The 115,343-nt window shown below is 42.3% G+C and carries 79 protein-coding genes and 1 pseudogene (2 of these 80 running past the window's edge); 8 read left to right on the forward strand and 72 right to left on the reverse strand.

The window, feature by feature from the left end:
- Nucleotides 1-397 (forward strand): annotated as a pseudogene (locus OKW21_RS19825) (IS3 family transposase) (it extends 845 nt beyond the left edge of the window).
- A 762-nt stretch (nt 398-1,159) separates the two neighbouring features.
- On the opposite strand, the gene OKW21_RS19830 reads toward OKW21_RS19825, so the two are convergent.
- The 15 genes from OKW21_RS19830 to OKW21_RS19900 all read right to left on the reverse strand — a co-directional run bounded on the left by OKW21_RS19830 (nt 1,160) and on the right by OKW21_RS19900 (nt 23,365).
- The gene (locus OKW21_RS19830) at nt 1,160-2,515 is read right to left on the reverse strand and encodes a pectate lyase (RefSeq protein WP_277482495.1); all 1,356 of its coding nucleotides are present in this window, start codon (nt 2,513-2,515) and stop codon (nt 1,160-1,162) included.
- Between the two features lie 150 nt (nt 2,516-2,665).
- Nucleotides 2,666-3,316 carry a hypothetical protein gene (locus OKW21_RS19835; protein ID WP_277482497.1) on the reverse strand — a complete coding sequence of 217 codons (651 nt, stop codon included), beginning with the start codon at nt 3,314-3,316 and terminating at the stop codon, nt 2,666-2,668.
- Between the two features lie 48 nt (nt 3,317-3,364).
- Complete coding sequence (locus OKW21_RS19840; protein ID WP_277482499.1) at nt 3,365-4,468, reverse strand: hypothetical protein; 1,104 nt, start codon at nt 4,466-4,468, stop codon at nt 3,365-3,367.
- A gap of 101 nt (nt 4,469-4,569) precedes the next feature.
- A complete protein-coding gene (locus OKW21_RS19845; protein ID WP_277482502.1) occupies nt 4,570-6,543 on the reverse strand; it encodes a DUF5060 domain-containing protein in 1,974 nt (657 codons plus the stop codon).
- Nucleotides 6,544-6,720: 177 nt separating this feature from the next.
- Nucleotides 6,721-7,740, reverse strand: a complete 1,020-nt coding sequence (locus tag OKW21_RS19850; RefSeq protein WP_277482504.1) for a serine hydrolase domain-containing protein — start codon at nt 7,738-7,740, stop codon at nt 6,721-6,723.
- Between the two features lie 50 nt (nt 7,741-7,790).
- On the reverse strand, nt 7,791-8,669 hold the full coding sequence (locus OKW21_RS19855) for a hypothetical protein (protein ID WP_277482507.1): 879 nt from the start codon (nt 8,667-8,669) through the stop codon (nt 7,791-7,793).
- A gap of 80 nt (nt 8,670-8,749) precedes the next feature.
- Entirely contained in the window at nt 8,750-11,050 is a 2,301-nt protein-coding gene (locus OKW21_RS19860) for a DUF6797 domain-containing protein (protein ID WP_277482509.1), read from the reverse strand.
- 286 nt (nt 11,051-11,336) lie between these two features.
- On the reverse strand, nt 11,337-12,620 hold the full coding sequence (locus OKW21_RS19865; protein ID WP_277482512.1) for an FG-GAP repeat domain-containing protein: 1,284 nt from the start codon (nt 12,618-12,620) through the stop codon (nt 11,337-11,339).
- A gap of 90 nt (nt 12,621-12,710) precedes the next feature.
- Complete coding sequence (locus tag OKW21_RS19870) at nt 12,711-13,127, reverse strand: plastocyanin/azurin family copper-binding protein (protein ID WP_277482515.1); 417 nt, start codon at nt 13,125-13,127, stop codon at nt 12,711-12,713.
- Nucleotides 13,128-13,274: 147 nt separating this feature from the next.
- Nucleotides 13,275-14,825, reverse strand: a complete 1,551-nt coding sequence (locus tag OKW21_RS19875; RefSeq protein WP_277482518.1) for a sulfatase-like hydrolase/transferase — start codon at nt 14,823-14,825, stop codon at nt 13,275-13,277.
- A gap of 322 nt (nt 14,826-15,147) precedes the next feature.
- Complete coding sequence (locus OKW21_RS19880) at nt 15,148-15,861, reverse strand: hypothetical protein (protein WP_277482521.1); 714 nt, start codon at nt 15,859-15,861, stop codon at nt 15,148-15,150.
- Nucleotides 15,862-15,915: 54 nt separating this feature from the next.
- On the reverse strand, nt 15,916-17,637 hold the full coding sequence (locus tag OKW21_RS19885; protein WP_277482523.1) for a RagB/SusD family nutrient uptake outer membrane protein: 1,722 nt from the start codon (nt 17,635-17,637) through the stop codon (nt 15,916-15,918).
- Nucleotides 17,638-17,736: 99 nt separating this feature from the next.
- On the reverse strand, nt 17,737-21,306 hold the full coding sequence (locus OKW21_RS19890) for a SusC/RagA family TonB-linked outer membrane protein (RefSeq protein WP_277482526.1): 3,570 nt from the start codon (nt 21,304-21,306) through the stop codon (nt 17,737-17,739).
- A 77-nt stretch (nt 21,307-21,383) separates the two neighbouring features.
- Nucleotides 21,384-22,481 (reverse strand): FecR family protein, encoded by a 1,098-nt coding sequence (locus OKW21_RS19895; RefSeq protein WP_277482528.1) that lies wholly within the window; start codon nt 22,479-22,481, stop codon nt 21,384-21,386.
- Between the two features lie 263 nt (nt 22,482-22,744).
- Complete coding sequence (locus tag OKW21_RS19900; RefSeq protein WP_277482530.1) at nt 22,745-23,365, reverse strand: RNA polymerase sigma factor; 621 nt, start codon at nt 23,363-23,365, stop codon at nt 22,745-22,747.
- A gap of 581 nt (nt 23,366-23,946) precedes the next feature.
- On the opposite strand from OKW21_RS19900, the gene OKW21_RS19905 reads away from it, so the two are divergent.
- Nucleotides 23,947-24,372: a transposase gene (locus OKW21_RS19905; protein ID WP_277482532.1), complete on the forward strand. Its 426-nt coding sequence runs from the start codon at nt 23,947-23,949 to the stop codon at nt 24,370-24,372.
- Nucleotides 24,373-24,511: 139 nt separating this feature from the next.
- Here the strand turns inward: OKW21_RS19905 and OKW21_RS32600 are convergent, their stop codons facing one another.
- The 5 genes from OKW21_RS32600 to OKW21_RS19925 form a co-directional block, all read right to left on the reverse strand.
- Nucleotides 24,512-24,763, reverse strand: a complete 252-nt coding sequence (locus OKW21_RS32600; RefSeq protein WP_338130120.1) for an FAD-dependent oxidoreductase — start codon at nt 24,761-24,763, stop codon at nt 24,512-24,514.
- Entirely contained in the window at nt 24,733-25,143 is a 411-nt protein-coding gene (locus tag OKW21_RS32605) for an FAD-dependent oxidoreductase (protein WP_338130121.1), read from the reverse strand. Before OKW21_RS32605 ends, OKW21_RS32600 begins: the two co-directional genes overlap by 31 nt.
- Nucleotides 25,144-25,215: 72 nt before the next feature.
- Nucleotides 25,216-26,277, reverse strand: a complete 1,062-nt coding sequence (locus OKW21_RS19915; RefSeq protein ID WP_277482535.1) for a DUF1593 domain-containing protein — start codon at nt 26,275-26,277, stop codon at nt 25,216-25,218.
- A 21-nt stretch (nt 26,278-26,298) separates the two neighbouring features.
- Complete coding sequence (locus OKW21_RS19920; protein WP_277482537.1) at nt 26,299-27,657, reverse strand: DUF1593 domain-containing protein; 1,359 nt, start codon at nt 27,655-27,657, stop codon at nt 26,299-26,301.
- 65 nt (nt 27,658-27,722) lie between these two features.
- Nucleotides 27,723-29,075: a pectate lyase family protein gene (locus tag OKW21_RS19925; RefSeq protein ID WP_277482540.1), complete on the reverse strand. Its 1,353-nt coding sequence runs from the start codon at nt 29,073-29,075 to the stop codon at nt 27,723-27,725.
- A 284-nt stretch (nt 29,076-29,359) separates the two neighbouring features.
- Here OKW21_RS19925 and OKW21_RS19930 point away from each other — a divergent pair, with 284 nt between their 5' ends.
- The 4 genes from OKW21_RS19930 (at nt 29,360) to OKW21_RS19945 (ending at nt 31,015) form a co-directional block, all read left to right on the forward strand.
- On the forward strand, nt 29,360-30,115 hold the full coding sequence (locus tag OKW21_RS19930; protein ID WP_277482543.1) for a helix-turn-helix domain-containing protein: 756 nt from the start codon (nt 29,360-29,362) through the stop codon (nt 30,113-30,115).
- Between the two features lie 240 nt (nt 30,116-30,355).
- Nucleotides 30,356-30,463, forward strand: coding sequence for a recombinase family protein (locus OKW21_RS32855; protein WP_477099976.1), 108 nt, complete (start codon nt 30,356-30,358; stop codon nt 30,461-30,463).
- A 190-nt stretch (nt 30,464-30,653) separates the two neighbouring features.
- Nucleotides 30,654-30,845, forward strand: a complete 192-nt coding sequence (locus OKW21_RS32860) for a helix-turn-helix domain-containing protein (protein ID WP_277482547.1) — start codon at nt 30,654-30,656, stop codon at nt 30,843-30,845.
- On the forward strand, nt 30,842-31,015 hold the full coding sequence (locus OKW21_RS19945) for a WGR domain-containing protein (RefSeq protein WP_277482549.1): 174 nt from the start codon (nt 30,842-30,844) through the stop codon (nt 31,013-31,015). Before OKW21_RS32860 ends, OKW21_RS19945 begins: the two co-directional genes overlap by 4 nt.
- A gap of 136 nt (nt 31,016-31,151) precedes the next feature.
- On the opposite strand, the gene OKW21_RS19950 is transcribed toward OKW21_RS19945, so the two are convergent.
- The 52 genes from OKW21_RS19950 to OKW21_RS20205 all read right to left on the reverse strand — a co-directional run bounded on the left by OKW21_RS19950 (nt 31,152) and on the right by OKW21_RS20205 (nt 111,254).
- Nucleotides 31,152-32,093 (reverse strand): RraA family protein, encoded by a 942-nt coding sequence (locus tag OKW21_RS19950; RefSeq protein ID WP_277482551.1) that lies wholly within the window; start codon nt 32,091-32,093, stop codon nt 31,152-31,154.
- 124 nt (nt 32,094-32,217) lie between these two features.
- Nucleotides 32,218-32,664, reverse strand: a complete 447-nt coding sequence (locus tag OKW21_RS19955; protein WP_277482553.1) for a NanQ anomerase/TabA/YiaL family protein — start codon at nt 32,662-32,664, stop codon at nt 32,218-32,220.
- A 168-nt stretch (nt 32,665-32,832) separates the two neighbouring features.
- The gene (locus OKW21_RS19960; protein ID WP_277482555.1) at nt 32,833-34,461 is read right to left on the reverse strand and encodes a RagB/SusD family nutrient uptake outer membrane protein; all 1,629 of its coding nucleotides are present in this window, start codon (nt 34,459-34,461) and stop codon (nt 32,833-32,835) included.
- 17 nt (nt 34,462-34,478) lie between these two features.
- Nucleotides 34,479-37,883 carry a SusC/RagA family TonB-linked outer membrane protein gene (locus OKW21_RS19965; RefSeq protein WP_277482556.1) on the reverse strand — a complete coding sequence of 1,135 codons (3,405 nt, stop codon included), beginning with the start codon at nt 37,881-37,883 and terminating at the stop codon, nt 34,479-34,481.
- A 35-nt stretch (nt 37,884-37,918) separates the two neighbouring features.
- Nucleotides 37,919-38,908 carry a FecR family protein gene (locus OKW21_RS19970; RefSeq protein WP_277482557.1) on the reverse strand — a complete coding sequence of 330 codons (990 nt, stop codon included), beginning with the start codon at nt 38,906-38,908 and terminating at the stop codon, nt 37,919-37,921.
- 173 nt (nt 38,909-39,081) lie between these two features.
- The gene (locus tag OKW21_RS19975) at nt 39,082-39,711 is read right to left on the reverse strand and encodes an RNA polymerase sigma factor (RefSeq protein ID WP_277482558.1); all 630 of its coding nucleotides are present in this window, start codon (nt 39,709-39,711) and stop codon (nt 39,082-39,084) included.
- 868 nt (nt 39,712-40,579) lie between these two features.
- Nucleotides 40,580-41,935 carry an enolase C-terminal domain-like protein gene (locus OKW21_RS19980; RefSeq protein ID WP_277482560.1) on the reverse strand — a complete coding sequence of 452 codons (1,356 nt, stop codon included), beginning with the start codon at nt 41,933-41,935 and terminating at the stop codon, nt 40,580-40,582.
- 38 nt (nt 41,936-41,973) lie between these two features.
- Nucleotides 41,974-43,506 (reverse strand): SusD/RagB family nutrient-binding outer membrane lipoprotein, encoded by a 1,533-nt coding sequence (locus tag OKW21_RS19985; protein ID WP_277482561.1) that lies wholly within the window; start codon nt 43,504-43,506, stop codon nt 41,974-41,976.
- 50 nt (nt 43,507-43,556) lie between these two features.
- Nucleotides 43,557-44,696, reverse strand: a complete 1,140-nt coding sequence (locus tag OKW21_RS19990) for a TonB-dependent receptor domain-containing protein (RefSeq protein WP_277482563.1) — start codon at nt 44,694-44,696, stop codon at nt 43,557-43,559.
- Entirely contained in the window at nt 44,693-47,050 is a 2,358-nt protein-coding gene (locus tag OKW21_RS19995; protein ID WP_277482564.1) for a SusC/RagA family TonB-linked outer membrane protein, read from the reverse strand. The genes OKW21_RS19990 and OKW21_RS19995 overlap by 4 nt, the downstream gene beginning before the upstream one ends.
- A 72-nt stretch (nt 47,051-47,122) precedes the next feature.
- The gene (locus OKW21_RS20000; RefSeq protein ID WP_277482565.1) at nt 47,123-48,151 is read right to left on the reverse strand and encodes a FecR family protein; all 1,029 of its coding nucleotides are present in this window, start codon (nt 48,149-48,151) and stop codon (nt 47,123-47,125) included.
- Nucleotides 48,152-48,316: 165 nt separating this feature from the next.
- On the reverse strand, nt 48,317-48,889 hold the full coding sequence (locus tag OKW21_RS20005; protein WP_277482566.1) for an RNA polymerase sigma factor: 573 nt from the start codon (nt 48,887-48,889) through the stop codon (nt 48,317-48,319).
- A 384-nt stretch (nt 48,890-49,273) separates the two neighbouring features.
- Nucleotides 49,274-50,263: an NAD(P)-dependent alcohol dehydrogenase gene (locus OKW21_RS20010; RefSeq protein WP_277482567.1), complete on the reverse strand. Its 990-nt coding sequence runs from the start codon at nt 50,261-50,263 to the stop codon at nt 49,274-49,276.
- 917 nt (nt 50,264-51,180) lie between these two features.
- Complete coding sequence (locus OKW21_RS20015) at nt 51,181-54,408, reverse strand: PVC-type heme-binding CxxCH protein (RefSeq protein ID WP_420870116.1); 3,228 nt, start codon at nt 54,406-54,408, stop codon at nt 51,181-51,183.
- 136 nt (nt 54,409-54,544) lie between these two features.
- Entirely contained in the window at nt 54,545-56,050 is a 1,506-nt protein-coding gene (locus OKW21_RS20020) for a RagB/SusD family nutrient uptake outer membrane protein (RefSeq protein WP_277482568.1), read from the reverse strand.
- A 31-nt stretch (nt 56,051-56,081) separates the two neighbouring features.
- The gene (locus tag OKW21_RS20025; protein WP_277482569.1) at nt 56,082-59,516 is read right to left on the reverse strand and encodes a SusC/RagA family TonB-linked outer membrane protein; all 3,435 of its coding nucleotides are present in this window, start codon (nt 59,514-59,516) and stop codon (nt 56,082-56,084) included.
- A 46-nt stretch (nt 59,517-59,562) separates the two neighbouring features.
- Nucleotides 59,563-60,579, reverse strand: a complete 1,017-nt coding sequence (locus tag OKW21_RS20030; RefSeq protein ID WP_277482570.1) for a FecR family protein — start codon at nt 60,577-60,579, stop codon at nt 59,563-59,565.
- 342 nt (nt 60,580-60,921) lie between these two features.
- Nucleotides 60,922-61,518, reverse strand: coding sequence for an RNA polymerase sigma factor (locus OKW21_RS20035; protein WP_277482571.1), 597 nt, complete (start codon nt 61,516-61,518; stop codon nt 60,922-60,924).
- A 408-nt stretch (nt 61,519-61,926) separates the two neighbouring features.
- Nucleotides 61,927-62,463 carry an AAA family ATPase gene (locus OKW21_RS20040; RefSeq protein ID WP_277482573.1) on the reverse strand — a complete coding sequence of 179 codons (537 nt, stop codon included), beginning with the start codon at nt 62,461-62,463 and terminating at the stop codon, nt 61,927-61,929.
- 405 nt (nt 62,464-62,868) lie between these two features.
- Entirely contained in the window at nt 62,869-63,624 is a 756-nt protein-coding gene (locus OKW21_RS20045) for a 3-keto-disaccharide hydrolase (protein ID WP_277482576.1), read from the reverse strand.
- A 70-nt stretch (nt 63,625-63,694) separates the two neighbouring features.
- Nucleotides 63,695-65,017 carry a hypothetical protein gene (locus OKW21_RS20050; RefSeq protein WP_277487752.1) on the reverse strand — a complete coding sequence of 441 codons (1,323 nt, stop codon included), beginning with the start codon at nt 65,015-65,017 and terminating at the stop codon, nt 63,695-63,697.
- A gap of 62 nt (nt 65,018-65,079) precedes the next feature.
- Complete coding sequence (locus OKW21_RS20055) at nt 65,080-66,465, reverse strand: neutral/alkaline non-lysosomal ceramidase N-terminal domain-containing protein (RefSeq protein ID WP_277482579.1); 1,386 nt, start codon at nt 66,463-66,465, stop codon at nt 65,080-65,082.
- Entirely contained in the window at nt 66,462-67,781 is a 1,320-nt protein-coding gene (locus OKW21_RS20060; protein ID WP_420870117.1) for a DegT/DnrJ/EryC1/StrS family aminotransferase, read from the reverse strand. Before OKW21_RS20060 ends, OKW21_RS20055 begins: the two co-directional genes overlap by 4 nt.
- Before the next feature lie 124 nt (nt 67,782-67,905).
- Nucleotides 67,906-69,252 (reverse strand): BNR-4 repeat-containing protein, encoded by a 1,347-nt coding sequence (locus tag OKW21_RS20065; RefSeq protein ID WP_277482585.1) that lies wholly within the window; start codon nt 69,250-69,252, stop codon nt 67,906-67,908.
- A gap of 124 nt (nt 69,253-69,376) precedes the next feature.
- Nucleotides 69,377-71,155, reverse strand: a complete 1,779-nt coding sequence (locus OKW21_RS20070) for a RagB/SusD family nutrient uptake outer membrane protein (protein ID WP_277482588.1) — start codon at nt 71,153-71,155, stop codon at nt 69,377-69,379.
- A 31-nt stretch (nt 71,156-71,186) separates the two neighbouring features.
- Nucleotides 71,187-74,276, reverse strand: a complete 3,090-nt coding sequence (locus tag OKW21_RS20075) for a SusC/RagA family TonB-linked outer membrane protein (protein ID WP_277482591.1) — start codon at nt 74,274-74,276, stop codon at nt 71,187-71,189.
- A gap of 103 nt (nt 74,277-74,379) precedes the next feature.
- Nucleotides 74,380-76,761, reverse strand: coding sequence for a glucuronyl esterase domain-containing protein (locus OKW21_RS20080; RefSeq protein WP_277482593.1), 2,382 nt, complete (start codon nt 76,759-76,761; stop codon nt 74,380-74,382).
- 27 nt (nt 76,762-76,788) lie between these two features.
- On the reverse strand, nt 76,789-77,586 hold the full coding sequence (locus OKW21_RS20085) for an amidohydrolase family protein (RefSeq protein WP_277482596.1): 798 nt from the start codon (nt 77,584-77,586) through the stop codon (nt 76,789-76,791).
- The gene (locus OKW21_RS20090; RefSeq protein ID WP_277482599.1) at nt 77,576-78,523 is read right to left on the reverse strand and encodes an amidohydrolase family protein; all 948 of its coding nucleotides are present in this window, start codon (nt 78,521-78,523) and stop codon (nt 77,576-77,578) included. The genes OKW21_RS20085 and OKW21_RS20090 overlap by 11 nt, the downstream gene beginning before the upstream one ends.
- 85 nt (nt 78,524-78,608) lie before the next feature.
- Entirely contained in the window at nt 78,609-80,084 is a 1,476-nt protein-coding gene (locus tag OKW21_RS20095) for a RagB/SusD family nutrient uptake outer membrane protein (RefSeq protein WP_277482602.1), read from the reverse strand.
- A gap of 19 nt (nt 80,085-80,103) precedes the next feature.
- The gene (locus OKW21_RS20100) at nt 80,104-83,157 is read right to left on the reverse strand and encodes a SusC/RagA family TonB-linked outer membrane protein (protein WP_277482604.1); all 3,054 of its coding nucleotides are present in this window, start codon (nt 83,155-83,157) and stop codon (nt 80,104-80,106) included.
- A gap of 140 nt (nt 83,158-83,297) precedes the next feature.
- A complete protein-coding gene (locus OKW21_RS20105; RefSeq protein WP_277482606.1) occupies nt 83,298-84,707 on the reverse strand; it encodes a hypothetical protein in 1,410 nt (469 codons plus the stop codon).
- 66 nt (nt 84,708-84,773) lie between these two features.
- Nucleotides 84,774-85,130, reverse strand: coding sequence for a high-potential iron-sulfur protein (locus OKW21_RS20110; RefSeq protein WP_277482608.1), 357 nt, complete (start codon nt 85,128-85,130; stop codon nt 84,774-84,776).
- 2 nt (nt 85,131-85,132) lie between these two features.
- Complete coding sequence (locus OKW21_RS20115) at nt 85,133-87,241, reverse strand: PVC-type heme-binding CxxCH protein (RefSeq protein WP_277482611.1); 2,109 nt, start codon at nt 87,239-87,241, stop codon at nt 85,133-85,135.
- Nucleotides 87,242-87,305: 64 nt separating this feature from the next.
- The gene (locus OKW21_RS20120) at nt 87,306-87,770 is read right to left on the reverse strand and encodes a hypothetical protein (protein WP_277482614.1); all 465 of its coding nucleotides are present in this window, start codon (nt 87,768-87,770) and stop codon (nt 87,306-87,308) included.
- A gap of 160 nt (nt 87,771-87,930) precedes the next feature.
- Nucleotides 87,931-88,245 (reverse strand): glucuronyl esterase domain-containing protein, encoded by a 315-nt coding sequence (locus OKW21_RS20125; protein ID WP_277482615.1) that lies wholly within the window; start codon nt 88,243-88,245, stop codon nt 87,931-87,933.
- Complete coding sequence (locus OKW21_RS20130; RefSeq protein ID WP_277482619.1) at nt 88,202-90,250, reverse strand: alpha/beta hydrolase; 2,049 nt, start codon at nt 90,248-90,250, stop codon at nt 88,202-88,204. The genes OKW21_RS20125 and OKW21_RS20130 overlap by 44 nt, the downstream gene beginning before the upstream one ends.
- 95 nt (nt 90,251-90,345) lie before the next feature.
- Entirely contained in the window at nt 90,346-92,082 is a 1,737-nt protein-coding gene (locus OKW21_RS20135; protein WP_277482621.1) for a RagB/SusD family nutrient uptake outer membrane protein, read from the reverse strand.
- 58 nt (nt 92,083-92,140) lie between these two features.
- Nucleotides 92,141-95,272, reverse strand: coding sequence for a SusC/RagA family TonB-linked outer membrane protein (locus tag OKW21_RS20140; RefSeq protein WP_277482623.1), 3,132 nt, complete (start codon nt 95,270-95,272; stop codon nt 92,141-92,143).
- Between the two features lie 350 nt (nt 95,273-95,622).
- Nucleotides 95,623-96,690, reverse strand: a complete 1,068-nt coding sequence (locus tag OKW21_RS20145) for a Gfo/Idh/MocA family oxidoreductase (protein ID WP_277482625.1) — start codon at nt 96,688-96,690, stop codon at nt 95,623-95,625.
- Between the two features lie 359 nt (nt 96,691-97,049).
- Nucleotides 97,050-98,450 (reverse strand): putative oxidoreductase C-terminal domain-containing protein, encoded by a 1,401-nt coding sequence (locus OKW21_RS20150; protein WP_277482627.1) that lies wholly within the window; start codon nt 98,448-98,450, stop codon nt 97,050-97,052.
- 45 nt (nt 98,451-98,495) lie between these two features.
- Nucleotides 98,496-99,695 carry an N-acetylglucosamine-6-phosphate deacetylase gene (locus OKW21_RS20155; RefSeq protein ID WP_277482629.1) on the reverse strand — a complete coding sequence of 400 codons (1,200 nt, stop codon included), beginning with the start codon at nt 99,693-99,695 and terminating at the stop codon, nt 98,496-98,498.
- Nucleotides 99,670-100,404, reverse strand: coding sequence for a glucosamine-6-phosphate deaminase (locus OKW21_RS20160; RefSeq protein WP_277482631.1), 735 nt, complete (start codon nt 100,402-100,404; stop codon nt 99,670-99,672). Before OKW21_RS20160 ends, OKW21_RS20155 begins: the two co-directional genes overlap by 26 nt.
- Nucleotides 100,405-100,414: 10 nt before the next feature.
- Nucleotides 100,415-101,908 (reverse strand): sodium:solute symporter family protein, encoded by a 1,494-nt coding sequence (locus OKW21_RS20165; RefSeq protein ID WP_277482639.1) that lies wholly within the window; start codon nt 101,906-101,908, stop codon nt 100,415-100,417.
- 26 nt (nt 101,909-101,934) lie between these two features.
- On the reverse strand, nt 101,935-102,996 hold the full coding sequence (locus OKW21_RS20170) for a dihydrodipicolinate synthase family protein (RefSeq protein ID WP_277482641.1): 1,062 nt from the start codon (nt 102,994-102,996) through the stop codon (nt 101,935-101,937).
- Between the two features lie 27 nt (nt 102,997-103,023).
- Nucleotides 103,024-104,040: an NAD-dependent epimerase/dehydratase family protein gene (locus OKW21_RS20175; RefSeq protein ID WP_277482643.1), complete on the reverse strand. Its 1,017-nt coding sequence runs from the start codon at nt 104,038-104,040 to the stop codon at nt 103,024-103,026.
- A 7-nt stretch (nt 104,041-104,047) separates the two neighbouring features.
- Nucleotides 104,048-105,241: an Nramp family divalent metal transporter gene (locus OKW21_RS20180; RefSeq protein WP_277482646.1), complete on the reverse strand. Its 1,194-nt coding sequence runs from the start codon at nt 105,239-105,241 to the stop codon at nt 104,048-104,050.
- A gap of 61 nt (nt 105,242-105,302) precedes the next feature.
- Complete coding sequence (locus OKW21_RS20185; RefSeq protein WP_277482648.1) at nt 105,303-106,523, reverse strand: Gfo/Idh/MocA family protein; 1,221 nt, start codon at nt 106,521-106,523, stop codon at nt 105,303-105,305.
- A gap of 366 nt (nt 106,524-106,889) precedes the next feature.
- Nucleotides 106,890-107,930 (reverse strand): Gfo/Idh/MocA family protein, encoded by a 1,041-nt coding sequence (locus tag OKW21_RS20190; protein WP_277482653.1) that lies wholly within the window; start codon nt 107,928-107,930, stop codon nt 106,890-106,892.
- Nucleotides 107,931-108,035: 105 nt separating this feature from the next.
- Complete coding sequence (locus tag OKW21_RS20195) at nt 108,036-109,370, reverse strand: Gfo/Idh/MocA family protein (protein WP_277482656.1); 1,335 nt, start codon at nt 109,368-109,370, stop codon at nt 108,036-108,038.
- Nucleotides 109,371-109,667: 297 nt separating this feature from the next.
- Nucleotides 109,668-110,738: a LacI family DNA-binding transcriptional regulator gene (locus OKW21_RS20200; protein WP_277482658.1), complete on the reverse strand. Its 1,071-nt coding sequence runs from the start codon at nt 110,736-110,738 to the stop codon at nt 109,668-109,670.
- A gap of 291 nt (nt 110,739-111,029) precedes the next feature.
- Nucleotides 111,030-111,254, reverse strand: coding sequence for a hypothetical protein (locus tag OKW21_RS20205; protein WP_277482660.1), 225 nt, complete (start codon nt 111,252-111,254; stop codon nt 111,030-111,032).
- Nucleotides 111,255-111,567: 313 nt separating this feature from the next.
- On the opposite strand from OKW21_RS20205, the gene OKW21_RS20210 reads away from it, so the two are divergent.
- Nucleotides 111,568-113,049 (forward strand): glycoside hydrolase family protein, encoded by a 1,482-nt coding sequence (locus OKW21_RS20210; RefSeq protein ID WP_277482663.1) that lies wholly within the window; start codon nt 111,568-111,570, stop codon nt 113,047-113,049.
- 26 nt (nt 113,050-113,075) lie between these two features.
- Nucleotides 113,076-115,343, forward strand: the 5' portion of a protein-coding gene (locus tag OKW21_RS20215) for a sodium:solute symporter family transporter (RefSeq protein WP_277482665.1). The gene runs 228 nt beyond the window's last position; the window shows 2,268 of its 2,496 coding nt (coding positions 1-2,268); its start codon is at nt 113,076-113,078; the stop codon falls past the right edge of the window.

The following is a 115,343-nucleotide window of genomic DNA, read 5'->3' on the forward strand; positions in this document are numbered from 1 at the left end:
GTATCATCTCAGCAAGGACATGAGTAGTGAAAATGTAGTAAAAGCTCTTCAAAAGGCTGTCAGTAACAAAATGAGTGATCAGAATACTATCCACCATTCAGACAGGGGGCTACAGTATTGCTCAGAAGTATACCAGAAGGAACTACGAAAAAACAAAATGATACCCTCAATGACAGAAGGATATGATTGTTATCAGAACGCACTGGCTGAAAGAGTGAATGGAATTTTAAAAGATGAGTTCTTACTTCATAAGTGTAACACCTTCAATGAACTCTCCCAAGTCATAGACGAATCCATAAAAACGTATAATCATGAAAGACCACACTTAAGTTTAGGGTATCAAACACCTGAATTTGTACATCAAAATGCCATTGAAGAATATCTCCAGTGGTCTTAATTTTAACACTAAAAAGTGTCAACCTATTTTAGGACTAGTCAAGGATATCAAATAAAACCAAACAAACACAAATCATTCGGTGACCTTTTTTAGTTTTTTATTCCTATAAATTGTGGTTCATTGATTTGTATTGGCAGATGTCAAAATAAAGCAAATTAATGCAATTTGATCATCTGATCATGAGGCTATGTACTTTGGAATAAGCTTATTTCTTTCCATTACCGATAGAAGCTTCTTGAAAATCACAGTTTTTTATTCTCAATCTTTGACTCTCAGATACAGTATGCGCTGGGGTATCAACTGAAGAATCCTACGCTGATGAAAGCTGAGTGGATGAAGAGTTTATGCAGGTCAGAGTAGATAAAATGTTTGAAGAGCAGTCTTTTACTTTTATGGTTAGGTTTGAGGTGATACATTGATGAAAATTTAGCATTTTAATATAAACCGAAATTCTGAATCAATACGATAAGCCAGTAACTGTCTATTGATGTATAATACAATTTACACTTTTCCTTTACTGTCCGGAAGATTTTCACCGTGCAGATTGGTATAACCTTCGGTATTCAGTTGAAAAGCTACCCATTATTGAAATTGTCAGTAGCAATCTCTCGGATGTAATAATACTATTGATATGCAGTACCGTTTTCTTCATCACTCTTTGAAACACGATCTCATGCATCTTTTTAAGCTTTTCTCGGCCTACAACAATTTGAACCATTATGTAAACTCTGCATGATGTATAACAAACCTGCCCGTCCTAGTTCAATGAATACTGTTTAGGTATTTCTCCAACATGGTATAACCATCTTCTGCAACCTTATTCCTGTCATCGGGGTTATCCAAATCCAGTCCGTTCTTCCTTTCCCATTCGTCAGGCATGCCGTCATGATCGGTATCTTTTGGAGCGGGGGCGCTTTCAAGAACCGGCCAACTGCCTACATCACTTTGCGAGTCAATGATTCCGCTTGCATTTGAAGGATCGGCAACGCTATGTTCCTTTTTATAAATTTCACCTTCATAGGTAGCATAACCACCACGGACTTCTTCGATAATGCGAGTATCTATTGCATCTCTTTTAGGTAAAATTACCCCAGCATTATCAAGAACAGTTTCATATGCTTCTTCTGCTGTTTGAAGATTTATTGGCATGGATGGCCATGGTTTTGTAAGTCTTAAATATGAAGTATCTTCAACGCCGTCTTGAGGTTGTACACCGCCCCCCCAATTATTAGCTGTGACCTCAGGATTGCCCGACATATAATTGTCTGCTATATACCATTTTCCATAATCTGTTTTTACATCACGATACCAGGGATTTGCGATGCGATATGATACTTCGCCTGATTCTGTTGCCGGACCAGGCTTGTAATAGTTGGCAACAATATTGAATTCTGAGAAATTGAACTTATCATTTCCAACTTGCTGTTTTTCTCCACCATAAAGACTATTGTATCCCCAATTATAAATCACATTGTTTCTATAATCGGTAAATCCGGCCCCTGAAGCCATTCGGGGATTGCGACTGCTATGATGAGCCAGTAGATTATGGTGGTAGGTGCTATGATTTGAACCCCAGATACCGCCAAACCCGTGTGAACCTTTTACATGATTCGATCCATACAAGCTTTCTGAAATAATAGACCACTGCACGGTAATGCTGTCACCATGATAAACAGACATGGTTTCATCAATACTCCAGCTTGCTGATAGGTGATCCAATATGATGTGCTTTTTGTACCTGCTGGAAACCGCATCGTAATCATTGCCCGATACATCACCGGGACGGACTCTGATATACCGAACTATCACATGGTCTGCATCAATGCTAAGGGGATGGTTCTTAAGCGTAATTCCATCGCCAGGCGCTGTCTGGCCTGCAATGGTAATATAGGGGCTCCTAATTGCTATCGGACTATTAAGCTCTATATTCCCCGACACCCTAAAAACCACAGTTCGAGGAACGGAGGCTTCTACAGCGGCTCTCAGACTGCCTTCTCCACTATCATTTAAATTTGTTACCTCGTAAACAACTCCACCTCGTCCACCTTTAGAATATTTTCCATAACCTTCTGCTGCCGGAAAGGCCAATTGTTGAGACCATAAATTATAGATCGTCAATATTGAACACAGTCCTGTTAAGATTATTTTTCGCATTTTATCAGTTTTTTTGGCTTAAAATTGAAAATAACTACCTTTAAATCCCTTCTTTCTGTATCTCTATTTTAGCTAGATTCACCAAACATATTTATTGTACTTGTTATGTTTCATTTACCTAATCCTCACTTTTCTTTCTGTAGTATAAATTCTATGTTGCTTTTCCATCTGGCCCGGGCAAATCCATAGCCGTCTCCCTCCGGCACAAGGACCATTGGAATGGGGCAGGAATTCCACCTGTATCCTGCTTCCCTTCTCGATGGAAACATTTTCCACTACTTCTTCATGAGGGGAATATTCTTCTATGCCTTTCCCATGAATTCTAGGATTTTGGAATTCCATTACCTTATTGCCTCCCATTCTCATGATGTAGGTACATTCTCCATCCGATTCCAATAGCGAAGTAAAACGAATGGTGTAGCTACCAGTAGGGAGTTCAAACAAAGATGAGGCAGCACCCCATTGGTCGGTGGGTTGGTCTACAGTGTTAATGGCAATGGCTTCCCTAACCTTATCATAATATGCAGGAGAAAATCCTTCTACCTGCAAATTCCAATGATCCGGCTCAGGTAGCTTGGCCGATAAGCTAAAAGTACTTTCCGGAACAGACGGATGACCTTCTTTATGCCCTGTCACCTTGTCCTGAAATAAGGGCTGCAAATAAGATACGGCTTCCTGTACCCTATTACTATGGTGACTGATGGCCCATGAAGCTCCAATCATGAGCGAATAAGCAATAATTAATTTTAGGTTTATGGAATTCATTGATTAAGTTTTCAGAGATTTTTGCTATCGAGCTACCTTGAAAATGAATTAAAATTTACCACCTGTTATCTCTTTGACCAGACTAAAAAACCCTTTTTTCCTTTCGGAATTGATCCCCCAGTCAACCGGCACACTTTGGTAACCTTCTTCATAGGCTTCTCCATCCCTTCGGTAATCAAAATATCCCCAGGAGACATAATTTTCCACCGCGACACTGAAGTTGTTTTTAGCATTATCAAAATCATAATTGTCATCCTCATTCACTACCACCGGCATGGGCCGGTATCCATCCACCTTGCGGGTATTCCTGATCAGGTTTTCCATTTTTTCAGTAGTATCTACTCCGTTTCCATGAATTAAAATATAATCTGAAGCTTTGACTACATTAGACAGAGGAATTGTATTCCCTCCATAGCTGGTGCTGACCAACAGCCGGTGCCCATTGTGCTCAATACTCTTTACCAGTTCAATGAGTTCATCTACCCGATCTGGTTTCAATATATCATGCTCATATGCCTTGATGTTGCATTCATTATTGACTTCAATCAATACATTCTGGTAGCCTTCCTTCAACACCCAGTTTACCGTATTATTGACAGCATTGATCACTGCTTGTTCATCTTCTAAATTCTGATCCTGTCCGAAGTAGAAAATGCCCATCATGACCACCATTTCCAGGGCATCTGCTTTATCCAACACTAATTTCAGGCGATTCATATATTCCGGTCGGAGCTGTCCGTCAGCATAAAAGGGGGAATTGTACCATTCCTTATTTCCGTAGCCGGTCGGACTTCCGCCCTGCATATTGATAGTAAAGGAATTCAGTCCATGAGCTTTCCATTCATCCATGGCGTCCACAAACTCGGCAGTATTTCTATTGGGATCCCACTCACCGGTATCCGGATAGCCAAACAACTTTCGGGTTTCTGGGTTCAGATCATCAAAAATACCCTGAACCATTCGGGAGTTCATCAGCAAACCCTCTATTTTCTTACCTTTCCAGCTTCTGCCCTGGTAGGTAGGCTTCCCGTTGACATAAAAGGCTTCACCCTGGATGGTAACCACTGTCTTTTTTGGAGCAGGCAGGAAAGCGGATGACACGATCCATGAAAGGACAAATAGTAAAAGAATTAAATAATTGTTTTTTTTCATGACGATATAGGTTTGAAGGAAACAGATAAGCATCAGGGCTGTACAGACATAATCTTCAGCTTCTGTTTCCTTTTGTAGAATGAATTAATGGTATAAAAAGCCTATTTTTTCCTTACAAGTATTACCCAATCTTCCTTGACATCCCCAGGAGGCATACCCAGGTTAATCCAACCGGGCCCGGTCACCTCAGTTACGTTTCCTCCCTGAACCCTTGGTTTTTTGATGTTAGGTAGGGCAGAAAGCACAGAAGCTGGTTCTCTAGCGTAGGTCTGTTCAACCTGCATTTCTTTTCCCTTTTGAAGATTACCTCCAGTCCTGGGATTGTACCAATCCACTGTGTAGGTACCGGTATTATTTTGTAAATTCAGGGCAGCTCCACCTCCAGATGGCAGATAAATCACATAGAGCTCCCCATTGTTGGCGTAGACAAAATCCTTTTCACTACGGGTCATATTATTGGCATTTTCCATTTCCCAGAATGGAATATCGTTGTTTTTGTAAAAATCCATGGCATGGCGGGTATAGTCCCACAGGGCATCCCGGCTTCGCCAATCCTCCATATTGAGGTCATTTTGTTCTTCGGAATAACCAAAATACCATTCCACCCCATCGCCTCCGGCGGCAATGGTGGCCCAGTAAGTACCCCGGGCTTCGTCCTGGTTATAATTATCGTCATAGTCGTCCGTAGTAACGCCTAATCCTCCGGTTCCGGCTTCGTCTAAAGATACATTCCATTTTCTTTCCGACCGGTCTGAAGCATTCACCCAATAAGAAATGACGTCGAAATTGTGCCAGGGACGCATGCTGTTGGTCTGAATAGAAGGTCCTTCAAAATATTCATACCCAAGTAAGGGGGTATAACTCTGTTGGTATTGATTGGGAAAGGTGTGGGTAACCACAGGGTGATCATAAGGATCCAGATTATGGATATATTGTGCGTCTGCTTTAGCATTTAGTTGCTCCGCATCATCTAACTCATCCCAAAGGTCGTGCTCTTCTCCCAAATTCCAGTTGAGTGCAGGATGGTGGGCAAACCTGGCAATCAATTCTCTGTAGTATAGTTTTCGTTCCGGACCCAATTTTCCACCGTTTAAGAGCTGGTCATTTTCATTTTCATGGGTTTTGAAATGAAGGAACATGCCCAATTGATCTCCATGGGTAAATACCTTTTCCCATTGAGCGAGTTTGGAAACATCATAGCGGTCCACCTCATTATGACTAATCCATGGCCAGATATTTTTTCCATCTCCACCCGCTGACAAGGTCAAAAAAGAAAAAGCATTCATCCCCTTGGAAGATAGGTAGTTCAGCGCTCCAATCAAGCCTTTCCCCTTACCGTCTTTCCATTCCGGGTCTCCATCCTTCCAATCCTGCACATGTGCCTCGTACTTTTTTAGAGGAGTGGCACCACGTCCGTCTTTGTGTTGGGTACTTCCCCATAGCAAAACGTCACCGTAATTTTTTGAAGTCGAGGCATGCGTATAAGTACCGTCAAAATCAGCATATGCCAGTAAGGTCTCCGGAGCATCTGCCCCTCCTTTCATGAACCACTCGCCATTATCGAATCTGAGATAATGTTCTCCGACATACCGCAGTATTCCCTTTCCCCGCAGATCCGAACCGCTTTTGTCAGTTTCTGAAATATTGATTGTACCGGTCGCGCCATCAAAAGCGGCTGATTCACCGGCGGTGGAACTAAGGTTAACAGCAATATCTTCTCCCCTGCGAAAGGAAGCCGTATAGGTCCACTGGCCGGTCCTATCGGGTGTGAAATGTACGCGCCACTTGTTCCCAGAAGTGGCGCTGGTTTCAGCAGCATTTCCATCTGCTGCAAAATAACCAGGTACTTCGTAGGCTGACTGACCACTCTCATGTCGAAATTTGACATTTAGCCGATAACCCATAAAAGGATTATATGCATCGGTTTCACTTACTTCAGGTCCCTCAAAAGTAATGGTGACTGGGTGCCATTTTCTTAATTCTCCATCCACAGTGCCTTCGGATTGAGCAAGCAGAAAATCAGGATTAGTAGTTAGCGTAAATATCAGGGTTATTAAAAAAGTTAATTTCCTCATGATTTTTCGTTTTAATGGTTGTTTGAGTGTTTCTTTCAGGTTTATGTAGTTATTGCTTCACCTATCTTTTGAATAAATTGACTATTGATTAGGTCGGTTATTTCCTTGTCGCTTTGATCCAGGCCCAATCTGACCACCACCATGTTCCATTCAGGAATGATGAAAAGATGGTTATTGTTATGGCCCCATGCCGCATAGGTACCTACTGGAGCAGCAGCGCCATTTTCTCTCACCATTTGGCTGGATTCCGTTTACCCACCAGTTAAATCCATAAACCCCACTTCCCTGCAACCCACTTCCCGTATGCCCCAGGGGAAGCGTAGCAGGAACCTGAACCGAGCTGGCTTGTTGCACCCATTCTTTGGGAATTAATTGTTTGCCATCCCAGTTGCCCTGATTTAAAAATAAATGACCGATACGTGCTATTTCCCTTGCCGAAATAAAAATATGGTTGCTGTTATTGCCTGCACCACCATTGATTTTATATTCTCCGAATTCACCAAAATCACCCCAATGCCACTGATCAGGTTTCACACCTATCGGATCAAGTAATCGACGTTTGAGAAGATCCCCTAAGGGTTCCTCTGCAATTTTGGTTAAAATATAGGCAAACTGATTCATGGCTGAATCCCAGTAAGCATATTTTGAACCCGGAGGTCTAAACAAGGGGGTGCTGGGTAGAAAGGGAGTAGTACTCGGACCATGTGTATAGTTTCCCCGAGGCTCATCTCCTTGTGCCCGGTAGCCGGATGTCATGGTAGTGAAGTGCCTTAGCTTCAGATTGGGATAATTTTCAGTCATTTCAGGTACCACTTCTTTTGCAAGCGTGTTGAGGCTGGCCTTCCCGTCGGCAATCAGTAAACCCAAAACCGTACTGGTAAAAGATTTGGTTACCGACCAGACTCCATGAACTTTGTCCACGTTCTCACCTTCCCAAATGAGGTAGCCATTCCGAATAATCATCACCTCTTTAACCCCATCAAATCCTGAATTTTCCTCTAGAAATTGAATTGCCTCTTTTAACCTGGATGAATTAACTCCCTGCGATTCCGGCGAGGCCACTACCCAATCCTTTCCCGGGAAAATGATTTCTTCACCATTTCTTAAAGTATCTTCAGATATGACATGTTTATCCTGGCCAAAACTATTGCCAATACTGACCTTTTCGTACAAAGAACCCGTATCTAAAAAAAGCATGTTAAATATGAGCAGATATTTAATACAAAAAATATTCACAGTCCCCATGTCTATTCAACCGGCTTGAAAGGGTCATCAAGACGAGCTTTGATAAAATTGCTGATTTCTTCATGCCCCATCTTTTTATCTAAAAACCCAAAAACGGCTACAGCATTGGTATTGCTCAAAGCATGTTTATCATCATCTCTTCCAAAGCTAAAAATGGCCATATTATCAGGTTGTACCCATCCCTCATCTCCCCCTTCACTTACCCCGGTAGCTCCTATGTACACAATCTGTTCGGCATCGTCATCTACGAAATAAAAGAAGGGTGAGGGAAAGTTATTTCCAAATTTCGGGTTGAGATAGCCTAAACCTTTACCGTGCTCAAATTTACGTTCCATTCCATCCTCTAATACATAATGTTGTTTTTCAATATTCATCTTCCCTCCAACAGGTCCTTCCCACAGGAAGGCAAATAAATCCTCAGCTTCCAATACCTCAATGGCAGCATGGCTCGAGAAGAAATGATAGCGAATTTTATATTTTTCATTGCTTGACTCCAACCTCAGGTGTGATCCATAAAGTGTATCAGCAAAATCAATTTGTTTACCCTCTTCACCAATCCAGTGGGATGCCCCCCCTCCTCCACGGCAAGGATGTCCAAATCCGTCTGACGCAAAATTGGGCCATCCTCTCCACTCTCGGTTATCCACACAGTTATTGCTAATCCAATCTAGTCCTTGTTTGTCTATCGCTGAATTGAATCCAGTTGAAGTTTCTTCTGTTTCGGCATGTTCTTTCTCAAAATGCCAGGTGCCATTGGCTGCTTTAATTTTCCAGGTTAAATAATCAAACCGCTTCTCTTCAGTCACTACAACATTTTCTATCCTACTTGTTAGAGCTTTGTTTTGATTCTCTCTTTGTTCACATGCAGTAAATAAAAGCAAAAGAAACATGCTCGTTTTTAAAATTGGAATTTTCATGAAACCTGGATCATATAAATTAAAATTGTTGAAGTAGTGCACCTTTAATCTATAGCAAACCCCTCAGAAGGCACTCTGTGTATCGTTTTATGTATCATATGGCTTAACTCCACCCCTTCAGCGGTAGAAATCTGGTAACTTATGGACATGACCAGTCCTAAGGAAGCCTCTTTCATTTCTGGTAAATCTTCCAGCGTACCGATTGAGGTGTGTACGATTCCGGGTTCTAATGCCGGAATTGTCAGAAAAATGGTTTTACCATCATCAGACAACCTAATGGATTCTACCTTTACCGGATCTGGTTTGGTTTCTCCAGGATTGTCCACAGAATACAGTTTTCCACGTGTACCGTACTGACTCGTCCAGGGATACGTCCACTTTTGCAACTGATAGTTTTCAATATTTGTAGCCGTCTGGGGATCCACTTTTTGAGTAAACTCGAGCTCAAGTCCGCCAGCTTTGGTATTAATTTCCACAGGTAGATTCAAAGGGGCTCCAGTATACCGCACTCTGTGGAAAGAGCCCCAATCTTGGCCTATGGATTGCCAGCTGGTCATCCCGGCTAGATAAAGATGCCCATCTTCGTGAAAGCGGCCACGTTCAAGACCTGACTTGAACATGAGTGGAAGGTTCAGATGAGCGCCCTGCCATACGCCATCCACCTCTTCCTTTAAAATCAAGGAAAGGTTTGCACGACCATAGGAGGCTAATAAAATATCATCCTGCAATTCCTCTGGCCACTGATCGCTAGTGATAAACATGGGTTTGGCGGGAGAATTGTCCATATAATGAGGTGTCCAAATAATAGGGGACTCAAACGAAGTAGGCATAGATGGTTGGTGTGCAGATGGGATAAATCCATGAAATCCATCTTCTTTGATTCTATGTACTTTACTGGTAGGGACCCAGTTCCCTTCATTGTCCGCATAAATCATTTCTCCGTCGGGTCCGACTGACAATCCGTTGGGATTACGAAGACCTTTTGCGATAATATCCAGCTTTTTCCCGTCTGGTGATAACTTGAAGAGCACACCATGATGTGGTGTAATTTCTGCATTTTTTGGCGGTCCTTCTCCTCGAACATAGGGTGGCCAGGGGGTAGATTTGGCAAAGTAGAAATTCCCCTGTGAGTCCGTTTCTAAGTTCATGGTAAATGCATGAAAATTAATAGAGGCCATGATTTCGTTATTAAAATTCTCATAGAAATCTGCATAGCCATCATCATTAATATCATGTAAACGTGTAATCTGGTCACGCCCGGTAACATACACCTGATCATTGACAACCTTAACCCCATTTGGTTGAAAAAGCCCAGTGGCATACCGATGCCAACGAAGGGTCTCCAGATTTTCTTTGATACCTTCAACCAACCACACATCTCCACTTAGCGAGCTAACAACCGCACGACCATCTGAGAAAAAATCCACATCTGTTAACCGCATGAAGGAATTCCATGGATTAGGAACAGGCAAAGTAAGCTCATCTACCGTAAACGGTCCGTCTTCATCACCCATGACTGCTTCCGTTTCCACCATTTCCATCATATCGGGTCCTGGCTCCTTAAATTCTGAAAGATCTGGTACCTCTGAAGAATTTGTAAGATAAGATGCTAAATAGTCTGTTTCCCCGCCGGATAAAATGGGACCAATAGCAAGTTTAAGTCGAACCGTTTCCGTTGTCTCGGGGAAATCCAGAATAAGATGACGTTTTGTTATCCTCCACTCAGCTCCATCAGGAATCCCCTGGGCACCAACAACCCGTGTTTGATCTCCGATTTGTATGACCATATACTCGCTGGATTGAGAGACTGACTGTATTTCAATTTTAGCGCTGTCTGGTACTTGTAGCACGCGCAATGACAAGTTTTCTTGAGTAGGGCTTATGTTTAACGTACGAGTAAAAACAGGTCTGGATTCAATAAGGTCAAACCCAGGCAATTCAAGGATGTCACTACTGCCGAAAGTATAGGAAAACAGTACCTGTTCTCCATGCCTATAAAGCCCCTTATACTGTCCCTGCTCTTTGGGAATAGGACCGTAAGGCCATGTTCTCGGATCGTTAAAATCTCCATCTATGGACCAGCCCGGGGTATTACCCGTCTCAAAATGGGTGATACCTGCAGGGGTCGGCCAATCTTCAAGCCCATCTCGCTCCAGGTACCACTGAAGGAAGCCACCGGTCCAGGCACTCGCCACACGTAATAGATCAGTGTCAAAAGTCATTACTGCCTGTTGTTCATTTCCGACTTTGACAGCAATTCCTTTATACACAAATATACTGCTGGCAGTAAGTGGGTCATGGGTAATTGTAGAGGTAACAAATGAACCATGATCCATTGGATTCATATTATCAGAAGGTTGAAGCTGAGCTTTTGCCGGTATATATGAGCTTAAACTTGCTGTTAAGGCAAATACTGAACTAAGTAATAACTGCTTTAATAAATTTGTCATATGTGCTGTGGTAATCTTCCTTAAATCAAATACTTTACATTTTCAGTTATAGAGCACTTTTTAGACTTTTCTTTTCAGTCAATCAGAAAACCGAGCCCTTTAGTTAAGCGGACAAAAATGCAGGCCCATGGATTGAGTTAATTTAGTTAAAAAAAAGTGCATGGGGAAAGCTCTATGGTTGTTAATCAAGGACAGATTTATTCTCCAAAAATATTACATAAGCTTTACCACCCAGCGCGTTATTATCTGATGGGCTCCACGGCTTTCCTACTATATCAAGTTTACCATCGTCTGTAACATCTCCAAATACAATCTCGTGGCCACCCAGATTAACATCAGCAATTACATGCTCTTTCCACTCAACTGTTGGATTATTAGACCAGGATGGACCCACTCCGAGGTTTTCCCAAAGGAAATAGCGTGGGTTCTCCTCTCCATTTGCTCCCGGACGAGCTCGCTGCCAGTCCTGTTCAGCTGAGATAACATCCAGATTGCCATCGCCGGTAAAATCCGCGACCCCGAGGGAGTGCAATCCGCCCAATATGCGATCCCCTCCTGCTATTTCATGTCGGTGCCATTGAATAGTGTTGTCTTCATCGGGTCCAAGATTTTCCATCCACCAGATTCTTCCTCCTCTCATTTCTTCCACGGTCTGCACTACATCAGGTCGTCCGTCATTATTTAAATCAGCGACCCAGGATCTGGCAGCATTGGCCGCCCAGCTTGGCTCACCTTCCGGAAGCGGCATGAATGGGCCCAAATCATGTTGTTCCCACGCTGTCCCGTCACCATCTACATTTTCAAACCAGACATCAGTCCGTACAACATCGATATCTCCATCATCATCGATATCCCCGTATCCTTTAGGAGCCACACCTCCGTGAACGGCTTCGCCTATATCATGCCTTTTCCAAGGATTTTGTGGATTGCTTGGGATTTCATACCAGCGAAGATTATGTTTATCGGACATGGTAATCACATCCATTTTGCCATCTCCATTGATATCAGCCACTACCTGATCATGAATAGACCCGTCTGTGATATCGTCATCAAAGACAAATTGCTCGTAAGGCGAATCAAGGTCTCCGGAATTCCTGTACCATGCTCCCCCTACAAGGTAGTCGGGTAGCCCATCACCGTCTACATCCAGTACAGCACCACCAGCATCTGTAGGTGGATTTTCGCCAACGATATATTTGGACCAATGGCCAGGCTCATGAAATTTATAAACATAAATCTTATCCGTGCCCCTTGAACTCATGATATACTCCAGTTTACCATCACCGTCCATATCTGCCAGAGCAGTATTGGAGAAAGCGCCTCCTATGAGAGAGTCATCAATTACATGGGTCCTGAATTGAATTTTTTTCTTGCTTCCCTGTGCTATAGCATCAACAGCTGAACCCACTATGAGCAATAAAAAGAAAGCAATTATAGGATTTAGGTACCCATTTTTGGTGTGCATTATATATTTTTTTAAAGCCATGATTTGAATATTTATTGTTGATTATGATTATTCATTGTCAATTCTATGAAACTGCTGCTCATAAAGTATTTATTCCGTTGAGATCAACCTACCCTGCATTTGCGTCCAGTGAGCAGAGTAGGTACAAATGTAGGGATAGGTTCCCGGAGGCGGCACTTCCAGCGTAAGCTCTACTGTTTCCCCGGGATAGGCCAGCGCGCTGTGGGCGATGATACGTTCCTTTTCTTTTTCAGGAACCCAGTCACTACCCATAGCCTGAAGCGCCGCGATACCTACCGGACGTATATCCGCTTCTTCTCTGACCAATACGATGTTATGGTTCATATCGCTTTCATTCTTATATCGGATAAGCAGGATATCGCCAGCTTTGGCACGTATCTCTGTCACAGAATAGCTCAGTTCAATCCCCTCAGATTTCATCTCAACGACAGTCGTATCTGCGTATTCGGTAAGAGGGCTGCCCTCTTTTGATGACAGGTTTGCCATGGTTGATGCACACCAACTGTTTATTTCTGTCATACCTACACCTGGTAGAATTATAAATAAAGAAAAGATGAATAAACTGACACATGATAAAGTGGTAACTCGCATAAAGTCCTATTTATTATAGATTATGATTACTGGTTATAATTATTATCGTTGATCTACCTTGTTTAATATTTCATTCCCTGATTGCACCCTGTCCTTTTGAACATCTTCATACATTTGAATAAGTTCTTTTTTCATTTCAGCGTATAATTCAGGCTCAAAAGCTGATAACTCCACTTTTTCCAAAGGATCTTTATCCACATTGTACAACTGAAATATGGAGGGCTGCTTAAACTGTTCTTCCCTACCCTCTGTATATCCTCTGAGAATGTAAGAACCTCTAGCGGTAACCACCTTTGGTACCGGCAAATCAATGGGCCCGGGTCCAACATATCTTTGGTCATAACCTTTGCCTGCAATCTGCCACTCCTGGCCTGCAAGTTCATTTTGCCAATATAAAGGCTTTTCCCTGCTTATGCTTTTGTTGTTTACTAAAAGTGGCACTAAACTCTTTCCATCCAGCCTGATATTTTCAGGTAATTCTGCCCCAGTCAATGCAGCCAAAGTTGGCAATACATCTACATGGGAATTGGGTTCTTGGGTTATGCCCGGTTGAATTGTTCCCGGCCAACGAACCATACCGGGCACTCGGATTCCACCCTCATAAAGTTGTCGCTTCTGACCAAACAAGGGATAGGAAGTACCATAAGATCTATGAGCTCCCCAATATACATCTCGGACCTCTGGTCCATTATCACTAGAAAAAAAGATGACCGTATTTTCAACAATACCTTTTTCTATCTCATTGAGTTGATCCAAATAATCTATCAGCCTCCCTATATGGTGATCCAGAAAGGTTACACTGGCATAGTATTTATTTTTTTCAACATTTCCTGTATTATAAAGAGCAGTGAAGGCGGGAGGATTCTGTATTTTTTCGTGAACGGCATCATAGGTAAGTAACAAGAAAAACGGCTTGTCTGGATTCCTTTTTTGACTTATCCAGCTAATTGCCCTGTCAGTAAGTATCTGGGTTGAATAGCCCTTGGTTACACCCACAGCATGACCGGTCACGTCATCATCAGCTAAATAAAAATCACCGGGATTCTGCATCGCATTCGTTTGCAACAGAGGTGTTCTATGCGGATTTTCTTTTGAAACGAATGCATAGTCAAAACCCTGCTGGTTAGGAAAAGAACCAGTCCATCCTGTCCAGTGATCGGGTTCTGTCCAGTCAGCACCATTCAAATGCCATTTGCCCACGATAGCAGTCTGATACCCCTCTTGTTTTAAAACTTCGGCAATAGTTACCTCTTTACCTCTTAAGAAAAATTTATCGTCTTCCTGCAAGTCGTTTATCCAGCGGTTAATATTATGTCTTGTAGGCGTTTTTCCAGTCAACAAACCTGCACGGGAAGGCGAACAGGTAGGGGCTGCTGCATAATGCCGAGTAAAAACCATTGACTCTTTGGCAAATCTTGATAGATTAGGAGTTGTTATAAATGGATTGCTAAATTCGTCAATCCCATCTAATTCTAGGTTTATATCTCCATAACCTAAATCATCGACTAAAATATAAATAACATTCACTCCGTTACCCATTTCTGAGTTTGCCTGAGCAAAAGTATTTTCTATAGCAAGATTTGAAAAAATCAAAAGCAAGGTACATAAATTGCAAAAGTCTGAATGTTTTCTCATTAGATACTAAATGGTAGTTTAGGGTAAGCTTGGATTTTGTTTGTAAGTTGTGTTATGGTTTCTGTAATCTAACTTGATTCATCATAATTTAAAACATAGTAATTCTGGAACTCTCGCTTCATCAAATAAATGAACCTTCAGTATTCTAAGCTTTTTTGCATCTGAGGAACATGGTCTGCCACTGTTGCACACCAAATGTGGCAGCGAGAATAGAGTTCTTGTAGAGAATAAAACCTGTAACAGGTTTTATTCTCTATATCATTTTTTATCTGAAAATGAATTAGGGAGCTTCTATCACAATTGGAATGCTATGATTCCAATCAGTAGTCTGATCGGATCTTGCCGCAATGCGTACATGCAAATTACCCCCTCCTCTTTCCTGTGCCATGCTCAAGAGCTCAGCATCAAGCTCAACCGTTGCTGTTCCTGAGTTACTATCAAGCGTCAGCTCCCGGGTTTGCCACCTGGGGCCATTTCCTGTGTTGACTCCCACCTTTGCGACAGTACTCACTAACACAACTCTTTCTTCTGCTACATATCCCTGACTAGGATTTATCTCATAATTGACTTCAAGTTCACCCCCAGAAATGTTAGCTGTAGGCTGAGGAATCACCAAATAAGGTGTGACTGTAATATTCTGTTCTACGGGAGCACCTGTGAGATTCACAACCAGTTCACCCTGACCAGGACCATTAACCGGCCCCTCAACCCAAACGTTATAAGACTGTGGATACAAATGTAGATTGGCATAAGTACCATCCCCATTCACTCTTAATTCAAGAGGTACTCGGTCCTCTTCTCCCAAAACAAATACAGTAAAAGCTGGGTTTGAGGCATCGCCGGATACCGGATTTCCGTTTTGATCCAGAATCATTCCGCTGATCTGCCCATCAAAACCAAAATCTGTAACCGTCTCTTCGCAAGCTGTCAATGCAGTTATATATACCGTCATCAATGCCAGGATCGGAATTTTTTTTATTGTTATAGCATTCATTCTCATCGTAATTAAATGTTTATTTTTTTTTAAGAGGTTAGAACAACCATTTCTCTAATATCCAGGATTCTCTACCAAGTCTCCATTAGTTTCAATTCTCTCCTGGGTAATAGGATTGTAATAATGCTCTGGACGAAACTCACGTTGAGTAGCTTCACCATTAATTTCAAGAAAATAGTATTGCCCTGAATCATCATGATAAATCACCCGAAGACCGTGTACAATTTGTCCATCTAACACATCTAAAGCAGTTCTCCATCTACGCAGATCATCCCAGCGATGACCTTCATAGATCAACTCACTCGTCCTTTCAATTCTCACACGATCACGAGTGATGGTTCCTGAATTCAAGGGCATTAACCCAACCCGTTCACGTGTGTAGTTAAGGTACATAGCCGCATCTGCCAGATTGCCAAGCTCGAATTCACTCTCGGCTGCAATTAGATACATCTCTGCCAATCTCAACTCTTTCCAATTATACCGTTCTGTATCATCAGGTATCAGTGGAGTTTCGGCTACTAATTTCTTTAGCAGAAATCCCGTGGAAGGGAAAAATTGATTTGCCTGTCTTCGGCTGGCACTTCCTACAGAAGGCTTCCCGTTATGAGAAACACCAACTTCTGAAATGACCGCATCCGGATTAGTTCCACCCACAGTTGGATCTATACCTTCATATAATTCCACCACATTACCTGCATACAAGGAACCTTCAAAGAATACTGTCGCATGCAGTCTGGGGTCTTTGTTATCCCAGGGTGCAGAACCGGTAGGATACAAATTATCAGGTCCTAATGCAGGCGTACTAAACGTACCGTCCAGATTCTCAAAGTGATTTACCAATTCCAGGGTAGGGTTCAGTTGTGAACCTTGCCCTTCTGAGTAGGGTGTTGGTTGGTTTTGGTGAGCAAAGGCATGATTGATTTCAACACCATTGTAAATCTTTTCAAAGATGGTTTCAGCATTTGAATCCTCAACGCCAATATTAAAAAATGTTTGGACTGGATCTGAACCTTGAAGCAGTGAATAATTACCTGAATTAATTACTTGTCTGGCTGCCGCACTTGCTTTCTCATAAAACTCATCTGCTCTGGATGATGGGATTCCCGTTAGCCGGTTATCTGCCAAAGTTCCAAAATTTGCAATAGAAGCAGACCAAAGATTTGCCCTAGCTTTATAGGCATAGGCAGTCCAGCGATTCACCCGGCCGGTTTGTTCTGAATCTTCGGACAACATACCAGCCGCTGTTTCCAATTCAGTATCTATAAAGTCAGCAATAGCTTCTTCGGTGCTTCTTACTGTATATTCCTCCGGGACCTCTTCAAAGGGATCGAGTACAACATCAACCAGGGGCACGCCTCCGTAGCGCTTTTGCATTTTGTAATATAAAGCCGCCCTCAAAACTTTGACTTCACCTTCCATCTGTGTCTTAAAGTTTTCAGAAAGAGGAGATTCCCGGATATTTTCAATAAAAAAATTCAGCTCTCTTATATATTCATAATCCCATAAACCTTCACAATCTGTGTTGATATTCATCCCACCATGTGTTCTGCAGCCGGTAAAGCTTCCACCTCGCTGAGTGCCTAAATCATGATGCCCAAGCGATCCGGCAAAATTATGGCCACCATTGGGGGTTGAAAAACTCGTAAAGGGAAATTTTGCGTATAAGTCTGCAGCTAATGCTTCTGCAAAAGCCTCATCCTGAAATACCTGCTCACCACTTACCCGATCTCGGGGAACCTCGTTGAGGTTTAAAACGTCTTCACAGGAAGCTAACAACACCAAAAGTAAAGTTATAAACGGTGTTAAGATTTTATATATTTGTTTTATGTTTTTCATACCTAAAAAAATTATTTTCATAATTGATATAGTTTCGATTTAGAAATCAATTTCAATCCCAAAATTGATCACACGCGTCTGGGGATGGTAGTTGCCAAAAAACTGTGCTGGATCTTCATCAATTTCAGGATCTAAAAAATCAAGATCTGAGAACGTCAATAAATTAGTACCTCCTGCGTACACTTTCACCCTTCTTAACCCAATCATATCAATTAAATTTGTAGGAAGGGTATAACCTAACTGTAGCTGTTTGAGGCGTAAGTAGGACCCATCTATCAAAAACATATCATAATCATTATCGAACCTTCCTGATGCTCGCGGCCACCTTGCAGCTGCTGCACTTACCGTTGGTAGACCAAATTCATTTTCAGGTATATATGCATCATTTATGTCTTTTTGCAGGGCAACTCCATTAGATGGGAATGGTGCCTCAAACTCACTCCATGTCAAATTCCAACCGAACCTAGACGCACCCTGCCAGAATGAGACAAGCTCAAGGCCCTTCCATGATACACGTGTTTGAAATCCGAAAGTCATTCTTGGCTGGGTACCAGAGGTAGCAATATACTTATCAGCGTCGGTGATCCTGCCATCCCCATTCCTGTCTATGACTCTTGCATCCCCTATCTGTATAGACCGGTTTCCACTACCGTCTATATCTGCCCAATTATCAATTTCTTCCTGAGAAGTGAAAAGGCCGTCGGTTTCTAAATAGAATATATCTACATTATTTCGCCCACCAGTAATTACCCGTCGGCCAATCTGTTTTTCGCGCCGCTCGACTTCTTTATTGATAAAATCAGGCTCATCGGTATGTTCTACTATTTCCTCGTAGATCCCAAAATTACCACCGATAGAATAATTCCAATTACTATTTATTGTGTTGCTATGCTGTAAACTTAATTCCAGCCCTTGGTTTTCAAACTCCTGGAAATTTTGTTGAGGTAATACTGCTCCTACGACAGGCGGAACTTCTAATATGCGTTGACCCAACACATCAAAACGATGCCTTCTGAATACATCAAATGTAGCTTCTAACTTACCCTCCCAGAAGGATGCGTCTAAACCAAAATTGATAATATCCATTTTTTCCCAGGTAATATTAGGATTAGGAAGCCCGTCAGTACTGATAGTTCTCCTAAGGGTTTTGTCCTGAAAGATGTAAAAGTCGTCAAAAGAGAATGTTGACAAAAATTGAAAGTCACCAGCAGCATCAAATCCAAGTCGCCCCCAAGAACCTCGAAGTTTCAAAAATGTCAGGAAATTCAACGCCCCAATGTCCTGCATAAATGATTCTTCTGTAACATTCCATGCTCCGGAAACGGATGGAAAAAAGCCCCATCGGGAATCTTCCGGAAACCTCATGGATCCATCATATCTTGCACTTACCTCCAGAGAATATTTATCGGCATAATTGTAACTAATTCTGCCAATATGGCCCATCCTTTTGTTTCTGCTGATTACATCATTGTTAAATTGTTGGCTGGGAGGCCCAGCGCTCAATTGTGCAATCGGGAATTCGTATAGGATACGACTTGCATCAATTCTTTCAAAATCTTGCTGGATGAATTCAAACACATACATACTGGTTAATGTATGATCCTCTCCGAATGAAAAATCTCCGTTTAAAAAATATTGAAAGTTTATATTTTCGGTTTGACTATTTCTTCGTTCTACCCTGGTATCGGCATTCAGAGCACGGACAAACTCATGCTGTTCTGTATCTGCATTGTAGCGATATTCAGGACCTCTTTTTTGAAACATCTTTTCCTGCAAGTTGGTACCTTGATAATTTATTGTAGCACTTGTGCTTAATCCCGGAAGAAGTTGATACTTGCCTCCCAGTTTAAAATCAATAAAGCCTCTCTGAAACTCCTGAGAACCACCGATATCTGCGCTTGCTAAATTCAAAGGGTTTACTGTTTGCCCTTCGGGCGCACCTCTGGGGAATTCAAGATGCCCACCGGGTAACTCTTCAATCGAGTGAAACGGGCGCCAACGTCCGCTACGAGCAAAAATCCCCTGGCCTTGCGACCAATTTGTACCTTCAAAAGCATTTCTGGGCCCGTAAAAATTCTGCAGGTTATAACTCATATCAAGGTTAAAATCGAACTTCTCAGAAACATTTACATCTACATTTCCGCGAATATTATACCTTTTAAATTTTGTATCTGTATCTCCAAAAACATTGCGTTCCAGGCCGGTTTGATCAAACATATTTCCGGATATAAAATAGCGGACACGTTCACTTCCTCCCCTGAGCGATAGATCGTGCGTTATCATTGGCGCTGTTTTACGAGGGATCAATTCAAACATATCTACACTTGGAAAATTTTCGGGATCTGATCCATCATTATGCGCTCTGAAGTCCGCAACGGTCGCGGGTGACCAACGAAGACCAATACCTTGATCGAGGTTTCTCATGTTAAACAATGCCATGTATTCCCAGGAGTCAATGGCGTCTGGTACCATTGTCAATCCCTGAAGTCCCACATCTCCTCTGTAAGAAAATTGAATATCACCAGCAGTCCCTCGTTTTGTTGTAACGAGGACAACACCATTTCCGGCTCTTGCTCCATAAACTGCTGCCGATGCTGCGTCTTTCAGCACATTGAGTTCTGCAATATCATTTGGGTTCAAATTTGAAAAAACCGCCTCATCAACAGGCAAGCCATCAACAATGTAAAGAGGTTCGCCAAATCCGCGTATATTGATTGCAGTCTTATTCTGCCCGGGTTGACCATTCTGGTTTTTAATAAAAACTCCCGGAACTCGCCCCTGCAATGCCTGACCTACAGTCGGAGTTGACACCCTTGCCATATCTTCCGGATCCGCTCTTGCGATACTTCCCGTTACCCTAGATTCTATTTGAGTACCATAACCAATCACAACTACTTCTGAAAGTGATTTAATATCCGTGGTTAAAACAACATTAATAGTACTTCTTCCATTAATTGCTACTTCTTGGGAAAGATACCCGATTGAGGAGAATACTACTGTTTCGATATCATCATCGACGGTTAATCTGTATTTGCCATCAATACCAGTAACTGTTCCTGTGGTAGTCCCTTTGGCCAAAACATTGACACCAGGCAGTGGCTCCCCACTTTCTTCATCAGTGACCGTACCGCTTATGGTTTGTTCTAAATTTTGTTTAACTCTCCCTGGCGGAATGGATTGATAAAGGAAGTTATTACCATTTAGCCTGTGCTCTAGACTTGCCTCTTGGAGAGATTCTTTGGAAACTTTTTTTATTTTATCACCCTTATTGTTCCCTCTAATAATAACATAGTGCACATCATCAATTTTCTTATAATCAAGTTGGAAAGGCTTCAGCAAGGAATTGAGTGCGTCTTCAAGGGTGGCATCAGGAAGTTTTCCTTTTTCAACAAACCTGTTTTCAACAACTTCTTTGTCAAAACTGAAACGCACCTGATGCTTTTTCCCAATTTCAAGCAAGGCATTACTTAGTGCCTCTTTGTCATCCTGATTTGTAGCTCTATCAGATTTGGATTGAAGTGCAAGGCTTTGGCCGTAAGCATTTCCTAATGCTGCTGATAGAAACAGAAAAAATAAAATTTTGAACAGATACTTTAAATAATTGTTCATAGTCCGTAGTTTTAGGTTTACTTTATTGTTTCCTGTCAGTCAAGTTAGCCGCCAAGCAAGGTGACTGGCAGGATTTTCTATATTTTTCTAACAATTAATTCATTGCCCTGCTTTTTTATATCCAGCATAAAAGATTGAGCTATAATCTCAATAATGAGATCAATGTCTTTGGAGGAGATTTCTGCCTCAAATATTTTATTTTCTATGCCACTATCTTTCACTGTCACATTGTACCCATACATATCCTGAATCATATTAAATACTTCTTTTAGCGGAACAGAATCAAATACAAGAACATCTTTTGTCCAGAGAGCGTATTTTTCGGGGTTTACAACTCTTTTAGTTACTTTCTGATCTTTTTCAGAAATTTCTACCAGTTCTCCTGGTTCCATATTTAATATTGTCTCAGCAGAATGTTTATCAAGCTCAGTATTTAGGTTTAACTTTACTTTTCCGGATTGAAGTACCACCTGGGTTTTGCCTCTCCTGTTATTTACATTGAATTCTGTACCCAAAACTTCTATAGCTACACCATTAGAATGTACGATAAACTTCTGGTCATTTTCAGTATGTACTACTGAAAAAAATGCTTCTCCCTTCAAATCTATCTCCCGATCATGCTCCCCTTGCCATTTCTGTTCATAACTGATGCTAGAGTTAGCGCTTAATACTACTTCTGAGCCATCAGGAAGGTTAAAGGTTTTAGTCTCTCCAAAATTTGTTGAATAAAAAACTTGCTGAGTATTAGAAATTACCAGCCATATTCCCATCATGACTATTAAGCTTACAGAAGCTGCAATAGCTGCTTTATGCCACCTCTTGATAATTGAATGTTGAGTAGGTAGAGAATAAATAAGCTTTTCACCTATTTCATCATCTTCATGAAATTCCTTACTTTCTTTTAGGATATTTAATTCCTCTGTAAGTGTTTCCGTATTGATAACAGCTTTAATGTTTTGTAGAATCTTTTCCTTGTTGAATTCATCAATATTACTTTCTTCAAAATCTACATCCAGAATAATGGCTCTAGCTTTCTGGATTACAGGTACTTTATCAGGGTTATCTCTTACCCAATTTTCCCAAAATTTTTGCGATTCTAGTGTTGGATTCAATACCCACTCCTGAAAAGCTTCATCCATCATAAAATCTATCAGGTCAAAATTTTGGTAATTCATAGACTAAAGCATTTTATTATAAGGGGAGCAAGTTTTTAAATCGTCATCAAAAAAAATCAATTATTTTTTATTTTTTTAATTGCTACATTTCATTATAATTATTTTTAATAAAATGTTAAAAAACACATTATATTGATAGAAATATCGTATTAGACAAGAAGGCAAATAATGACTTGTATTTAGTTAAATTTTGCTTTCATTTGGATCTATTTACCAAAAAGAGTATAAAGGAATAAAAGATGACTAAAAGCTATTGGTGGGGATCAGGAAATTATCAATGCACAAAGTAGCAATGCAAATTTTATCATTTCTTTCTTAATTGTGAGCATAGCTCGGTAAATAAGGTTTCGTACTGATCTGATATCCATAGAAAGCAAGCCTGCAACCTCCTGATTAGTCAAGCCATCATAAAATCTTAATGTAATAGCTTCCTTCTGTCTTCTTGTAAGGGAGTTAAGGGCATTGAGTAGCTTCCTTTGTTGATATTCAGAAAATTGTTGTGAGATCAGTTCTGACTCTTTTGAAAAAACAATGGTAAAATTATACTTTTCCAGCACATTGAATTCCAAAGAAGCTTTTCTTTGGTCAACCAGCTTTTTGATGATTTTTCTTTTGAGACGCTTATATAAATAATACTTAACTGTGTGTAGAGTTGGAAGGTCTCTTCTGCTCTTCCAGATTTCTACAAAAAGGTCTTGAAGACTGTCCTCAACTAATTCTTTATCGTCAGTAATTCTTTTTCCATAGCGACACAAATCATCAAAGTACAGATTATAAATATGAGTAAATGCGTGATCGTTTCCCTCCTTCATTTTAACCCATAGTAAGGCGCCTTCTGTATGTTCTGATTTTCTGGAAGATCTATTTTGTAATGAGTTATCCAAAACAAATATTCTTTAAAGAATTGTTAATAAAATAGGTTAATTTTAAATAATATTAGCAAATTTAAATTTATCAGTCAACTAGCTTATTTTTAATGAAATATTTGAAAAATGATGAATGTCAGCACTTTGCTCTTGGATTTAAATAGGATTATGAACTAACAGATTTGATTCTTTTCCTGTTCTTTTTTCAGATAAGCCCAACGTACACAATCGGTCAGAACAACATTTTTTTAGCTTTTCCCTCCTACCCACCTCTTCTTCATTAAGCCCATACAATTTGTACAATTCTAACAATACTTGCTTAACAAGATTTTTTTTTCATTTCATCAAAACTCGGTCGCTTTTAGCCGGGATTTATCGCTAATACCGCTATGAAAAAAATGAAAGCCCCCTAATGCACTCATTTCAAACCTTTGCATCAAAAAAGGTTCTATTCCAATTCCTCTTTTCATTGTGAGGTCAAAAAAACTTTCTAATTTCAATAAAAAATATTCTCTTAAATCATCAATTCTCTTAAAAACAGTCAAATTTAAAATGATAAATATTTAATTTTTCAAATATCTCTAAATTGAAGAACCTAAATGAGATGGGATCAAATTTTTGGGTTTTTACCGCCTGTTTCGGGTAATCATCATGATCTGTATGAATTAGAAACACGATTAGAAGATCAGATTGCCGACTTGAAAAAAAGCGATATTGACGTAGATGGACTATTTCTCAACGCTGATGCTGGGTTTGACAGCAATAGCTTTCGCCATACCTGTTTCAGGCACGGTATTCAACTAAATGCACTGCTTAACACACGTAACATCAACAATTTAGCTGATTGCGATTACTATTTTGATGAACTCATTTACAAGGAACGCTACGTTATTGAAAGAACTAATGGCTGGATGGATGCATGGCGCAGTTTCCTAAATCGTTTTGACAAAACTTTAGTGAGTGGGAGGGCTTGGCATCATATCTATGCCTTGTGCAGTTGGTGTCTCTATCTTCAAAAAGTTTAAACCGTTTCGTTGCTTAATTTTTAAGTTGTCCAAAACATTTAGAATAAAGAAGGATCTTATTGACCTTCTTTACTCTCTCTTTTCAATTCCTGGTTAATAGGCTGAGACTGCAGGTCCATGGAAGGATTTTCCAGTATGCCTATGAATTCATCCAGATGTTGCTGATATACTCCCTGGGGATTGGTATTGTTTTTCTGGCTACATATGCTGCATAGCCTACCGCTTCTCCCATCATACTACAGGTACGCATCTCCCGGGTACTTCCGAAAGCTACATGGGTTGTGCTGATGACACGTCCGGCCATGAAAAGGTTTTCAATATTGCGTGAATAAAGGCAGCGGTAAGGAATGGTATATGGCTTTACTCTGATGTGTTTGGTAGCCGCAAAAATTCCTCTCCGGGAAGGTACCGTGAATTTTCTTCATCCGGGAAATGCAGGTCAATGGTCCAGGTAGCGGTAACTGTAGCATCAGGATACACCTCACCCTCCTGAATGTCCATTTGCGTGAGGATATGGTCACCCAATAACCTTCTGGATTCTCTCTTTCCGCCGATATAGGCTACCCAGGCTAGTTCGTAATTGGCATATTTATCTTTCTTCTCATTTTTTAAATAAGACCAGTTTCCATAAATGGCTCTCAGGCTATGGTCCCTGATCTCTTCGGCTTCTGTGATCGTATTGAAATTACCGATAGTTTTATATGAAGGGAACGAGAAAGATGAAGACTCAAAACCAATTATTGTACTTGAAATGTTTATATTTTTAGTAATTTAATTTATATGATTGCTTCTTCAACATTAAGCAGATAATAACCAGGATAGCTACTATTACTAATCATAACATCAAGGAAGCATCCAATCCGCACGTTTAGCGAAATCTTCTTGGATATCTTCTAGCCATTTAGTAATACTTTTTGCTCCCGGTCCGTCATACCAATGATTCTTGGTGGTGTCTGGCTGCACGTATTGTCCTCCCCAGCTTTCCTCCTTGGGATTATCAGGATCATTCACTCCTCGTATAGCACTTATTAAATGAAGGAATGTAGGCGTATCTCCTTCCTGCATCCCCGGACTATCAGGATTGAAACCTGATGGCGGATATATAGCCCCTAATGGCCCATGGTTTTTACGAATGTTCGTATTAAGCCACTCAAGATTTCCTAGAGGGGAATCCTGGGCAAACATGCCGGAATAAGTTTTCTGAGAGACAATCATGAACAAATCTGGAAAATTATCAAGTAGCCACTGACCTGAACCGTCCTGCCCTGGCTTATCGCCCAAACCTATCATAAAAATCCTCAGCTTACTTAAAAATGCATCCAATTCTTCTTTGCTTCTTGTCTTCTTTACCTTCCAAATCGCCTGTGCTACCTCTTGTGGTCCTCCCCAAATTGCTACCCAAATCGGGCGAGGGTCAGCCTGGTCTACCACGCTAATAAATGTTTCCGAAGCTTCACTGTCCTTTCCTTCACCTATGATCTCATCAACTGGTTTACCCCAATTGCCTGATCTGCCTTCCCAAGTCACTGATTTAAGGTAGTCGGCTGTAGGATAATTGGAGTCGTGTTGGCGCAGGTTTTCATCTACCTTATCATACAAATCCAGTATGTCCAATATATTTTGCTTGTCCGCAATGTTGGCAAATGTACCGGAGGATGCTATCAGACCTTCTACCTCTAAATCATTCGTGTACAAAAGAAGCCGAACCATAGATTGTATATCATCAGGGTCGCTACGCTTCTCTGCAGGGCCATAGCCAGCTCCTCCAGGGATTACGTCTAAGGGTGGGAAATCACTTGAAATAATAATGCGATAGGCTTTACCTGAATCAGATTCTTGTTTTACACCTTGGCCAAGAGCTACCGTAGTAAATAGCGCAAGAACATTTATCAAATAGAGTCTCATAGTATGATTTTTATATTTAGACTACTGCACATTTACAATCATGCGACGATAGGCATATAGATTGGGAGCACCATTATCATAAACTTCCAATACCATATGGATATTCTTACTACTTGCGTCCTTTGGAACTTCCAATGTAGCAGTAGAAGAAGAGCTATTCTGAATCGTCACAGCCCCGTCATAGGAACTGGACTCATCGTAGAAAGTCCAGGAGTAGGTTAGTGCATTACCATCAGGGTCGCTGGAACCTGCTGCACTGAGATCCAAACTGGAACCGGCAGTGGCAGTCATTTCTAAAACCTGCCTGGTATGGTCACCATTCAGTACGGCAATAGGATGGTGGTTTGCATCAGTATACTTGCTGGTAATACTCCAGTCCATACGAGCCGCAAAGTCATTGTTATACCCTTCGCTCCAGCGATTTATTGCTTTGGAGCCCTCTAAAGTATTTCCGTACATATAGTAAGGGTCATACTGTGGTTCGGCCTCTTTATTGATTTTGGCCACTTCAGACATGCTTCTTATTCCTTCTTTCTTGTTGAAGCTAAAGCGACCACCCCAGCCGCCCTGGTCAATTTGGTCAGGATCATTAAGTCCGGTAGGATACACATGCATGAACGCAGGAGAATCACCTTCAGTAGCCCATTTCCGATCCGGGTAAACCGCTCCCAGCGGGCCATGGCTTTGTATATGTTCATCTATATATTCATCAGAAGGTGCCCATCCATACACTTCAGTAGCACGGATATAGAAAACCTCTGGGAAGTTTTTGGCAATCCAGGCACCAGCATCATCCTGTCCCAGGATATCAAATAGACGTAACTTGCTCAAGAATGCTTTTAACTCGGCCGGTGATCGGGTTTCACGCACTTTCCAGATAGCCTGGGCGACGTTGTTCATGCCTCCCCAACCCATCACCCACACCGGGCGTGGGTCATCCTTATCTACTGAAGCAATAATCAATTCAGAACCGTGACTATCTTTACCCGTACCCACATCACTCATGCCGTAGCCATCTTGCCCCATGACTGAGATAGATTTTAAGTAATCAGGAGTGGGATACCCATCAGCATGCACTTTGAGATTGGAATAAACTTTTCCGTATGCGTCTACAATTTTGTCGAGCATATTGGTGTTACTTTGCGACTTCTTCCAACAACCGGTGGCGACAATTAAGCCTTCAATATCAAACTCGTTGGCGCTAACCAGCTGGCGCACCATGGATTGTTCATCGTCCGGGTCGGCCCCCAGATCCGTGGTATTAATGACCCGAGGTTTGTAAGTTATTTCGCTACTTTCCTTTTGCTGCGCCTGTAACGACATAGAAGGCATCAACAAGAAAAAGAGGGCTAGATTGATCAACAAAATATTGGTTTTCATACTACTGCTTGTTTTTATGGACTAATTATTCTTTTGTAACGGTTCACAAACTAGCGGAGTCCATTTCAATGAATACTGTTCAGGTATTGCTCCAACATGGTATAACCCTCAGCTGTAATCTGGTTTCTGTCATTGGCATCATTGGGATTTAGGTCATTTTTCTTTTCCCAATCATCGGGCATACCATCACGATCAGAATCCTGTGGGGTTGGCTTACTTTTTAGCTCAGGCCATCCCTCAACATCCTCCTGGCTCTTAATGATTCTGCCAGTGCGATTCCTAACGTCATTTACAATACGAAGGTCTACCTGATCTCGTCCTGGCAGACTGGCTCCACCATTTACGAGCACTTGCTCGTAGGCAGATTTTGCATCTTCCTCTTTTACCGGGCCGGTTTCAAAAGGTTCGTTCTGCTTATAAGCTCGGATTTCTTCAGCTGTCCAATCATCGCGAAACCTGACCAACGCCCACTGGTTCTTTGGGAGTGTATCACTGTAATAATTATCCTCAAAGTAAGAGCGGTTATGAGGCGATGAACCGGTGTAGTAGGCAATACCCGTTGGCTTGGAACCTTGTCCTGGGATTAGATAGTTGCTCACGTAGTTAAGGCGTGTAACACTTTTAGAGTCGTTGTTATAACCTGCATGTCCGCCCCCCCAGTTGTAGATTACATTATTCCTGAAATCTAAAAGTAAACCTTCTGGATCTTCTTCATAAGGATTGGAGTCGTAGTTTCCGGGGCGAGGATTACGCCCATGATTATGAGCGTACAGGTTGTGTAAGTAACTGTATCTTGCCCCTCCGGTTCCACGAATCAGAGATCCGAAACCGTGCCCGTCAACATTTAATCCTTCAGTAATAAAACACCACTGTACAGTTACATTGGTTAGCGTAGGTTCATCGGTGGAAGAAGATAATACTTCATCCAGACTCCAGCTGGCAGAACAATGATCAACAATTATATGCTCCCCCATAGATATATCAATAGCATCCTTACCCTGTTTGGAACCCTCACCATGTTTGCCATCACCTAAACGTACTCTTATGTAACGAATAATGACGTGATTCGCCCTTACACGTAGTGTCTCACCTTTTAAGCAGATTCCATCCCCCGGTGCGGTTTGTCCAGCAATTGTTAGATAAGGGTTAACGATATCCAGTCTTTCCTTAAGCTCAATTGTACCAGATACGCTAAATACAATTGTACGAGGACCTTTCTGCTCTACTGCCCAGCGTAAGCTCCCCTGGCCGCCATCATTGAGGTTTGTTACATAAAATACCTTTCCTCCTCGCCCACCTTTAGCATACGCTCCAAACCCTTCGGCTCCTGGAAAGGCTAGTTGGCTATGTGCAAAATTGGTTACAGACGTGAGAACATAAAGTATGAGAAGTATAGTCTTAGAATTGTTGTTTTTCATATTTTTTTAGAATTTACCCTTCTACTTAGATCCTCTTATTGTAAAGCTACGCTCTTAAGCCTAACTCTTTTTAAACCTTATCATGTCCTCAGCTCCAAAGATTTTTTCATATCTATAGTATATATAATTGATCTGAAATCGTAAATTTAACATCGTATATATATCTAAACTACCTGTTATTAAAGCTAAACATATTGAATTCCGATATTTTAAATACTTTTAATGAAAGTCGGCAAGAGTTTGAGCCCTATGGCTTAACATGTGAACTGTGGGCACCTAACCTAATGAGAAAGCCAGACCGACATAATGAGATCGAAATCAACTATTTTACTGAAGGGTCCATCACTTATCTCTTTAAAGACCAAAGAATCACTATTCCAGCAAAAAGGCTTACACTATTTTGGGGGCTTATCCCTCATCAAATTGTTCACCATGAAGGTAGTTCTCCATATTTTGTTAGCACCATTCCTCTTTCTCAATTTCTAGCGTGGAAGCTTCCTGCCTCTTTTGTTGATAAGGTTTTAAAGGGAGAACTTTTACTGGAGGCTTCTGATCAACATTCTGGGTATGATGAGTTTTTGTTTAAAAATTGGATAAAGGATCTTCAAAGTAATCGTTCTGCTGAAGTGGCTTTACTAGAAATGCAGGCCCGATTAAGTAGAATGGCAGATAGTTACCTGGCAAGTAAGCAGCATAAGCATTCTCCTATTCATATAAATGAAGTAAGTCCGGTTGAAAAAATTGCCAGTTACATAGCTCAAAATTATCACAAACCAATTAAAGTTTCTGATATAGGAGAGGCCGTTGGGTTTCATCCAGATTATGCCAACGCTATTTTCAAAAAAGCTTTTGGCAGCACATTGAGTGAATACATTACCGAAGAAAGAATTTCTCATGCACAAAGAAAACTAATAGTAACAGCTACAAGCATTACTGAAGTTGCTTTTGAATGCGGATTTAATTCAATCAGTCGTTTTAATGCTGCTTTTCAAAAGTTAAACCGCTGTACTCCACGAGACTTTAGAAAAAAATATCAGTGACATGACCCGTGTGAAAAAGGGATGTTTTTCACACCCCCTACTCTGCCCTATTTCTGCTTTTTCTAAAAGTGCTTATACGCTCTTCAAAGCCAATTTTTGCTTTTATCCCCTTGTGAATAACTCGGTTTATAAATCAAAGTATTATAAGCTAGTTATAAAGCAGGCTTTTCGTACTTTTCAGATCTATTCTATGTATCTTGCCAGGGTAAACAAATAAAAACCTTAAGACCTCAATTTTATATGCTTATTGGATATACTCGTGTCTCCACCGTGGATCAGAACCTGAACCTGCAAAAAGATGCTTTACAAAAAGCAGGGTGCGAACGCATCTTTGAAGATACCATCTAAGGAGCCCGAGCTGAAAGGCATCTCTTTTAAGAGTTTGCAGAAATCTAGTGATACTATGGGGTCGTCCAGACTACTTCCGGAGGGAAGCTCATCTTTCAGGGGACGCCTAGTCCATGTTCGGAGCCCTTACAGAATTTGAGCGTAGTCCTCCAGACCGGACCTGATCCGGGAAAGAACTCAAGCTGGCTTATTGTCTGCAAGAGCTCGGGGTAGAATGGGTGGCCGCCCTCCTGCCCTGGATAAAAACAAACAGAAGTTATTGATCAAGCTCTATCATGATAAGGATCACAGCATTGCTGAGATCCTGGAGACGTTCCATATCTCCAAGTCTACCCTTTACAAGATCGTTCGTGAAAACCCACCTGAAAAGAAAGTTTCATGATAATAGCCTACCTGGAACGAGACAATGACGAGAAGAACATGCATCGCTTATATCGTCTCTCCCTCTCTCCTACTCTTTTTGGTGAGTACGCATCAATAAGGGAATGGGGCAGATGCTCTTCTAAGCCTACCATTGGAAAAAGAGGGCAGGTAAGGAAGATTGATTTTTAGAAGCTGAATTACAACAGCTTCTTAGGTTCTTATTTCCGTGCACTTAGTCTGAAAAAACTGACGGTCACAGGATATGCTAAAATCAGCTAAAGGTGTGATGTTTCGAAAGATTCATCACACCAATAACATGAGCTTGCTAATGATCATGCTCTCTTTTAGATAAATATGCATCTACATCCTTACTTGTAATAGCTGTTTTTCCTGGATATTGATCAACCCAAGCCCTAAAGTCATCTTTAATTTTTTCTGACCAGTCTCCATGTATCTCTCCGGTTAAGTATTTATTCTCTTGCAATCTTACCCTCTCAAACTCATCGCGCAAAGCTGTCATTTCAGATGAGGTGACCAGATCTACTACCAGGTGTGCAGGAATAAATACTGTTCCGTATTTATTTGCCAGTACCACATCGCCGGGAAAAACTGTTACTGATCCTATTCTAATGGGTGCGTTTATCGAGGTGGGTGTCATATCTTTTATAGCGGAAGGGTGCTGCCCTTTTACCCAGCCGTTGAATCCTTTTGTATCGGTGAGTTCTTCCATATCCCTGACTGAGCCGTAGAATATTACCCCTTTGCCTGTTTTACCATATATAGCGTTACCCAGACTTGAACCTATCAAGGTGCCATCTTTCACTTTGCCATACCCATCAGCAACATACACGTCGCCTTCTGACAGCACATCGATGGGCCAGGTATTGATTCCCCCTTTCTGGGAACGTCCCTCATCCTTACCCTGAGCTCTTACCAGACTATCTAAATCTGGTCTTGTAGGCATAAATTGAGCGGTTACTACACGGCCAGTCATGACCTGATCAGGCTGTATGATTATCCAATCTCCCTCAACCTGATTTTTATACCCTTTTCTTTGGAGGTACCCCCATGCTTGTTCAAGAGTGACATTTTGTAAACGTTCCAGGATTTCGTCAGAAACATTTGGACGTCCATCCGCTAGCCTTTCTCCTTTCCAGTGCGATGTTAATGCTTTAACATACTCAGGAGAAGAACCAATTTGCTGTGCTTGTACACAATAGCTTGTAATTAAAATGATGAAGATTAAAGGCAGGACTGTGTTTTTCATGGTTTCAGGTTTTGTATTAGTTTAATAGTATGACTCATTCTTATCCCATTGAAACCAAAATGATTTCAATAAAATAAATGCTTAACTACTTGATCTAATTTTAATGATTATCTTCTTTACTACATCATATCCGTCCACTTTGATACCAGCTCGATGAACGTCTTCTCAGAAAATATAAAGAAGGTTTCAGGTTCTGGCAAGTAGCATTGGCCTTCTGTATCATAAATGATACATACTTTTTACTATCATAAGGCTCAATCATACTAGCTGATGAAACTGGAAAGATTCCCATTTTTACTTTTCCCCTTATGGTATATTGTAAATCATTAAAATTTTTATGCGCCTCCCATTTGATACTATCAATATCTAGAGCAAATGTTTCACTCACAGAGGCAAATATGTTACCCTCTTCTATGACATATCGTCCTGGAGCTAATAACACTAGATTATTACTTTTAAGGAAACTAAAGGCGTTGTCCCACCATTCTTTATTGGTTTGATACTGCTTTACAAATTCATCTTGGTTTATAGAGGAATGAGGAATAAATTGTAAACCATTCCCTACTAACATACCAAAGTTCAACTCCTTCTTTATTCCGATTATTCTGATTTATTTGAGCACAAACTCCTTTTTTAACCAGAAAAACAAGAGTAACAATTAAGCTGATATTCTGTTTATTGAATTGATTTGACATATCCTATACATTCTTAAGTATTAAAAAATTAGATACCTTACTACCTAGTATCCTGGATTCTGTTGAAACTCTTCTCTGTTTGTTAATCTATCAATCATATTACTAGGGATAGGCCGTAATAGGTGTTTTTCAGTTATATTAGCACGCCCAGTTGGATTATACATCTTAACTCTTTCTAAGAGCATACCTGTGCGTTTCAAATCTGCCCAACGTAATCTTTCCCCACCTAATTCTAATGCTCTTTCATTTAAAATGAAATCAAGGGTTAGATTACTTTCACTGATCTTCATATTTTCTTCCATTCCTGGCCATGCGGCACGCAGACGCACCTCATTTATTAACCCTACTCCCTCTGAAAGCTTACCCTGCTTCATTACAGCTTCAGCCGCAATAAGATACATTTCAGCTAAACGCAACTCAATCACATTCTTGGTTCCAACTCCGCTATTGATAGCGGGACGCAATGGATCTTTATACTTCCGCATCTGTGGAAAAAGCTCAAGAGATCCAATTGTATTTTCTCCGTCATACAAATCATTGATATCAAAAATGCCATATTCATTTTTCTTAGCTTCTTTTACTTCTTCCGGAACTTCATAAGGCACATAGATGAAGGCGGTATCACCAATTTGCATTTCAGGAAGTAGCGTATTTTCATTATTGGCATACCAAACTTCTTTCCAGGATTTATCATATCTTGAGTCTCTCCAACGATTGGACTGTAACAGGTCAAGGTAAAAACGAGAAGCTAAAAAACGAGGCCAGGGACGATCATTTTCTAAGGCTCGTTTCATACCTGGCTGCAGATCATATCGTGGAGTAAAGAACAAAAAGTAAGAATTTCCCAGTCCATTCAACCTCTCGTCTTGAGAGAACTGAATTGACCAAATTACTTCAGAATTTTCTCTGTTGGCAACATCCCAAAGATCAGCATAGTCATTGAGTAATGAGAAATTATAATCGTTAATTACTTTTTTCGCATAAGTAGCTGCCATCTCATTTTGTTCACGGGTAAGATAAACCCTTGCAAGTAAAGCCTGTGCAGCTGGTTTTGTGGCACGACCGAAATCTGACTGCTCAGTTGGAAGAAACTGTTCAGCAAAAAGTAGATCTTCAATTATTTGTTCATACACTTCATCTTCACTAGCCCGAGTTGCTGTTGTTTCTACTTCTGTAACTTCTTCTACTTTCAGGGGGACACCTCCAAAATGCATCACAAGAATATGATAATACCAAGCTCGTAAAAAATAGGCCTCAGCAACTTTACTGTTAACTTCATCCTCAGTCATACCATTTACTTCGCTTGAGCGGGAAATAGCTGTATTGCATACTGCTATTCCCTGATAAAAATTGGACCACAGTTCCCATAGTACCGGATTAGCTGGTTCTATTGCAGAATTATAGGCGTTGAACTCGATGAATGATGCATCCGATCCGTTTGTCCAAAGATCTGTTCCAAAAAACACTAATGGAGCATAGTTATTTCCCCCAGCAAACAAAGAACGAGAGAAAGTATAGGTTGTGTTTACTAATCCTTTGTATCCATCAGCAGTTTTATAATAAGTGCTTACTGGAGGTGAAACTATTTGTTCTTCTTCAAGTAAATCAGAGCAACTTTGAAGTAAAGAAGAACCTATTACTATAAGTAGAATTGAAAATATTATCGTTTTCATATTGTTAAGTGTAAAAATTAGAAGGAAAGATTAACGCCAACAATAAATGTTCTTATGGCTGGATAAGGTGTGATGTCTTCTGAAAAATCAGGCTTCATATTAAATTCCCGTAGTTCTGATTTAGTCCAATACAGGAGATTATCTCCCAATAAATAGATCCTTGCATTGGAAATAGGTAAGATATTCAATAAGCCTTCAGGAAGGGTATAACCAAGCGATAGTTGTCGGAGACTTATAATACTAGCATCCCGATATGTTAATGTGTTTCCATTCAATCCAGAGCCTTCATACAATTGATTTGGTCTTGGATAGTCATTGGTTGGATTAGTTGGCGTCCAATAATCGAACACCATCTTGTTATATCTTTTTTTAGCGAATGGTGCAAATGAACTTACCGAAGTCATCCCTCCCCACCTCATATAGGTATTGATAGAAACATCCCAGTTTTTATAGGAAAATCTATTAACCAGATTTGCGATAAAATCAGGTTCACGGCTTCCCAGGACTAATCGATCATTATCAGTAATTGAGCCATCTTCATCAAAATCTATCACTTTTATCTGACCTGGCTCACGACCATAAGACTTTGCTTCGGCTACTTCATTTAGTTGCCAAATACCTACTTTCTGGAAATCGTAATAGACATTTATTGGCTGACCTATAAACCATCTATTACCAATATCATCTTCTTTGCCATTATATAGCTCTTCTATTCTTGTGCGATTTCTGAAAAAAGTAAAATCACTGCTCCAAGTAAAACTTGGAATATTGAGATTTACAGTACTTAAGCTTAACTCAAAGCCTTTATTATTTGTGCTACCAACATTTTGCAAAACTTGATTGTAGCCAGAAGTAATTGGAAGGTTTCTAAACATCAATAAATCATAGGTATTAGTATTATATATATCCAGATTACCCTGAATTCTTCCTTCTAAAAATTCTACATCTACTCCCAAATTGTAAACTTCTGTTGACTCCCACCTTAAATCTTGATTTGATAGTTCTGTAGGCCTATATCCAAACCCTGGAGACTCATTCCAAGAATAGGCATCAATCGTCAATTTGCCTTGTGTTTGATATGGGTTTATAGCTTGATTACCAGTTATACCATAACTTAATCGTAGCTTAAGTCCTGACAGCCAATCTTTAGTACCTTGCATAAATTCTTCTTCAGTTACATTATAGGCTACGGCCACTGATGGAAAATATCCCCATTTGTGGTTAGATGAAAATTGTGAAGCCCCATCAGCTCGCATGGATATGGTTAACATGTATTTGTTATCATATCCATAGAATAAACGTCCTGCATATGATATAAGGGCTGTTTCTTCCAGATTTGAGCCTACTGCATTAATATTACTTGCACTTCCAAGATTATAAGCACGGGAAGGCTCGTAGGGCAAATCACTTACTCCAACTAAACTGTTATCAATCGAGGAAACTTGGATTCCATGTACACCAGTTACAGTTACATGATGCTTTTCACTATAATTTTTATCATAGGTAATAATACTTTCGTACATTTTTAAGTTGTCAATCATGTTATCTATTTGAGCTGTAGGCGTCCCTAGATTTCTTATCAGTGAATAATATCCAGCAGATTCTTTCGTGTTACCAAAGGTGAGATTAGTACCTAGGTTAAGTCGATAAGTCAAACCAGGAATAATTTCTACTTGAGCAAAGGTATTAACAAATGCACCCCACCTTTTATTATCCCATCTGTATGAGTCCCAGATATAGTCAGCTAATGGATTTAGTACCAACCCATCTGTTGTAGCTGTAAATCGTGGAGAGCCATCATCTTCATAAAGTTTACCCAGTGGGCTCGACTGAAAAGTCTGGTTTAGGGCTCCATTTGTCTTGCGCTGATTCAAAGTATAGTTAAGTAGAATAGAGGCTCCAGCGGTTATTTTAGAAGAAAGTGTAAAATCAAGATTAGATCTTAAGTTGAAGCGGCTAAAAGTTTCACCTGGTATGATTCCTTCCTCATTGAAATAACTACCAGAAAAATTATACTTAACTGCTTCAGAACCACCTATCACACTTAATTGGTGCTTTTGCTGATGGCCACTTTGGAAAAGCAGATCCTGATAATCCAATCCTGCTCCACCTTTTTTGATTGCTTCCATCTCAATTGCATCAAATATTCTTTCATCATCTTCAAGTGAGGTTTCTGATTCCGGATAGCCTCCCATAGCTCTATAAGCTTCCCTACCTATTTCTGCATATTGCTCTCCATTGGCAAAAGGTAACCTTCCATACCTTAGTTGTGGTCCAGCAAAACTCTCTATCCTGAATTTAGGAGAACCTGAAGTTCCACGCTTGGTAGTGATAATAATAACACCATTAGCTCCACGAGCTCCATAAATAGCCGTAGAAGAAGCATCTTTTAAAACATTGACGTTTTTTATGTCATAAGGGTTGATATCATTCAATGTACCATAATAAGGTGAGCCATCTAAAATTATTAAGGGATCATTAGAAGCTGTAAATGAACGTTGGCCGCGAAGCAAAATTTTATTTTCTGCGCCAGGACCTGCACCCGAAGAAACAATATCCAAACCAGGAATACGTCCTGCCAATCCAGTACTGATATTTGCCATAGGTATATCCGATATGTCTTCTGCTGAAATTGAAGCTACTGAACCTGTCACATCTGACCTTTTCTGCGTTCCATAACCTACAACTACTACTTCCTCCAAACTTTGCACATCCTCAGCCATTGCTAAGTCAATTACTCCCCTTCCATTCACTGCAACTTCTTGGGTAAGATATCCAATAGATGAAAAAATCAAAATATCGTTTTCATTAGCTACGGTAATGTTATACTGGCCTTCAACGTCAGTAACTGTCCCAACCAACGAATTTTTTACAAGAACATTAACCCCTGGTAATGCTTCTCCACTCTCTATATCCGTTACTTTTCCTGAAACAGTGATATCCATTGTTTTTACAATTGTAACACTCTTATGAGAAAAGGATTTTGCTAGGGAGAATGACTGAGATGAAGCTGCCTTTCCAGGCTCTTCCTTTTCGATCTTAAGAGGTAAATCCTCTTTTATTGCTTCGTTAACAATTAAATAAAAACTCTTATCAACTTTCTGGTACTTTAAATTCAAAGGGGTGAGTATGTTTTCTAAAATTAGTTCTAACTTAACTTCTTTTAGCCTTTCAACATTGACATACTTATCTTTAACAGTGTGGTCTGTATAACCAAAGTTTATAGAAAATGACTTTTCCAGTTTAAGCAAAGCTGATGAAAGGCTTATTTGTTCTTGAGACTGCTTATCTGAATATACATCTGCAGCTACTTGCGGACTTGATATTGGCGCATAATTTTGGGCGGATACGGCTGAGAATATGAAGAGGCTATAGCAAGATAGCATGAAAGCCTTCTTCAAGAAGGATGAAAGTTGTTTCATAGTAATAGGTGTTGCGTATTAAAAAATTTGTGGTCTTAATTACTCAATGTGAAAATGATAATGTCTTCTTCTTCTTCCACTTCAATCTGATAAGCAATACTCAAAGTCTCAAGAAGCAAATCTAGCTTGACGTTTGGTAAGGTTGCAGTAAAGGTAATTGTATCCATAGAATCAGGGATAACTACCTTTTTTTTGTACCTGTCCTCAATCCATTCGGCTATTACAGATAATGGGGTTTGATCAAATTTCAAGTTATTGTTTGTCCATGAAGTGTAAAGCTCTGGATCAACTTTTTTCTTTCTTATAAAGGATGCGTTTGCTTCAACCTCTGCAAATTCTCCAGGCTCAAGATACACCTGCTTATCATTTGTAGTAGTTATTTTGACTTTTCCATGCGTCAACACAACCATTGTCTTACTTGTATCTTCATAAAGATTAAAAGCCGTTCCAAGTACTTCAATTGATGCGTTGTCCGTATGAACTGTAAATGAAGATGGGTTAAAATGACCTTCTGGCATCCAGTTTTTTACCTCAAAGTACCCTTCTCCTTCCAACCATAGTTCTCTGTCTTTATTTTTATTTAGCCGATATTTTAATTCAGATCCCTTATTAAGTATGATAGTACTGCTATCGGGCAAAATATAAGTAGAAGTAACATGAGATGAGCTATATATTTGGTATACATCTTCTTTTTTATTCATCCAAACAGCCAGAACTCCTGCTATCAGAAGAAAGCCAAAACAGGCAGCAGCTGCAAAATGATAATTCTGTTTTCTTTGCTTACTAATTGTGCTACTATAAATATTTTGCCATACACTAATGAAAGCTGTATTTTTTTCAAAGTCAGCATCAAATTCTAACGCGTGGATCAATTCAATAGCCTGTTGCACTTCACCTTCCTTTCCAGGATGATCAAGTAGCCACTTTGACCAATATGCATGCGCATCCTGATCTTGCTCCAGCACCCACTTTTGAAAAAAGGCATCCTGTGCAAAATCAGCAGCTGTGTAATGCTGATATTTCATTATAATAATCTTCTATACCCTAAAGCAGAAAATGATGAAAACCTCATCATTTTTTTTGAATAAATTTAAATATTTACACACATAGCAATTTTTCCTGATAATCATTGAAAATATATTAAAGAACGGAGGACTAATTTGGTGCCAGGACTGTTATTATAGGCGAATATTAATTGCTAAAGAAATCGAAGTAAAAAAGCTAAAATTGAAACTTGAGATATGTGCTTTTTTAGTAGAGTTAGAGCTTTAGATACAAGATTATAAGCAGATTCTACTTTCATAGATAATTTCTGGGCAATTTCATCACTTTTCAAGTTTTGAAAATACTTAAGTCGGATTACTTCTTGTTGCCTTTTGCTTAGCTTTTTCATTGCTGCACTAATTCTCTTTTTTTGCTCATCAGTCACCTCTTCAGAAATGATAATTTCTTCGGAATTAAGTTCAGAAATATGCAAGAGTTGATAAGCCGCGCCCGTTTCAAATACTATATTCTTTTGGAGTTCTTTTATGATTCTTCTCTTCAAGGCAGCAAACAGATAGTATTTGACAGAATCTGTTTCAGAGATATTAGCTCTTTGTTTCCAAATTTCAATAAAAACCTCTTGAATACAATCTTTGACTATTTCCTTATCACTACAGATTTTAGAACCATAATTATAAAGAACAGTGAAGAATTTTTGATAAATCACCATAAAAGAAGATTCATCCCCTAACCTCATATTATTCCATAGTTCAGATTCTGTATTATGTGTTTTGGATACCTTCCAACTATCTGGATGAGGTTTTATAGGGGAATCCTGCTGCATAAGAAAAATAGGTTGTCAAGTCAATGTATAAAAAAATGTCAATATTATTAACGATTAAATCGTTGTTTGTACATTTTTTTTATAAAAATCACCTTATATATGTTTTTCCATAATATTCCTTTTCAATTTATTAGTCCCATAAGCCAAATTAAACCAAGAATTATTGCTACTCACCTAAATGCTAGTCAGCATTCTTAATTAAAATCTTCCAATCGCCTTCTACGGCAGTATGAAGTTAAAGCTAGATCTTTGCTCAATATTGCCAGGGTATTTAACAGGACAAGACATAACAGGATTACATGACACTTGATGAGCCTGGATGCTAATCATCATGAACTGGGATGGTCATTATTCAAGAGTAGAATGAAGTGTCTATCTAAAAAGTATGAAGTCCATCTTTTTCTAGTACGTTCTACCTCTTTGAGATTAAACTATTTCTTGCAAGTCACACATTTTGATTTTTTTGCTTAACACATTCATTTACACAGGCTTATAAGGGATAAAATTACGGTATATGGAGGCTAAAACTGATGTATAAACTTAATATATGCTAAGAAAAAAAGTAAACGCTAAAATAGACTTATATATTGGCTCAAGGTATTGCAATTCCTGGCAAGCTTTTCTTGCTGTAAATTGCTACTAAAGCTACAGAAATTGCAGTGTATAAGAGTATGAAATACTACACTTTCTCTCACTACTGCTCAAATAGCAAATCGTATTATAAGGGTTTATTTACCAAAATTTGAAATTCTCGAAACCTGAGGCTATTTTCTAAAAAAGCTCCATACAGCCTATAGCTATTGAAGCTTTTCCTGTGCATCATCTTGCTTACAATAAAATTTATATAAAGTATCCTAATACATATTTTCTAAGGTCTGATAGGAGTACCATCGAACTTGCGTACTCTCCCAAAACCTGGAAATGACTCTGCAATTGGCCACTTAGCGGCAGCGTCCTCGTTGATATCTACGCCAAGTCCAGGAGCCTCGTTGATATGTGCATATCCATCTCCACTGTAGGGAGCACCCGGAAAAACTTCCTGTATTTCGTCACTTACGGTCCTGTGCATTTCCAAAATGCCAAAGTTCCATACCGCCAGAGAAATATGAGTATTGGCGGCATGTCCTACGGGAGAGGTATCACCTGGGCCATGCCATGCTGTTTTCACATTAAACCATTCTCCGAGCCGGGCTACTTTCATGGCAGGGGTAATTCCTCCAATTTGTGAAATATGAATTCTTATGAAATCATACCACCTTTTGCTCATGGGCTCCACCCATTCATGCGGGCTATTGAATAATTCTCCCATCGCCAATGGCACACTGCTTTGCCCACGTAATTGTTCAAAATAGGCAATGTTTTCAGGGGAAAAAGGATCTTCAATAAAAAAAGGGCGGTATTGTTCTAATTCTTTACAAAGGTTAATAGCATCATTGGGCTGAATCCGTTCGTGAACATCATGACAGAGTTCAACCCGCTCCCCACAAGCTTTTCGTACTGCTTCAAACATTTTAGGAACACCCTTTAAATAAGCATATTGGTCCATAAAGTTATCTGTTTCATGACCAAAGCCTACTTTTTTAAAATCCGGTTCCAAATCACTCACACCACTGTACCCTCCCATCTGGATTCGGACATGTTTATATCCTAAATCCATGTATTCCTGTACTTTGTCAGCCACTTCTTCAGGACTATTACCACTCGCATGGGTATAGGTAGGAGGTGCGATACGAACTTTTCCTCCTAATAGTTCATAAACAGGCATGTTGGCGCGTTTACCTTTGATATCCCAAAGTGCCTGGTCTAACCCACTCAGAGCATTATTTAGAACAGGACCGTTTCTCCAGTAAGAACTGTGGTAAGTTGACTGCCACATGTCTTCAATATTATCAGCACTTTTACCAGTACAAAAATCGTTTAAATATTTGTCAACTGCTGTAATAACGGCATGTGCCCGCTGAGTGAAAGTAGCACACCCAAGCCCATACAATCCAGGTTCGCTGGTCTCAACTTTGACTACAACTAAATTAGAACCAGAACCGCTCGGTCGTGTGGAAATTGCTTTGACGTTGGTTATTTTTATTGGAGGTAAACCATTGGTTGCCTTCTGGTATTTTGCAGCTTCAAAACCTTGGGCCATAGCTTTTTCAGTCAGGCCCAAGGCTCCTATGGTACCACTAGCTAACCCTAACCCTAAATTTTTGATGACATTTCTTCTATCCATTTTTGGAGTATATTTAAGTAAAAACTGAAAGCTTAATCTTACTGATCCCACCAAACTCTGGTATCTAACTTATCGGGCCCTTGTCTATTTATGGCAGTGTTAATATTTTCCAAATTATTAGTGTATTCACTGGTATGATAGGTCAGGCGACGAATAAAGTCTCCAGAAATTGAGCTTTGAGGATATGGATTGGGTACTAATGCCGGATAACCTGAGCGACGGAAGTTTGCAAATGCCTCCTGGGAATTAAAAAGACTGGCTACCCAGTATTGGGTGTTAATTTGTTCTAGCTCACTGCCAGCCTCTAATGGATGCGCTCGTATATATGCATTGATAGCAGTTTCTTCAATAGCTAAGTTGGAATCATGAATTTCTAATTGCTCCATATGCCCTCGGATACCGTTTGCAAAATAGTCAGCAGCCTCACCATCAGCCCATCCCCTAACAGCAGCTTCTGCTAACAAAAACTGCGTCTGTGCATACGTAAGTATAAAAAAGGGAGCTGTCTGTTTTCCGATCGTATTTCTGTCAAACTGGGTATAGCTATAGAAACTGCCTATTCCGTCAGCTTCAGCCCTAACACCTATAGTATTGTTATCGTATCCCATAGGTAAGCCTATTTGATCGTTAGAATCACGGGTAGCTACGGCTTCGGTTTGCCCACTACCACTGGTAGCTCCCACATAGCGGACAGCCATAACACCCAGCCTTGGATCATCATTGGACTGAAAAAAATCTACTAAAGGTTTTGTCATGTAAAAGTTAGCCGCTTCTGATCCATTCAGTTCTCCGCCCAAGAAATTTGTAAAATTAGATGAATGACGAACCATAGCATTATCATCATTCGATTCCATAACGCCACCGCTCACTGCTTTTCCTACATACTCCTGCGCCAAGGCAGGATTTACTTTAGTAAGCCTCATGGCTGCACGTAACATTAATGAATAACCGAAGCGCTTCCATTGGATAATGTCTCCAGCATATAAAATATCACCACTCTCTATCCGGCTATCTGAACTTAATGATGCAGTAGCTTCTTCCAGCTCACTTAATATACTCATATAAATGGATTCCTGCGAATCGTATACAGGAGCATCATTTCTTTCAATAAACCCTAATCCAGCATTTATGTAGGGGACATCTCCGTAAGTGTCAGTCAACACCATACCCCCATATACCCGGATGATTCTTGCCATATTATAGATATTAGAGCGATTGGTATCATCTTTATATTTTGATATTATATCAACGCTATTCCTAATGATATTTTCATAATGGTTTTCCCAGGTATATTGTGCAATAGGAAAATTTTCCTGGTTGTAATTGCCCCCGGCTAATGAGGTACCAAAAGGGGTAACCATATGCTGCACTATAGCCATTTCATAGATCATGGTATGCCTGAAAAAATATGGAGATGATCTCCATACTGCGTGATTTAAGATAGGAACAGGGTCCAATTCATTGATTGCAATATCACTTGTATTTAGCTCTTCGAATCCTTCATCGCAGCTTGTGTGTACTATGCTCAAGCTAAAAATTATCATCAGTAGAGAAATATTTATTTTCTTCATCTTAATGAGTGTTTATTTTCAAAATTTTGTTGACGAAAATTTATCAAGCCTTAAAACTGAACTCTCAGATTAAGTCCATAGCTACGTACCATAGGAAGCGCAATATCCTGAGTACCGTTGATCTGATGTACCTGTTCAGGATCCATGTTTTCAGTCCATCTTTTAATAGTATACACGTTATTAGCAACTGCACTCAACGTAAGTCCTTGCACGGGTAAAAATTCGGTAAGCCCATTTAAATGTGTGAAATCATAGCCAATTGTGACCTGACGTAACTTCCAAAAACCTGCATTATAGACAAAATCCTCTCTGATGCGCGCATCAGCTTCATAATAGGTCTGTACGTCAACCTGGGTAGTATTAGAATTACCATCAGGCGTAACGCCTACTCCAATAACATACCCTTCTGCTCGTCCAACCAAAGTCTTTTTATGTTTCCCATGTCGTACATAATCAAATTCGGCAGAGGAGATTAAATCATGACCCAATTTGAAATCAACCAGGGCAGATACACTTAAACCTTTATAATTAAGCGTATTGGTAATGCCCCCTACCCATTTGGGAATAGCGCTGCCCAGGTGAATTTCTTCAGCTGTTGTTTCAGGCAATCCATTATTTGGATTGAATATTTTTCTACCCTGATCATCCCGTAGGTACCCTCTATTGTATATTTGCCCTAAAGGCAATCCTACTACTTGGCGAATTGTCCCTCCGATTGAAACATCACTACCATCTAAACCTAATTTCAGTACCTCAGAAGTGTTATAAGCGCCGTTAAATGTAACATCCCAGGAGAATGCATCCTTTTGGATGGGAGTTACATTAAGTAGTATTTCCACTCCTTTGTTAACACTTTCTCCTACATTAATTAATTGTGAAGTAAAGCCAGACGTATTGGAGATGGCAGCCTGTAAAATTTGATCTATACTCAGTTTATTGTAATAAGTGATATCAAAGTTAATGCGGTCAAATAGCTGTACGTTAAGACCAAACTCATACTCTTTTACTCTCATAGGACGAAGGTTTGGATTTGGAACAACACTTGTACCGATCGCTCCCAAAGGTTGTACAGAGGTAGGCCCCTGAAACAAATTACTATTAATAGTGTAGCCTAGCATATGAGAAAAAGGCGCAACATCGGTGTCACTGCCAACTTCAGCATATGCAGCCCTGATCTTTCCTAAATTCATCCAGTTAGGTAAACCTGCGAAGGCCTGTGAGAAAACAAAACTACCGGAAACTGAAGGGTAAAGCACACACTTCTCTCTTCGGGAGAAAGGGTGGAAAACCAATCGTTTCGTCCCGTAACACTCAGAAACAGGTAGTCATTATAGGAAAATTCTGCTGCTCCGTACAAAGAATTGACCCGGCGTTCAGAATATTCATAAAGTGGATCTCTAACCCTTGTATTGGCGATTGTATATAACCATGGCACGATAAAATCCTGTCCGCGTATACTGTTACGATCAGAGCGCTGATACATGATATTTCCTCCAAGCGTAAGGCTAAGTCCAAACTTCTCATTAAATTCCTGCTCAGCACCTATCAAAAAATCTGAATTGATTTCTCTGAACCTCCGCTGATCTTGAGTAACAGCTCCATTTATAAAACCCGGAGGTGCCGGAGATGTGCCTGCCATTAAAGATGGAAAATTGAGTTCCTGTTCACGGGAGTAGTAATCCTGTCCGACTCTGCCTTGTACATAGAGCCAGTCAGCAAAGTTATACCGCATAGTAATGTTACCATAGATTCGGTCCCTTTGAACATTATTGAAATGATCATTTACGGAGAGATAAGGATTGGTTCTGTTACGAAATCTAGAATAAATGATCTCATTGCCATTTTCATCCCTTTGGTATTTTTCTAAAAGATATAAAGGCATAGTGTTCGCCAGAGTATATATCGTCTTCGTGGATGTCATATCCTGAGCTACGATTTGCGGAGGGTTAGTATGAATCTCTCTGCTATAATTGAGATTTCCAGAAATACTAAATTTTGATGCGATATTTTGTGTGAACCCCAGACTGGCATTATACCTTTCAAAACCTGAATTGGGAGTGATGCCATCGTTATTAAGTTGAGATAACGAAAGGTTAAAACCTCCATTTTCTCCTCCGGAAGCAATAGAAAGGGTATTAGTAAAAGTAGACCCTCCATCGTAAAAATCAGTAATCTGATTTCGCTGTGGCACATAAGGCACTTCTTCTCCATCAAATAATACCTGCGTCATTCCCGGTTCTATTTTTTCACCAAAGCTCCATACTCCTGAATCGGGAAAAGGTGAAGTAGGCCTTACTCCTCTTTCTCCCTGCCCATATTCATACTGAAAGTCTGTATCATCAACAGCCCTGTCTATGGTAAAATTACTATTCCAGGTTATCCCTAGCCCTCTCTTTCCTCTACGGTTTTTAGTGGTGATCATGATTACTCCATCTTTGGCCCTGGAGCCATATAAAGCTGCTGCAGCTCCTCCTTTCAACACTGACATAGACTCAATAATATCTGGGTTGATGCTGATTAAACCATCTCCTGTGTCCGAGTTGTTTGCACCTTGAGTGCCACTGTATTGGCGCGTATTGTTGATTGGTATTCCGTCTACGACAATCAAAGGCTGGTTATCCCCAGCAAAAGCAGACTGTCCCCTAATCCTTATAGTACTTGAACCTCCTGCACCGGTAGCCATACCGGCGATATTTACACCAGCTACTTTCCCTTGTAAAGACTGTATGAAGTTGGTTGTACGGTTCACCGTTACTTGTTCTGACTCAACAGTTGATACGGCGTATCCTAATTTTTTTGTTTCTTTCTTGATTCCTAATGCCGTTACCACGACTTCGTCCAAACTTTGAACATTCACATCCATAGACACATCAATTTCTGACCTTCCATTCAATGTTACCTCCTGTGTAATGTATCCAATAGTAGAAAAGACCAATACGTCATCCTCATTGGGCACATTGATTGTATAACTCCCCTCCCCATCCGTGACTGTACCAATTGTAGTATTTTTTACAAGTACATTCACTCCAGGTAGTGGCCCTCCATCCTCTTTGTCTCTTACTACTCCCTGAATGACTCTTTCAATTCCCTCATTCTTCATTCTCAAAAACACTTTAGGAATAGAATATGACGTATTATGAAAAGCAGACGAATTATTCAGCTGAAGGTGTGCTGGATTATACTGAAGCTTGCTTTCTTCCTTTTTAGGATAAATCAGGTAGGTATCATCCCCAAATTTTTTGACCTGTAGCTGGAGAGGCGATAATATTTTGTTCAGATACCAGTCCACATCAGTCGGATTTTCTTTTATGACTTTAGAAGGAACCTTCTTATCTTTTATCATTGTGTTTGCATAATCAAAGGATATACCTAGTTTATCTTCCAGCGCAGTCAGGACATCCACCAGCGCTATTTGCTGTTCTTGTGGTTTCTGTGCCGGATTAGTTGAAGATAGAGCGAGAGACTGGGATATTCCAGGCACAACCATACCTACCATGAGTAGTAGCATACCAGAATAGAGAAGGGAGTAAAATAATTGAGCCATAACTTTTACATTAAAAATATATAACTATTTAAGATCTGTTCCGACTACTTCAAATGGTTAGAAAAGGCCTTTTTACTTTTTTTCAAACCAAACTGTTTTGCCTTGCCTTTTCACCCGCATATCATATAGCGTGGCTAGTTTATCGAACAAAAGCTCTACCTGCTCTACTGGTACTGACCCTGTATAGTGCTCTTGTAGCCAAACTTTATTGTTTGTTTCAATTTTCCATCCATAGGTATCTTCCAGCCGACGAAAAATATCGGCAACTGTTTGATTGTCAAAGCTAAGTTTCTGTTCCTTCCAGGAAGTATAAACTTTATCATTAACCGACCGTTTTGCCAGACGAGGCTGTTGTTCATTGAATTCAACCATTTCTCCAGGTTCAAGCATGAGCGAGTCTTTGAACGTATCATGTACTAATACGCTACCTTCACTCAGCACCACTTGCGCCTGTTTCTTTCTGCTTCGCACATTAAACGCCGTACCCAATACCTCTACCTGTATGTGACTTGTATGTACCGTGAACTTTACAGGCACCCCGCTGACCTGAACGTTTTTCTTTTTTTGCTTAGTTACATGAAAAAAAGCCTCTCCATCAAGCCATACTTCTCTTGTTTCTGCTGCAGTGTCCCAAACTGTTGCATAACGCAGTTGTGTATTACCGTTGAGTACAACTTCAGAGCCATCTGGTAAAATAACACTTTGTTGTTTTCCATAAGGGGTCACAATATATTGCCAGTCATGACTTTCTGCCTGCCACCAGAAATAATATCCAAAACTTAGCAATAATAAAACAGAAGCAGCGATAGCACGCCTTGGTATGCTCCTTCGGTAAAATGAAACCGGTTTTGCATCACCCATACTTGCCTGAATTTGTTGCCAATCTTGTTCTAAATAATTAGCAACAGAAGCCGTTTCCTTTGAAATAAGCGCTATAATTATTTGTCTTGCCTCTTCTACTTCGGTTCTCTTTTCAGGATGCAAATACAACCAAGATTGCCAGAAACTCTCATGATGCACAGTTGGAGCAGTTACCCATTCATAGAAGAAGGCATCTTGTACAAACTCGTCAATAGTGAAACTTTTATATTCCTCTTCCAAGAGATCTTTAGTTTTACTATTATTAGGAAGGGAATAGCAAGAATCTAACGGTTGTTTCTTGAGTTTTTTTACTTTTTTTCATCCTCTACAATAAAAAACTGATATACTTATAGTTGTCATATCGTAAACAGGATTACGTTGCCAGTATGGCAATAAGATAAGACGCTATAGAAAAAATAGCATCAATAGAAAAAATTGATCAGTTGGTTTTTTTAGTAGCCGACGTAAGTTTGTCATGGCTAGGTAAGCTAAATTATACACGGTGTTGATATGGATATCCATACGTTCTGCTATACTCTGATTATCCATATTTTCATAAAAGCGAAGATAAACCACTTCCTGCTGTTTGTGGCTTAAACTCTGAATCGCATCTTGGATCTTCAACATTTGAAGACTTGTTTTTTCTGAGGCGATCAAATCATCTTCATGTGAAGACTGAATAGTAACAGCCAACATATTCTGAGTGTGTACTTCCCGTTGTGCATTCAGTTGCTTGACAAGCAGTCGACGCATTCCTTGATAAAGGTAGGGCCGTACTTGATTCGTATCTCCAAGATGCTCCCGCCTTCGCCATAAATCAACAAATAATGTCTGGACGGTATCTCTAATTGTTTCAGTATCAGTAGTAAAACGATATCCATAATGGTATATGGCAGTGTAGTGTAATCGGTACAGTCGCTCAAATGCCTGCCGGTCACCCTTACGAAATGCATTCCACAGGTTTACTTCATTTTTCAATTGAGATATTGATATTATTAATGAAATTGTAATAACAGCTCTTATTTAAACAAAATATTGGCGATATGAAAATTTACATTAATAAAATTATCTACGCGTGAAGTTATGTCTCCAGAAACTGGTATTAAAGAAAGTCGTAGCTACCTAGATAGTTGTTATTTAAACAAGCTTTAGTTTTCTTCTTTTCTGATAGCCTATCTCTGATTTAGTAATTTTAAATTGTTTGGACTGATTTTGAGGAAACTTTGTCTTACAGTTTTGACTTCTGGTAGTTGCTAAGCTAGTAGCAACCAAGTCTAGCAAAGGTTTGAATTATGCGCTCAGTTAGATCATAAGAACAAAACTTTTGGTTTGCTACTCAGCACAGTTGACGCAAACCCCGGGCTAGTAAGATGTGCTTTTTCGTCTTGCATCTACCTCTGCTATGTCTTCCCATAGCATGGCCACTTTTCCCCGGGTGCGCATGGCTTCAATATAACCTATGGCTTCTGGGATGTCTTTGTAAGAATAAGTCTTCTCTACGTATACTTGGACTTTTCCATTTTGAATTAAAGATGCTAGTGTCTCTAAATCTTTGGTGTTGGCTTTCGCTGTAAATTGCTGTAGTGGGAATTTACTTGTAGCTCTCTTCAAGAGCAAAGATATCATATGACCCAAGCTAGTAAAACCTACCATAACCCCTCGCTGGCCCATGCGTTTGTAGTCTGAATGAAAAAGATTGCCATGTGTGTCAATGATGAGGTCGTATTTCCCATTGTGATGATGGATATTTTCTTTATCATATGCAATCACTTGATCAGCACCTAAAGCCTTGACAAAGGCAATGTTTTTACTGGAACAAACAGCTGTTACTTTAGCCCCATAGGCTCTTGCAATTTGTACCGTAAAATGACCGACACCTCCTGAAGCGCCATTGATGAAAACTGACTCTCCCTCTTTAAGTTGTCCATGATTGACAAGTGCCTGCAAAGCTGTTAGTCCTGCGATAGGAACACAGGCCATTTCAGCAAAACCTGTTCCCTCAGGCATTTTGCTACATTCATTGGCTACTACAGGTGTATATTCAGCAAAAGCCCCGCCTTCAAGGGATTCTCCAAATACCCGATCGCCAACCTTAAAATGCTTTACATGTCTGCCTACTTCCTCCACGATGCCTGCAAAATCAGCCCCCAGGATTTTATTTGTGGGTTTGAACAATCCGAAAGAGAAGCGTGCAAAAAAGGGTTTTCCCCGAAGAATATGCCAGTCAGCGGGATTAGCTGAATTTGCTACAACTTTAACCAGGAATTGGTCATCTTTCAAAGAGGGCTTTTCTACCTCTTCCAGTTGAAGCACTTCAGGTCCTCCATACTTTGTCTTTGTAAAGGCTTTCATCCTGAATTGTTTTATCTGCTTTACGAATGGCTAATATTTTATACTCCGTTTTTAAGAAGATGCATTTGATAGACTGATGAGTGAACTCATCGTGATTATCTACAATATAATGCTTCACTATGGGCTTCACAATAAATTGTCTCAAGCAATTCGGTGACCTATTCCGTGACCAGGCCTATTTTTATTTCACAAATTGCTGGTTTTCAGTTGTTTGAAATTATTATTCAGAGCGATACACTCTGCATCTTTAATTCATTGACTCACAAAACCCTTCAAATTTTAAGATTTGAAGGGTTTCTTGTTGTTACGCCCTACATTTTATTCACCAATTCTTATTTCTTAGGTTACCTATTCGGTGAGCTTTTTGAGCAAATCACTCTCATAGATTGTATTTAAATGATATGTTTTAGCGCATACAAAACAGAATAACTAGCCCTACTTTTATACGCTAAACAATGCGTTCTTCGTCTAAAAAAAAAATTGTTGCTCAGTGGTATTGCCAGGTAGAAGCTTCACTAATAACACAACTTTTACTATTCTTTTTTCTCTCTCTTATTCATTCGGCCATCGCATACTCTTCAGAAAAGATGAAAGAGTTCTAGCTGATGAGAACCGAAGGATAAAAGAACTCAATGAGAAGTTCATGCAAGTGAAAGTGAGTAAATCTTTAAAGAGGAAGCTTACATTTATATAATCAGTTTTTAGTCACTTGTAAATCATTCTTTAGCGTATTAACATAAATCAAAATTATAGGCTGAAGGAAAATGAGCTACAAGTGACAGAATTGGAAATAATGTTAAATCAACAAAATCAAGCTCATAATTTTGTGCAATTATTCATATCATTTTATCTCCCTCCGGGTCGGTAATGTCATTCCCGGACTTTTCAGTTTCCAAATCAAATAATCTTTTATCATCTTATTTGCTGGACAGCTTTTTTTCCAGCGGATGTTCACGGAGTAATTCGTCAGGAGAATAGAAGCCTGTCTGTCCAGATACTTCCTCCCTCACCACTCTAACTTTTTCAGGATCAATGGCGGAGGACTGGTTACCGAAGGAGTTACGCACAAAGGTAAGTACCGCAGCTACTTCCTCATCATTTAGCATGCCGCCAAATGGTGTCATCGGTACCTGCCCGGGGTATTCTTTGCCTTTTACTTCAATAGGGCCCATCAGGCCTTTAAGCACAATTTTGATCAGCCGCTCTTCGCTTCCATTGACCCAGGGAGTTTGCGACAGCGGAGGAAAACCAGAAGCTGTCAGCCCTTTTCCATCCAGCTGATGGCAGGTACTGCAATATCCCTCACGATTATATATTTCTTTCCCTTTCAGAAAGAGTTCTCTTTCTTTACCCTTCAGCGAGGTTTTTACTGCTATTTCTTCTTTCTCCTGCCGAGGGTGTCCATTCAGATGCGCCAGCGCTGTTTCATAAGCATCAATGATCCAGTCATCCAAAGGTTGTTTACCCGCAGCTTCTACGATAGGCAGCCCCACCTCTTTGTCTAGCCAGGAGGCAGCAGTGATGGCCTCCAGCCTTACCCTGCCATGCTTGTCATTGGCTGCCTGCATCAAAAGTTCGGGCTGATCTTCTATCTGATGGGCGTTATAACGCAATACGCGCACCGCAGCTGCCCGCACATGGAAATCTTCTGACCGTAACAACTGGCGTAGCAGGGATTCATCCACTTTGTTGAACCCCCAGCTTACCCACAGGGCTTCCAGAAGGTGGTGTTCGTAGCGTGGATCATCCTGATCCAGGCGGTCTATCCAGTTGTAGAGGCTGGCCTGTACTTCTGAGGCGGCATAGCGGCGAAGCTCACGGCGGCTACGCGAGCGGGTTCTGTACTCCGGAAGCTTCAGGTTGTCCAGCAGCACTTCTATGCTGGCACCATCTACTTTGGCAGGCTCTATCAATGGGCGAGAAGGATAAGTGACTCTGTAGATACGTCCGTGTACATGATCACGGTAAGGGTCACGAGCATTATGCTGCATATGCCCGATAAGCACATTGTGCCAGTCTGCTATATACAGTGAGCCATCAGGGGCAAACTCCATATCTACCGGACGAAAGTTTTTATCTTCGCTCCAAATCAAGTCATAACGGTGTTCACTATGATAGCCAGTGCCATCATCTATCAGCTTATGTTGCTTGGTGCCCAAAAAGCCAATGGTATTATTGATTAGCAGATCGCCTTGCACCTCATCAGGAAAGTGACGGCTGGAGACAAACTCTAAGCCGGAAGTAGGGCGTACCCTATGGGCCTCTTCTATCAGATTTCTGGACTTGGGAGTCACTACCCCATACATAGGCTTAACGGTACCGGGCATCATCCAATGCACATCAGGGCCGGAAGTATCGGCAAAGAAATCCTGTCCCCACTCATCAAAAGCAATACCCCAGGGGTTAGGGATATAAAGCTGGGCGGCTCTTTCCAGTTTTTTACGGTTAGGATCATAGCGATAAAATCCACCATTGGTGCCTCTTACCGGGCCATAGGGGGTTTCTACACTTGTACGTAAAAATGTCCCCTCTCCCATATAAATCGCTCCAGAAGGATCGGTAGTATATGCACTGTGTGCATGATGCGTGTCATGATCATCAAAACCACTCAACAGAATTTCGTGGGTATCTGCACGATCATCTCCATCCAGGTCCTGATACAGCATCAGGTTAGTTCCCTGAGAGATGTATACGCCCTCAGCGGCTATGGTAAAACCCAGCGGTAAGTGAAGACTATCAGCAAAAGTAGTTTGCTGGTCGGCACGGCCGTCACCGTCCGTATCTTCCAGAATAATAAGTTTGTCGTTGGGCTTAGCGTCGCCGGGCTTATAGTGAGGGTAGCTGGGCATGGTAGCTACCCAGAGGCGCCCTTTATTGTCAAAAGCTATCTGCACAGGGTTGGCCAGGTCATCAAAGTCCTGTTCGGAGGCAAATAGCTCTATTTTGTAACCGGGAGGCGTGTGCAGTTTGTCTAAAGCATCCTGACCATAGAGGTATTCGGGATTGCCGTTTTTCTTACTGGGTTTGTAATTGGTTTTGATATCAGGCAGCTTTTTCGTTTTGGCATCTGCAGCAGCCAGATCCATTTTTTTGCCCTGGGCAGCCTGCCAGATGGCTTCATCACGTAGGGCGGTCATCTCTCGGATTTTCTCAATCTCAGCAGGATAATTTTCTGGCCCGAAAGGGTTGTAACGGCGCCCGTAGGCATGTACTCCGTTTGGTATTTTATAATCGTTGTGCCACATCCAGTTCTTCTCCATCACTGCGGCATGCACCAGCTCACGATGCGCTGCAGCTTCGGCCTCTTTCTCTCCGAAAAGTTTGTTGACCAAAGATTCAGAAAACTTCGCATAAGCTGCATCAGTAAGTTGAAAGCCATCTATGGTAAGAGGTGCTTCGCTCTCCTGATACCAGGATTTAGTAGGGGAATACATATCTACAAAATGAACCCCCTCATATTTTGCCGCTACCTCTTCCATCGCTTGAGCATACAAGGATAGATTAGCGTTTTCCTGCTGGCCATCAGGAAGATCAAACTGATCAGAAAGGTCTTCAAATGCAATAGGCGATACCAGGGCCAGTTGAGGAGCATGCTCACCATTGTACTGCTGGTCGAGCGTATGCTGCACAAACGCATCCAGCTCAGCCTTATAACTTTCTATTCCACTTTCTCCCTGAAATGACTCGCTATAACCAAAGAAAGCGATGATGATGTCAGCTTCCAGTCGCGTAAGCCATTGGTCTTCTGTTTCAAAATGACCTTTGCTGTCGGAGTTGAGTCCTTTGTCGGTAGTGGAGAAATGTCCGCTGCTATCAGGGTAGTTGGCCAGGGCAGTCTGGTATTTTTCTGCTCCGGGAAATGCCCAGGGAGAGTTTCGGCTGGCATGCGGCCTGAAGCCGGGGGTATTGCCGCCATCGCTCATGTTACGGATAAAAAGGAGGCTGTCTGGGTAGCGTAGCTGAAGTTCGGTCTCAAAGTAACCGTAGTTCATCATCCTTGAACTCAGGTTGTTACCGATCAGCAGGATGTGGTCACTTTTTGAAAGCTTTAGTTTTGGGGTTTCTGATGAGCTGCACCCCCATATGCAGGCAGCTATAATGCCCATGCATATAGTGTGGAAGAGTGTTCTGAAGCTGGTTGTCATGTATTAGTTGTTATCGTAGAGGGTATGCTTATCTGTTCAGCCTTGTAGGCGTTTGTATACTCAAAGCAGAGAAGATAAGTGAAGCTTGTCACCTATCCTCTCTTCAGTATATGAGAATTATAGCGTATGTGTCTGATTAATATCCTTCGTTTTGTACCAGATGTTCGTTGTTTCTAAGTTCATCTGTAGGAATAGGATAAAGAAGCTCTCTTTCAGTTAGCGTAGGGCCGTTGATGAACTGATAGCCTACATAATCTTCAAACTCCAGGGTGTTGAGGTTAAAGCCTTTTCTGATTCTCACCATATCAAACCAGGTTTTGTTTTCGTAGCTCAGCTCATGCCAAAGCTCTTTCCACACCGCTTCTCTAAACTCATCTTTACTCAGTCCGGAGAGCTCAGGCAGCTCTGCCCTTCTACGAATTTTATTCACTGCTTCATAAGCTTCAGCAGTAGGCCCTGAGACTTCGTTGGAAGCTTCTGCGTAAATGAGTAAAACTTCAGCATAGCGTATAAGAGGCCAGTTAAGGTCACTGCTAGCCGTATTAAGATTGGCTTCTACATCAAAATGCTTATACAGATAGTAGCCCCCCAGGTTGATAGTATCTGACCTATCGGCTTTAAGTGAATAGTAGTGGTAATAAAACTGTTTTTCTTCGGCTCTCTTATCGCCGGGCTCGTAAGACTCCACAAATTTTTCTTCTGCAAAAATAGCCCCTGTCTGTGCAGAATAGGCAGAGATGTTCTGGTTATAAGGGATAATAAGAGGCTGCCAGTTCGCTGGATCTACAAACGCAGCAAACTGTACCATAAAAATGTGCTCTCCTGTATTTTTCAAAGCCGGGTCATGCAAGTCGTCATAGCCAGGGAAGAGGGCAAACTCGCCTGAGTCAATCACTTCTTTGGCTTTATTCGCCGCTCTTTGATAGTACTCACTCCCTTTTTGCAAAGGATAGCCCGCCATGGTAAGGTATACACTAGACAACAAAGATTTTACAGCACCCAGCGTAGCTCTCCCATCGGGGTCGGTGTATGGAAGTCCAGACTGCTCTGCTTCTATCAGATCAGCTACAATCAGCTCATACACTTCTTCTACTGAAGACTGAGGGGGGTAAAGTATGGGCGAATTCAAATCCACAGGCTCGGTAATCAGCGGTATTTCACCAAAAATTCTTACCAAGTTATAATAATAGTATGCACGTAAAAACCTGGCTTCGCCCAGCAGCCTTTGCTTGAGGCCTTCATCCATAGTGATACCAGGGATATTAGCCAGGGCAATGTTGGCATTGGCTATTCCACGATAGCTGCTGTTCCAGTGGGTTACACCATACCCATTGTCCGAAGTATTAACCAGGTCACGAATGATCTGACTATCTTGGGCTTGCCCCAATTCGGTATTGGCTAGGCCGGTCTGAAACTCCAGCATCAGCCAGGGGCTTCCTCCGTAGCCTCCCCCCCTGATATCTTTCAGGCTGGCATAGATGGAAGTTATTGCACTTTCGGCATGCCCTTGTGTTTGAAAATAATTTTCAACAGTAAAATTAGACGGATCAGATTCATCCAGAAAATCAGTACAGGCAGTACCCATCATAGAAAGTAGTGCTACAAGGCACAAAGAGCAGTATGTATTTATATTAAATTTCATAGTATTATCGTTTTTCTGTCAGTCAGGAATTTTAGAAAGAGGCATTCAAACCGATCATAAATACTCTGGGCTTAGGGTATTCATTGTAGGAAATATAGCCCTGCCCAAAGGTATGCCCTGAAGTCTGAGACTCGGGATCATAGCCGGGAAATTCCGTACTGAGAAAGAAGTTCTGTACTGAGCCGTATACTCTGAGTCTTTTCAGCCTAAGCCTGTCAGTAATCTCTGGAGAGAAATTGTAGCCCAGCAAGATATTTCTGCCTCTGATGAATGAGCCATCATAGATTTTAGAGGCATCATCGTTGGTATCATAACCTGCCGCGATAGGGCGGATCTGGGCAATGCGCGTATCCTGATTGTCTGGCGTCCAGGCGTCGAGCACTGAGGCAAAACTGTTAGCAATTCCCTGGCGGTCTTCCAGTGAGTGTTGCGCTCTCCATAGTACTTCGTTTCCGTACTGAAACTGCAGGTCAATCAGCAGGTCAAAGTTTTTGTACTTAAACGTATTGCTAAATGTGCCGAAGCCATCGGGAATACCTTTACCCAGAATAGCGCGATCTGCCTGGTTGATTTTGCCATCCTCGTTAATATCCAGATACTTTACATCTCCGGGAAGGCGGTTGTACTGGGCGGCGGTTGATTCTTCATCGGTATTCCAGGTACCTACATGCACCAGCCCAAAGAAAGTACTCACCGGCTCACCCACTCGAATAATGTTAGCACCGTTGAAGATATCACTACCACCGGAGAGCGCGGTCACTTCATTTTTATTGATTGAGATATTAAAGTTGGTAGACCAGCTAAAGTCATTATTCTCTACATTGATCGTATGGATGGCGAACTCCACTCCCTTGTTTACCATGCTTCCGATGTTTTTGGTGACGGTAGTATATCCGCTACTTGCAGGTACCGGAGATTGTAAAAGCATGTCGGTCGTTAGCTTACGATACACATCGGCTTCCAGTGACAAACGACCATTGAACAGCCCCAACTCAACACCGGCGTCTATTTGTTTGGTTTTCTCCCATTGTAAACTTGGATTAGCCAGACGGTTGATACCAGTACCGGTATTCAAACTTCCTCCAAATATGTAATTGTAGTTTTGCATACCTGCCAGCGCCTGATAAGCTGCGATCTCTGAGTTTCCAGTTACTCCATAGCTGGTGCGTAACTTTAGATTGTAAATGGCGGGAATATTTTTGATAAACTCCTCTTCAGACACTCGCCAGGCCAGCGCCGCAGAAGGGAAAAACGCATAACGGTTAGCTTCACCAAATTTTGAAGAACCATCCATACGTCCGGTCACAGTTACCAGATACTTATCCAGCAGGCCGTAGTTTATTCTACCAAAATAGGAGTTAAGTCCGTAGCCATAAGCATTTGAGTTTGGTGCTACTACCACTGAGCCCGCCCCCAGATTGTTGAAGCTATAATAATCATCAGTAAAGTTCTGGGTTCTCGCATTGAAGCTAAAGCGGTCAATGTGCTGCCAGGAGACTCCTAAAAGCCCTGTGAATGTATGGTCTTCAATTTCTTTGGTATAGGTGAGATAGTTTTCCAACTGCCATGAGACATGCTGGTCCGTAGTTAAAGAGGCATCACCTTTCTGGTTGCTGGAGATAAAACTAAGCTCGCGCCCACCATAGGTACTGATTCTTTGTTCAATATTATTAACACCTACTGTAGTTCTCAGGTCCAGCCCTTCAGCTAAGGTGATGTTGGTAAATACATTACCCAGCACGGTATTGGTTTTCAGGTAGTTTTCGTATTCCTCACCAACCCTTACCGGATTAGGACCACCTTCCATACCCGGATAGTCAGAGTTGCCTCCCCAGCTTCCGTCAGGATATTTTACCGGTACTATAGGCAGATTTTCCACCATATTTCTTCCAACCCAAACGCCCTGTACATGTCTTTCATTCTGATTGTTGTAACTGAGGCTACCTCCTACCTTAAACCACTCACGAATCTGGGTATCAAAAACAAAGCGGGCAGAGTACCTTTTTAACCAGGACTCTCTCATCAGGCCTTCTTCATTCACATAGCCTAAAAATGCGCCATAGCTGCCTTTCTCATTTCCTCCGGTAAAAGATAGCTGATGGCTCTGACTAAAGGCTTTCTGAGTGACTTCATCCTGCCAGTCCGTATCGTAGATCGGATCACCGTTCTCATCAAATAACCTGGGGTCGGTTCTTTTTAGTGCAGGGTCCTGATATTTGCCGGCGGCAAAACCTACCGGATCATATTTTTCAGCATTCTGATAGGCAATGTCTTCTACCATCAGAAACTCTTCTGAGTTTAGTAAGGGAATTTTTTTAGGAAGTGTACCTAAGCTAAAATAATTATTATAGCTAACCTCTCCACCATTTTTATTTCCTCTCTTAGTGGTCACCATAATGACCCCGTTAGCACCTCTGGCACCATAGATCGCGGTAGCCGAAGCATCTTTAAGTACTTCTATAGAAGCAATGTCATTGGGGTTAAGATAGTCAATGGGTGAACTACTGTTGGCCAGGCCTGAAGCTACCAGTATAACGCCATCCACTACGTAAAGCGGATCATTGGCTACACTTACAGAAGTGTTTCCCCTGATTCTGATATTAGTTTTCCCACCTGGACGCCCGGAGTTGGTAGAAACATTCACGCCTGTCATCCTACCTGATAGTGCCTGGTTGAGGGTCGCAGAAGGCCTTTCCTGTAGCGTTTCGCCTTTTACCGTAGAAACAGCACCTGTCAAGTCACTCTTTTTCTGCGTACCGTAGCCGATCACCACTACTTCGGAAAGAGATTGAATGTCAGGCATCATCTCCAGGTCAATAGTGGTACGGCCATTGATAGCAACTTCTTCAGTTACATAACCGATAGAAGAAAAAACCAGGCTAGTGACATCATCTGCAACACTGAGCCGATATGCGCCATCAATGTCAGTGACTGTACCGGAAGTTGTACCCTTAGCCAGTACATTGACACCAGGCAGTACTTCTCCACTCTCCCCATCTTTTACCGTACCACTAATCTGCTGCTCTACTGGTTTGGTTGCCGCAAGCTTTTGAGGAGAGCTGGCACTTTTTTCGTCTGCCTTAAACTGATTGACACTATTTCTCCAACTGGAGCTTTCATAAATGACATAATGCCCCTGCTTCAGCTTTTCGTACCTGAGGTCCAGTGGCAGGAGCAACTGATCCAATAATTCTTCCAGCGCTGTTTCTTCATTGCCAATAGCACGTACAGTGACACTATCAATCGTCTTTCCGCTAATCAGCTCGGTATTGTAGTTGAAACGTATTTTGTACGCTTTTTCCAGATCACGAATTACATTGATAAGGGCTTTGCCCGATGGTTGTTTAGGATTAGCGTAATTGTTTGGCTTTGTTAGCGTAGCTAACTCCTGCGCATTGATGTTGGGTATGACGAGTCCTAGCAGAGCTATCAACATCATACTTCTGATCAGATAAGCTTTTTTCATAATTGTTTTGTATTAGGGTTGTATTAGTAATATTGCCAACGTTCGTTTACGAGTTAATTTCCTGCGCTGGCAGGGTATCTTTTTTGTACTTGACCAGCAGTACATTATCTCGTTTGTGTATATCCAGTTTGAATGACTTGCTAAGGGTCTGGAGCAGAAGCTTTGGGTCATCAGCAGCATTTGAACCCGAAAATCTCAAATCAGCTATGCCACTATCTTCAAATTGTACCTCGTAGCCGTAATTGTCTCTGATCAGGCCGAACACCTCATCAAGAGGAGTGTTTTCAAACTGAAGCCGGTTGTGTCGCCAGGAAGTATACAGCTCTGTATTGACTGCCTGCTGGTGCATCCCTTCCTGACTGAACTCGAGCATCTCTCCCGGCATCAGCAAGCGCTCTTCTTCATCAACCTCTGCGGGAGCCTTTACCTTTACTTTGCCTTCATTGAGCACTACCTGTATCCGTGCCTGCCGGTCATTCACATTAAATTTGGTTCCCAGGACCTCTACACTCAGCCCCTGACGGGTATGCACTACAAATTGCTGGTCTTCTTCAGTATGCAGCACGGAGAAAAAGCCTTCACCAGTCAGCCAGACCTCTCGGACTTCCTCCTCATCCCAGTCATCATGCAGACGTAGACTAGAGTTGGCATTAAGCATCACTTCTGAACCATCAGGAAGTTCAATGGTACGTACTTCACCGTATGCTGTGCTGTACTCCTGAGTAAGCTTGGCAAAAAAGAGCTGATAGCATACCCCCAGCAGAAGCAATACTCCTCCGATGGCCGCAGCCATCTGTAGCCTGCCCATGGGCTTAACTTTTTTCTTGGGAAGTACGACTTCTTCCTGCTCTGTATCCAGAATGTACTCAAGTATGTTGTCGGCACGTTTATTATTCAGGTCCGGCATGTCCTCTAGCCTGGCCTGTACTTCTTCTATACCGGGCAGGTTTTTTGAGTCTTCGGTCTTGTTGATGTAAGTCATCAGCATTTCAAGCTCTTCCCTACTGCACTTGCCTGCGATAAACTTTTCAAAAAGCGCCTTTATGTATTGGTCTTCTTTCAAGAGTTTAATTGATTAGTCTTTATATATAGTACACCTCCCAAAGACAGATAGACGATCGTGCATCAAATATTTTTTTAAATATTTAAACAAGGGAAGAAAACATGAGCCCAGAAACCACTGCTTGTTTAATGTATTGCGGCTCAAACATTTCCATTCTGTAGCAGAAGGAAGCATTTCAGAAAGGCCATATGGTAGAATTACTTTGCGTGTGACTTATCAATCTGAACTATTATAGATATCAATTAAATATTGATGAAAGAAATTAGAGGAGGGGAGAGGCAATCACTTCCTGAAGCTAAGGGGGGGGATATGCGATGAGGGTAAGTCTTTACCTGGAAATGTTCACAGAAAAAGATGATTACAACAGACCAGCAGCATTGCTACATCTGCATGGGTGCGAAAGTATTCTTTGAGCGTTTTGGTAGCTTTTACAATTTGATCCTTCACCGTATTTGTAGAAATACCCAATTGCTGGGCGATCTCTTTATGGCTCAGGCCCTGCATCCGACTCATACGAAATATCCGCTGCCTTTGCGTAGGGAGCATGGCTATAATTTCGTTTTGCAGCTTCTCCAATTCATGATATGCAATCTGGTTTTCAGTCGCATGACAGATGTAGTCCTGCTGATAATACACCTGTGCCTTTAGCTTTTCGTCATTGGTTGCTTTCCTCAGCAGATTGTAAACATGATGCTTAGTGACGGTAAACAAATAAGGTTTAAAGGAGCGGCCAGAATCAAGCTGCTTTCGGTTTTGCCATATTTTCATGAACACCTCCTGCACTGTCTCTTCTGCTGTCATTTGTGAACGAGTGACCAAATAGCCATACTTATAAACTGTATTTTTGTACTGTTCAAATAATACCTTGAAAGCATTTTTATCTCCAGCTTTTAACTGTTTGATTAACTTTTCTTCATTTTTTTTTCTTAATACACTCAATCTTATAAGATTAAAAATTATTCATTCCAGGATTATATTTCCTACTTTATATTTAATGACATTTTTTACATTTTCAAAATTTAACAAAAATTTAATGAATAACTAAAAATTAACCAAAGACGCATAATTGTGATTATGAATTTTTTAGTTTAAAAAATGTATTTGTTTTTAGCCAGACAAGCTGACAGGCTTTGAAATCGTAAGCTGCGTCTAAGAGATGTTCTCTCATTTGCGCTAAGCATAGATATCTATGAGGTCTGCTGACACGAAATACAACTTCCCAAAAAGCTCACTTTCAAACAGCTTTCTTCCTTCTCACTCTATTCATGGTATTGCTTTCTCCTGTATAAGCTGCTTCATGGATAGGACAAAAGGATATGCTCTCCAGTGAGCAAAAGGATAGACTCTTTATTGTTTTTGAAGAAAAGAAATGATGAATTGTGCTCTGTGGCTGGCTGATGTTTTGGGTAGCTCATACAAGCTGTAGCCTAATTCAATGTAAATTTCTCTAAGTTTATCTCCAAAAGCTTTTGCCTGGAGGTATGTCATTTTACGTTCATCATCGGTAGTATAAATCTCTGGCCAGTCTGGCGTAACAAAGACTGTGGCATGGTAAGGGTAGCGCTCAGCTGCCTGCTGATATACCTGTAGATCTAACCCAAACAAATCAGCATAACCGATCATATCAGCAATGCCTCTATCAAAGAGGATAGGATGCGTAACCTGTGCATGCTCACGATAGTGATAAATAGCCCTGGAAAGCATCAGGTCAGTAAAGTGTTGAGGATCTATTTCCGGTACGCCTCTGCCACCAAAGCTTCTTTGTTCGGCAAGGATCTGACGAGCTGGCTCGTGGATTACAGGAATATGAAGTTTTTCTAATTCCGTGCATAGCGTTGATTTACCACTGCCCATAGCGCCTGTGAGAATAAAGTAGTGTTGCATACTTATTTCTATTGGTATGTGAGGTATAATTGTAATGATACCATCTAAAACCCGCTTGATGATATGAAGTTCGGCTTTGTTCTTCCTACGCTAGCGTAATACATCTTCAGGCTATTGACCTAAATGTATACATAACCAGTACAAACCTAATTTAAGTGGGCTGTGTACCCAGCGTGTTTTTTCGCTAACATGTTTGCGTCCCTCCCTCACAACCCTCTGAATGATGAAGATCATGTCTGTCATATCCCACCTTCCCTCCTACTTTACTTCAATATCTTTTGGCAGTGAGTGGGATCAAGCAATGAATCTGGTGACTGTTAGCCTTAAGCATAGATGTTAGAAAGCCTGTATAGGAAGGAACTGATGTTTCTCATACCTCTGAACTGTGTGCGTATAGCTATTTTGCTATAGACGCTTGATCTTAATATTGCGGAAATAGACCTTATCATGATGGTCGGTAAGCATTATATGTCCACTTGGCACCTCACCATAATTAGTGTAATTTTTAAATTTGGTATTCATTTTCTTTTGAAGAAAATCCTGACTTCCTCTTTCATAACTGACCACCTTTACTCCATTCAGCCAGTGTTCTACCTGATTATTTTTAGATACGATGCTTCCCTGGTTCCATTGTCCGGGAGGTAAAAGCTTTTTGTTTTCAGGACTGTATAAAAGATAAAGCGCGGCAGTAGTTACTGTTTCGTCTTTACGATCCTGTATATCAGGATTATTCACGTCGTCAATAATCTGATATTCTGGGCCATTTATCGCTGTTTCACCATTTTTTTCGTTGGTAATCTCAGCCACATAATACTTAATCCCACTGTTAGCCCCTTCGGTGAGGTTAAACTCAAAGCTAAGATTAAAGTCACCATATTTCTCTTTGGTGACAATGTTCCCTCCCTCATGCAATACCAAAGCTCCATTTTCTATTTCCCAGCCGTTTTCAGGGAATTGATCGGTACCCAGTTCTACCCAATGGTCAGTACCACTTCCATCAAATAACATGGTCCAGCCTTCGGACTCACTACTGCTGAACTGCTCCTTATCTTCTTTTGTAGCATTTTCTTCCTGACTATTCTCCGTATGATTTCCCCGGGGGCTGGAACAGCCTAAGACAGCAGACAAAAAAGTAAATATTACTATTGATTTGATCATCATGTTTCAAGTTATGGTTTAGTAAAAGTGATTTATGTTATAAATTCTATGAAAATATTTTTTGACAGAAATCCTATATTTTAGCAAGAGGATCAGCAAATTTTACCAGATCCTGAATCTGTTTTCCTTCATGCTCAAATCTGGCGAGCATATAAATATGACCATCTTTACCTACTGCAATGGAATTCACATAGGTAGGCCTTGAGCCATCCTGATAAAAAACACGACCATGATCCTGGTATTTTTGCCGTTGGATATTGTAGGTTACCAAATGCAAATTCTCCAGCCCCTTTGCCGCTCCTTTTGCTATGGATTTCTTACCCTCAATCCGCTTTCCATTTTTGTAGATAGGTCCACCGGTAAGATAATAGATGGTTTCACCATCGGGTGCTAACTGAAATCCCAGATAACCATAACTAAACTGGTCATACATACCACTTTTTCTGGAGGGTGCAGAGGTAATCCGCTCTACCAGTTCTACTGTCTTTTTGGTTGGGTCAAAGCGGAATAGATAGCCTGAGTTACCATGAACTCCATAGGCAACTTCTTCCGGAGGATACCAGAAAATTTTTCTCCAGTTGTAGCCCATACTGCCGGGTCTGTCGGTATCATATACGCCAAAATAGTCTCGCCTTAAATTCACTTCTTCCAATTTCTGTATTGCCCCCCTTTCTGGACAAAAGAAAAATATATCACCTTCGGCAGAAGAGAAATAAACTTTACCATCACGGGGGTCCACACACAAAGAGCGACAAAGTACCCGATAGTCTTCTCCCGGCACACCGGCTTCTCCCATAGCGGAGACCAGGCCATAGCTGGTCAGTTTGTCTTGGCAGATATCATACCTAATAAAATTTCCTTTGGGCCAGGTGATTCCATAAAGCTGCTTTCGCTGCTTATCCATCGTCATTGTCAGGATACCTTCTCCCTCCGGTACGGTCGCTAAATCTATGTATTTCCCAGTCCTGAGGTCATAAGCCAGAAAATGGCCACCACCGTAGCGTTGATATCCCGGGGGAGGGTTTTCTGGCATACGATCCATACCATTAATTAGTTCATAATACCCGATATGCGTAGCAAAGTAGAGCCTTCCATCATTTTCTTCAAAATTGACATGACTTTTACCCTGAGGTATTCGCTTCATGTCTTTCTCACCACATATTTCAGTTAAATCAGCTAGAAAGCTGATCTGATCAGTTTTGGGATCATATACACACATTTGTCCCCCTACTTCTATAGAGTCTGAAGAAAGTATGTAATAAATTTTGCCATCACTGGCTAAAGAAATGGCATTGTAAGTATCGTGTGCTTTGTCAAATCCAGAGAAATAGGGTTTTGCAATAAGGTGATCATTCTCTATATCACTTATTGCGTTAAGGTTGTTAGCTTCAATCATTTTTAATGTATTTCCTTTTACTAAGGAAGAATGATATAATCTATCCTCCATCAGCAAAGTTTTTATTCGTTTATTAATTTTGATTCTACTTTTTTCACACCGGCCTGCTTTGCCAGCTCTATCATTCCATTGATAATATTAGATTCTATATCCGGGGACCAGGTAGAAGGCAGACCATATACAATTTGCGAACTTGCTCCTTCATAGCCCCCCTCACGTAGAATAGTAGTTGAGGGAATATAAGCCATGACATCGTTGGAATACCCCAGGACAAATATTTCATGGCCAAAAATCTGCTTGAGGAGTATGGAATATTCTACCACCAACTCACCGCCCAAACTGAATATAGGCTGATCGCCTAACTTCAATATCTGCAGCGGATAAGGGTAGGAGCTTTCAAAAGCTTCGTCATGCTCCAGCTTGCTCAACATCTTCTGTGCCCACCTTTTCTGATAAGAGGATGATTCATCTATCATTTTTGTCAATGTTTCCTTGGTCGGCGGGCTGTCCAGCGACAAAGCTATCTCGGTATAAGCCGTGGTGAGATGCGGAGCCAGCTCTTTCATTTCTTCACTTAACACCCTCACAACTGCCGCAGCCAATGTCTGTCCGTACTGCTTTGCCAATGCCACCGTTCTTCTGGGCAGTGGATTCTGATCCGCACCAGCACCCTGAAAGAACAATGCGGTAGCATCGGGGTATCTTTTCTCTAATTCCATCTGGGCGAAACCCGGATAATCTCCTGACCATTGATAAAAACTGAGTACCGTAGGATGACAGGCATATCCAAATGCAATTGCCATCATCTCTCCCCCTTCTTTCTGAACTTTCATGACTGGCACCGCATAATCATTAGGCCCATTTAGATCGGTCTGCATATGTAAAGTAGCAGCATTGTTATTTCTTCTATTCACTTGAAAGCGGCTTGTGCCATTCCCTGTGAAGATCTTTACAGGTTCTAATGAGGCAAAAGCCTCGCTTACCAAATGCACAATCTGATCTTCCAAAACTGCCGAATAACCAGCTACTTCATTCAGTTGAGCCTCATTCAGCGGATAGATATCGGATAAAGATTCCTCCAGTACAGGTCCTGAATGGGTATGAGAGCTATTCAGGAGAATCTGCGCCCTTGTCAAGTTCAGTTTTTCGTTCAAACGATCTCTGATGCGATCCGATAATTTTTTAGGGACGCCTAGCAAGTCTGTAGAAATTAATACCGCCCGTTGACCAGACGCATCTTCTATGACCAGTGCTTTAGCCCATAAATCATGTAGCTTCCCTTCAGCGGGATGATCTCTAGCCCCATATCCAGCCATCCAAAGGTTTTGTTGGGGGGTAATGATCACTTTAGCTACACCTGCTTTCCAGCCCTCGGATGAAGATTGCGCATATACTATATTGGCGAAGAAAGCTGATGCCAAAACCGTTAGTATTAGTATTTCTTTCATCCTGCCGCGATATAAGATTTGATTTTACCCGCATTCTGCTGGATTTTCGCAATAGCTGAAGCTATATCATCCATATCAGATTTACTGCTCAGCAACATGCTTTGCGATATCCATACTGCTTCTTCATTACATATGATGTCATTTTCAGGGCACTGGTTTCTTTCATGGTAAGCATCAATATCCAGCATTTCCGGAGAATACATCCTCTGGTAATTCTTTGTCTTAAATGCATTCCCCAGGTAAGGCATCTTATTCAGAGGGGCGTAACCTTTGTAGCAGGGTACTCCTTCTGCCTGTAGTGCTTTCAGGAAAGTTTCTCTGGGAAGGCCCTCAAAACCTTCTTTTTTATACCGGAATGGAAAAAGATGGAAGGCTGCCCGGGTCACGTTTTCATATAACTTATAAGGTACAATACCAGGAATATCTTTGATTTGTGCCCTAAGATATTCGGCATTCCGGCTGCGGATCTCTGTTTGTTCTTCCAAACGCTTTAACTGTGCCAGACCGATAGCCGCCTGATATTCAGTGATGCGTAGTTTCGTTCCCAGCATGATAGTTCCGGCACCCACTTCCCCTACTACTGTTCCATAAGGGTTTCCGTAGTTATGGTAAGCGTAACACCTATCCATAAATTCATCATCATCACTCACTATTGCCCCACCCTCACCTATGGGTAAGTTTTTAGAATTTTGAAAACTAAAGCATCCGGCATGGCCGAAGGTGCCCATTTTTTTGTGGTTAATTTCGGCAAGCCATGCCTGGCAAGCGTCTTCTACAACTACCAGCTTATGTTTGTTTGCAATTTGCATGATCCTCTCCATATTACTGGGTAGACCTAAAATGTGTACCGGCATAATTGCTTTGGTACGAGGAGTGATTTTAGCTTCAATTTTATCAGGATCTATCTGAAATGTTTCAGGATCTATATCTGCAAAAACGGGAATCGCACCGGTTGCCAGGATGGCCTGTGCAGAAGCGATAAATGTATAGGGGGGCAAGATCACCTCATCACCACCCCCTACATCCTGCTGTACCAAAGCCGCTATCAAAGCATTGGTGCCATTTACTACCGCGAGAGCCCGTTTAGCGCCTATAGTCTCAGCCCATTTATTTTCAAACTCTTTGGCGATGTCAGATCTTGACCATACACCACTGCGAAGCACCTCAATTACCTTATCTTCATCTTGCTGAGGATGCCACTGGGGCCACTCGGGCCACTCTTCTTTTCTTACTGCTTCTCCACCCATTAGCGCGGGTTTATTCTTATCGCTTATGATAGGGTTAAAATATTCGGCGTTCACACTTATTGGTAACATAGCCCCCAATCCTGTTAAGGTATTTTGCTTTATAAACCGACGTCTTGAATACTCATTATTTTTCATACCGCGTTCTAATTTATTTTCACACTTGTAAATAATTATTATAACATTTAGCGCTTTCTTAAAAGTTATTAGAAATTAATCCATACACTTTCAGATCATAATTACGATAAGTAGTATAGCGCCCTTTCAACCACAACAAAACCTCCCTTTGGTCACTACAGACAAGCATAGGGCGAATATTATCTTCATCTGAATTTTCAGTAACAGCCGTCCACTGCCAGCTAGCGCCCTGGTCTTTGGTGATGCCATGAAATATCTCATAACGCTGAGGGCCATTTTCCTGCAATGGACTTCCTGTCTCAGGATGTACGTCAGTAGAGATATAGACCACATCAGGGTCATTGGGATGCAGGCTGATGAGACCCGTGTATTCGTTTTCACCAGCATACAGCCGCGTGCCGGCATAGGCTATCTCATATGCATGCCACTGCTCTCCATCCCAGCGGGCATAATGATAGCGATGGTCAAAGCCTCCTTCTTCGGTATGCGTGGTCTCTCCCTGCCTGATGGGATCTTTGGTTACCGAAAAACCTACATATGGATAACCATTTTTATCTAATTCTATGTCACTGGTCCATGCTACATTTTTTCGGGTGCTAGAGTCACCATCATAGATGCAGGTAAAATCATATGGTTTGAGACGGCTATTTTCCTGCTTGCTTAGCCCGCCTGCTTTCTGCCCGTCAGAGCCAAATACTTCATCACCTTCAATATATCCGTGATAGATACTGTTATTATAATGCCTGGGATGTTCTTCAGTGGTGATAAAATGTATACGGTCCTTTTGATTCGTTGCATATCTCAGGTAAGGGCGCCCCGGAAAAGAAAATAGCTGCCTCCCATAGCTCCAGTTTTCTCCATCATCTTCTGAAACCATATAGTTCGGGTTATTGCCAATTCCCCGGTGAAAGTTATAGGTTTTGCCACTTTCTGAAAGTCTGAACACATTTGAATAGGTGGTTCTTCCTCCTGTCTCGGCAGTTTTTTCTTCACCCCACTCACTGATATCGCCAGGGTTGGTGGAGATACGGTAACGCATTTTCGTCTCTACCCCATGACCGGCATATACCGTCAGATATCTTCCGTCGGGGCGCTTGAGTAATGCTCCCACATTATGGTCATCTGCTTCAAAGGTTTGATCATTGATGACCACAGTCTGCTTCTCGCCCGTCTTCATGTTATAGCTGGTAACTGTATTCGCTCCTTCAGAAGTCACACCGGTAAAAAGTACCTGCTCCCCATCAATGAGGGCTCTGTCATCCTGAAACCAGCACCAACTGGAGTTATCATTTAATAAAACAGCCTGCTCTTGAATATCAGGTTTTTTATCAGTTCGCAAGGTATCCGAGAAAAGCGCAAAAACACTGGTGAATAAGTACAAGATGAAGGTGGTAAGTATATTCATAAGTAGGTTGTGATCAGTAATGAATAAAACCAAATGAAAATAGTCATTATTTTTTTATAGAGTATTAAGCTGTTATGGAACCTTTCCATTGCTCCGCTGGCTCCCTAACAGCTTAATATTAAAGTTATTCCACACCTGTACTCTCGTCTATCGTTTCAAGTGGGGGTGCGTTATTTTCAGCGCCTACATATCCTTCATTTTGATTGATCACTCCTTTGGTGTTGGCAGTGATAACATCCGCATCTATGGGCCAAAGCACATGATATGGTGCAATCCGTGGACTGTTCCCAATAATTACGGGCTGAATTTCATACATGATATTATGAGCCATCACCCGGTCGTACCACCAGTTGTTTTCGCTGAAGGCCTCCAGGCTGTATCCATCCATTCCCAAGCTCGCCATGATATAAGATACCCTTACTAATTCTGAATGCCGGGGGGATTCAATGAAAAGTTCTCTGGCTCGTTCATCAAAGATATAGTCAATGCTTACATCTCCTGCGGTGATCAGGTCGGCATTTGCACGTTCTCTTACAACATTGATGTCACTGGCTGCACTGGCAAAATCACCTTTCCAGTAATATGCCTCAGCCCTTAAAAGATACGTTTCTGCCAGCCGGAATATGTACCAATCACCATTTCCTCCCATAGGAACTGCATTTGGATCTTGTTGAGGCGCATAAGTTTTGTAAAAAGGAAAAGGAAAAAGAAGCTGCACCGAATCCTGCGGATCAGCATAATTCATAGGGTCAATAGGCTCACCAAAATCAGCAGATGCAGGATTGTTATAGACCAGTTCATGTTTATCTACCCAGTTAATATCACTTCTCCTCAGGTCGGGAGTATTTTGCCAGTTATAGGCATCTGTTTCCCAGATGTCGTAGTAGCCATAGGGCGTACTCACCAGGTCAGGATTGCCTCTCCCCAGCGTATCATACATAGGACCCGAATCCATGGTGCCTGCCAGGCCTTCACTATCGCGGTTTCTACTGTGCCACCAGGAGGAATGATAGTGTCTCATGGTATAAAGGCCAGTGGACTGTGCACCATTAGGGGCCTCAAAACGATCTACTGTCGCCAAGATAGTCTCTGTATTTTCAGGGCTATTCTTATTTTCCGGACGATGAAGGTCCCAGATGAGATTTCTCACCGGATCATCTGCACTTACGCCAAATCTTTCGGTCATTAATGCATAAGGTCCATTAATGACCCTTGTGGCAGCTTCTATCGCCTTGTCAAATTCAAGATTGGCAAGGTATATTTTGGTAAGTAAATGGTTGCCCGCACCTTGGGTAATCGCTCCCGGAACTGCCGATTCTGGTAAATATTGAACCGCAAATTCCATATCAGCCTGGATTTTGTCCAGTATAGCCCAGCGGCTGTGGGTGAAGTAGTCCAGCTTGGCTCCTTGTACCTCCTGCCCTACAAAAGGCACGTCTCCATAGGCGTTTACTAACCAGTAGTACCAATAAGCACGGTGCCAGTAACCTTCGGCCAGAATGGTATTTCTTTCTTCCGGGCTATCCCACTCAATCTCATCAATACGTCCGATGAGTACATTGGTGTTTTTGATAAATTCGTATGCCTCAGAGAATAAAGGAAGAAAAGTGTAGTAGCGGTCAAAATAGGGCGTAGTCTGGTACCAATCCATCTGAAAAGTGGGGACGCCTGCTTCGGACGCAGCCCACTCTCCAACCATATAATACCTTCTGCCACCTGTAACCCCTTCGGTCAACGCTTTTCTCATTGTTACCAGCGCAGCTTCAAAGCCCGCCTCATCATTGAAAACATTAGAAGGAGAAAAAAAGGATAGCGGCTTGGGTTCCAGCAAGTCATCTGAGCAGGAAACCTGCAACAGAAATACCAGGAACAGTACCAAATATCTATTGAATATACGTTTCATAGTTTAATTTTTTTACAGTGATAGCTCTACATTAAAGGGATATATTTACGCCTACACTAAATGTCTTGGGCATCGGCCCATCTGCTGTACCACTCAGCCCCGTCTCAGGATCCCAACCTGGCCAGTCTGTGAAGGTGAAAAGGTTGCGGGCAGAAACAAAAATGCGCAGGCTATTCACATTAATTCGCTCAGCAAAGGTCATTGGTATATTATAAGCCAACGAGATATCCTGCACCCTCACAAATGATCGGGGCTTGAAGATTCTCAGTCCTCCACCATAAGCTCCGTGGACTTCAGATGTCCGTGCGTATTCATTGTTTCCATTGGTAGGCGTCCAGTAGGGTATGTTCCAGATATTGATCCTGTCATAGGTGGAAGATTCGTGCACCGCATAGTCAAACGCTCCGATGTGCCCCAGGTCAGCACGTATGAATACTGAAGCAGTAAAATCTTTCAAAAAGCTAAAATCGTTTCTCAATCCCAGGCGATATCTGGGTTGTTCATAGCCTATGAACTGCTTATCTACCAAAGCATCATACGTTTTACTATCATCAACATCTACAGCTTTGTAGTCGCCAGGCACCATATTGTACTCAGCTGCTTCCGAGGCCTCATCCAGCTGCCATACACCCACAACATCATATTCCCAAACTACATCAATTGCTTCGTCCGGAAACCATAGGTTGGTATAATCAGGAATTTCTCTGGTGATGGTTTCACCGTTTACCTCTACCTCTTCATAATCGCCAAATAGACTTTCAATCTTGTTTCTGTTCAAAGAAAACACAAAGCTGGATTTCCAGGAAAGGTTCTGATTGCTAATGTTTACGGTATTGAGGCTTAATTCCATACCCCGATTGCTTAACTCACCCAGGTTTGAAATGATGCTGGTAAAACCGGTAATCTCAGGAAGTTTACGGCTCATGAGTAAGTCGGTCGTCCGCATGTCATATACATTGGCAGAAAGGTCAATGCGGTCATCTAACAGTCCCATATCAACGCCAATGTTGAAGGATTCAGTTCTTTCCCAGCGCAGGCCGGGGTTGGCCAGCGTATTATTATACAGTCCCATCTGGACGTTGGTACCATCGTAATATAATTCGGAACCGATTTGAGCCAATGCTGAATAAATTCCTATATCACGGTTGCCATTTACCCCCCACGACAACCTCAGTTTCAGACGATTGACAAGCTCACTATTGTAAAAGCTTTCATCAGAAATTTTCCAGGCAAGTGCCGCGGCTGGAAAAGTAGCAGTGGGGTGTTCCTGTCCAAATGCAGAATACCCATCACGCCTTACAGATGCCGTCAACAAATACCTATCCAGTAAAGTATAATTCAGGCGTGCCATCAACGCCTCCCCTCCTGCTTCTGTATCATTGGTACTTACCAGAGGCTTAGAACCAAACTGCAAGCCGTTGTAGCCAAGCTGCTGATTGGGTAAGAAAGTCTGGTTTTCTCCGTAAGAATTGTAGGTCTTGGTCTGTTCTGCATTGTAGAGCAAGGTTACATCAAAAGCATGGACACCGAATTGTTGATTCCAACTCAGAATATTGTCAATCATCCAGGCATTGAGCGTACCATCCTCGCGCGTGCCATAACCATCCAGATAAGTACGTCCTCCGACAATGGTTTCAGAGTCCCAAAAGTTATAGTCTTTGGCAAACTCCATGCGTGGCTGGAAAGACACCCGATAATTAAAGCCAAAGGGAAGGGCAACATCAGCAAACATCGCAGCAAACAGGCTGTGGGTCCTGTCGTATTTTTCCTGCCCATAATAATTAATAAGCGGATTGGTCACTATGGAATACCCATGAGGATACCATTCCAGCTTATTGTCTTCATCATATATACGGCTGTAAGGACTAATACTGCTGAAATTCATACTGGCAGGTACTGTACTTTGATCCCGATGCGTATACTGGGCATTGACACCCACATTCAGCCAATCGGTGACGGCGAAATCCACATTTAATCTCGTTCGTATCGCGGTAAAATCATCACCTGCAATCACTCCTTCATTATCTACATATCCTATTGACCAGTAGTAATTAAAGTTTTCAGCTCCCCCCCCCACACTGAGGTCATAGTTTTGCCTTAGCCCGGGCCGGATAATTTCATCAAACCAATTCACTGTTTCTCCTGCCAGGTACTGATCAATTTCAGTGTTAAAAAAGTTGAGTCTTCCCAGGTATTCCTGTGTGTCATCAGGATTTGGATTGGGGTTGGCATTTCGCCACTGCTCCAGCGTCACTCCACTTCTCAGGTCGTTGGGATCGTCCCAGTACCAGTCTTCTCTGTTGGCGATGCCTACCGTTCTGAAGTAATCTCTTCTGAAATCTTCATACTCAGCTGCATTTCGCGGCCTGAAATCGTAATTCGTAAGCAGGCTTACCCCAGTTTTAGCGGTAAAATTAATCGTAGGTTTTCCTCTTTCTCCCTTTTTGGTAGTGATAATCACTACTCCGGAGGCAGCTTTTGACCCGTATACTGCCGCCGAGCTGGCATCTTTCAAGACATCAATATGTTCAATATCATTCGGGTTGATATCAGCGATATTTCCATTAAATATCACTCCATCAAGTACAATCAGGGGGTCTGTACCTCCGGTAAGTGAGGTAGGACCTCTCACTTCCATAGCTCCCCCTCCAGCTGGAGAGGGGCTCTGATTCGCATAAATGCCGGCTACCTGTCCGGAGAGCATTTCAGTCACTTGTGTATAGCTTTTATTTTGGATGCTCTCACCATCCACCCGTGACACTGCCCCGGTCAGATCACTTTTTTTCTGTGTACCATAACCAATGACAACCACTTCATCTAACTGAGCCTGATCTGCCGAAAGGTTTACATCTATAGTGTTGGAATTGCCGACCGTTACTTCCTGTGAAATGTAGCCAACAAAAGAAAACACCAAGATAGATTTCGAAGAGGGTACTTCTAAGGAATACTCCCCATTGATATTGGTGACAGCACCCGTGCCAGTACCCTGTACAATGACGTTCACCCCTGGTAAAGGCATATTATCCTCTACCGATGTGACCGTACCAGAGACATTGATTCCCTGCCCTACAGCCGCATGAGCCAGGAGAGCAAAGAACAAGCAATAGAAAAATTGTTTCATGTTTAGTTTGTTAAAGTTGCGGTTTAGAATAATGCGCTTGAATGTTTAAGGTTGCCGGTCAAAGAAATTCCATTTGAACATCAGCTATTGACCACTCATACTTTTATTTTAAATGTATACTTTCGGTTTTTTTATCACTGGCTATCGCATCCAGCCAGTTCACCAGCATTTCCCTTTGGAAAGCATTTTGTGAAGTAGTGAATCCGCTAAACTCGTGAGGTGATTTAAATTCCAGATGGTCTTTTGCATCGTACAGCCGATATACTGTCGATGCCTCTTTGATACTTTCACGCACGTTATCAAAATCAGCATGTCGGTCTAGTTCCGGAGCAATGACCAATAAGGGTTTTGGCGCAATAGCTGAGATGATCTCATTATAGTCAACAGGTAATCTGTTTTCATTCCCCAGGAAAAACCCCAGGCGAGGCAGCAAGCCATACAGGTGTGAGTATGCTTTTATTCCCTCCAGCCCCTCATTACCTTCTCTATCTCTGAGTGGTGTATAAGCACTGACCACAGCCGTAGCGGTAACTCTGTCATCTAGTGCCGCAGTAAATAAACTTACGGTTCCACCCAGTGAGTAGCCCGCCAGGTAAACCTTATCCTGATCTACAAAATCCAGCGTTTCCAACGCATCAATGGCTGCCCTTGTGTCGCTCACCATTTTACCCAGTTTAGACCAATGCGGATAGCGCTGATAGAAGTAAGTCCCCTCCTCTATTCTTGTACCAAAGCCAATCATGTCCATCGCCAGAACCGCCATGCCACGGGATAAAATATTTTCAAACAAATCAGTCAGTTCAGCGTCAAAGCCAGTATTTGAATATTTGTGCAGGTAAATGACTACTGGGATTTTTCCATCAGCCCTGGTCTTCATTTCTCCCTGTTCATTGGTAGGGTAATACAGTGAGCCGTATAAATAATCGCCCAGCGCATTATAAGGGGCAATATTCATTTTCTCTCCGTTTTCAGGACTGGGACGGTTGATCAGGCTGGTGATATAATCTTCTCTTCTGCTGAGTTGACGGATGGGGCTGGCCGAAACTCCTGCCGGTTCATCTCCCAACACCCAGTTGATTTGCTTCTTTATGTCTTCCTTTTTCTCCTGCCACGCCTCTGCTGTTTTAATCTTCTCTCCCTTTTGGTTGGTGAGCACATCATAGCTTTCGGCAACTACAGGAAAAACCGTAGGGTCAATGTTTTCTCCACTTATATCCTTCCACTTGTCAAAAGAGTAATGATAAAAAAGCTTGTTTTCCCAGCGCATGTCTTTTCTCCCAAACTGTATATCCAGCCAATCCACATACGCCTCAATATCCCTGGAAGAAACACCATGCCCCCCATCTCTAAGGCGAATGCCTAATTTTTCTGGCACGCCCAGGAACTCATAGACACCTCTGAGGGAAAGGTACATTTGTTCTACTGCCCAGGCATCCCCCCCTCCTCCCTCCCGAATGGAAGAGCTTAACAATAAAGCATCAGGGGCAATCAAAGCCATCAGGGAGTTCTGGTCAATAGGCATTTTATGTTCTCTGCCAGTATAAAAGCGTATCCTGGGATGAAACCAATGGGTACGGCGAACATTGAGAAATTCAATAGATTCATTGGAATGTCTTTCATCGGTATAACGATAGGGAAACTCCCCCCCCGTGCCTCCGCTACTGGAGATGACTGCATCGATACGCTCATCAAATGCTGCTGCCAGAAGAGACTGCTTGCCATTGCGCGAGTGGCCGGTAATAGCAATTTTGGAAGTGTCTACGCTGGGCAGGGTGTACAAATAATCTACTGCCCGCTGTGCTCCCCAAGCCCTACGCATTAGCGTACTCCAGTCATGTTCCGGATAACGCTCAAGATAAGCCTGGGTATCATCTTTGGCATCCGCTCCTGCATAAACCACTCCTATATAACCTCGCCTGAGAGCGATCTGTGCCCAGCCTCTGTGGTTCCACTGCGTCATAAATACCGGGAAAGGCCCCTCCCCTGGAGGTGTCATGATCTCAAGGGTAAGCTTTATCTGATCATTTTTTCCAAACTTCAGCACTATCATTTCAACTTTTACTCCATTCTCAAATTTTTCATCCAGCACTGTAAGTTCAGTATGTTCAGGAGCTTCGGGAAAAGTACCGGAAATGATATGCTTTACCTGTTCTTTGATCCAGGCTCTTTTTTCTTTCCATTGTTCCTGGGTTTTAACCGGAATATTCTCACCTCCTTCGTCTAAAATTAATGGGTCGGGTAAAAAAGGCAAGGACGGTATGTCTTCAAAGTTAGGAGGCAAAGCACCAGTACGCTCCACCCAGTCCAGCCAGCTAGCATCATGGAAATTCACATATTCATCATGCGAGGAGGGGCGCTCCTGTAGCTCAATCAGTTCTTCCAGATAAGCTTCTCTTTTGGCCTGATCCTGCTGCGCCTCAGCCGAAGAAGCATAGAAAAAGACAAGACTTAAAGTTAAAGATATGTACCTGTGAAATCTATGCATAGGTTTTAGTTATAATATTTTGCTCAATTATATCATCTCCCCTAAAATTCTCTTCGCATTTCCATATCTCAAAAGCGCTTTGGTTTCCTCATCCGCTTCTTCTGGCCTGAGAGACTCAATGCGCAGAAGTCCGGTGAGGTAATCCAGTATGGGGGAATGCGTACCAAAAGCGAGTTTATCTTTGCCCAAAGTATCCAGCAAGCTAACAATGCGGTTGATGCCCCGACCTGAGGTATCTATGACAACATTTGTGTTTCTTATTAGCGCTGTTTCTTCTTCATTGAGTGCTGTGCTTCCCGCCACATTGACGATCATATATTTAGCATCTGGCACTTCACGGAGGATAGGCAACACATCCTTTAAGGTCCATTCGGTTTTTCTCTCCAGATCCAGCCATGAGCTGGGCCGGCTATCCACCATGCGCAATGAAAATGCTACCGGTATATCCTGGTCACGAGCCATCTTTACTAGCTCCACACATGCCGGATTAGTCAGGTCATAGCCATGATACCTGGGAAACATACGAATGCCTCTCATATTCATTTGCTGCGTGCTCACTTTAAAGTCATCTTTCCAGCCACTATAAATGGGATTAATAATCGCAAAAGGAATGAAACGGTCCTGAAACGCCTGCTTACTCTTAAGTTCTTCGTAAAGCTCCTCATTAGCCGTTTGCGTATTTTTATAAAAAATCCCATTCATATTACTCACCACAGAGGCATCCACGCCAAACTGCTTCATTCTACCCAGCAGGGCTGTACAGGAGCTATACTCACGATGTCTGAATGGCCAGTGTCCTACATATGCGTTTGTATCAACCAACATGATTACCTGACTTTTTTAAGATGTTGTTATAATTTTCAAAAAAGATCTTCCTGCGCTGTGCCTCACTAAGGTTTGCGGAAAGCATGTGCCCTACTCCCTGGTAGAAGCTATTATCACAGCCAAATAGTATCCGGTCTTCGCCTAAATATTTTATGGCAAAGTCAATGATAAAGGCATCATTGTTACTACCTGACACATCCACATATACATTGGAAGCGTGTTTGAGAGCTTTGACCGCATCTTCCCAGTCTTCTCCCCCGGCCAGGTGCGCAAACTGAAACATGGCTTCCGGATATCTTCGGGAAACCTCTACAAAGTCTGCGGGGATAGATACATTTTCAGGTTCTCCGGGATCATAAGTAATACGTGATTTGCCAATACCCACATGCATCAGGATAATCATATTCAGATCAATAAACTTCTCTATAATCGGGTAAAAAAGAGGATCACTGATTTTTACATGATTATAGACTTTTAAACCCACCATCCCTTGGTCCGTACAGCGCCTGATCTCTTCCAGTGACTCTTTTTTGTATGTAGGATTTAGGGTCATCTGCCCGATAAACCTGTCAGGATACTTTTTTACACATTCCAGTATCAGATCATTACAGGCTCTAAACTCTTCGGGTGTACCCTCACTCCCTGGTTTCATAGGACGAGAAATTACCAGTTTGTCAATTCCCAGGCGGTCGGCAAAATCAATCTGGTACTCCGGGCTGTCCTCCGAAAAATACACATGCGCGTGGGAATCTATCTTAGGAAACTTCATCACCTCTTCCATAATGTTGTAATCAGAAGCAGATGAATCGGAAAGAGGGAGAGCGCTGGTCTCTCCCTTCGTGGAACATCCTATGAAGTTACTTCCCAGCATCAGGCCCGCTGCCGAGAGTGCGGTATCAGCAAAGAACTTCCTACGATTGATCGTTTTTACTTTCATTGTCTGTTTAGTTTCTTATTCAACTGCCCGTAAACTTCCAGTAGTAATTTACAGTACAAAGCAACTCTTTTCCATGACCTGAGGATTAATATCCTTCATTCTGAGTCAGTCCGTTAGCTTCAGTAAGATCTAACTGGTTTTGAGGAATTGGAAAATACCTCTGATAAGGCTTAGGATCCAGGTTTACTACCTGTGGAGTTGCAGTACCCACATTATAATACCACTCAACTTCTTCAAGCGCTTCCACAAACCTGTCAGTTCTTACCAGGTCAAACCAACGCTCATTTTCAAAAGCAAATTCAAGTCTTCTTTCCAGTAGAAGCTTATCCATAAAGCTTTCCATGTCTGAGATATCAGACATCTCATAGTTGTGTGAAGTATCTCCAAAAGCCCTGCTACGGACTCTGTTCAACTCAGCCAGAGCTTCTTCCGGCTGGTTTAAGTGATACAGCACTTCCGCTCGCAGTAACACTACATCGGCATACCTCAATACCGGCAGGTCGAGCCCTGAAGCCCAAGGGGTATGCGGTACTGCAAACTTGCTTACATAAGGGTACCATGCCGGAGGCTCTTCTTCCGGACTGCCGGGAGACTTCCAGTATTCAGTGATGGTTACTTCCTTACGGCTATCCTCATCTTCATAATGCTTATGCAAATCCCAGGAAGGGAATGCATTTTCAAGTCCACTGGCAGCAATACCAGTTACTCCGAAATAAGGCAAAAAGTCCGTGGACAATACGTGATCATTGGTCTCTTCCAGGTATTTTATAGAGAATATTGCCTCATCATTATCTTCGTTATCCAGCGTCCACAAAGAAGCAAAATCATCCAGGAGCTGATGATTGAAAGAAGACATCATATCCAGGTAAGTCTTGGCATTTTCCCAATCTTCGCGATAGACATACACTTTACCCAACAAAGCTACCGCAGCGCTTTTGTGCGCTCTCCCCATAGCGATATTTTCTTTCATCGGCAATAAGTCAATAGCACGCTTCAAATCCTCAATGACAAGACTGTAAATTTCATCTACTGAAGCCCGGGGAGTAGATTTAGCTTCTTCTACCGAAAGTAAATCCGTCACTTTCGGTACTCCACCAAACATACGTACCAGGTCAAAGTAAAACAGAGCCCTCATAAAATGAGCCTCACCCACCAACTGATCTTTTTGACTCTCAGTGTAATCTGTAGGGTTATCAATGTAGGCTAAAACAGCATTGGCTCTGAAAATACCATTATACGTACTTTCCCAAAAATCTGCAAATAGTGGATTTCCGGGGGTAAAAGCCAGGTTGTTGAGTTCATCAAGCCCACCAATACCGTAGTACCCGGTGCGGTGAAGGTTATCAGTAGGCATTTCTAGAATTGCCCAGTCCCTGGGTAGCCTTGACTGAAAACGACTGTAGATACCCAGTACTGCTCCCTCCATGTCATCCGCAGAGTGATAAAAATCAGCTTCTGTAAGGACGGATGGGGGGGTTAATTCTAATATTTCATCATGACAGGCACCCAATGTCAGGGCCAGTAACACCATGCTTATTTTTAAATAAATATTAGTTTTCATATCGTTAAAATTAATCATCTTAAAAATTTACATTGACACCAAAAGCATAAGCACGGTTGACTGGCGCTGCCCCATTGTTAAAGCCGGGCATACTGTTGATACCGCTTATCCCTCCTTGGGTGTACCCTTCCGGATTGTAGCCATGAAACTCATCTTTGGTAAGAAGAAGCATATTGCTCAGGGAGATATACAGCCTGCAGTTATTCAACCTTAATTTTTCCGCGATAGTGGAAGGGAGGGTGTAACCAAAATTGATATTTCTGATTGCCAGAAATGAAGCATCTTCCAGGTAATAATCACTGTTAGCCACATAAGACAGCTGGCTAAGTGCAGTAGCTGGAGACATACCATCACCAGGTTCTTCTGCTGACCACCACTGGTCTTCAATTAGTGAGCGCCTCATCGCACTTACGGTAGGTCCTTCGTAGTATAGGTTTTCTAAATTGTACCGTTTGGCCCCTAGTGAAGCCTGCATGATGATACTGAGATCAAAGTTTTTCCAGGCAAAGTTATTGATCAAGCCCATAAAGGCTGTAGGTTGAAAGTTACCCAGTATCACTCTGTCCTCAGGAGTAATGGTACCATCTCCATTGGTGTCCTGATATTTTGCGTTCCCAGGTTTTGAACCGGGAATCACTGGCGAATTGGCCACATCCTCTTCATCCTGCAATACACCAATGAGTTTGTATCCATAGAAAGAAAACATAGGTTCACCTACACGCAGTAGCCAGCCCATCCCCCTACTGTGCGTATTGATAATTTCATCCACTCCTCCCAGGCCGACAACCTCATTTCTGTTCCTGGAAAAGTTAAAAGAAGTTTCCCACTTAAAATTACCGGTAAAATTCTTGGTTGTAAGCTCTAACTCTATTCCTTTATTATTTACATCACCCACATTGATGATTGAGTTGGTGAACCCGGTAATTGCCGGTATAGAAACATTGTAGAGCAGGTCGTTGGTATTTTTGTTATAATAGTCAAAAACGAAGTTAACTCTATTGTTAAACAAGCCCAGTTCTACGCCTATATCAAAGCTTTCAGTCCTTTCCCACCTTAGTTCAGGATTACCGAATGTGGTCTGAGCCTGGCCTTTTACAAGGATATCATCGGGTGAGTAGTAGGTGTCACTAATGGTTCCTAAATACTGAAAATCACCAATGTTAAAGTTACCCACTACCCCGTAACTAGCGCGTAGCTTCAGCTCACTGACTGGCGCTAGCTGCTGCATAAACGCTTCTTCTGAAACTCTCCAGGCGGCGGATGCAGAAGGGAAGTTACCCCAGCGGTTCTCTGGTCCGAAACGGGAACTAGCATCTGTTCTGAAAGATGCGGATAACAGATACTTATTTTCATAATCATAGTTCACCCTGCTGAAATAAGACACGAGCCCCCACTCCGATTTTGAGGTATAGGATGAAGTAGGTGAAATGATCGCATTGTTTAAAGTTCTGACGATATCATTCCCAAAACTTCCTGCTTCAGCTCCCATCGTTGCGAACCTTGAGTTAGCTTTTTGGTACGAAGCCCCCAGTATCGCACTGATATGGTGGATTTTGTTTATACTTTTGTCATAGCTCAGTACATTTTCGTTGATCAGGTTGATATTTCTGGAGTCAGAAGCGGAGCCTGAGATCTGATTCCGACTGGTGGCCATTGCTTCACGGTAATACTCTCTGGTGGCAAATGTCACATTTCCCCCTACCGATGTTTTGAATCGTAAACCCTCCGCGATATTAAAGTTCAGGAACATTTCTCCCACATTATTCATGGAAGTAGAGTAATTGTGGTTACCATGCAATACTGCCAGGGGGTTCATCTGGCCAGATACCGAATAGCTCCAGTAATCCCGGGGACGGGGATAATTTCCCTGCTCATTAAGCTCTGTAGCAACGAATGGAGCGGTTTTTACAATAGACTGCATACCTACCGGGGCAGTTCTTCGCTTTGCGTAGTTAGGACTGATCATAAATCCGGTACTCACTACAGAATTGATATCTACATTGACATTCGCCCTGAGGTTGTAAGTTTTATAGTTAGTATTCAGGAGTGTGCCCTCCTCATTTTTGTACGTACCAGAAATGTAGTAAGAGACATTATCACTTGCTCCTGAATAAGAAAGATTATAATTCTGTATAGGAGCCGGGTTTAATAATTCATCTTCCCAGTCTACACTTCTTTCCATAATTACAGGATTGACCCGATAGGTAGTCGGCCGGCGTTCATCTCCCCACAGAGGCAGAGAGGGGTCTCCACCTTCCCAGACGAAATCCCGGTTTTTGTAGCGAGCCTGATAATCATAATACTCCTGTCCAAAAATCCAGTCATCATACTTAATTGCAGTAGAAATACCATAGTAGGCATTAAAGTTTAATTTAGGTTTGCCAGCCTTACCCTGTTTGGTAGTGATAATGATAACTCCTCCAGAACCTCTTGATCCATAGATTGCCGCGGCTGAAGCATCTTTGAGCACTTCAATAGACTCTACATCGTTCATATTCACATTGGATAAGCTACCCCCTGGAAAGCCATCTATCACTACCAAAGGATCATTGCTGGCAGAAATTGACCCTATTCCTCTTATATTTATTTCAGGTGCCGCTCCGGGCCTACTATTAGAGGTCGTAATATTAACACCGGCCATTCGGCCTACAAGCGCTGTTTCTGCTCTACCTGCGGGTATCTGATCCAGATTTACATTTTCAACTTTAGAGATTGCTGAGGTAACAGAGCTTTTTTTCTGGGTGCCATATCCTACTACCACCACTTCATCAAGCTGGCCAAGGTCCGGTTGAAGACTAACATTGATGACCGCCTCATTTCCTATACTTACCTCTTGTGACTCATAGCCTACAAAGGAAAAAACCAGTACGGAGGATGATGAAGGGAGTTCCAGTCTGTACTTTCCTTCAATGTCAGTAATGGTGCCTACTGTAGATTCTTTTACCAGTACATTTACTCCTGGCAGAGGGTCATTATCGTCAGATGAAGTAACAGTACCTGTTACAGTGATGCCCTGTCCCATCGCACAATGCACGAATAAGCCAAAGCATAGGCTGAAGATCAAATGTTTCATAATTGAAAGGTTTAGTTTAGTTACAGTTCATGAAAAGCATGTACCTATCCTGGTATAAGCCTGATACAAGGCTTACTGTAGCTTTTCTAGTGGTTTTATTTTACTTACTATCCTACTTCGCTATATATTTCATTCAGGTCTTATTCCTGTTTTAAGACCTCCTGTATTGTCTGCATTAGTATTTCTTCTGAGCCGGATCCCACCCTGGAGGCTCGCTCGCTGGTTTCATAGCCTCCTTCAGCATATGCTTTTTTGATACCAATATAGCCTGGTCCGTACTCCTCGTAAGCAGCGGTTACTACTTCATCTTGGGGTCTCATTTGCTGGGCAGCCAACTGATACTCAACAAATAGTTCACCGGGTAAATTTAACATCCACACCTTCCCCAGCTTCAGAGAGGACACATCTATGAGATGACCTTCCTGCGTGCGTTGTAACCAGGCCAGGTGCTTGGCTGCGGAAAATTTTTGGTCTTCGGAAGTAGTATCAGAGGCGAGTATCGCCTTCAGGTCATTTTCTACCAGATGCTTACCCAAGGGTAGCTTTACCGATACACCTTTCCATCCCACCTCTTCATTCCTGAGGGGAAATTTATCAATATTTTCCCAGGCTTGTCGCATGGCTTCTTCCATGCGTTTTGCCAATATGGGCCGCCTTTCTACCGAACCATCATTGTATTTTCCGGCCGCTACATTTCCACCTGCTCCATTAAAATGGATGTGAGGCAACCCACCTAAGGCTTTCTCCCGCTCGTTGCGCGCTATTCCTACAAACTCACAGGTAACGTCTCCCTCACCATAATAACTTTGGGGATGTACTGCATAGTAGGTCAAAACGGCCAGCGGTGTATCATCCTGCCAGAAACTGACACTTTTAAGCCAGGGGTCAATCAATCCTTCCGGGGCTGCAATCGCCAGTGAATCAGTAGACTTACTCCATCGCATAATTTTCACCTTACCGTCCTCACCAAGTATCCTCCGGTTGGATGCTACTTTTTTAACTTTGGCCTTGCCAAAACCCAGGTGAGTTACCGGCTCAGCCGATTCATAAGCATGCCTTACTGCTTTAGCTACACTCTCAATGGTGCTTAGCAGGAAAGCAGTATCGTAGCGAGTACCTCCCAGACCATATTCATCCAGTATAGACTCTACCGTGAAATCACATCGTAATCCATCATGCTGATGTAAAGCATGTACAGAAACCCTGTCAGTAGTGGTATGGGCCGCTTTTGCCAGGCTTTCTTTCCACCTGTCCATCCCTTCGTTGGCAATGCCTAACCAATCCACTGCACAAAGTACTATAGGAGCTTTGTCTGAAAGAATGACCACCCCTCTGGCACTCAGGGAGTCCACTATTTTTCTGGCTGGAGCATAAGCTACAGGGCTTCCGATAGGAGGCGAAGCATCTACATGAAATACACCTATCCGGATTTGCTCGTTCTTTTCACTACAGCCAGTAGTCAAAAATACAAGCACCCCCAGAATAGCCACTATATGTAGCATGCACCTGCTATGATAGCTTATCTGTAACTCATTGCACGAGGTCTCCATAGGTTTCTTGATTAGGTCATTAAATCAGTTTTTATTTCATCTGGCTGAATTATACTAGTTTTATCGTTACACTTTGGGTGCCCAGTAAGTGCAGTAACCTTCTGCATGCACAGGCCCCTTAAATAGCATACATCCTCCACAGGCCTTATCACCTGGTGGTAAATACAGATTACAGTTGTTACACTGATTGTCAGCAATAGGTGTATCTGCAACATAGCCCAGGTTTTCTCTTTTCTGAATTTCTTCAGCACTTACATTACTCAAATCACTGCAGGGATCACCGGAATAAGCCGTTGCCTGTTCCTCCTGCTCCTGCTTTCCTTTCGTACAACTACTGATGAACAGTCCTCCCCCCAGTAAGAGGGTGCCGGCACGTATGTACTGACGAAAGAAGTCTCTGCGTGATCTTTTGTGGTTTAGCATAGTCAGATAGATTTATGATAATAAGCGTTCAGCTTTTCAATGGCGGCCTTAGGTTCCATTTCAGCATTAGCTTCTATATTTTCAATAATTTTTTGTATGCCTTCCTCATCATTTTTTTTCAACCCTTTTACAAGCCCACTGATACCCGCTTCCTGAACCTCTTTCTGTTTCTCTGCCAGTAAGCTTAAATAAGCTGCGACTTCCTGTTCATCATTTTTAGACCCAATAGAATAAGAGATATCCTCTACAAAATCTAATTTCCAGGCTTCAGTTTGCTGGAAAAAAGACGCTTCTTCGCTAACCGTTCTCATGAGGTCAAATGATGCCCCCGCTGCAGAGCTGAGAACGGCAGTTTTGAACCAGGGGTCAGCCCCTTTTTCTCTCACTACGCCCGCTAGTGCAGGTACTATCTCATCATTTTCAAAATTGCCTAAACTTAGACTGGCCTGAAAAGCTACCCTGGAAGCACTATCTTTGAGGCATTGTACAATTTGTGGCAGCATCTGCGGAAAACGTTCTGCTAAAATGAGGCTGTGCTCCCTCACACCTGGATGACTATCATGCATTGCCTTCTCCACATGTTCGGGTTTCAGACTATTCAGCCCTTCCAAAACATATAATGCATGTAAACGTACTCTAGGGTCCTGATGCTGCTGAAACACAGTTTCTATTTTTGAAACTACGCCAAGGTCCTGTCTTTCCACTAAAAGCCTTTGTGCCTGAAGACGCCACCACTGATTCGGATGAGAAAGTAATTCCGCCAGCTTCTGCGTTTCCATCTCTTTCAGCTTAGGAATGATTTTACTTTTGGATTCCGCATTCACCGGCTTTATCCGGTAGATCCTTCCCATATCACTTCCATTGAGAAAGTCCATATCCTCTTTGAGATCTTCAGGTATAGAGAGGGGGGTTTCTATATGCTGACGATACATGTCAATCACATACAGATACCCATCCGGTCCTACCGTAAAATTTACCGGACGGAACCAGGGATCAACAGAGCTCAGAAACTCCTTGTCGGCTTCCGACGCATGCCGTTGCGCAACAAAAGTGGGACTATCATCCATAGGGGTCAAAACATCTCTGTGAATAAGATTTCCAGCGACATCTCCTGTAAAGATATTACCATAATATGCCTCAGGAAAGGCGTCACCGGTATATATGGTACCCCCTGATGCGCCGGTAAAATGGTCTTCTGCATATTCTACTCTGTCCAGTCCCTGTTCATCATACTGTTTTTGCCTTCTACGCGTACGCTCTGCTCGCCAGTAGGGAGCGGGTGTTTCCTGATACATGCGGAGATCATGATCAGAGATATTGAATGCTGCAGTGGAAGTAGACAGGTGAGCATGCCTGTCCAGATATCTTATAGGGATTACAGCATGACGTATATGAATCGTATTTTGTGTGATGAATCTATGTCCCCAATCATCAATCGTATGTCCAAATTGTCCCGGACCGCTGGCAAGCTCAAATTCTCCCCGGTCAAGACGAAAGCGAAAATCACCTCCCCGCATTGACAATTTAGGAGCATCAGGATTCCTGCTAAAGCTCACCTCTCCAGCCTGCCCGTGATTGGCAGCATATATCCAGTTGTCCACACTATACCTGAGGTTGGTTATTTGCGCTTCAGAGTTATTTTCAAAAAAGCCAGTAAACAAAACTTCTTTGGAATCGGCCTGATGATCGCCGTCAGTATCTTTCAGGTAAAGAATATCCGGTGCGGAGGTCACCAGAAGTCCATCTTTCCAGGGTAAAACGCTGGTAGCTTCAGACAGTTTATCAGCAAATACTACTGAATCATCAATCCTGCCATCATGATCGGTATCTATCAGCATCTTGATTCGTCCTGCCGCTTCACCTTCCTCAGGCTTATAGGGATAATCAGGCATTTCCACTACATAGGCATTTCCATTTTCATCAAACACCAGCTCTACCGGGTCTTTGACATAGGGTTCAGCAGCAAATAATTCAATTTCAAAGCCTTCATGCAGACGGAAACTCTCTAATGCCTCTTCAGTACTTAGCGCATCTGGATATAGCTTTTCCTGATTACAAGAAGTTGACAAAATGATACATACAGATAATAAAACTGTAGAATTATACTTCATTCGTTTCTTTTAATTAATTGATAGTTGGTTCCCATATATTATGCATGTTTTACAAAGCAGCTACTTAAGGCGGTGAATCTAATGACAACTTTTTAGTCCGGATGAAGCTAGTCATCGCGGATTTTACTGAAGTTATTTCTGAAGATATATTCGGACTTCCTACTCTCCCTGTTTTCTCTAGTAGCCCAAATTTTCCAGCCCCTGCGCATGCTTTCAATTCGTTATCTACCATCATCAGCTCCCGGTTTTGATCACCAATGTACTTGATGGTCAAAAAGTCACCTTGTCGGCAAGCTGACCGTTTATCATTGCTCAGATGTACACTTTTACCTGCATACTCTGACAAGCTGTTATCCTCCTCGGGAGTGGAAAACAAGCGCTTCCTTTTAGCTCCGCTTGTAATTTTATGTCGCAGCCCTGTAGGCAAAAAACTAGTATAATATGGCGGCTGCAAGAGATTGAGTATCACCCTTACCGTTAATCTCTGCTCCTCTATGAGCATATTAGTGTAGAACTTTGACTGTTTCATGTTGAGCTTTTGGTTTTCGGGCACGTACCCGAATTTAATGAATATTTCTCTTTATCTATAATTTTTAGTCTTTTAAGTACTGAGTTTTTTTTGAACACTAATTATTGGGTTGATTCCAAATTATCCCCCTCACCGTTTGTATCGTTATGCATAAGGTTTCTCAAGGTTTCAGACTCTCCTCTACAAAATTTTCTTTAGCCCATTTGAGCATGAGTGCTTTCGTATCAGGTGAGAGCCTGTTGTAATCTTCGGGTCCTTCTAACTGAAGCTTGTCTTCCGAATGATACAGCCCATACACTTTTTTTGCTTCCAATACCGTCTTCTTAACATCTTCATATGCATGGTACTGATCCCAGCTGGGAGCGATCACAAGCATGGGCCGAGGGGCTACCGAAGCGAGGATTTCATGATAATCATAGGGGATCCTGTCTTCATTTTCCGCAAAGAAACCTAATCGCGGCAACAGTCCGTGCAAATGGGAATAGCCATAAAATACCCTCCGCTGTTTTTCCTGTCCGGTTGAGTCTCAGAGGAGAGAACCCACTGACCGAAATCACTCCGGCTATGCGATCGTCTTTCGCGGCAGTGTATAAACCAACGGTAGCTCCCAGAGAATAGCCAGCCACCACCATTTTATCCTTGTCCAAAAACTCGAGCTGAGATAGCTCATCTATTGCCCAGCGGACGTCTGATACCATTCTCCCCAGCTTACTCCAATGGGGAAAACGTTCGTAAAATAACCTCCCCTCTTCAATACGACTTCCAAAACCGATCTGGTCAAAAGCGTATACGGCAAAACCGGCATCCAGAAACTGCTTAATGATATCTGTGGATTTAACAAAGCCCTTGGCGTAGCTGTACTCGTGCAGATAAATGACGAGCGGAAGGTCTTTCTGAGCTGATTTCCCATCTTCCGTAAGTGGAAAATACAGCCGCCCAAACGAAATCGCCTGGCTTCCAAAGCCCGTGGGTATATTAGGAAGCCCCACCACTTCCCGCATATAATCTGACTGTTTCCCCGGGCCTATAGAGGGCGGTTCGTCTCCCATTGCCCAATCCAGCCAATGCTCGACTTCTTTCTCTTTCTGCTCCCACTCGGGCACCGATCTGATTTTCTTTCCTTTCTGATTGACCAGTATATTGTCAATTCCTTTCGACTCGTAGGCAAGCGGGTCAATTAACTCTTCCGACAGGCCCAGCCAACGGGAAAAACTGTAGTTGTAATATTGTTGATTGTTCGGCACGATGCTGCCCCACCCAAAAATGTAGTCGAAGAAATCCAGGTAGCGCTCCATATCCCTGGCCGAAGGGGCATGCAGCCCATGCCTCAGGTCCAATGCTATTTTATCAGCAGCCCCCAGAAACTCATAGGCTTTTTGGGCTGACGTATACGCTTGCTCAATCCCCCAGGGTCCCCCCTGAGATTCGGTGATAGATGAGCTTAGCATGAGCCCCCGGGGCGCGATCAGTGCCATTAATGAATTCTGGTCTACCGGAAGCTTATGCTCCCTGCCAACAAAAAAGCGAATCCGGGGATGTAGCCAGTGAGGCTGCCAGCGGCTAAGAAGTTCAATGGTTTCATTGTCGTATTTATCTGAGGTATAGCGAAAGGGATTTTCCCCGCCTGTACCCCCGCTGATAGGTACTACCGCTTTAATCCGCTCATCATAAGCTGCTGCCCATAGCGACATTTTACCATTACGCGACAAACCAGTAAGCGCAATCTGCTCCTTATTCACTTTTGGTAAGCTATAGAGGTAGTCTATTGTTCGGGAGACTGCCCAGGCCCAGCGATTGATGGTACTAAAGTCATAGTCGGGCCACCAGATTTCCTCATACGCTTCGCTATCATCCGGATACCCGTACTTAGGGTCGGTCGCCCTGAACCTTACCGCCATATATCCACGCCGGACAGCCGCCTGTACCCAGTCGTAGCGGTTTTCCTTCCACGGACAGAGAAAAACAGGGAACGACTTTTCGCCGGGGGGAATCAGCAAGCTGATATGAAGCCGGGCCTGATGATCAGGACCAAACTCCAGTAGCACCTCTTTTTCAGTCAAAGCCCCTAGGGTTCTTTCATGCAGCAAGCTAGCTTTCAGCTTGTCCGGGGCCGGTGGCATCGTACCGGTAATCCAGTGTTGCGCCTGTTCCTTAATCCACTGACGCTTTTTGTACCACTGTTCCATCGTTTTGACGGGAATATTTTCTCCTCCTTCGTCCAGTATCAATGGGTCAGGCAGAAAAGGGAGTGAAGGCAACTGGGTAAAATCGGGCGGTAGTTCTCCGCTACGTTGCTGCCAGCTTGACCAGGTAGAATCAACCGGAGTAGGCGGTGGCGCATCGGATCGCCTCTGGCTGTCGGGGGGTAACACTGACTTGAGCTGCCTAAGATACTCTTCTCTTCGTTCCAATGTACTTTGAGAAGCCTCCTGCGCCACAGCCGGCAGAAATTCCCAACTACAAACAATGAAAATGAACAAAAGGCGGTATAGTTTTCATCGGTTTTATTTTTGACTAGGAGAAAATATTCCGGGGGTATTGTAGTCCGGCATATCTTTTTCCAGTTTGAAATTAACTACCAGTTTGGGTTTTGAACAAGCTCTGGATTTAGTTCAATCTCCTGTATTGGTATAGGGTAGAAATAATCTTTAGTTTCATCCCATGTTTTGCTAATGTGTGGGTTGATCAGTACTCTTCCCCCATTTGCACCGTTTTCCAATTCAATATCCGATCCTAATTTCAGATACTGAAGGTTCTGGTCGGCAGGTTGATCTCCTTCATAAAGCACAACATCAATAGTACCGTCATGGTCCAGATCATACTCCCCTAAACCAGGGAAATACATTCCATAAAATTGTCGGGTAAGCAGCTTACCTTCTTTCCATCTGAGCAAATCGTCCCAGCGGAAACCTTCCATAACCAGTTCAATACCTCTTTCCCGAATAATCTCCAGCAGTACTCCGGTGTTTTTTCCACTCAAATGGGTGTACATATCCATAAGATAAGGATCGGGATTATTATTAGCGTCTGCCAAATTCAGGAAAGGCATATCTACCCGGGCCCTTAGCAGATTCAGCGACAGGTCAAGATCATCCTGCGTAAGCGTACCCAACTCTGCTTTGGCCTCGGCATAGTTGAGCAACACCTCAGCATACCGGAAAACAGGAATATCATTGTGCGAGCGATCGTAAGGATCATTCTCCACGCCTGTCACGAACTTTGCCAGCTGGTATCCGGTAATAGACTGGCCAAACTGGGGCAACACAGGTTCATTTTCGCCGATTCGGGTATAGCCGGGCGTGCGTATCGTTTGTGCCAGGCGAGGGTCACGGTTCTGAGTTTCTTCGTAAAACTCCATTTGCGCAAAGTCGGGCAAATCCGTAAAGCGGGAACCATTCTTCATCAGATATGTATTCACAAAACTTTTTTCCAGCCCGGCTTTATCACCTTGCCTCGCATAAGAATTTACATTGTGATATACGGCCAGCTCTGCGCTATATTTTCTGGCTAAAATAACCTCATCTTCAATCGCGTCCATTGAGGCAAAAAGATCTAAATAGACTTCTTCGGGCTCACCCATGTAGATGCGATAAGGACTTTCGCTGATCAGTTGAGCAGACGCGTCAGCACTTTCCTGCAGAAACTTTTCTGCATCGGACAAGTCAAATTCGGGATGATACTTACGAAAAGTTCCCTCAAACAGACATATGCGCGACTTAAGGGCCAAGGCTGTCCATTTGGTTGCTTTATCAACACTAGGATTGGTAGTCATATGCTCTACGGCAAAATTGATATCTGCCAGGACTGAATCCATAACAAGTGTTCGTGAGTCTCTGGCCTTGGTGAGGAGTTCTTCATCGTTTACCGAAAGTGGTTCAGCATACCAGGGAACATCTCCAAACCTTTTTACTTTTTTAAAATAAAACCACGCTCTGAAAAACCGGGCTTCACCTACATACGGCCGGGTGATTTCCTCACTCAGGCCTTGCCGATCATAATTCGTAAGAAAGTAATTGATTTTGCGCAGGTTATTCCAGTTCCAGCCTCCCCCGCTAGTAGGCACGATCCGTCTTCCGGTTAATTCTTCCGAGACGGTACTCTTCACGATATTATCCACACTCTCGGTATAGATACTTGATCCGGTAGGGACGATACCATCGTACAATGAGTTAAGGTAGAGTCTCAGGTCTTTCTCACTCGTAAAAAAAGAATTAGGTGAAACTTCTCCTAAAGGCTCTCTGTCCAGGAAGTCTTCCTGACATGAGCTTGTCAGAATAATGAATACTAATAATAATATGCTTATCTGTTTCATTGGTCTTTAATGATTGAGGTTAGATCAAAATTTCGGCCTGGGTTAATCATTGACATTCCTAAAAGGATAGATCCACCCCGAATGAATACGTTTTACCGAATGGGTATACCCTAGCATGAGAGCTTGCCGCTGCCTGCTCAGGATCAATAAGGTCGGTTTCCAGTTTGGTTAGAGTAAACAGGTTCTCACCGCTAAAGTACAGCCTTACCTTACTGAGTTTTATTTTCTCAATCAAGGATGAAGGGAGTGAATAGCCGAGCGTTAGGTTTTTCATCCTCAGATACGCCAGATCCTGTAGATACTTATCATTATTTACCGATAAGGAACTGCCACTGGTGAGGGCAATATACCCCCGCAAATTAGGGAAATAGGCATTAGGATTTTCCGGGCTCCATACCTTGTCCATAAAGTCTTCCGAGATAAATGAATAGTAGGGGCGTGCGTAGGGTCCCCAGAATCTTCCGGCATTGTTACCGGGATACCAGTTTTGTTTGCCGATTCCCTGAACAAAAAATGAAAGATCAAATCCATTCCAGTTTGCCCCTCCTCTAAACCCAAAGGCATAGCGGGCCTGGGTGTTTCCGATTAACGTTAAGTCGCCGTGATCATTCAGTGTGTTCTGTCCGGGGCTGATGATCCCGTCCCCATTCAAATCTCTGAACTTGATATCCCCGGCTCTCAACTGCCCCCATTCCCCCGGTGCCCTAAGGATACGGCTGTTGACCAGCGTTTGATCTATGGGATGGTCTGCCGCTTCCTGATCAGACGCAAAATAACCTTCTATGTTGTAGCCCCAGATTTCTCCCAGTTCCTGTCCTACATAGTACTGATTCAATAATTTGGTAGGGTTGTCAAACTTGGTTATGATCGTTTTATTATCTGAAACCACCAACCCTAGATTATAGGATAGGGCTTTACCTGCCAAAGTTCCATGGTTACGCCAGTCCATCGCCACTTCCCATCCTCTGGTTCGTAAATCCGCCGCATTTTCCTGAGGTTCATTGGCGCCAAATACTTCAGGCAAGGTTTTACCCTTCGTTAACATGTCTTTTGTATTACGGTTATACCAGTCAAAAGAACCCGTTAAGCGGTTATCAAAAAAGCCCAGGTCTATCCCTACGTTAGTGGAAGTAATGGTTTCCCAGGTCAGACTAGGGGAGATTGGATTCGGGGCAGTAATATACTCGGTTTTGCTATCATCCATGATATAGCTCGAGGTGCCGCTATTCATGACAGGGATGTAGGCATACGTACTTACCTGCTGATTTCCCAAAGATCCATATGAAGCTCTGAGTTTCATATCGCTTACTAAACCATTGAGCGGAGCGAAAAAGCTTTCCTCACTCACCCTCCAGCCGGCAGAAACTGATGGAAAAAAGCCAAACCGGCTATCCTCGGGAAAGCGCGATGTACCATCATACCGCCCATTCACTTCAAGCAGATATTTTCCTGCAAAATCATATCCTAAGCGGTAGAAAGCCCCGATTAATGCCCATTCGCTGGCTGTGCCATTGATATTCTCTTCTCCCGTTCCCAGGTTCAGCTCATTCAGCTCTTCAGAAAGCAGGTTATTTCTGGAACCATACATCACCTTAAATTTTTTCAATTCCTGATTATAGCCAGCCATGGCTGATACGGTATGTTTGCCTAAGGTTTTGGAATAATTACCGTAAATATTCGCCACATGGTACTGATCCAGGTTCATTGCTTCGTATAACCTATCATTACCCAGATAGTTGATTTCTCCCGGATAGATGGACCAAGGCGCCTGAGTGCTTCGGCTAAAGCTGGAATAGGGGCTTAGGCTAAAAGTGTAATTACCGACTATATTCAGGTCATCTGTAATTTTAGCATTCGCTTCTACCGTATTGATGAAATCATAATTCTGGTTACCTCCTTTGGACTTTCCGTGAAGCAACTCAGCAAAGATGCCATCTCCAATACTAAAATTATTCAGGTTGGTCCGATAGAGCGCTGTACCGTCGGGGTTCACTGGTACATAAGACGGTAATGCATGCACTGTCGTTAGCAGGAAATTGGTGTTAGGCTCTCTTCCCGGATAGGTATAGCTGGATGCATTGAATCTAGTATTGGTTGACAGCTGTAACCAGGGTGAGAGTTCAGCATCAATCTTTGCCCGGAAGTTGATACCCTTATAAATGTCTTGATTAAACCGCATCATCCCTTTCTTCTGATAATACCGGCCTGAGATCATATACTTTACCTTCTCACTTCCTCCCGACATCCGTAAAGAGTGTTCCACAGAAGGCTGAACATCTCTAAAAAAGTAATGCCACCAGTCAGTGTTGCCGTAGTGCACATACATATCTCTACCATCTCGGTTTTGGACGACCACCTGGGGGAGGTTAGGATCGTTCCTTCTTTTTAAGAATTCCTCATAATCCTGATCAGTATATCCGGTATAGTATCTTCCATAAGCTCGGTAGTATGAGTCATCCCACAACTTAGCCGCTTCATAGGGGTCAGTCAGAAAGTCGGTGCTTACTGTAGGGGTAGACCAGCTAAAGTTATTACTGTAATTTACCTGAATCCCTCCTTTTTTTCCACTTTTGGTAGTAATCAAAATTACCCCAAAGGCCCCTCGGGCGCCATAAATTGCCGAGGAGGATGCATCTTTTAGTACCGAGACACTTTCTATGTCTCTCGGGTTTATCATGTCCAGATCACCAGGTACCCCATCAATCACTACCAGTGGAGAGCCCCCGCTAATGGAGTTTGTGCCCCGTATGTTTAATGTTGCATTGCTGCCGGGACGCCCATCTCCAAAAGATACATTCAGATTAGGAACCGCTCCCTGTAATGCCTGGGTGACATTCGCTACAGGACGGTCGTCTAAAGCTTTGGAATCAATTTGGCTCACCGCACCCGTCAGGTTTACTTTTTTCTTGGTTCCGTATCCAACTACAACCACTTCCTGTAACTGATCAATGTCTTCCTGCAGTTGTATATCAATTACGGTTTGGTTATTTACCGGAATTTCCTGAGTGATAAATCCCACTGAAGAAAAGATCAGGTGGTCTGTGGGGCTTACTAATATTGAATATTTTCCATTACTATCCGTAATGGTTCCTACCGCACCATCCTTTACCAAAACTGTTACCCCAGGTAGAGGGTCATTATTAGTTACATCGGTTACTATGCCCATAACCTCTAGTTCCTGAGCTTTCACCCAGTTACATACTGAGCAACAGCTCACTAAAATTATGATAATAAGATACTTTTTCATTTCACACAGAATAGTTAGGTGTTGAGATAATAGTATTTTGAAAGATATACTTGCGCTTCTCTGTATAATCCTTAACTGGGTATCAAACCCGATGGGCTGCTTTCCAAGGGACTTTCCAGATCACCGAAGCTGACTAGATTTCATACGCATTTCTAAACACATATGAATTTACCCTCCCTCTCTTACCGGCTACAATTATGAATTGGGAATCACGCATTCCGCTATTAATTAAAAGATCAGGTGCTGACAAGCTTATACAATCCTCCGTATGGCGACATGTAATGGAATTGTCACTAAGGAGGGGCTTCCAAAAATATTTTCCTGTTTTCCTTATTGCTCTTGATAGCAGCTTCAATAATAGCAATCACCTGCATGGCCTGACTTGCTTTCACCTCAGGTTCTTTTCCTTCACGGATCGCAGCATATATGCTGTCATAATACCCTAAGTAAGAACCTGGTAGCGTCTCAACTTCTCCTTGCATATGCAGACCATTTATATCGGTATTAATCTTTCCCCAATGCCCCTTTTTCTCTTGCCCCCACCCTTCTTCCAAGGGTGATCTCCCGGATTTTAGTAATGCCTCCTGAGGGTCAGCGCCATGCTTAACGAAACTTCCTTTACTACCATGCAGCACATAGCGGGGGCCGGGCTCTCTTACCAGATAACTGGATTTAAGGGTTACCTTTAACTGATCATAGGCAAGTATCAACTCAAAGTTATCCTCCACTTTTCCGCCCGGGCGTTGAATTCTGATATCTGCCTGTACAGATTGAGGCCAGCCAAATAACACCAGGACCTGATCTATCATATGGGAGCCCAGGTTATATAATACACCAGTACCAGGATGAGGCTCTTCTTTCCAGTTGTTTTCCTCTACATAGTTGCGATATCGATCATAATGGGCCTCATAATCCACTAGCTCACCTAAAAGCTTATGATCAACCACCTGCTTAATGGTCAAAAAGTCACCATGCCAACGACTGTTCTGGAAAACGCTGAGCATTTTAGCCTGTTTCTGGGCAAGATCAATCAACTGCCTGGCCTCTGATGTAGTAGGGGTAAAGGCCTTTTCCAATACCACATGCTTGCCTGCTTCCAGGGCCTGCGAGGCCATTTCATAATGCAGGTACTCTGGCGTGTTGACAATGATAAGTTCAACCGCTTCATTATCCAGCAAAGCCTGGTAGTCAGATACTACTTTAAGATCAGGGTATTTCTGCCTGGCATCATTTTTACTTCTCTGAAGAATTGAATGCAGTTTGAAACCAGCGTGCGCATCCAGCAAAGGAGCATGAAACACCCTGCCTGACATTCCATAGGCAGCCAATGCTGTATTAATTACTGGTTCATTTTTTTTCATTATTATTTGCTTGTATTTCGGGCACGTACCCGAAATGATTAAAAAAAATTTTGAGTCAGGTTATCGATGTCAGCATATATGTAATTTAATGTTTGTTAGTTGAAGCCACTGTGACAATTATTTTTTTACGGGCACGTACCCGAATATAAATAATTCTCCGGGAGATCAAAAGATTTTACACGCTTTTATACACATTTCTAATTCCATACAGGAAAAAATAATTATGCACGGGCACGTACCCGAAAGTATAAAATATTTTATTCATGCAAAAGCATATTAACAATATATTGTATAGGTGGCGCTTTTTTTTTCGGAAGATATATGCACGATAAAAATTTTATGCCTTATAAAATTTTAAATCACATATGACTTTTAGCATATGCCTGCGTTGTTATATAATACTTACTGAGGAGGATGTCGCGCTCCCATTCAGGCAGCTTACCATGATGTATGAACTCAAGATACTTTTGCATCACTATTGAAAAATGAGCTTCATGTCCGGTTTTATACGTTTCCGGTATGACAACTTCCCAGCCCTCTCTGCTTTTCTTATAAGTGACTCCCGGATAGGTTTGTCCAATCTTCTCAATAGCATTATTGATTACCTCTTCGCTCAATGGCTGCGCAGTATTCGCAGACTCAATGTATAAAACAGGCTGGTAATCCTGTGCTTTATTTTGTCTGATTACCAGTTTTGCCTTACTACCTCTCATCATAGACAAGTGTGTATCCCCTCCCCTTTCAGGTGCCTGATAATTCCAGCTTACTGATACCTTCGCGAAAGTACCTCCTACCTGAAAAACAAATTCGCCATTGGAAAAAACATTCAGTACTGAGTCATTTACTATATCTTTTTGTAAATATTCGGGATATTCGCTTAACGCTGTCACCTGCTCAAACTGAGTAGGTGTAATTGGAGTAGGCCAGCGATGAGCCTGTACAACCGCCACCTCTTCCCGGGCTACCATCTGGTCGGGAAAACAACTCCATAAAATCAAATCAACAAAATGGGTGGAAACATCTATTATACCTTCTCCCTGCTGAGCTACATCAAAATACCAGGCAGGACGTATCAGGGGTGTACCGGATACATTCTTATAAAAATGATGTACACTCTCTTTACTGATGGCAGGGTTGTCAGGAGTGCCTTTTTCCAACTCACCGAATAAATTTTCCATCAACAAAAGCTCTCTCTGTATAATGTTGATGATTGCATAGCGCTCTGTCATGATATCATACAAAATCAGACCTTTCTCCTCAGCCATCTCAAAGGCTTCTTCTAACTTTGGATACCCATCAGGGTGAATCACCATGGGCTTATCTGCCAATACATGCAGACCGGACTCTATGGAGGATTGGATATATTCTATTTTCCTGCCATTCTTACCTGCCAGGACTACCAGGTCACCGGCTTTATCATCCAGCATTTTTTCCAGATAATCCGGACCGGTGTATACCTTTTCTACCCATTCAGTAGCCTCCTCAGGCTGTCGGTTGTACTGATCAATTTTTTGTAGATGGAGCTGTACATCTTTTCCTTCAGGAGCATATACATGGACTTCATTATCCAAGGCTTCGTACATTCTCTTCTGGACAAGAGCGGCATGAAAGTGTCCCGGGTCAAGGGTAATTAATCTAAGTTGATGGCTTTCTCTCATGACGTCTGATGAGGAAATATTTTCAGAAGAAGAATGCTTACACGCAGGTAACACGAGCAAACTCAGGACCGCTATGATGAAAGTTTGTGCTTTGTAATTCATTGGGTTTAATAAAGGTATTGTATCGCCTTGAATGGTTATAGAAAGTTATCCTCCGAAAACTATCCGGCCTTTTTTAATCACCTGAATAACCTCAATCTTTTTTTTCTGATTGATCTTAAACACCACCAGATCAGCAGCTTGATTAGGCGCTATGCCAGGGGCCGGATAACCTAAAAAGCTTGCAGGGTAAACCGATCCCATTTTCCAGGCTTCGGCAAGCTCAACTAACTTCCGGTCCAGTAAATACTGCATATCTTCCAGTAAGCATTTGGTAGCTCCAGCCAGCAGACCCGGTGAATTTTTCATTGATAACCTGCCGTCTTTTTCCAGCATCACTTCTTCTCCGATATGGGATTTATACACTCCGGATGACATGCCTGAAAAACAAGTAGCATCGCTCACTAAAAAAACTTTTTCGCCTTTGGTTCTGATCGCAGTTGCGAGAAATGCGTCAGGCAGGTGGAAGCCATCGGCAATGATACTGGCATAGAGCTTATCCTGGGCCAGCTGCTCCCACAACAAATTGGGATGGCGAGGCAGCATCAGGGGCGCCCCATTACCCAGGTGGGTAGACAAGCTGGCACCAGCTTTAGCTGCGGATTGAATTTCTTTGGGGGTAGCATTGGAGTGTCCAATGGCGACCAGAATTGCATGCGATACACACTGATGAATGAAGGCAGAAGAGCCTTCCCATTCAGGAGAAAAGGTCACTATTTTAATTTTACCACCGGATATTTCCTGGCAATGTTTTACCCACTCCCAATCCGGTGCTTTGATATATTTCAGATCATGAGCGCCTCTGGCACCCTCTGCTTTGGATATAAAAGGGCCTTCCAGATGAATTCCACTTACACAGGCATCAACCAAGGGATACGCACGACACGCCCTGACAATGATGTTTATCAGTTGGTGAATATTTTCGTCCGAATTGGTAATGAGGGTTGGAATATAAGTAGTGACTCCTTTGCTCAACAAATACTGGGTGGCTTTTAATACATCTTCAGGCTTTAAAGTAATATCATTAAAGTCGATCCCATCAATTCCATTGACTTGAATATCAATCAAGCCTGGTCCGAAGAAAGTACTGTCATGATCCGGACTTTCACCAGAGCTGATTTTCTCCACCCTCCCTTTGCTGATTGTCAGTCTTTCCTGCTCCCCTGATATACAGTTTACTCCTTCAACAATTTTCACCTCAGCGTATTCTTGCTTATTATTCTTATATGCTTTTACCGTACGATTCAATGTCAAGGTACATTTTGCAGTGAGTATGCGTTTTTAAAATAGTCGCAGGGCAATCCGTAGATACTTCCTGATGCAGTGTTTTGTAGACCGCCATTTGCTTGGTTTTGCCGGGCACCAAACAATAGAGAAAACTTCCCTTCATGAGCGTAGGTATAGTGAGGGTAAGCGCTTTTTGAGGCACTTGTTCTAAAGAGGCAAAACAGCCATCGTTCACCTGCTGCTGGCGACACTCCTGATCAAGTTCTACTGTTTTAATAATTTCAGGATCATCAAAATCAGCCACTGGAGGGTCATTAAAAGCAATGTGACCGTTTTCTCCTATGCCCAGGCACACGATATCAATGGGCTTTTCAGCAACTAATGCAGCGTACCTTCTACACTCCGCATCAGTATTTTGATTTCCATCTATGAGATGTACTGCTTTACAAGCTACATGATCAAAAAGATGTGCTTTCAGAAAGTTTGCAAAGCGCTGAGGAGCATCAGGTGCTAAACCTATGTACTCATCCATATGGAAAGCTGTAATATGATGCCAGGGTATCTGTGATGACTGCCTCAAATAAGCCAGCACTTCATTTTGAGAAGGCGCGGCCGCAAAGATCATCCTGATCTCATTTTTCTTTTCCAGCAACTCCAGAATTTTACTTTCCACAGCTTTTCCGGCTGCTTCTCCTATCTCCTTACGAGATGCAAATACCTGAACTTCCATTTCGGAAGCTTTAAATTTTTTTATAGTGTCGTTCATCATCATTTTCCTGAATTGAAGCCAATAATTTTTTTACACGTTCGGGTACTTCTTTTCTATTGATGTATCCCATACCCACATAGACAATAGTAGAAACGAATACTGGTAAGCCTATTTCCAAAGCCATACTTCCCATCTCTACATTTTTGGTAATGATAAATGTAATAAGTCCGGCAGCGATGGAAGCGATTGCCGCCCTGGGTCCGCAACTTTTGAAAGCTGGTAATAGTCCAAAGAGCATAGGTACAGCTATAGGTCCCAGTAAGGCACCAAACCAGGAAATAATCAGCCCCACAACCCCTCCAAATCGTTCCTGCTGTAAGGCTACAGTGATGGTCAGAAGAGTAAAGACGAAGGTAGTGATCCGCGCTGTGGTCAGCGACCTTCTTTCATCTTTAAAGCGGGCTGAAACTACCGGCAGTATGTCACGGGTAATGACGGCGGAAATGGTATTCACATCTGATGAAGTCATTGACATGGTGTTTGCAAATAATGATGCGATGACCAAACCAATGAGTCCGGAAGGTAGCAGTTCCAGGGTAAGCGCACCATAAGCTTGTGAAGGATCTTCTAAACCTGGCAAGATAATCGGAGCTGCCCACATAGGGAAAAAAAGTATCAAGGGCCATATCAGATATAAAATTCCAGAAAGGTAGGCTGCTTTAGAGGCCTCTTTTTCATTAGGGGATGAGATATAGCGGGTGGCCAGGTTCCAACTTCCACCATTGTAGCTGAGAAAGTTGATAAACAGAAAAGCCAGCGCAAATGCCACAGTATAGGGCTCATTAAAGAGCTGACTATTTTCCTGTGGTAACTGTTCCCACACACTAAAAACAGAGTCAAATCCATCTAACCTTTTCACTACCACCACAAACATGACAATACCTGCCACGATCTGTACTATAAACTGGGTGAAATCCGTGATAATAACTGCCCAAAGCCCACCAAAAGTGATGTAGATCAGGGATATTCCCCCTGAAATCAGAATTCCTGTGCTGAGGGATAAACCTGTAAATATATTCAACAGGATAGCGATAGCAGCCCATTTGGCCCCTACATCAAATAGCTTAAGCAACACTCCACTCCAGGCCATAATTTGCTGGGTAAGCACATTGTAGCGGTTAGCCAGGTATTCCAGCGGAGACTGTATTCTGAATTTTTTACGTAAGCGTACCCAGAAGGCAGGGAAGATCCTGGCACTTATGATGATAGAAAATCCAATGGTGAATGCCCACCAGATGTATAAGGAAAATCCATGTGTGTAAGCTAGTGCGGCATAGGCTACAAAGACTGCTCCGCTGTAGCCTGACACATGATGAGAAATACCGGATAACCACCAGGGCAGGTTTCCACCAGCCACAAAGTAGTCTTCTACATTCTTGTTTTTGAAATAAGACCAAAAACCTATCAGAAGCATGGCCAGGAAGAATGATCCAATGACAATAAGGTCAATGTTACTTAATTCCATCGTGATTTTTTAAAGTAAATAATTTATTATCGCAGCCACTTTTCCAGCTTCTCTTTCACAAAAGCATCATCATTGAGTTCCGGATAGGCCTGGTATACTCTGGTGATCTCTTCACTTTGCCCAGCAGACATACATTCATCAGGATTGAGGCACCATGTACCTTCAAGTAAGCCTTGTCTTCGCAATACTTCGTGTATGCCAGCGATACAGCCTTTGAAGTGGTTGGCTGAATCAAAAAAAGCAGCATTGGAATCGGTAACCGCAATGCCTCGGGTGAGCATCTCGCCTGCTACAGCATTTCCATTGTCTCTGATTTTTTTGATCTCGTCCAGCAGTTCCACTGCTTTCCTTGTCCATACTGCCCAGTGTCCGAGCAGCCCTCCTACAATAGCTTTTTCCCTTTCCTCACCCTGGACCCTAAAGCGATAAGTGGTAAGTAAGTCGGCTACAATATTGTCATCATTACCCGTATACAGAGCAATATCCCTGTGGCGAGAAGAATGACATACGGCTCTTACGACATCCAGGGTCTGGTAACGGTTAAAGGGTGCCATCTTAATCGCTTGTACATTGGGTATTTCGGCAAAATCTTTCCAGAAATCAAAACTCAGCACCTTACCTCCCACCGCTGGCTGGAGGTAAAACCCAAATACAGGAATTACTTCAGCGATCTTCTCCGTTCTTTTAATCAGTTGTGCTTCTGAAAGCTCTGCCAGACCACCATTGCTCACCAAGCCCAGGTCGTATCCCAGTTCTACAGCAAGCGCTGCTTCCTGCAAAGCCTGTGCTGTAGGTCCTACAATCCCTGCTATTTTGATGAAGGGTCGGTTTAGCTGTGCCTGCTCCACTTCTTCCGCGGCCAGTTTCAGCACGGGCTTAAACAGCTCAAACTCCTTTTTCCTGATTTCAAACTGGGTGGTATGTACACCTACGGCTATACCGCCTGCACCACTATCTATGTAATATCGCGTAAGGGCACGCTGCCGCTTTTCATCCATTTTCCTGGATTTATCTAAAGCCAGGGGGTGTGCAGGAATGACGGTCCCTTCAAAAAGTAATTCTTTAATCGCTGGTTCTAATGATCTCATTTGTTAATTCTTGTAAGTCACTCATCATTAAAAAGCCCCTTTTCTTTCCTGAAAATGGGTAGGTTTATTAATAGTATCTCCTCCACTGCTAAGCCAGATGGTTAGAACTTCAATCATTGCCTTCAGGCTTACTTTCGGGTACCCAAAAAGCTGATGGGCAGTGGATGCATTGTTGAGCAAAGCTGTAGGTTGCTCTTCATTGACAAAGAGCGGCTTTTTATTAAAAATTTTCCCGAACTCCTCAGCAGCCCAACGGATGGAAACGGTCTCTGGTCCGGTAATATTCAGCTTACGGGGCGGTGACTCGCAAAACTTGAAAGCTCTCAAGGCATACTCATTCGCATCACCCTGCCAGATTACATTTACATGTCCGGTGGACAGGTCAATTTCTTTCCCCTCTAATACCGACTTGGCTATTTCCAACAATACACCGTACTTAAAGTCTATAGCGTAATTGAGACGATAGATCAGCGTTGGAATCTGATATAAGTTAGAAAAGTGTTCAAACATCCGCTCTCTGCCAAGGCAGGATTGCGCATACTCTCCTACCGGCCCAGGCGTTGTCTCTTCTGTGGCTCCTCCTGAATAAACCGGTACAAAAGGATAGACATTGCCGGTAGAGAAAACCACAATCTTCGAATTTCTAAATTTCTCTGCTACTTTTCCCGGCAGGTAAGCATTCATAGCCCAGGTAAATGACTCTTTTCCGGTTGTACCAAACTTGGTTCCCGCCATAAAGATTACATTCTTTACCGCTGGCAGACTTTCAAGTTGTTCGTTATCAAGCAGATCAGCTTTGATCGTCTGAACCCCCTGACTTTCCAAATCCTGCTGAAGAGATGAATCCGAAAATCTGGAGACTCCAATCACCGCATTATCTTTGCCCGCGGCTATCAGAGCCTGCTTGGCTAATACTGCCAGACTAGGTCCCATCTTCCCGCCTACTCCCAGCAGCAATATATCTCCATCCAAGGTCTGCATATCACTGATAAGATCCTGGCTCGGAGCTAATAGTTGTTTTTCCAGTGTTGCTAAGTCTTTCATAATATTTTTATCTAATGAATTGCAAATAAACCTGACTGGCCGATAAAAAGAGTAGCAGTCCCAGTCCCAGTATACCTCCTATATTTTTCCAGTGATTGTTCTTCAAATCTCCCATGCGAGCCTTGTCATTGGCCAGCACCAGTAATGCTATACCTACCAGAGGTGCAATGATGATGGTGATGGCCTGAGCAAATACGATTAATTCTAATGGCAACCTTCCAAACCTGAGGGCAATAGCCGCTCCTATCACCATGACCAACATAATCATGCCCCTTACTTTGGGAGATTTAAGTTGATTGCCTAATGAAAAAGCGTCGGCCAGTAATGAGCCGCCGATGGTAGCATTCCCGATCAGCGATGAAAAAGATGCACCGAACAAACCTAACATAAAAATGACAGTAGCGGTACTTCCGTAAAGAGGCTCCAGTGCCAATCCCATATCAGTAGCTGAGTTGACCTGTATGCCTTTAGGGTATAAGATGGCCGCAGCATTGATTAGGATGAACAATGAGATCATTCCTAAAACCATCACGCCAGTAATAGCTTCTTTTTTACCTTGCTTGATTTGATTTTTCTTCCACCCTTTTTCTTTCACCAGATAGCCCTGATAAAAAGCCCCTACCACTGAAAAGCTGGAAGCGATCAATGCGATGGTCAACACTTCAGAGCCTGAAGGTAATGTGGGGACTAAACCTAAGCCAACCGCTGCCAGATCAGGTTTGGCTAATGCCAGGGTGATCAGGAAAGAGAGTAGCATCACTGCTACTAATGCGATCATCACTTTTTCCAACACTTTATAAAATGACCTGAAAAAAAGCAGGCTAATCGCAGTAAGTGTAAATGCTAAGACCCAGGGCTCTACATTGGTATGAAAAAGCTCAGCAAGGGCAAGGCTTGCCCCTACCGTATTCCCTGCCTGAAAAGAGGCAGTGATAGCAAATATGCCTAAACCTAAAATAATGGAAGCCGCTTTACCCCATTTATCTTTTATGATGCTTAGCAATGAGGATTCCGTAGCAATGCCTATGCGGGCTCCCATCTCTGTAAAAATCACCATAAAAAAAATGGCGCTTACGATCACCCAAATATGGTTGTAGGCATATAAAGAGCCCAGTTTAGAGGTAATAGTAAGACTACCGGGGCCAAATACAAGAGCTGCTGTAATGATTCCAGGGCCTAAATACCTGAAAAGATGTTTCATATAGCGGCTGGAATCAGTGGGTTCGAGGACGATGTATACTGTTTGTTAATCATAATATAATCTATAAAGAATACTCCGGTTTCCAATATTGGTACTTCTCTTCCCGCATGGCTTTATTTCCCATGTGAACGGCCACACTTACATCTTTCCCGGTATCCACGTTAGAAAATGGTTTTTTGTCGTTTCTGATACAGTCAGCAAAGTTCAGCAGCGCATAGGCGGTAGGTGAGCGTTCAGCATTGTCTTCCGTTTTGTAATTCAACAAGCTGGGTTCTCCCTGCGTCCAGGCTTTAATTGTAGCTCCCGATACCCCATCAACCACGCCCAGTTCTGCCTTATCTGCTTCAGTATACAGGTAAGCTTTATCCCGCTGTATTTCTATGGTAGCCTCTGTCCCCAGGATACGAATAGAATACCCTTTATAGGCATTACTGAGCACCGAGCTTACAGAAGCTTTAACACCGTTTGGATATTCATAGACTGTACGTACGTTGTCATAAGTTTCTCTCCCATCTTTCCAGTAATCTATACCTCCCAGCCCTGAAACTTTAAGTGGCGGGCTATCATTCATCCAATTGACAATATCCAGCTGATGAGCACAAAGTTCAGCCATCAGTCCACCGGAAAATTCACGATACATTCGCCAGTTGACCAGTTTTTCGTTTTTGGGATCTTTCACTTCCCGGCGCCAGTCATCATTACGATGATACTGGCACTCATAATGCTTTACTTCTCCACACCATCCTTTAGATAATACTTCATGCACCTTATGATATAAGGCATAATATCGGTACTGATGACCAATCTGAAAGACCAGCTTAGTAGCATTAACTTTATCTACCATTTTCAGCGCCTGAGGAATGTCATAGCTCATCGTCTTTTCCAGGTACACATGCTTGCCCGCCTCCACGGCATGCATAGCCATTGGAAAATGCAGGGACAATGGCGTTGCGATGATAAGCGCGTCTAAATCCTTATCGGAAAGCATTTTCTGATAATCAGTATAGGCTTTAGCCCCCTTGGCAGCCATGCTAATCCCTCTCTGTAAATGCTCCTCATTGATATCACAACAGGCCGATAATTCTACTCCTGGTAAATCTTTCAGGACATGTGCGATTCCCCCTCCCCTACTGCCTACACCAATGAGTCCAACACGTACTTTTTCTAAATGGGTTGAAAAAGGGGCAAACACAGATGAAGCGTTGGAATACCCAAAAGCTGCCAGCCCGGATAGCGCTGCAGCATTCGTTAATATGAATTTTCTGCGGGATGTATTTTTCATTCTATATATTTTTACAAAAGGCACAAAACCACTAACGTGTACGTACCCGAAAGTATTAATAAAAAACTAAACTGAAAAGGTTTCATTGAATAAAATCGCATAGAAAATGAGGTCCTGCTGAATAAAGTGAGGTATAGACCTGTCATCTAAATTTTACTATATCTCAGAATAAGCCAGGAGATCGGCATCTTCAAAGCCAATCCACCTGTACTGTATTTTACTACCTTTTTCATACTTGAAAGTCTCTGCTTAAGGATGAAAAAGATCATCTCATTTGATTTCAAAAGAACGAATCAGCTTTTCAAGCTCAAAGTTACAATCTGTATCTTGATTCCTACTTGCTGATATACTCTAAGTACTTATCAGCTAATACCTGCCTTGCAGGGCTGACTGTGCTTTTTTCATCACATTCTCCACGCTCACTTCTTTGCCTCCCTGTCGTTTACTTTCGTCTGCTGCTTCCATAAAGGCAAAGATTTCAATAGTTTCTTCGGGTGCAACAGGGGGGTTTCCTGTATGGAAGAATTTTACTATTTCCACAACCAATGGCCTGTAGCCTGCATATGGACCTATTGGAGAAATACCTTCATCTCCGAAAGCAGTACCTCCGTATCCGAGTTTACCCGCCCGCATACCTCTAAATGTGCCTATACGACCATCATTCCAGGTACCTACTACTACATCCATATCATCAGTATGGGTTCTTTTAACCTGCTGACACCCTACTCCCATCACGGTATAAAGCGTTTCTACACCATGCACACCATACCAGTATAAATCCGGATGTGTTTTTTCCAGATGAGCAGGACTGTAAGCATCAGCCCCCATTACTTTCCCTATTTTTTCGCCTCTGCGGATCCCCTGTGCATTTTCTGCATAGCGTAGTGAGGAAGAAGAAAACAGAGGCACCTTGTATTGTTTGGCTGCTTCAAAAATAGCAATCGCATCCGGCAAAGATGCAGCCACGGGTTTATCAATAAAAACCGGCTTACCTGCTTTAAAGACTTGTAAAGCCTGCTCAAGGTGTCGGCGCCCGTCATTGGTTTCCAGCAGAACCACATCTACTTTCTCCAGCAGTGCGTCCACAGAATCCACTATTTCCACTCCCAGCGCTTGAATTTCTTTGGTATAGCCGGGAATACGGCTTACACTTTTTTCAATGTCCTTACTGCCATGAGGATAGGCAGCCACTACCCTGACTCCAGCAATATCGGCAAGTGCTTCAGGATCGTTCAGCACTTTGGTAAAAGCCACACTATGAGAGGTATCCAGCCCGATGATACCCGCCTTCAGCTCCTTAGATGGTTTGCCTACCATACCATAAGATGGATAAGTAGCCAAACTGAGTCCCACTGCTGAAGCAGCTGAAGTTTTGATAAAATTTCGTCTTTTGATAATATTATTCATTTTGAATTTTATTTCTGATAATTGATCTATTGGCAAGAGAAAAATACTGACAAAAAAACTATACTGCTATTCTAACAGACATTTTATCGCTTACATCCGCTCAATTTATACACTAGGATCCCAGCCGGATTCATACTCTCTACCCCACAAAGCCATTGCCTCCTCATCACCAATTATTTTTCCATTTTTCGGATCACAGTTAAGTACACGCCTGGTACGATAGGCTATGTTACCCAAATGGCAGATATGTACGCTCTTATTGGCATCTTCAATATGCGATACCGGCTGTTTACCACTTAGAACACACTCTCTGAAATTGTTCAGGTGTCCCTGGTCCAGGTCAAAGCCCGGACCGGTGGTATCCAAAGCATTTGTTTGTTTTTGACTTGCTCTTTTGATCTCTTGATTACGGTTGTCGTATACCACATATCCATTGCCGTCAATGACCAGGGTACCTTTCTCCCCATGAAAAGATGCCCCTGCGGACATCCCTTCCAGATTATGCCTGTTGCAGCTTCTACCCTCCCAGGATATGCTTTTTTGGTCCTCAAAATCGTAGTATGCGAGCTGTGTGTCCGGAGTTTGCCAGTCATCCTGAAATGCGTACCTTCCTCCACCTGAACTTACCCTGATCGGATAATCAACACCTAGCCCCCAGCGACACAAGTCTATAAAATGCGTTCCATTGTTGAGCAGTTCACCGGTCCCCCAATGCCACAGCCAGTGCCAGTTATAATGAATCAGATTGTCCTGATAGGGTTTACGAGGAGCTGGCCCCTGCCACAACTCATAGTCCAAACCGGCAGGCACCGCTGCTTGCTTGCCATATCCCATAGACCCTCTGGAATTAGCGTACCAGGCACGTGCAAAGTATGCACGCCCAATGATTCCGTCTTTCAGTTGCTGAATCCCTTCCACTACAAAAGGCCAGGATCTTCGTTGATTACCCATTTGCACTACCCGATTGGATTTACGTGCGATATCCACCAGCATTTCACCTTCCTGGGGATTATGGCTACAGGGTTTTTCTACATACACATGTTTGCCTGCCTTCAAGGCCATGATAGCTGCCGGAGCATGCCAGTGATCGGGCGCAGCGATAGCAATAGCATCCACACCTGTATCTTCCAGTACTTTACGAATATCTTTCTCCGCCTTTGGTGTTTTCTTTTGTCCGCCATCTTTGGTGGCCTGTATACCTTTTTCAATAGCCTGCTCATCTACATCACAGATATAGCCTACCTCTGTGCCCTTTAGTTTGGCAAAACCTCTTGCTAACGCACTTCCACGGCTGTTGGTACCCATCACTGCCACTACTACTTTTTCGTTGGCAGATCCATTGTATTGAATAAATGGAGAGGATGCGCTAGTCAGGCTGATTCCCAGTCCTCCCACAGCTGCTTTTTTAATAAAGTCTCTTCGTTCGTTATGCTCTTCCATAGGTTTAGTAATAATTTATGTATTAGTAACTTTAATCAGAAGTTGAGATACACAAGCTCTATTGATCATCTGTGTGCTGTCAAAAGGAGGAAAGTATTCTTAATGAGTTCAACTGAATTTATGATTTACGGGTACGTACCCGTAAAGTAGTTATTTTTTTTAGCAAACAAAATCTTTATTGTATTTTTCGTCAAATTCTACGGTACAAGGCAAATGGGAACACAGCATTATTTCTTCAACAGTTACTGTAGGAAACTGCTTGGTTTCTCTGTGAATAGCGGGATGATCAAACTGAAGTTAATTACTATAATAAGCGTAATTTTCTCGGGTGATAATGTCAATGGGCATATAATGAACTTTATCCACCTTACCGGATAGAACCACCTGTTTGTACAAAGCCATTACTCCTTTGAACCCCTGTTCTTCTGGTTTTTGACAGATCAGAAAATCAACGGTTTTACTTTTCAGGCATTCAATGTTGTCTTTCAGATAATCATAACCTACTAACAGAAGATCATTTTTATTTACGGATTCTAGAAAACGGGCAACCGAGGAAACGCGAGAATTTGTGGTAAATACCGCCTTGATATCCGGATGCTCTTTAAAGACTGTCTTCAGCGAATCGCGAATGGCAGTATAGTTTGTCTGTAGTATGTCAACTTTTATTATGGGGTTAGAGAGAAGATTATCTTTAAAGTAATTCCTAAAGCCTTCTTCTTTTCTCAACAGATGGTGATGGTTATCAATTTCTTTGGAAATATTGACTACCAGCAGTTTGGCCATTTCACTCAGGCCATAATTCATCAGATGAGCTGCCAGATAACCACTTTGTTTCAGATCCGGCCCGATGTAGCAAAGACTTTCCTGTTCGGGTATATCAGAGTCAATAAAAACATAGGGTATATTACGAGCCTTGCATTTATTTAGAAACTCTACAGTCTCCTCTATAAATGAAGGAGCCAGGAGAATACCATCCGTTGAAGCATCTAATATTTGATTGGCTTTCTTTATAAATGAGGCTTTGCTATTGAGCTCAAACAAATACCTGCTCACACGAATGCCGTACTTACTGATTTCAGACGCTGCTCTTTCAATACCATCCAGCGGTGCCTGCCAGTAGTTTGTCTCCTTAGAGACTTTAGGGATTAATATAGCCAAGTCATAAACTTTTCGAGATGCCAATCGGCTGGCCAACAGATTGGGCTGGTAATCAATTTCGTCAATGATTTTTTGAATTTTCTTTCGGGTACTATCCGAAACGCCCGTTCTATTATGTATTACTCTATCCACAGTAGCTAGCGAAACTTTGGCCCGTCTGGCTATTTCCTTGACTCCACTTCTGTGATGACCACCATTATTTTTGCTCATAAAAGGGTAAATTTTACAAAAAGAAATTTGACAACTTTCTGCTGCTGATATGTTGAGGAGGTTTCAGAAATATAACAAATTAATATAATTTACTGCTAAAAATCTTGCGCATTGTAAAATGGGTTAAATTGTAATGCGTTGCTCATTAGCCTGTCAGTTGTAAACATGAACTATCGAGAGTGAGCAGACTTTTTCACCTCCTTCATTCAATCGTAATTTCTTTAATATACTCAGATTTTTTTATCCCAGGATATCTGCTTTACCTCGTCAATTCCTTAAGCGATCAAAAGTTCAATGCTCAACTTTCTGTTTTCCTGCTTTAATTAACCTTACAGTCGCCGCCTGCTCTCTCCTTACCGAAGCCTTATGCCGGCGATGACTAGGGGGGTGAAGCGCATATTCAGAGAAATTGAGTGAAGCATTTGAGAAAGAAAAGCCAATATATACATTCCCAAATAGCTTGAAATTCAAGTTGCACTCATCCTGGCTATATGCCTCAGGGTGCAGGTACTGCAAAGAGTATGTTTGTATGAAAGTAATAGCTGGAAGATTAGCCCCAGGATATATATCATGCGCTGACTCATCAGCGAATGAAGGATAGAACTGATCGCTGCACCATTAAAGTGCTAAGTATATCGCTTGCCTGAAATTTAGTATTAGAAAAGCATAAAAAAATAACAGATAAGATTGCCATCTAGATTTACTTTTGAAAATAAAGCTGGTGTTAAACCATAATCGGTAATTTGGCCAGTCATACTTTAAATTATCGAGATGACATTCTTAGATAATACGCATCATCTCAATTACTTCCTAACCAATCAAAAGTTCCATGAAAAATATTGTCACAGGAGTCATAGCTAACAAGAGGCTATATGTTTTAATATTCACATGCTTAAGCTGCTTTACTACTATCAAAGCGCAGGATGAAATTACAATACTCCAAAACCAGCGGGAATTATTTGTTGATGACTTTTTGATAGAAGAGACACAGAAATTAGATTTTCGTTTGGCTACGCCGGTTTCCGGGGGAAAAGTTATGGAATTTCATGAGCCCTGGGAGGGGCATTTCTGTGCCTATGTTACCATCATTCCTGATGGCCGATTATTTCATATGTATTACAGGGGGCTACAGGACCAACAGGAAGTTACCTGCTATGCCGTTAGCGCTGATGGCATTCACTGGAGCAAGCCTCAATTAGGACTTTACGAAGTAAATGGAACGTTGGAAAACAATGTGATTCTGCCTGATAATCCTCAGAAAAGTACCCATAATCTGAGTATCATGTACGATAATCGTGAGGGAGTGCCTCAGGAAGAAAAATTTAAAGCCATGGGCGGACATATCAGAAGCGGTGGTTTATATCGCTATATCTCCGCCGATGGTATACACTGGAACAGATATCAGGATACAACGGGTCTGTTTGGTGAATTACCACTAGATTCTCATAATATCCTTAGCTGGATACCTTCAGAAAATCAATTTGCAGTGTATATGCGAGACTGGATAGCCTCGGAGCCGGGCAATGTTTTCTCTGGTATTCGCACGATCTCCCGTGCCACCTCCAAAGATTTTAAAAACTGGACTGAGCCGGTGAGAATGGATTTCGGAGATACTCCTCCCGAACATCTATATACCAATGCTACTCATCCTTACTTCAGAGCTCCTCAAATACTGATCGCTATGCCCTTCCGGTTTACACCAGATAAGCAAGTACTCTCTGAAGATGAGCTCATCAGTTTTGACGTGGATCCTACCCAGAGAAAAGGAGTATCTGATGCAGTGCTCATGACATCCAGAGGTGGAAATAAATATGACCGTAAGTACCTCACTTCTTTTGTCCGTCCTGGCAAGGATCAACGTAACTGGGCCGCACGCAGTAATATGCCTGCTATGGGAGTTATACCTACCGGAGAAAGAGAAATGTCATTTTTTGTTATCAGGGCCTATGGAACTCCCGATGTCTATCTGGAAAGAATGGTGTTGAGAAAAGATGGTTTTGCTTCTTTACATGCCGACTTTGAGGAAGGAAGTGCTATCAGTAAACCACTAATCTTAAAAGGAGACATACTTAAAGCGAATTATTCCACCTCCACCAAAGGCTATGTAAAAGTGGTAATTCTTGACGAAAAGGGTAATGAAGTTCCCGGTTATGGTGAAGCTGATGCCATTCCTGCCATTGGAGATCAGATAGACGGTACCCTCAGTTGGCAGAGCGGAAAAACGCTGCAAGCGCTCGGTGGCAAAAAAGTACGCATCAAGTTTATCATCAAGGACGCGGATTTATATTCATTTGGCGTTTTTGACAAATAAAACCCTAGCAAACCCGCTATAAATTGATGAAAAGCTCGCTATATCACTACTTTATTCTTCTAATAAGTTTAACATCTATACTTGGCTGTCAGCCAGCTACAGAAAACAAAAGCATATTATCTGAGGCAGAAAGAGCCCGGGCAGTTGAACAGCTCAGAAATAATTTGGCTAATCTGTCTCAATGGGAAAAAGTGCATGCCGCGGAATATCTCTTATGGTTAGGTTACCCCAAGGGAGTACAAAAAACTTTTGAGAAAGAGCGAAGCGCGTTTGAACATCAGCCCCCTTATCGCATTGGAATTTGGCGCGTTTTGGCGCAGGCGGCGCAAAACCCTGAGGACAGAAAGTTTTGGTCAAACAAAATACAAGAGGTATTCACTAACCTTCAGGCAGAGGACCGTACCCACGCGGCTGAGACATTAGCGAAACTTCGTACCTCCCCTGCCTCAAAGTTTGCACTGCGAGACGCTTTGAATAGTGATAATATCAGCTTATCAACATATAGCCGATGGGCTGACTTGTATGCATCCACTGATTCAATACAATCAAAGAAAAATGTGTTCATACAAGGTATTCAAAACCAGGATTCGCAGGTCAGAAACATCACTGCTTATGCCATAAGCCGAATGGCTATGTTATCAGATGAGGAATGGAAATACTTATCAGAAACAGCCTTGTCTGAACCCGAAGACAGTCCCGCTAAAGTTAACTTACTGTGCGCAACATTGATGACTGCGCCTCAGGATTCTACTGAATCAGAATCATACCTGCTGACCAAAAAACAGGTCCTTCAGCCAAAAGGAAGCCATACGGCAGCCGAGCTCAGCACTGTAGTAAACATGCTGGCCAAAGTGGGTACAGCAGATGAACTGCCCATGCTGTCAGAGATACTGGATATGAAAAGTGAAAGTAGTGCCGATTTACGTTCCGCCGCTGCTTATGCCATTCTTAGCATTGATGCTCGTCAGGATTATAGCCTGGCTGCACTGGACTGGACTGTGATCGCCCTATATCTGTTAGGGATGCTGGCTATCGGTTTTGTTTTCTCTATGAAAAACAAAAGTGAAAAAGATTTTTTGTTAGGTGGGGGGAATATGAACCCGGTAGCTGTAGGCTTATCACTTTTTGCTACCTTGCTAAGTTCTTTAAGCTATCTATCCTATCCCGGAGAAGCAATCAAATATGGCCCTGTCATTTTTACGGGTCTGGTTACCTTTCCACTGATTTATTACCTGGTAGGCTGGTTTATGATCCCGAAATTCATGAACCTGAATGTGACCAGTGCTTACGAAATATTAGAAATCCGATTAGGCGTCAATGTACGTTTACTGGCGACCTTTTTCTTCCTTTCCCTAAGGTTTCTATGGATGGCTACTATCATTTATGTGACAGTAAACACAGCTATCCTCACCTTGTTTGACCTGGACCCGGGCTATACGCTACTTGTCAGTGCTTTGCTCATGATCATTACCATCATTTACACTTCCATGGGTGGGCTAAAGGCGGTGGTAGCTACAGACGTGATTCAGTCTATCGTACTGTTAGGAGGAGCTATCATCGCGATTATTGCGGTAAGTATTCACTTTGGCTCCTTTACTTCCTGGATACCTACGCAGTGGTTACCGCAGTGGGGAGCATTCAAATGGGGAATAGATGCGCAGGAAAGACTTACCTTCGGCAATGCCCTGATTATGGTGTTTATCTGGCAGGTCTGCTCTGCCGGCTCTGACCAGATGGCGATCCAACGCTACCTGGCTACCAAAGACATTCGTTCAGCCCGCAAAACATTTGGCATTTCATTGCTTACCAATATGGCTGCCCAGCTCTTACTGGGTATGGTAGGCATCGCTATGATCGCCTTTTTTATGAAAAACCCTCATTATCTGCCCAATGGAAATGATATCAACACGCAGGCCGATTTGCTTTTTCCACGCTTCATATTGGTAGGACTGCCGGTTGGACTTTCAGGACTGATTACAGCAGGAATATTCGCTGCCGCCATGTCCAGCCTATCATCAGGACTCAACTCCTCTTCATCCGTAATTTCGGAAGATCTCATCAAACGCTTCAGCAGGAATCCGAATACCATTGAAAAAGCATTGAAAAGGGTAAAATATATTTCTCTGGGAGTGGGTATATTCACTTTGCTGCTAAGCATACTGGTAAGTAAAGTGGAAGGCAACCTTTATGACATCATCGTAAAGGTAGTTAACCTGTTCGTAACTCCGCTATTTGTATTGTTCTTCATGGCTCTCTTTATTCCATTCGCTACCTCAAGAGGAACACTGGCCGGA

It is taken from the genome of Catalinimonas alkaloidigena (assembly GCF_029504655.1).
Taxonomy (GTDB): domain Bacteria; phylum Bacteroidota; class Bacteroidia; order Cytophagales; family Cyclobacteriaceae; genus Catalinimonas; species Catalinimonas alkaloidigena.

Coding starts and splice junctions, on each gene's coding strand:
- OKW21_RS19835 (WP_277482497.1), bottom strand. CDS start 3,316: ATGAATTCCATAAACCTAAAATTAATTATTGCTTATTCGCTCATGATT.
- OKW21_RS19840 (WP_277482499.1), bottom strand. CDS start 4,468: ATGAAAAAAAACAATTATTTAATTCTTTTACTATTTGTCCTTTCATGG.
- OKW21_RS19845 (WP_277482502.1), bottom strand. CDS start 6,543: ATGAGGAAATTAACTTTTTTAATAACCCTGATATTTACGCTAACTACT.
- OKW21_RS19850 (WP_277482504.1), bottom strand. CDS start 7,740: ATGCTTTTTTTAGATACGGGTTCTTTGTACGAAAAGGTCAGTATTGGC.
- OKW21_RS19860 (WP_277482509.1), bottom strand. CDS start 11,050: ATGAATCCAATGGATCATGGTTCATTTGTTACCTCTACAATTACCCAT.
- OKW21_RS19865 (WP_277482512.1), bottom strand. CDS start 12,620: ATGCACACCAAAAATGGGTACCTAAATCCTATAATTGCTTTCTTTTTA.
- OKW21_RS19870 (WP_277482515.1), bottom strand. CDS start 13,127: ATGGCAAACCTGTCATCAAAAGAGGGCAGCCCTCTTACCGAATACGCA.
- OKW21_RS19880 (WP_277482521.1), bottom strand. CDS start 15,861: ATGAATGCTATAACAATAAAAAAAATTCCGATCCTGGCATTGATGACG.
- OKW21_RS19890 (WP_277482526.1), bottom strand. CDS start 21,306: ATGAACAATTATTTAAAGTATCTGTTCAAAATTTTATTTTTTCTGTTT.
- OKW21_RS19895 (WP_277482528.1), bottom strand. CDS start 22,481: ATGAATTACCAAAATTTTGACCTGATAGATTTTATGATGGATGAAGCT.
- OKW21_RS19905 (WP_277482532.1), top strand. CDS start 23,947: ATGAGATGGGATCAAATTTTTGGGTTTTTACCGCCTGTTTCGGGTAAT.
- OKW21_RS19915 (WP_277482535.1), bottom strand. CDS start 26,277: ATGAGACTCTATTTGATAAATGTTCTTGCGCTATTTACTACGGTAGCT.
- OKW21_RS19920 (WP_277482537.1), bottom strand. CDS start 27,657: ATGAAAACCAATATTTTGTTGATCAATCTAGCCCTCTTTTTCTTGTTG.
- OKW21_RS19925 (WP_277482540.1), bottom strand. CDS start 29,075: ATGAAAAACAACAATTCTAAGACTATACTTCTCATACTTTATGTTCTC.
- OKW21_RS19930 (WP_277482543.1), top strand. CDS start 29,360: ATGAGAAAGCCAGACCGACATAATGAGATCGAAATCAACTATTTTACT.
- OKW21_RS32855 (WP_477099976.1), top strand. CDS start 30,356: ATGCTTATTGGATATACTCGTGTCTCCACCGTGGATCAGAACCTGAAC.
- OKW21_RS19945 (WP_277482549.1), top strand. CDS start 30,842: ATGATAATAGCCTACCTGGAACGAGACAATGACGAGAAGAACATGCAT.
- OKW21_RS19950 (WP_277482551.1), bottom strand. CDS start 32,093: ATGAAAAACACAGTCCTGCCTTTAATCTTCATCATTTTAATTACAAGC.
- OKW21_RS19955 (WP_277482553.1), bottom strand. CDS start 32,664: ATGTTAGTAGGGAATGGTTTACAATTTATTCCTCATTCCTCTATAAAC.
- OKW21_RS19960 (WP_277482555.1), bottom strand. CDS start 34,461: ATGAAAACGATAATATTTTCAATTCTACTTATAGTAATAGGTTCTTCT.
- OKW21_RS19965 (WP_277482556.1), bottom strand. CDS start 37,883: ATGAAACAACTTTCATCCTTCTTGAAGAAGGCTTTCATGCTATCTTGC.
- OKW21_RS19970 (WP_277482557.1), bottom strand. CDS start 38,908: ATGAAATATCAGCATTACACAGCTGCTGATTTTGCACAGGATGCCTTT.
- OKW21_RS19975 (WP_277482558.1), bottom strand. CDS start 39,711: ATGCAGCAGGATTCCCCTATAAAACCTCATCCAGATAGTTGGAAGGTA.
- OKW21_RS19980 (WP_277482560.1), bottom strand. CDS start 41,935: ATGGATAGAAGAAATGTCATCAAAAATTTAGGGTTAGGGTTAGCTAGT.
- OKW21_RS19985 (WP_277482561.1), bottom strand. CDS start 43,506: ATGAAGAAAATAAATATTTCTCTACTGATGATAATTTTTAGCTTGAGC.
- OKW21_RS19990 (WP_277482563.1), bottom strand. CDS start 44,696: ATGAATTTAGGAAAGATCAGGGCTGCATATGCTGAAGTTGGCAGTGAC.
- OKW21_RS19995 (WP_277482564.1), bottom strand. CDS start 47,050: ATGGCTCAATTATTTTACTCCCTTCTCTATTCTGGTATGCTACTACTC.
- OKW21_RS20010 (WP_277482567.1), bottom strand. CDS start 50,263: ATGAAAGCCTTTACAAAGACAAAGTATGGAGGACCTGAAGTGCTTCAA.
- OKW21_RS20015 (WP_420870116.1), bottom strand. CDS start 54,408: ATGACAACCAGCTTCAGAACACTCTTCCACACTATATGCATGGGCATT.
- OKW21_RS20020 (WP_277482568.1), bottom strand. CDS start 56,050: ATGAAATTTAATATAAATACATACTGCTCTTTGTGCCTTGTAGCACTA.
- OKW21_RS20025 (WP_277482569.1), bottom strand. CDS start 59,516: ATGAAAAAAGCTTATCTGATCAGAAGTATGATGTTGATAGCTCTGCTA.
- OKW21_RS20040 (WP_277482573.1), bottom strand. CDS start 62,463: ATGCAACACTACTTTATTCTCACAGGCGCTATGGGCAGTGGTAAATCA.
- OKW21_RS20045 (WP_277482576.1), bottom strand. CDS start 63,624: ATGATGATCAAATCAATAGTAATATTTACTTTTTTGTCTGCTGTCTTA.
- OKW21_RS20050 (WP_277487752.1), bottom strand. CDS start 65,017: ATGATTGAAGCTAACAACCTTAACGCAATAAGTGATATAGAGAATGAT.
- OKW21_RS20055 (WP_277482579.1), bottom strand. CDS start 66,465: ATGAAAGAAATACTAATACTAACGGTTTTGGCATCAGCTTTCTTCGCC.
- OKW21_RS20060 (WP_420870117.1), bottom strand. CDS start 67,781: ATGTTACCAATAAGTGTGAACGCCGAATATTTTAACCCTATCATAAGC.
- OKW21_RS20065 (WP_277482585.1), bottom strand. CDS start 69,252: ATGAATATACTTACCACCTTCATCTTGTACTTATTCACCAGTGTTTTT.
- OKW21_RS20070 (WP_277482588.1), bottom strand. CDS start 71,155: ATGAAACGTATATTCAATAGATATTTGGTACTGTTCCTGGTATTTCTG.
- OKW21_RS20075 (WP_277482591.1), bottom strand. CDS start 74,276: ATGAAACAATTTTTCTATTGCTTGTTCTTTGCTCTCCTGGCTCATGCG.
- OKW21_RS20080 (WP_277482593.1), bottom strand. CDS start 76,761: ATGCATAGATTTCACAGGTACATATCTTTAACTTTAAGTCTTGTCTTT.
- OKW21_RS20085 (WP_277482596.1), bottom strand. CDS start 77,586: ATGTTGGTTGATACAAACGCATATGTAGGACACTGGCCATTCAGACAT.
- OKW21_RS20090 (WP_277482599.1), bottom strand. CDS start 78,523: ATGAAAGTAAAAACGATCAATCGTAGGAAGTTCTTTGCTGATACCGCA.
- OKW21_RS20095 (WP_277482602.1), bottom strand. CDS start 80,084: ATGAAAACTAATATTTATTTAAAAATAAGCATGGTGTTACTGGCCCTG.
- OKW21_RS20100 (WP_277482604.1), bottom strand. CDS start 83,157: ATGAAACATTTGATCTTCAGCCTATGCTTTGGCTTATTCGTGCATTGT.
- OKW21_RS20105 (WP_277482606.1), bottom strand. CDS start 84,707: ATGGAGACCTCGTGCAATGAGTTACAGATAAGCTATCATAGCAGGTGC.
- OKW21_RS20110 (WP_277482608.1), bottom strand. CDS start 85,130: ATGCTAAACCACAAAAGATCACGCAGAGACTTCTTTCGTCAGTACATA.
- OKW21_RS20115 (WP_277482611.1), bottom strand. CDS start 87,241: ATGAAGTATAATTCTACAGTTTTATTATCTGTATGTATCATTTTGTCA.
- OKW21_RS20120 (WP_277482614.1), bottom strand. CDS start 87,770: ATGAAACAGTCAAAGTTCTACACTAATATGCTCATAGAGGAGCAGAGA.
- OKW21_RS20135 (WP_277482621.1), bottom strand. CDS start 92,082: ATGAAACAGATAAGCATATTATTATTAGTATTCATTATTCTGACAAGC.
- OKW21_RS20145 (WP_277482625.1), bottom strand. CDS start 96,690: ATGAAAAAAAATGAACCAGTAATTAATACAGCATTGGCTGCCTATGGA.
- OKW21_RS20150 (WP_277482627.1), bottom strand. CDS start 98,450: ATGAATTACAAAGCACAAACTTTCATCATAGCGGTCCTGAGTTTGCTC.
- OKW21_RS20160 (WP_277482631.1), bottom strand. CDS start 100,404: ATGGAAGTTCAGGTATTTGCATCTCGTAAGGAGATAGGAGAAGCAGCC.
- OKW21_RS20165 (WP_277482639.1), bottom strand. CDS start 101,908: ATGGAATTAAGTAACATTGACCTTATTGTCATTGGATCATTCTTCCTG.
- OKW21_RS20170 (WP_277482641.1), bottom strand. CDS start 102,996: ATGAGATCATTAGAACCAGCGATTAAAGAATTACTTTTTGAAGGGACC.
- OKW21_RS20175 (WP_277482643.1), bottom strand. CDS start 104,040: ATGAAAGACTTAGCAACACTGGAAAAACAACTATTAGCTCCGAGCCAG.
- OKW21_RS20180 (WP_277482646.1), bottom strand. CDS start 105,241: ATGAAACATCTTTTCAGGTATTTAGGCCCTGGAATCATTACAGCAGCT.
- OKW21_RS20185 (WP_277482648.1), bottom strand. CDS start 106,523: ATGAAAAATACATCCCGCAGAAAATTCATATTAACGAATGCTGCAGCG.
- OKW21_RS20190 (WP_277482653.1), bottom strand. CDS start 107,930: ATGAATAATATTATCAAAAGACGAAATTTTATCAAAACTTCAGCTGCT.
- OKW21_RS20195 (WP_277482656.1), bottom strand. CDS start 109,370: ATGGAAGAGCATAACGAACGAAGAGACTTTATTAAAAAAGCAGCTGTG.
- OKW21_RS20200 (WP_277482658.1), bottom strand. CDS start 110,738: ATGAGCAAAAATAATGGTGGTCATCACAGAAGTGGAGTCAAGGAAATA.
- OKW21_RS20210 (WP_277482663.1), top strand. CDS start 111,568: ATGAAAAATATTGTCACAGGAGTCATAGCTAACAAGAGGCTATATGTT.